This window comes from Streptomyces sp. NPDC002817 (genome assembly GCF_053592055.1).
This window is the reverse complement of record NZ_JBSFUY010000012.1, coordinates 1-113346: the sequence shown is the minus strand read 5'-3', so window position 1 is coordinate 113346 and position 113346 is coordinate 1. Positions and strand designations below refer to the sequence as shown.

Annotated in this window: 100 protein-coding genes and 3 pseudogenes (1 of these 103 only partly in view); 49 read left to right on the top strand and 54 right to left on the bottom strand. The window is 71.4% G+C overall.

Going from position 1 to position 113346, the window contains the following annotated elements:
* Both ACWD3I_RS23390 and ACWD3I_RS23385 read left to right on the top strand, forming a co-directional pair.
* Positions 1 to 632 carry the 3' portion of a GlxA family transcriptional regulator gene (locus tag ACWD3I_RS23390; RefSeq protein ID WP_365404680.1) on the top strand. Its footprint begins 319 nt before the window's first position, so 632 of the gene's 951 nt are visible here — the last part of the coding sequence; its start codon lies off the left edge, out of view; the stop codon is at positions 630 to 632.
* Positions 633 to 698: 66 nt separating this feature from the next.
* Complete coding sequence (locus tag ACWD3I_RS23385; RefSeq protein ID WP_365404610.1) at positions 699 to 1562, top strand: hypothetical protein; 864 nt, start codon at positions 699 to 701, stop codon at positions 1560 to 1562.
* A 4-nt stretch (positions 1563 to 1566) separates the two neighbouring features.
* On the opposite strand, the gene ACWD3I_RS23380 is transcribed toward ACWD3I_RS23385, so the two are convergent.
* Positions 1567 to 2130, bottom strand: a complete 564-nt coding sequence (locus tag ACWD3I_RS23380) for a TetR/AcrR family transcriptional regulator (protein ID WP_365404607.1) — start codon at positions 2128 to 2130, stop codon at positions 1567 to 1569.
* Positions 2127 to 2489: a DUF1304 domain-containing protein gene (locus tag ACWD3I_RS23375; protein ID WP_266884720.1), complete on the bottom strand. Its 363-nt coding sequence runs from the start codon at positions 2487 to 2489 to the stop codon at positions 2127 to 2129. The genes ACWD3I_RS23380 and ACWD3I_RS23375 overlap by 4 nt, the downstream gene beginning before the upstream one ends.
* An 83-nt stretch (positions 2490 to 2572) precedes the next feature.
* Between ACWD3I_RS23375 and ACWD3I_RS23370 the strand changes: the two genes are divergently transcribed.
* The 8 genes from ACWD3I_RS23370 to ACWD3I_RS23335 all read left to right on the top strand — a co-directional run bounded on the left by ACWD3I_RS23370 (position 2573) and on the right by ACWD3I_RS23335 (position 11285).
* A complete protein-coding gene (locus ACWD3I_RS23370; RefSeq protein WP_365404603.1) occupies positions 2573 to 3079 on the top strand; it encodes a GNAT family N-acetyltransferase in 507 nt (168 codons plus the stop codon).
* A 114-nt stretch (positions 3080 to 3193) separates the two neighbouring features.
* On the top strand, positions 3194 to 4435 hold the full coding sequence (locus tag ACWD3I_RS23365) for a glycosyltransferase (protein ID WP_365404600.1): 1242 nt from the start codon (positions 3194 to 3196) through the stop codon (positions 4433 to 4435).
* 108 nt (positions 4436 to 4543) lie between these two features.
* Positions 4544 to 6709, top strand: a complete 2166-nt coding sequence (gene helR / locus ACWD3I_RS23360) for an RNA polymerase recycling motor ATPase HelR (protein ID WP_365404596.1) — start codon at positions 4544 to 4546, stop codon at positions 6707 to 6709.
* 291 nt (positions 6710 to 7000) lie between these two features.
* Positions 7001 to 8659: an ATP-binding protein gene (locus tag ACWD3I_RS23355; RefSeq protein WP_365404593.1), complete on the top strand. Its 1659-nt coding sequence runs from the start codon at positions 7001 to 7003 to the stop codon at positions 8657 to 8659.
* A 5-nt stretch (positions 8660 to 8664) separates the two neighbouring features.
* Entirely contained in the window at positions 8665 to 9084 is a 420-nt protein-coding gene (locus tag ACWD3I_RS23350; RefSeq protein WP_046256912.1) for a roadblock/LC7 domain-containing protein, read from the top strand.
* Positions 9081 to 9452, top strand: coding sequence for a DUF742 domain-containing protein (locus tag ACWD3I_RS23345; RefSeq protein WP_365404589.1), 372 nt, complete (start codon positions 9081 to 9083; stop codon positions 9450 to 9452). Before ACWD3I_RS23350 ends, ACWD3I_RS23345 begins: the two co-directional genes overlap by 4 nt.
* A complete protein-coding gene (locus tag ACWD3I_RS23340; protein WP_266884706.1) occupies positions 9433 to 10038 on the top strand; it encodes a GTP-binding protein in 606 nt (201 codons plus the stop codon). The genes ACWD3I_RS23345 and ACWD3I_RS23340 overlap by 20 nt, the downstream gene beginning before the upstream one ends.
* Positions 10035 to 11285, top strand: coding sequence for a cytochrome P450 (locus ACWD3I_RS23335; protein WP_365404585.1), 1251 nt, complete (start codon positions 10035 to 10037; stop codon positions 11283 to 11285). Before ACWD3I_RS23340 ends, ACWD3I_RS23335 begins: the two co-directional genes overlap by 4 nt.
* Positions 11286 to 11357: 72 nt before the next feature.
* On the opposite strand, the gene ACWD3I_RS23330 is transcribed toward ACWD3I_RS23335, so the two are convergent.
* From ACWD3I_RS23330 to ACWD3I_RS23320, 3 genes are all read right to left on the bottom strand, one after another.
* Complete coding sequence (locus ACWD3I_RS23330) at positions 11358 to 13061, bottom strand: hypothetical protein (RefSeq protein ID WP_365404582.1); 1704 nt, start codon at positions 13059 to 13061, stop codon at positions 11358 to 11360.
* A 180-nt stretch (positions 13062 to 13241) separates the two neighbouring features.
* Complete coding sequence (locus ACWD3I_RS23325) at positions 13242 to 14882, bottom strand: amidohydrolase (protein WP_365404579.1); 1641 nt, start codon at positions 14880 to 14882, stop codon at positions 13242 to 13244.
* 148 nt (positions 14883 to 15030) lie between these two features.
* The gene (locus ACWD3I_RS23320) at positions 15031 to 16530 is read right to left on the bottom strand and encodes an APC family permease (RefSeq protein ID WP_365404576.1); all 1500 of its coding nucleotides are present in this window, start codon (positions 16528 to 16530) and stop codon (positions 15031 to 15033) included.
* Positions 16531 to 16667: 137 nt separating this feature from the next.
* Between ACWD3I_RS23320 and ACWD3I_RS23315 the strand changes: the two are divergent.
* The 3 genes and pseudogenes from ACWD3I_RS23315 to ACWD3I_RS23305 form a co-directional block, all read left to right on the top strand.
* Positions 16668 to 17366, top strand: a pseudogene (locus ACWD3I_RS23315) (TetR/AcrR family transcriptional regulator); the annotation flags it as partial.
* 75 nt (positions 17367 to 17441) lie between these two features.
* Positions 17442 to 17906: a pyridoxamine 5'-phosphate oxidase family protein gene (locus tag ACWD3I_RS23310; protein ID WP_365404677.1), complete on the top strand. Its 465-nt coding sequence runs from the start codon at positions 17442 to 17444 to the stop codon at positions 17904 to 17906.
* Positions 17907 to 17985: 79 nt separating this feature from the next.
* Entirely contained in the window at positions 17986 to 18378 is a 393-nt protein-coding gene (locus ACWD3I_RS23305; RefSeq protein WP_365404573.1) for a VOC family protein, read from the top strand.
* Positions 18379 to 18380: 2 nt separating this feature from the next.
* Here ACWD3I_RS23305 and ACWD3I_RS23300 read toward each other — a convergent pair whose 3' ends face one another.
* Both ACWD3I_RS23300 and ACWD3I_RS23295 read right to left on the bottom strand, forming a co-directional pair.
* Positions 18381 to 18683: a DUF4235 domain-containing protein gene (locus tag ACWD3I_RS23300; RefSeq protein WP_361549940.1), complete on the bottom strand. Its 303-nt coding sequence runs from the start codon at positions 18681 to 18683 to the stop codon at positions 18381 to 18383.
* Between the two features lie 24 nt (positions 18684 to 18707).
* Entirely contained in the window at positions 18708 to 19691 is a 984-nt protein-coding gene (locus ACWD3I_RS23295; RefSeq protein ID WP_365404570.1) for a glutathione S-transferase family protein, read from the bottom strand.
* An 85-nt stretch (positions 19692 to 19776) separates the two neighbouring features.
* On the opposite strand from ACWD3I_RS23295, the gene ACWD3I_RS23290 reads away from it, so the two are divergent.
* Positions 19777 to 20757 (top strand): cation diffusion facilitator family transporter, encoded by a 981-nt coding sequence (locus ACWD3I_RS23290; protein ID WP_365404567.1) that lies wholly within the window; start codon positions 19777 to 19779, stop codon positions 20755 to 20757.
* A gap of 78 nt (positions 20758 to 20835) precedes the next feature.
* Here ACWD3I_RS23290 and ACWD3I_RS23285 read toward each other — a convergent pair whose 3' ends face one another.
* Entirely contained in the window at positions 20836 to 21285 is a 450-nt protein-coding gene (locus tag ACWD3I_RS23285; RefSeq protein WP_365404564.1) for a nitroreductase family deazaflavin-dependent oxidoreductase, read from the bottom strand.
* A 184-nt stretch (positions 21286 to 21469) separates the two neighbouring features.
* Between ACWD3I_RS23285 and ACWD3I_RS23280 the strand changes: the two genes are divergently transcribed.
* Positions 21470 to 21904, top strand: a complete 435-nt coding sequence (locus ACWD3I_RS23280; protein ID WP_365404561.1) for a nuclear transport factor 2 family protein — start codon at positions 21470 to 21472, stop codon at positions 21902 to 21904.
* A 3-nt stretch (positions 21905 to 21907) separates the two neighbouring features.
* Here the strand turns inward: ACWD3I_RS23280 and ACWD3I_RS23275 are convergent, their stop codons facing one another.
* The gene (locus ACWD3I_RS23275; RefSeq protein WP_365404675.1) at positions 21908 to 22537 is read right to left on the bottom strand and encodes a LysE family transporter; all 630 of its coding nucleotides are present in this window, start codon (positions 22535 to 22537) and stop codon (positions 21908 to 21910) included.
* 270 nt (positions 22538 to 22807) lie between these two features.
* Between ACWD3I_RS23275 and ACWD3I_RS23270 the strand changes: the two genes are divergently transcribed.
* Both ACWD3I_RS23270 and ACWD3I_RS23265 read left to right on the top strand, forming a co-directional pair.
* Entirely contained in the window at positions 22808 to 23995 is a 1188-nt protein-coding gene (locus tag ACWD3I_RS23270; RefSeq protein WP_365404559.1) for a cytochrome P450, read from the top strand.
* Between the two features lie 12 nt (positions 23996 to 24007).
* Positions 24008 to 24199, top strand: coding sequence for a ferredoxin (locus ACWD3I_RS23265; protein ID WP_365404556.1), 192 nt, complete (start codon positions 24008 to 24010; stop codon positions 24197 to 24199).
* 32 nt (positions 24200 to 24231) lie between these two features.
* Here ACWD3I_RS23265 and ACWD3I_RS23260 read toward each other — a convergent pair whose 3' ends face one another.
* Positions 24232 to 24789 carry a TetR/AcrR family transcriptional regulator gene (locus ACWD3I_RS23260; protein ID WP_365404554.1) on the bottom strand — a complete coding sequence of 186 codons (558 nt, stop codon included), beginning with the start codon at positions 24787 to 24789 and terminating at the stop codon, positions 24232 to 24234.
* Between the two features lie 95 nt (positions 24790 to 24884).
* On the opposite strand from ACWD3I_RS23260, the gene ACWD3I_RS23255 reads away from it, so the two are divergent.
* Together ACWD3I_RS23255 and ACWD3I_RS23250 are read left to right on the top strand one after the other, a co-directional pair.
* Positions 24885 to 25343: a nuclear transport factor 2 family protein gene (locus ACWD3I_RS23255; RefSeq protein WP_365404551.1), complete on the top strand. Its 459-nt coding sequence runs from the start codon at positions 24885 to 24887 to the stop codon at positions 25341 to 25343.
* Positions 25344 to 25352: 9 nt separating this feature from the next.
* Positions 25353 to 25868: a flavoprotein gene (locus ACWD3I_RS23250; protein ID WP_365404548.1), complete on the top strand. Its 516-nt coding sequence runs from the start codon at positions 25353 to 25355 to the stop codon at positions 25866 to 25868.
* Here ACWD3I_RS23250 and ACWD3I_RS23245 read toward each other — a convergent pair.
* From ACWD3I_RS23245 to ACWD3I_RS23225, 5 genes are all read right to left on the bottom strand, one after another.
* Positions 25858 to 26634 (bottom strand): MBL fold metallo-hydrolase, encoded by a 777-nt coding sequence (locus tag ACWD3I_RS23245; RefSeq protein ID WP_365404545.1) that lies wholly within the window; start codon positions 26632 to 26634, stop codon positions 25858 to 25860. The genes ACWD3I_RS23250 and ACWD3I_RS23245 overlap by 11 nt on opposite strands.
* A 57-nt stretch (positions 26635 to 26691) precedes the next feature.
* The gene (locus ACWD3I_RS23240; protein ID WP_451084162.1) at positions 26692 to 27489 is read right to left on the bottom strand and encodes an alpha/beta hydrolase; all 798 of its coding nucleotides are present in this window, start codon (positions 27487 to 27489) and stop codon (positions 26692 to 26694) included.
* Between the two features lie 19 nt (positions 27490 to 27508).
* Entirely contained in the window at positions 27509 to 28333 is an 825-nt protein-coding gene (locus tag ACWD3I_RS23235; RefSeq protein WP_365404539.1) for an alpha/beta fold hydrolase, read from the bottom strand.
* Positions 28334 to 28355: 22 nt separating this feature from the next.
* A complete protein-coding gene (locus ACWD3I_RS23230; protein WP_365404536.1) occupies positions 28356 to 29180 on the bottom strand; it encodes an alpha/beta fold hydrolase in 825 nt (274 codons plus the stop codon).
* Positions 29181 to 29277: 97 nt separating this feature from the next.
* On the bottom strand, positions 29278 to 32025 hold the full coding sequence (locus ACWD3I_RS23225) for a helix-turn-helix transcriptional regulator (RefSeq protein WP_365404533.1): 2748 nt from the start codon (positions 32023 to 32025) through the stop codon (positions 29278 to 29280).
* A gap of 178 nt (positions 32026 to 32203) precedes the next feature.
* Here ACWD3I_RS23225 and ACWD3I_RS23220 point away from each other — a divergent pair, with 178 nt between their 5' ends.
* The gene (locus tag ACWD3I_RS23220) at positions 32204 to 33172 is read left to right on the top strand and encodes an aldo/keto reductase (RefSeq protein ID WP_365404672.1); all 969 of its coding nucleotides are present in this window, start codon (positions 32204 to 32206) and stop codon (positions 33170 to 33172) included.
* Between the two features lie 106 nt (positions 33173 to 33278).
* On the opposite strand, the gene ACWD3I_RS23215 is transcribed toward ACWD3I_RS23220, so the two are convergent.
* Positions 33279 to 34085, bottom strand: coding sequence for a phytanoyl-CoA dioxygenase family protein (locus ACWD3I_RS23215; RefSeq protein WP_365404530.1), 807 nt, complete (start codon positions 34083 to 34085; stop codon positions 33279 to 33281).
* Positions 34086 to 34148: 63 nt separating this feature from the next.
* Between ACWD3I_RS23215 and ACWD3I_RS23210 the strand changes: the two genes are divergently transcribed.
* On the top strand, positions 34149 to 35063 hold the full coding sequence (locus ACWD3I_RS23210) for a helix-turn-helix domain-containing protein (protein ID WP_365404527.1): 915 nt from the start codon (positions 34149 to 34151) through the stop codon (positions 35061 to 35063).
* Positions 35064 to 35374: 311 nt separating this feature from the next.
* The gene (locus ACWD3I_RS23205; RefSeq protein WP_451084161.1) at positions 35375 to 37237 is read left to right on the top strand and encodes a ricin-type beta-trefoil lectin domain protein; all 1863 of its coding nucleotides are present in this window, start codon (positions 35375 to 35377) and stop codon (positions 37235 to 37237) included.
* 9 nt (positions 37238 to 37246) lie between these two features.
* On the opposite strand, the gene ACWD3I_RS23200 is transcribed toward ACWD3I_RS23205, so the two are convergent.
* The 3 genes from ACWD3I_RS23200 to ACWD3I_RS23190 form a co-directional block, all read right to left on the bottom strand.
* Positions 37247 to 38503, bottom strand: a complete 1257-nt coding sequence (locus ACWD3I_RS23200; protein WP_365413644.1) for an arsenic transporter — start codon at positions 38501 to 38503, stop codon at positions 37247 to 37249.
* Between the two features lie 75 nt (positions 38504 to 38578).
* The gene (locus tag ACWD3I_RS23195) at positions 38579 to 39214 is read right to left on the bottom strand and encodes a DUF4232 domain-containing protein (protein ID WP_365413638.1); all 636 of its coding nucleotides are present in this window, start codon (positions 39212 to 39214) and stop codon (positions 38579 to 38581) included.
* An 80-nt stretch (positions 39215 to 39294) separates the two neighbouring features.
* A complete protein-coding gene (locus tag ACWD3I_RS23190; protein ID WP_365413640.1) occupies positions 39295 to 40635 on the bottom strand; it encodes a serine/threonine-protein kinase in 1341 nt (446 codons plus the stop codon).
* Between ACWD3I_RS23190 and ACWD3I_RS23185 the strand changes: the two are divergent.
* A pseudogene (locus tag ACWD3I_RS23185) lies at positions 40625 to 41230 on the top strand (RNA polymerase sigma factor). The gene ACWD3I_RS23190 and the pseudogene ACWD3I_RS23185 sit on opposite strands and share 11 nt — an antisense overlap.
* A gap of 18 nt (positions 41231 to 41248) precedes the next feature.
* Here ACWD3I_RS23185 and ACWD3I_RS23180 read toward each other — a convergent pair.
* Positions 41249 to 43627, bottom strand: coding sequence for a SpoIIE family protein phosphatase (locus tag ACWD3I_RS23180; RefSeq protein WP_365413642.1), 2379 nt, complete (start codon positions 43625 to 43627; stop codon positions 41249 to 41251).
* A gap of 258 nt (positions 43628 to 43885) precedes the next feature.
* Here ACWD3I_RS23180 and ACWD3I_RS23175 point away from each other — a divergent pair, with 258 nt between their 5' ends.
* Together ACWD3I_RS23175 and ACWD3I_RS23170 are read left to right on the top strand one after the other, a co-directional pair.
* Positions 43886 to 46984 carry a glycoside hydrolase family 2 TIM barrel-domain containing protein gene (locus ACWD3I_RS23175; protein WP_451084160.1) on the top strand — a complete coding sequence of 1033 codons (3099 nt, stop codon included), beginning with the start codon at positions 43886 to 43888 and terminating at the stop codon, positions 46982 to 46984.
* Between the two features lie 227 nt (positions 46985 to 47211).
* On the top strand, positions 47212 to 49455 hold the full coding sequence (locus tag ACWD3I_RS23170; protein WP_365408646.1) for a glycoside hydrolase family 9 protein: 2244 nt from the start codon (positions 47212 to 47214) through the stop codon (positions 49453 to 49455).
* Between the two features lie 61 nt (positions 49456 to 49516).
* On the opposite strand, the gene ACWD3I_RS23165 is transcribed toward ACWD3I_RS23170, so the two are convergent.
* Together ACWD3I_RS23165 and ACWD3I_RS23160 are read right to left on the bottom strand one after the other, a co-directional pair.
* Positions 49517 to 50239 (bottom strand): 2OG-Fe(II) oxygenase, encoded by a 723-nt coding sequence (locus tag ACWD3I_RS23165; protein ID WP_365408649.1) that lies wholly within the window; start codon positions 50237 to 50239, stop codon positions 49517 to 49519.
* A 14-nt stretch (positions 50240 to 50253) separates the two neighbouring features.
* Entirely contained in the window at positions 50254 to 50745 is a 492-nt protein-coding gene (locus ACWD3I_RS23160; protein ID WP_365408652.1) for a methylated-DNA--[protein]-cysteine S-methyltransferase, read from the bottom strand.
* Between the two features lie 157 nt (positions 50746 to 50902).
* Here ACWD3I_RS23160 and ACWD3I_RS23155 point away from each other — a divergent pair, with 157 nt between their 5' ends.
* The 3 genes from ACWD3I_RS23155 (at position 50903) to ACWD3I_RS23145 (ending at position 53655) form a co-directional block, all read left to right on the top strand.
* Positions 50903 to 51148 (top strand): hypothetical protein, encoded by a 246-nt coding sequence (locus ACWD3I_RS23155; protein WP_361490759.1) that lies wholly within the window; start codon positions 50903 to 50905, stop codon positions 51146 to 51148.
* 3 nt (positions 51149 to 51151) lie between these two features.
* A complete protein-coding gene (locus ACWD3I_RS23150; RefSeq protein ID WP_365408655.1) occupies positions 51152 to 51529 on the top strand; it encodes a toxin Doc in 378 nt (125 codons plus the stop codon).
* A gap of 524 nt (positions 51530 to 52053) precedes the next feature.
* Positions 52054 to 53655, top strand: coding sequence for an RICIN domain-containing protein (locus ACWD3I_RS23145; protein ID WP_365408658.1), 1602 nt, complete (start codon positions 52054 to 52056; stop codon positions 53653 to 53655).
* Here the strand turns inward: ACWD3I_RS23145 and ACWD3I_RS23140 are convergent.
* The 4 genes from ACWD3I_RS23140 to ACWD3I_RS23125 form a co-directional block, all read right to left on the bottom strand.
* Positions 53652 to 54629 (bottom strand): 2-hydroxyacid dehydrogenase, encoded by a 978-nt coding sequence (locus ACWD3I_RS23140; RefSeq protein ID WP_365408661.1) that lies wholly within the window; start codon positions 54627 to 54629, stop codon positions 53652 to 53654. The two genes, ACWD3I_RS23145 and ACWD3I_RS23140, sit on opposite strands and share 4 nt — an antisense overlap.
* The gene (locus ACWD3I_RS23135; RefSeq protein WP_365408664.1) at positions 54626 to 55795 is read right to left on the bottom strand and encodes a lactate 2-monooxygenase; all 1170 of its coding nucleotides are present in this window, start codon (positions 55793 to 55795) and stop codon (positions 54626 to 54628) included. The genes ACWD3I_RS23140 and ACWD3I_RS23135 overlap by 4 nt, the downstream gene beginning before the upstream one ends.
* A gap of 81 nt (positions 55796 to 55876) precedes the next feature.
* A complete protein-coding gene (locus tag ACWD3I_RS23130; protein ID WP_365408668.1) occupies positions 55877 to 57460 on the bottom strand; it encodes a purine-cytosine permease family protein in 1584 nt (527 codons plus the stop codon).
* Positions 57461 to 57664: 204 nt separating this feature from the next.
* Positions 57665 to 58216 carry a hypothetical protein gene (locus ACWD3I_RS23125; RefSeq protein ID WP_365408671.1) on the bottom strand — a complete coding sequence of 184 codons (552 nt, stop codon included), beginning with the start codon at positions 58214 to 58216 and terminating at the stop codon, positions 57665 to 57667.
* 324 nt (positions 58217 to 58540) lie between these two features.
* On the opposite strand from ACWD3I_RS23125, the gene ACWD3I_RS23120 reads away from it, so the two are divergent.
* Positions 58541 to 58963 carry a protease inhibitor gene (locus tag ACWD3I_RS23120; protein WP_365408674.1) on the top strand — a complete coding sequence of 141 codons (423 nt, stop codon included), beginning with the start codon at positions 58541 to 58543 and terminating at the stop codon, positions 58961 to 58963.
* 134 nt (positions 58964 to 59097) lie between these two features.
* On the opposite strand, the gene ACWD3I_RS23115 is transcribed toward ACWD3I_RS23120, so the two are convergent.
* Entirely contained in the window at positions 59098 to 59499 is a 402-nt protein-coding gene (locus ACWD3I_RS23115; protein WP_365408677.1) for an STAS domain-containing protein, read from the bottom strand.
* 245 nt (positions 59500 to 59744) lie between these two features.
* Between ACWD3I_RS23115 and ACWD3I_RS23110 the strand changes: the two genes are divergently transcribed.
* The gene (locus ACWD3I_RS23110; protein WP_365408679.1) at positions 59745 to 60209 is read left to right on the top strand and encodes a hypothetical protein; all 465 of its coding nucleotides are present in this window, start codon (positions 59745 to 59747) and stop codon (positions 60207 to 60209) included.
* Here ACWD3I_RS23110 and ACWD3I_RS23105 read toward each other — a convergent pair.
* The 4 genes from ACWD3I_RS23105 to ACWD3I_RS23090 all read right to left on the bottom strand — a co-directional run bounded on the left by ACWD3I_RS23105 (position 60206) and on the right by ACWD3I_RS23090 (position 63646).
* The gene (locus ACWD3I_RS23105) at positions 60206 to 60370 is read right to left on the bottom strand and encodes a CDGSH iron-sulfur domain-containing protein (protein ID WP_451084166.1); all 165 of its coding nucleotides are present in this window, start codon (positions 60368 to 60370) and stop codon (positions 60206 to 60208) included. The two genes, ACWD3I_RS23110 and ACWD3I_RS23105, sit on opposite strands and share 4 nt — an antisense overlap.
* A 169-nt stretch (positions 60371 to 60539) precedes the next feature.
* Positions 60540 to 61547, bottom strand: a complete 1008-nt coding sequence (locus tag ACWD3I_RS23100; protein ID WP_365408682.1) for a Ppx/GppA phosphatase family protein — start codon at positions 61545 to 61547, stop codon at positions 60540 to 60542.
* 28 nt (positions 61548 to 61575) lie between these two features.
* Entirely contained in the window at positions 61576 to 62070 is a 495-nt protein-coding gene (locus ACWD3I_RS23095) for a methyltransferase family protein (protein WP_365408685.1), read from the bottom strand.
* 70 nt (positions 62071 to 62140) lie between these two features.
* Complete coding sequence (locus ACWD3I_RS23090; RefSeq protein WP_365408688.1) at positions 62141 to 63646, bottom strand: MFS transporter; 1506 nt, start codon at positions 63644 to 63646, stop codon at positions 62141 to 62143.
* Positions 63647 to 63770: 124 nt separating this feature from the next.
* Between ACWD3I_RS23090 and ACWD3I_RS23085 the strand changes: the two genes are divergently transcribed.
* From ACWD3I_RS23085 to ACWD3I_RS23075, 3 genes are read left to right on the top strand one after another with little or no spacing between them, the layout of a single operon-like run.
* Entirely contained in the window at positions 63771 to 64601 is an 831-nt protein-coding gene (locus ACWD3I_RS23085; protein WP_365408691.1) for an alpha/beta fold hydrolase, read from the top strand.
* 32 nt (positions 64602 to 64633) lie between these two features.
* Entirely contained in the window at positions 64634 to 64978 is a 345-nt protein-coding gene (locus ACWD3I_RS23080; protein ID WP_365408693.1) for an ArsR/SmtB family transcription factor, read from the top strand.
* Positions 64979 to 64984: 6 nt separating this feature from the next.
* A complete protein-coding gene (locus ACWD3I_RS23075) occupies positions 64985 to 65497 on the top strand; it encodes an SRPBCC family protein (protein ID WP_365408696.1) in 513 nt (170 codons plus the stop codon).
* Positions 65498 to 65501: 4 nt separating this feature from the next.
* Here ACWD3I_RS23075 and ACWD3I_RS23070 read toward each other — a convergent pair whose 3' ends face one another.
* From ACWD3I_RS23070 to ACWD3I_RS23050, 5 genes are all read right to left on the bottom strand, one after another.
* Positions 65502 to 68318 (bottom strand): NHLP bacteriocin export ABC transporter permease/ATPase subunit, encoded by a 2817-nt coding sequence (locus tag ACWD3I_RS23070; RefSeq protein ID WP_365408699.1) that lies wholly within the window; start codon positions 68316 to 68318, stop codon positions 65502 to 65504.
* Between the two features lies 1 nt (position 68319).
* Positions 68320 to 70542, bottom strand: coding sequence for an NHLP family bacteriocin export ABC transporter peptidase/permease/ATPase subunit (locus tag ACWD3I_RS23065; protein WP_365408702.1), 2223 nt, complete (start codon positions 70540 to 70542; stop codon positions 68320 to 68322).
* A complete protein-coding gene (locus tag ACWD3I_RS23060; protein WP_365408705.1) occupies positions 70539 to 71345 on the bottom strand; it encodes an HlyD family efflux transporter periplasmic adaptor subunit in 807 nt (268 codons plus the stop codon). Before ACWD3I_RS23060 ends, ACWD3I_RS23065 begins: the two co-directional genes overlap by 4 nt.
* Positions 71346 to 71462: 117 nt before the next feature.
* Positions 71463 to 71678 carry a hypothetical protein gene (locus ACWD3I_RS23055; RefSeq protein ID WP_046256964.1) on the bottom strand — a complete coding sequence of 72 codons (216 nt, stop codon included), beginning with the start codon at positions 71676 to 71678 and terminating at the stop codon, positions 71463 to 71465.
* A 445-nt stretch (positions 71679 to 72123) separates the two neighbouring features.
* The gene (locus tag ACWD3I_RS23050) at positions 72124 to 72537 is read right to left on the bottom strand and encodes a PaaI family thioesterase (protein ID WP_365408709.1); all 414 of its coding nucleotides are present in this window, start codon (positions 72535 to 72537) and stop codon (positions 72124 to 72126) included.
* A gap of 189 nt (positions 72538 to 72726) precedes the next feature.
* On the opposite strand from ACWD3I_RS23050, the gene ACWD3I_RS23045 reads away from it, so the two are divergent.
* Together ACWD3I_RS23045 and ACWD3I_RS23040 are read left to right on the top strand one after the other, a co-directional pair.
* Positions 72727 to 74106: a S1 family peptidase gene (locus tag ACWD3I_RS23045; protein WP_365408712.1), complete on the top strand. Its 1380-nt coding sequence runs from the start codon at positions 72727 to 72729 to the stop codon at positions 74104 to 74106.
* 257 nt (positions 74107 to 74363) lie between these two features.
* Positions 74364 to 74924, top strand: a pseudogene (locus ACWD3I_RS23040) (response regulator transcription factor); the annotation flags it as partial.
* Here the strand turns inward: ACWD3I_RS23040 and ACWD3I_RS23035 are convergent.
* From ACWD3I_RS23035 to lanKC, 4 genes are all read right to left on the bottom strand, one after another.
* Entirely contained in the window at positions 74847 to 76700 is a 1854-nt protein-coding gene (locus ACWD3I_RS23035) for an ABC transporter ATP-binding protein (RefSeq protein ID WP_365408721.1), read from the bottom strand. The pseudogene ACWD3I_RS23040 and the gene ACWD3I_RS23035 sit on opposite strands and share 78 nt — an antisense overlap.
* Positions 76701 to 76780: 80 nt before the next feature.
* Entirely contained in the window at positions 76781 to 78469 is a 1689-nt protein-coding gene (locus ACWD3I_RS23030) for an ABC transporter ATP-binding protein (RefSeq protein ID WP_365408715.1), read from the bottom strand.
* A gap of 83 nt (positions 78470 to 78552) precedes the next feature.
* The gene (locus tag ACWD3I_RS23025; protein WP_030045333.1) at positions 78553 to 78666 is read right to left on the bottom strand and encodes a SapB/AmfS family lanthipeptide; all 114 of its coding nucleotides are present in this window, start codon (positions 78664 to 78666) and stop codon (positions 78553 to 78555) included.
* 58 nt (positions 78667 to 78724) lie between these two features.
* Positions 78725 to 81307 carry a class III lanthionine synthetase LanKC gene (gene lanKC / locus ACWD3I_RS23020; protein ID WP_365408718.1) on the bottom strand — a complete coding sequence of 861 codons (2583 nt, stop codon included), beginning with the start codon at positions 81305 to 81307 and terminating at the stop codon, positions 78725 to 78727.
* A 198-nt stretch (positions 81308 to 81505) separates the two neighbouring features.
* Here lanKC and ACWD3I_RS23015 point away from each other — a divergent pair, with 198 nt between their 5' ends.
* The 6 genes from ACWD3I_RS23015 (at position 81506) to ACWD3I_RS22990 (ending at position 88164) form a co-directional block, all read left to right on the top strand.
* The gene (locus ACWD3I_RS23015; RefSeq protein ID WP_451084159.1) at positions 81506 to 83962 is read left to right on the top strand and encodes a SpoIIE family protein phosphatase; all 2457 of its coding nucleotides are present in this window, start codon (positions 81506 to 81508) and stop codon (positions 83960 to 83962) included.
* A gap of 85 nt (positions 83963 to 84047) precedes the next feature.
* A complete protein-coding gene (locus tag ACWD3I_RS23010) occupies positions 84048 to 84227 on the top strand; it encodes a hypothetical protein (RefSeq protein ID WP_365412262.1) in 180 nt (59 codons plus the stop codon).
* A gap of 152 nt (positions 84228 to 84379) precedes the next feature.
* Positions 84380 to 85447: a glucose-1-phosphate thymidylyltransferase gene (locus ACWD3I_RS23005; protein ID WP_365412259.1), complete on the top strand. Its 1068-nt coding sequence runs from the start codon at positions 84380 to 84382 to the stop codon at positions 85445 to 85447.
* A complete protein-coding gene (gene rfbB / locus ACWD3I_RS23000) occupies positions 85444 to 86424 on the top strand; it encodes a dTDP-glucose 4,6-dehydratase (protein ID WP_266884577.1) in 981 nt (326 codons plus the stop codon). The genes ACWD3I_RS23005 and rfbB overlap by 4 nt, the downstream gene beginning before the upstream one ends.
* Complete coding sequence (gene rfbD / locus ACWD3I_RS22995) at positions 86421 to 87281, top strand: dTDP-4-dehydrorhamnose reductase (protein ID WP_365412257.1); 861 nt, start codon at positions 86421 to 86423, stop codon at positions 87279 to 87281. The genes rfbB and rfbD overlap by 4 nt, the downstream gene beginning before the upstream one ends.
* A 25-nt stretch (positions 87282 to 87306) precedes the next feature.
* Positions 87307 to 88164, top strand: coding sequence for a class I SAM-dependent methyltransferase (locus ACWD3I_RS22990; RefSeq protein ID WP_365412254.1), 858 nt, complete (start codon positions 87307 to 87309; stop codon positions 88162 to 88164).
* Between the two features lie 95 nt (positions 88165 to 88259).
* Here the strand turns inward: ACWD3I_RS22990 and rfbC are convergent, their stop codons facing one another.
* Together rfbC and ACWD3I_RS22980 are read right to left on the bottom strand one after the other, a co-directional pair.
* A complete protein-coding gene (gene rfbC / locus ACWD3I_RS22985; protein ID WP_365412252.1) occupies positions 88260 to 88868 on the bottom strand; it encodes a dTDP-4-dehydrorhamnose 3,5-epimerase in 609 nt (202 codons plus the stop codon).
* Between the two features lie 4 nt (positions 88869 to 88872).
* Entirely contained in the window at positions 88873 to 90825 is a 1953-nt protein-coding gene (locus ACWD3I_RS22980) for a glycosyltransferase family 2 protein (protein ID WP_365412249.1), read from the bottom strand.
* Between the two features lie 159 nt (positions 90826 to 90984).
* On the opposite strand from ACWD3I_RS22980, the gene ACWD3I_RS22975 reads away from it, so the two are divergent.
* Positions 90985 to 91491 carry a metallophosphoesterase family protein gene (locus ACWD3I_RS22975; RefSeq protein ID WP_365412246.1) on the top strand — a complete coding sequence of 169 codons (507 nt, stop codon included), beginning with the start codon at positions 90985 to 90987 and terminating at the stop codon, positions 91489 to 91491.
* A gap of 191 nt (positions 91492 to 91682) precedes the next feature.
* Positions 91683 to 92600 (top strand): aminoglycoside phosphotransferase family protein, encoded by a 918-nt coding sequence (locus ACWD3I_RS22970; RefSeq protein ID WP_451084158.1) that lies wholly within the window; start codon positions 91683 to 91685, stop codon positions 92598 to 92600.
* A 3-nt stretch (positions 92601 to 92603) separates the two neighbouring features.
* Here ACWD3I_RS22970 and ACWD3I_RS22965 read toward each other — a convergent pair whose 3' ends face one another.
* From ACWD3I_RS22965 to ACWD3I_RS22935, 7 genes are all read right to left on the bottom strand, one after another.
* Positions 92604 to 93191: an SRPBCC family protein gene (locus tag ACWD3I_RS22965; RefSeq protein WP_365412240.1), complete on the bottom strand. Its 588-nt coding sequence runs from the start codon at positions 93189 to 93191 to the stop codon at positions 92604 to 92606.
* 11 nt (positions 93192 to 93202) lie between these two features.
* Positions 93203 to 94300: an XdhC family protein gene (locus ACWD3I_RS22960; protein ID WP_365412237.1), complete on the bottom strand. Its 1098-nt coding sequence runs from the start codon at positions 94298 to 94300 to the stop codon at positions 93203 to 93205.
* Positions 94293 to 95384 carry a vWA domain-containing protein gene (locus ACWD3I_RS22955; RefSeq protein WP_451084157.1) on the bottom strand — a complete coding sequence of 364 codons (1092 nt, stop codon included), beginning with the start codon at positions 95382 to 95384 and terminating at the stop codon, positions 94293 to 94295. The genes ACWD3I_RS22960 and ACWD3I_RS22955 overlap by 8 nt, the downstream gene beginning before the upstream one ends.
* Before the next feature lie 71 nt (positions 95385 to 95455).
* A complete protein-coding gene (locus ACWD3I_RS22950) occupies positions 95456 to 96346 on the bottom strand; it encodes an AAA family ATPase (protein ID WP_365412268.1) in 891 nt (296 codons plus the stop codon).
* A gap of 6 nt (positions 96347 to 96352) precedes the next feature.
* A complete protein-coding gene (locus ACWD3I_RS22945) occupies positions 96353 to 97207 on the bottom strand; it encodes an FAD binding domain-containing protein (protein ID WP_365412231.1) in 855 nt (284 codons plus the stop codon).
* Complete coding sequence (locus ACWD3I_RS22940) at positions 97204 to 99564, bottom strand: xanthine dehydrogenase family protein molybdopterin-binding subunit (RefSeq protein ID WP_365412228.1); 2361 nt, start codon at positions 99562 to 99564, stop codon at positions 97204 to 97206. Before ACWD3I_RS22940 ends, ACWD3I_RS22945 begins: the two co-directional genes overlap by 4 nt.
* The gene (locus ACWD3I_RS22935) at positions 99561 to 100031 is read right to left on the bottom strand and encodes a (2Fe-2S)-binding protein (protein ID WP_365412225.1); all 471 of its coding nucleotides are present in this window, start codon (positions 100029 to 100031) and stop codon (positions 99561 to 99563) included. Before ACWD3I_RS22935 ends, ACWD3I_RS22940 begins: the two co-directional genes overlap by 4 nt.
* Positions 100032 to 100303: 272 nt before the next feature.
* Here ACWD3I_RS22935 and ACWD3I_RS22930 point away from each other — a divergent pair, with 272 nt between their 5' ends.
* The 4 genes from ACWD3I_RS22930 to ACWD3I_RS22915 all read left to right on the top strand — a co-directional run bounded on the left by ACWD3I_RS22930 (position 100304) and on the right by ACWD3I_RS22915 (position 106271).
* Positions 100304 to 102283, top strand: coding sequence for a GTP-binding protein (locus ACWD3I_RS22930; protein WP_451084156.1), 1980 nt, complete (start codon positions 100304 to 100306; stop codon positions 102281 to 102283).
* 92 nt (positions 102284 to 102375) lie between these two features.
* The gene (locus ACWD3I_RS22925) at positions 102376 to 104226 is read left to right on the top strand and encodes a glycoside hydrolase family 5 protein (RefSeq protein WP_365413203.1); all 1851 of its coding nucleotides are present in this window, start codon (positions 102376 to 102378) and stop codon (positions 104224 to 104226) included.
* A 51-nt stretch (positions 104227 to 104277) separates the two neighbouring features.
* Positions 104278 to 105066, top strand: a complete 789-nt coding sequence (locus ACWD3I_RS22920) for a MerR family transcriptional regulator (RefSeq protein WP_365413205.1) — start codon at positions 104278 to 104280, stop codon at positions 105064 to 105066.
* Positions 105063 to 106271 carry a glycosyltransferase gene (locus ACWD3I_RS22915; RefSeq protein ID WP_365413207.1) on the top strand — a complete coding sequence of 403 codons (1209 nt, stop codon included), beginning with the start codon at positions 105063 to 105065 and terminating at the stop codon, positions 106269 to 106271. The genes ACWD3I_RS22920 and ACWD3I_RS22915 overlap by 4 nt, the downstream gene beginning before the upstream one ends.
* A 3-nt stretch (positions 106272 to 106274) precedes the next feature.
* Here ACWD3I_RS22915 and ACWD3I_RS22910 read toward each other — a convergent pair whose 3' ends face one another.
* The gene (locus tag ACWD3I_RS22910; RefSeq protein WP_365413209.1) at positions 106275 to 107516 is read right to left on the bottom strand and encodes a YncE family protein; all 1242 of its coding nucleotides are present in this window, start codon (positions 107514 to 107516) and stop codon (positions 106275 to 106277) included.
* A 178-nt stretch (positions 107517 to 107694) separates the two neighbouring features.
* Here ACWD3I_RS22910 and ACWD3I_RS22905 point away from each other — a divergent pair, with 178 nt between their 5' ends.
* Entirely contained in the window at positions 107695 to 108342 is a 648-nt protein-coding gene (locus ACWD3I_RS22905) for a TetR/AcrR family transcriptional regulator (RefSeq protein ID WP_365413211.1), read from the top strand.
* An 83-nt stretch (positions 108343 to 108425) separates the two neighbouring features.
* Here ACWD3I_RS22905 and ACWD3I_RS22900 read toward each other — a convergent pair whose 3' ends face one another.
* The gene (locus ACWD3I_RS22900; RefSeq protein WP_365413213.1) at positions 108426 to 109655 is read right to left on the bottom strand and encodes a glycosyltransferase; all 1230 of its coding nucleotides are present in this window, start codon (positions 109653 to 109655) and stop codon (positions 108426 to 108428) included.
* A 203-nt stretch (positions 109656 to 109858) separates the two neighbouring features.
* On the opposite strand from ACWD3I_RS22900, the gene ACWD3I_RS22895 reads away from it, so the two are divergent.
* A complete protein-coding gene (locus tag ACWD3I_RS22895; RefSeq protein WP_365413215.1) occupies positions 109859 to 111811 on the top strand; it encodes a ricin-type beta-trefoil lectin domain protein in 1953 nt (650 codons plus the stop codon).
* Positions 111812 to 111883: 72 nt separating this feature from the next.
* Here ACWD3I_RS22895 and ACWD3I_RS22890 read toward each other — a convergent pair whose 3' ends face one another.
* From ACWD3I_RS22890 to ACWD3I_RS22880, 3 genes are all read right to left on the bottom strand, one after another.
* Positions 111884 to 112342, bottom strand: coding sequence for a MarR family transcriptional regulator (locus ACWD3I_RS22890; protein WP_451084155.1), 459 nt, complete (start codon positions 112340 to 112342; stop codon positions 111884 to 111886).
* 33 nt (positions 112343 to 112375) lie between these two features.
* On the bottom strand, positions 112376 to 112705 hold the full coding sequence (locus ACWD3I_RS22885) for a hypothetical protein (protein WP_451084154.1): 330 nt from the start codon (positions 112703 to 112705) through the stop codon (positions 112376 to 112378).
* Positions 112702 to 113346 (bottom strand): cytochrome c oxidase subunit I (locus tag ACWD3I_RS22880; RefSeq protein ID WP_451084153.1); only part of this gene is annotated, 645 nt, incomplete at its 5' end. The genes ACWD3I_RS22885 and ACWD3I_RS22880, both read right to left, overlap by 4 nt.

Here is a 113346-nt window from a genome sequence, read left to right as displayed (position 1 = left end):
CGTTCGTGCTGGCGGCGGCCGGACACCTCGACGGCCGCACGGCGACCACCCACTGGCGGCTGGCCGACCGGTTCCGCGCCATGTTCCCGCAGGTCGCCCTCGACCCGGGGGTGCTCTTCGTGGACGACGGCACGGTGCTCACCTCGTCCGGTGCGGCCTCGGGGGTGGATGTGTGTCTGCACATCGTGCGCCGGGACCATGGCAGCGAACTGGCCAATTTCGTCTCGCGGTGCTGCGTGGTGCCGCCGTTCCGGGACGGTGGCCAGGCGCAGTACATCGAGCAGCCCGTGCCGGAGCTCGGGGCGACGAGCACCGCCGCCACCCGGGAGTGGGCGCTGGGGCACCTCGACGCACCGCTGACCCTGAGCGACCTCGCCGTCCACGCCCGGATGAGCCTGCGCACCTTCGCCCGCCGCTTCCACGACGAGGTCGGTCTCAGCCCCGGCCGCTGGCTGATCCAGCAGCGGGTGGCCCGGGCCCGGCACCTGCTGGAATCCAGCGACCTGCCGGTGGACCAGATCGCCGGCCAGGTCGGCTTCGCCACCGGCGCCTCGCTGCGCCAGCATCTGCACGCGGCGATCGGGGTGTCGCCGCAGGCCTACCGGCGGACATTCCGGACGGCCACCCACTGAACCGAACGTTTCCCGCCCCCGCCACGTCTGAGGGTCACGACTGCGGCCGGTGAACAGGGGTGGGGGATGCGCAGAGGCTTGGTGGCACTGACGGCGCTGATGGCGGTGGCCGCGGTGGGGTGCGGGTCCGAGAGCGGGACCGAGGAGGACCTGGTCGTCGAGGGCGCGGCACCGCCCACGCCCTACAGCGGACCGTTGTACATCCACGGCAAGGCGTGGGACGAGGAGAAGGACGACCGCTCCGACCTCGTCGACACGGGCGCCGCGGCCCGGGCCCTGGAGTGCGACGGGGAGATCTACACGGCCGGCGGCAGCGAACCGTGGAGCAAGGGCGACGGAGGAGAGACGCCGGAGGAGGGGCTCGAGGCGTACTTCGAGATCGAGCAGCCCGACGGACCGCGCGAGGGCTATCGGGTGGAGCGCGAGGAGGGCGGCCGTGTCCTCTTCTCCTACGACGTCGACGGCCGGACCAAGGTGGCGGTGATCGTCGCCAAGGACCGGAAGAACCGGCCCGGTTGGGGCCCGGAGACCAGCGCCTCCTGCGACCCCGCCGAGTTCCCGGCGAGCTGGACCGACTCCAAGGACTACGAGGTCTGGACCGACCGGAACGGCAAGCGGGTGCCGATCACCGTCATCAGCAGCTCGGTCGGCGCCGCCCACTGCGACTGGCAGAAGGCGCACTTCCTGGGCACGGGGGAGGGCAAGGACAGTGTCCTGTACGCCCGTGATCCGGACGGCGTGCTCGGCGGCGAGATGCTGGAGGCCCCCTACCGGGGGGACGTCACCATGCCCGCGGACGCCAAGGACACCGGATACCGCCTGCGGGACTGGCAGTTGTGGCTGACGGACGACAAGGGGACGGCGTACGTCCGCACCCCCGACGGTGTGGAGGCCTGGCCGCGGGTCAAGAAGGGCATGGGCTGCGCGTGAGGCGTCACCGGCTGACGTGCAGGGCGACCAGCAACTGCCAGACCTGGTCGGCGATGTCCTGCGGGCCGCCCTCCAGCAGTCCGTGCAGCCAGTCGCCCAGCACGCCCGCGAACGTCGCGGCGACCGCCGAGGCCACCAGCGGGGCGTCGGCGGCACCCGCGAGTTCGCGCTCGCGGAGACTGTAGGCCCGCAGGTCGCGGTGGAGGACCCCGCCCAGCGGGCCGCCGCCGCCCGGGCCGAGCAGGGCCCGGTACAGCGCGGCATGGGGGGCGAGCGAGGCGAAGAACGCCGGCAGCGCGGGCGGCGCGTGCACCGGGTCGGGCCGTCCGCGCCAGGCGTGCAACGCCTCCACGGCCTCGCGTACGACGTCCGCGCAGGCGTCGACGGCCAGCGCCTCCAGGCCGTCGTAGTGGACGTAGAACGTGGCCCGTCCGACCCCCGCCCGGCGCACCAGCGCGGCCACGCCGACCTCCGCGAGCGGGTGCTCGGCGCACTCCGCGAGCAGCGCCTCGCGCAGCTTCGCCCGGGTGCGCGCCGCGCGGGGGTCCTCGGGTGCGGTGCGGGTCACTGTGCCAGCAGGACCGCGCCCAGGGCGAGCGCACCGGGCAGGGCTTGCGCGACGAGGATGCGGATGTTGGCGGTGACCGCGCCGTACACGCCCGCGACGATGACGCAGGACAGGAAGAACACCTGGGCGCGGAAGCCCGTCGGGTCGGCCGCGATCAGGCCCCACACCAGGCCCGCCGCGAGAAAGCCGTTGTAGAGGCCCTGGTTGGCGGCCATCGCCGCGGTGGCCTTGGCCATCTCCCGGTCGAAGCCGTGGAAGGACATCCCCGGCTTCTTCTGCCACAGGAACATCTCCATCACCAGGATGTACGCGTGCAGCACGGCCACCAGGGCCACCAGCACGTTCGCTACCGCTTCCATGATCTCCCTCAGTCTCTTGGACAGGCGTCCACTATAGCTGGACAGGTGTCCAGGATGTCAGTGGCTCCCGTTAGCCTTCGCGCATGACTGATCAGGACGTGACGGTGCGGCGCGCCCGCGCCGAGGACATACCGGGACTCGTCGCCTCCAGCGCGGGCCTCTTTGCGGAGGACGGCGGCACCCGGGACGCGGCCATCAACGTCGACTGGCCGCACGAGCACGCGGCGGTGTCGTTCGCGGCCGCGCTGGAGGACCCGGAGCGCCTCGTGCTCGTCGTGGACCACCAAGGACGGGTGGCGGGACACCTGATGGGTTCGGTCACCGAGGCCACGGCGATGCGCCTGGTCAAGTCCGCGACCCTGGTCAGCATGTACGTCCGCCCCGAGCACCGGCGGGCCCGGGCCGGGGCCGCTCTGGTGACGGAGTTCCTCGCCTGGGCGCGGGGACAGGGCGCCGAGCAGGCCGAGGTGACGGCGTACGCGGCCAATACCGACGCGATCCGCTTCTATGAACGGGGCGGTTTCGCCCCGCAGTTGGTCACCCTGCGGCAGGCGCTCGGAGGCGACAAAAAGAAAGGGCAAGGGGACTGAGCCCTCCTTGCCATGTTCAACATATAGCGCACCCGGGGGCTTGCGGCAAGGCCCTGGTGGTACCGCAGAATCTCCGCTCGAAGCCGGAAAACGCGCAGAACGGGGAGTCACGAAGTGCGAGTTTTGTTGTCGACGTACGGGTCGCGCGGGGACGTCCAGCCGATGGCGGCGCTCGCTGTGGAGCTGCGGGCGCTGGGCGCGGAGGTACGGGTGTGCGCGCCGGCGGACGAGGAGTTCGCGAAGCTGCTGGACCGTGTCGGCGTGCAGATGGTGCCGGTCGGCCCGTCGGCGCGTGCGCTGACCACCCAGGCGCCACCGCCGACGGCCGCGAACCTGCCCCGGCGCGCGGCCGCCGTGCTCGCCAGTCAGCTGGAGGGGATCACCGCGGCTGCCGAAGGGTGCGACCTGATGGTGGCGACCGGCATGATCTCGGCCGCGGCCGGCGCGCTGTCGGTGGCCGAGAAGTCCGGCATCCCTGCCGTGTCCGTCACCTTCCAGCAGATCACCCTGCCCTCCCCGCTGCGCCGCCCGCTGGCGTATCCGGGCAGGCCGCTGCCGACGGACGTGACCGACAACCGGGTGCTGTGGAAGCTGGACGCCGAGAACATCAACGCGCTGTTCGGCGAGGCGCTCAACTCCACCCGGGCGTCGATCGGCCTGCCCCCGGTGGACGACGTCCGCGACTACGTGATCGGCGACCGGCCGTGGCTGGCCACGGACCCCGTCCTGGACCCGTGGCAGGAGACGGCGGACTTCGACGTCGTACAGACCGGCGCGTGGGCCGTGCCCGACGGACGCCCGCTGCCGGACGACCTGGTGGCGTTCCTGGACGCCGGTGAACCACCGGTGTTCGTGGGCTTCGGCAGCATGCCCATGCGTGAGTCGACGGACGTCGTCGAGGTGGCGGTCCAGGCGGTCCGTGCGCAGGGGCGCCGCATACTCGTCGGGCGTGGCTGGGCCGACCTGAGTCTGATCGACGGCGAGGACGACTGCTTCGCCGTCGGCGACACCAACCACCAGGCGCTGTTCCCCCGGGTGGCGGCCGTCGTGCACCACGGCGGCGCGGGCACCACCACGACGGCTGCCCGGGCCGGCGTGCCCCAGGTGCTGGTGCCCCAGCTCGCGGACCAGCCGTACTGGGCCGGCCGGGTGGCCGAGCTGGGCATCGGCGCGGCACACGACGGTCCGACACCGACCTTCGCATCCCTGTCCGCCGCGCTCGGCACCGCCCTGGCCCCCGAGACCCGCGAGCGGGCGCGGGCCGTGGGGGACGCCGTCCGCACCGACGGGGCGGCGGTGGCCGCGAAGCTGATCCTCGACACCATCGGCCAGGGAAGGCCCACCGCGTCCGCCTGAACCCCACGCGACGGAGCGTCGCCCCGGGGCGACCACCAGGTCCGCCGAGCCGGTCCGTACCTTTTGCCGTGCACCATGGTCACACGACCTCATACCGGAGCTGATCATTTGAACACCCTGCCCACCAGCGCGTTCGACCTCCCCGACCGTCTCTCGTCCAAGGCCGACCCGGCGCTGATCGCCGGCGACGAGCAGCACTTCGCGGCCCTCGCCGAGTGCCTCGAGCAGTCCATCGCCGAGGTGTCCGGGCAGCTCGACGCCGCGCGCAGGGCACCCGGCGGCATGGGCCGGCACGCGATGGACCGGGACACGGAGATCCACCGGCTGAGCGCCCGCCTGCGCACCCTGCGCCGCTTCGGGCTCGACCTGTGCCTGGGACACATGGTCTCCGCCGACGACCCCGAGCCCCTCTACGTCGGACGGCTCGGCCTCACCGACAGCTCCGGCCGCCGACTCCTGGTGGACTGGCGCTCACCGGCTGCCGAGCCGTTCTTCGGCGCCACCCACGGCAACCCGATGGGGCTGACCAGCCGCCGCAGGTACCGCTGGACCGGCGGCCGGATCAGCGACTACTGGGACGAGGTGTTCACCGCCGACGGGCTGGAGCACCATGCCGCGCTCGACGACCAGTCCGCCTTCATCGCCAGCCTGGGCAGCAACCGCTCGCCCCGGATGCGGGACGTCCTCGGCACCATCCAGGCCGACCAGGACGCCATCATCCGCGCGGGATCGCGCGGCGCGCTCGTCGTCGACGGCGGTCCGGGCACCGGCAAGACCGTCGTCGCCCTGCACCGCTCCGCCTACCTCCTCCACTCCGACCCCCGCCTCGGTCACCGTCGCGGCGGCGTGCTCTTCGTCGGCCCGCACCGGCCGTATCTGTCGTACGTCTCGGACGTGCTGCCCAGTCTCGGCGAGGAGGGCGTGCAGACCTGCATCCTGCGGGACCTCGTCGCCGAAGGAGCCGCGGCGGGGATCGAGGCCGACCCGGAGGTGGCCCGGCTGAAGTCGTCCGCGGAGCTGGTGGGGGCGATCGAGAAGGCCGTCAGGTTCTACGAGGAGCCGCCCGCCAAGGGGATGACGGTCACCACCCACTGGTCCGACATCCCGCTGAGCGCCGACGAGTGGGCGGTGGCGTTCGACGCGGCGGAACCCGGCACCGCGCACAACGAGGCGCGCGACCAGGTGTGGGAGGAACTGCTCACCATCCTGATGGACAAGCACGAGGGCGACGTGTCGCCCGACCTGCTGCGCAAGTCGCTGCGGCAGAACAGGGAACTGCGCAGCGCCTTCGACCGCGCCTGGCCGCTGCTCGAAGCGGCCGACCTCGTCGGAGACCTGTGGACGGTACCCGCGTACCTGCGGATGTGCGCTCCCTGGCTCACCCCCGACGAGGTGCGCAGCCTCCAGCGCGCGGAGGCCCAGGCCTGGACGGTGTCCGACCTGCCGCTCCTGGACGCGGCCCGGCAGCGGCTCGGCGATCCGGAGACGGCCCGGCGCCAGGTCCGGCACAAGGCCGCCCTCGCCGTCCAGCGGGAGCAGATGACGCGGGTCGTCGACAGTCTGATCGAGGCCGTCTCCAACTCGGGCGCCGACGGGGACGACGGCGAAGGCCTGGTGAAGATGTTGCGCGGCGAGGACGCCAAGGTCAGCCTGGTCGACGAGTCCGAACTGGCCACCGCCGACCCGGACCTGCTCGCGGGCCCGTTCGCGCACATCGTCGTGGACGAGGCGCAGGAGCTGACCGACGCCGAGTGGCAGATGCTGCTGCTTCGGTGCCCGTCCCGGAGCTTCACCATCGTCGGGGACCGCGCGCAGGCCAGGCACGGGTTCACGGAGTCGTGGCAGGAACGGCTGGAGCGGGTCGGGCTCGACCGGATCGAGATGGCCTCCCTGAGCATCAACTACCGGACGCCGGAGGAGATCATGGCGGAGGCCGAGCCGGTCATCCGGGCCGCCCTCCCGGACGCCAACGTGCCGACCTCCATCCGCAGCAGCGGTGTTCCGGTCGTCCACGGAGCGGTCACGGAGCTGGAGTCGGTCCTGGACACCTGGCTCGCCGCGCATGCCGACGGGATCGCCTGTGTCATCGGGGACCCCGCGTTCCGGGCGACGTCGAGGGTGCGGTCGCTGACCCCGGAGCTGTCGAAGGGGCTCGAGTTCGACCTGGTCGTCCTCGTCGACCCGGAGAAGTTCGGCCAGGGCGTCGAGGGAGCGGTCGACCACTACGTTGCGATGACCCGGGCCACCCAGCAGCTCGTCGTCCTCACCGGCTGACCCCCTGCCGCGCCCTCCACCGGGGGGCGCGGCGCCGCCGTCCGCGCCCGTTTTCACAACCGTGCTGGTCAGTATGGACATTTGTCGATGTGTGGTTGCTGGCTGAGCGTGACGGAACCCTCACTTCCGCCGGGCGGTGAGGTTGATCTTTTCGGGTTCAAACCCGATAAGCTCCCCTCTGACGCCGCGAGTTGACCCGATCACCATCGGTCGTCCCGCGACGCGTCCCACTCAGTGCGATTCCCCTTGCACACCCCCCGTTGTTCGATTGTGTTGCTTCGAAGGATGCAGATGGAACTCGCCACTCCGCCACCGGCGGCGCGGGCCCCTGTCGCCTGGTACGGCTGGTGGCTGATGCCACTGGCCTTGGGAGGCGGGACGGTTGCCGCCACGTTCATGAGCTCGGAGGGCGTCACCGCGGCCGTCGCCGGGGCCGCCGCGACGGCGGCGAGCTCCGTGTGCGTCCGGCTCCTGGTCCGCACCCGCAAGGAGTTGCGGCGGGCCGAGGGATCCTTCCGCACCTCGCAGGCCGAGCACTCCCAGCAGTGGCAGCAGCATGTGGCCGTACTGGAGCGGAAGTTCGCCGCCGAGTACACCGCCCAGGACCACCGGCTGGCCGAACGGTCCGCCGCCTACGAGTCCCAGCTCGCCGAGCAGGCGCGCGCCTACGAGCAGCGGCTGACCGACCAGGCCGCCTCGTACGAGTCCCAGCTCGCCGAGCGGGCCGAGATCTGGGAGGAGCAGCTGGCGCACCAGCTGTCCGCGGTCGCCCGGCTCGCCGACGAGCAACTCCCCGAGGCGCTCGCGCAGTTGCGTGCTGGCGACGCCATCGACGACCTGCTGCCGGCCACCAACCAGTGCGCCAAGGTGAGCGCCGAGCTCCAGGCCGAGCTGCGCAAGGTCCTCAGGACCTCGTTGATCGGTGTCGAGCGGGAGTTCGACCGCTCGACCTCCGCCGAGCAGGCCGTGATCAGCATCGGCAACCGTATCCATGTGCTGACCAGCAAGCTCCGGGGCCGTCTGCACGAGATGCAGGGAGAGCACGGCCGACTTCCCTCCGTGGCACGCGGTCTGATGGAGCTCGACCAGGAGATCGGCCCCGCCGACTGTCTCGCGGCCAGCATCGGTGTGCTGGGCGGCTCGGACCGGCCCGGCCGGCAGTGGCAGGAGCCCCAGCGGCTGCTCAGCGTGGTCCGCGGCGGCATCGGCCGGATCAAGGAGTTCCAGCGGGTCGACGTACGCCATCTTCCTGAACTCGGCGTCGACGGCGGTCTGGTGGACCACCTCACGCTGATCTTCGCGCACCTCCTGGACAACGCGGCCCGTTACTCGCCGCCCACCGAGCCGGTGATCGTCTCCGGCAAGGAGGTGCCCAACGGCGTCGGCATCGAGATCCAGGACTCCGGCAAGGGCCTGAGCGAGCAGAAGAAGCTCGAGGCCGAGCGGGCGCTGACCGGCACCGAGGCCGGACCGGGTCTCGGCGGCATCACCGAGGACGCCACCATCGGCCTCAGGGTCGTCGGCATCCTGGCCCGCCGCTACGGCATCCGCGTCACCTTCGCGGACTCGCCCTGGCTCGGCACCTCGGTGGTCGTGGTGGTCCCGCACAAGTACTTCAGCCCGCTGCCCGCGGCAGCACCGGTGACGCCGCCCGCCGCCTCCGCCTCCGCCCCCGCCAGGGGGTCGGCCCCGGAGGCGCCGGCCGAGGAAGCGGCGGACACCACACCGGGCGGACTGCCCCGGCGCCGCAGCAGGCGCGGTGAGGAGCAGCGGCAGCAGACGGCCGAGCGCACCGAGGTGACGACGGGGACGAGCGTCTTCGCCGTCCCTCCGGACGCGTCGTTCGCCGGTCTTGCCGCGTTCGCCACCGCCGGACGCGAGTCCCAGGAGGCGGCCGGCCGGCCCGACGGCCGTGAGTCCACCGAGCACCGCACTGAAGAGAGCGACTAGTCCACATGACGCAACAGGGAACCGACGTGAGCTGGGCGCTCCGCGACCTCGTGGAGTCCATCCCGGAGATCCGCTTCGCCCTTGTGGCCTCCAGCGACGGCAAGGCCATCACCTCGTTCGGCGCCGAGGACCCGGACGACGTGGACCGCTTCGCGGCGGTGGTGGCCGGTCTGCAGGCGCTGGCCCAGCCGGTCGCCGAGCAGTTCGTCCGACCCGGCGGGCAGCGGGGGCAGTTGCGGCTGGCGATGATCGAGGTCGACGGCGGTCACCTCTTCGTCGTACGCGCGGGGGTGGAGACGTATCTCGGTGTGCTCGCCCGTGAAGGCCTCGACCAGGGCCTGCTCGGGCACCAGATGAGGGACCTGGCCCGCAGGATGGGCGAGCTCCTCGGCACCTCTCCGCGCCTGGAGGAGCACTCTGGATGAGTGCTCCTTCCGGGCCCACGGATCCGTCCGGTCTCGAGCGCTACTACGTCCTCACCGGAGGACGTAGCGGACCGGTCGGTTCGGCGTCGAGCCTCGATGTGGCGACCCTCATCGTCTCCCGCACCGCCCCTGTCCCGGGGATGCAGCACGAGCACGAGGAGATCCTCCGGCGCTGCCGCGAACCGCTGTCGGTGGCCGAGCTCGGCGCCCACCTGGGACTGCCCTTCAACATTCTCGCGGTGCTGCTGACGGATCTGCTCGAGGCGGACCGCGTGGAAGCCCGTGACCCCGTCCCGGCGCACGACGCCCGCCGCGGGCCCGACCTCGCGCTCCTTGAGGAGGTACTCAGTGGACTTGAACGGCTTTGACCGGCTCGGCCGGCCGGACGACGGGGAGACCCGCTCGGTCAAGGTGATGATCGCCGGTGGATTCGGCACCGGGAAGACCACGTTGGTCGGCTCGGTGAGCGACATCAGGCCGCTCACCACCGAGGAGACCCTCACCGAGGCGAGCGCCGACGACGACCGCCTCATCGGGGTCGCCGACAAGACGGAGACCACGGTCAGCCTGGACTTCGGCAAGATCCGCCTCAACGACAGCCTGATGCTGTACCTGTTCGGCACCCCGGGCCAGGAGCGGTTCTGGTTCCTGTGGAACGGCCTGTTCAAGGGAGCGCTCGGCGCCGTCGTCCTGGTCGACACCCGGCGCCTGGCCTCCAGCTTCCGGGCGATCGAGGAGATGGAGCGGCAGAACGTCCCCTTCGTCGTCGCCCTGAACATCTTCCCGGACTCCCGGCACTATCCGGTCGAGGAGATCCGGGACGCCCTGGACATTCCCCCGCACATCCCGGTCGTGGCCTGCGACGCCCGTGACCGGGCCTCCAGCCGTGACGTCCTGGTCGCCCTGATACGTCATGTGAAGGACCGCTTCGCCGTCGCTCTGGAGCCCCGATGAACGACCAGACCTCACCCGGTGCCGACGAGCCCCGCGGGTGCCCCGTCGCGCACGGCGGGGCGGAGCTCACGCGGCTGTACGGTCCGGACGCGGCGACCGACCCGCAGGCCGTCTACGAGCGGCTGCGCAAGGAGCACGGCTCCGTCGCACCGGTGCTGCTGGAGGGTGACGTTCCCGCCTGGCTGGTGCTCGGTTATCGCGACAACCGGCGGGTGCTGGACAACCCTCGTCAGTTCAGCCGGGACGCCCGCATCTGGCGGGACTGGCGGGAGGGCCGGGTAGCGGAGACCTCGCCGCTGGTGCCGATGCTGGGCTGGCGGCCCGACTGTGTCTCCCAGGACGGAGAGCCGCACCGCCGGCTGCGTGGCGCGGTCACCGACGGACTGCTGGCCGCCTCGAGCCGCGGCATCCGGCGGCACGCCACGTACTTCGCGAACCAGCAGATCGACGTGTTCGCCGACGCCGGGCGCGCCGACCTGGTGGCCGACTACGCCGAGCACCTGCCGATGCTCGTGCTCACCCGGATCCTGGGCCTCCCCAAGGCGGACGGACTACGCCTGATCGAGTCGTGCGCCCAGGTCTTCAAGGGCGGCGAGGGCGCCCTCGTGCACAACGAGCGCATCATGCAGATCCTGGGCGAACTCGCCCGGCGCAAGCGGTCCGAACCGGGCTCGGACTTCACCACCGCCCTGCTGGAGCACCCGGCGGCGCTGGACGAGGACGAGGTCGTCAGCCATCTGCGGCTGGTGCTGATCGCCGCCCACACCACGACCAGCAACCTGCTGGCCCGGGTGCTGCAGCTGGTCCTGACGGACACGGCGCGGCTGTCCGGGCTGATCAGCGGTCAGCTGAACGTGTCCGCGGTGGTGGAGGAGGTCATGTGGAACACCCCGCCGCTGGCCGTCCTGCCGGGGCGGTTCGCCACCAGTGAGCTGGAGCTCGGCGGGCACGGCATCCAGGAGGGCGACCTGCTCCTCCTCGGCCTTGCGCCGGGCAACGCCGACCCGGAGATCCGTCCCGACGAGGGCGTGGCTGTCCAGGGCAATCAGTCGCACCTGGCCTTCAGCGCCGGTCCGCACGAGTGCCCCGGGCAGAGCATCGGCCAGTCCATCATCGAGGTCGGCGTGAACGTCCTGCTGCACCGGCTGACGGGCCTGTGTCTGGCGGTACCGCCGGAGGAACTCAGCTCGACCGCCTCCACGTGGGAGTTCCGGCTGGACAGTCTGCCGGTCGAGTTCGCCGTCTAGGCCACGCCGCGGACCGCTGCGCCCGGCCGGCTTCCGGCCGGGCAGCGCCGCGTCTGGAAGAGGATCGAGGCGTCAGCCGTCGAGCCAGTCGCCCTCGACGGCCGTGGGGCGGTATCCCGTGGCGTTCCACAGGAAGTGCGGGTGGGCACCGGCGAACATGTAGGCGAGCAGTGCGGTGTCCTCCCGCCCGGTCCGAGGGTCGTGCAGGGTGTGGAACTTCTCCGATCCGACCACGCCGGAGTCCTGCTGGATGTCACGGGCGCGGGCCGGGGACGGTGCGGCTCCGGAGGCCTCCACGGCGGCGATGTAGGTGCGGCGCAAGATCTCCCAGGTGCTGTCGATGTCGCCGTACCAGGGGCCGTGCAGTGCTTCGAAGGCATGGAGCTCGGCGTCGAAGAGGGTCCACGTCTCGGGATACTGGGCTCGGCAGCGTGCGGACAGCTCGGCGGTCCGGGGGCTCAGCGCCGGTGCGGTGGGCCGCGGGGCGATGGTGAGGGTGGTGCCCTCGGTGAGGACTCCGCTGCATGAGTTGGGCTGCAGGTCGCACAGCGGGCACCCCTCGGTCGGGGGGAGGCCCTGGGTGATGCCGTCGAACCACAGGGCGTGGCGGCCGGTGAGCCCCATCCAGACGACGGTGGTGGTCATCAGCCAGGTGTTCCACATCGGGTCATGCGCCTCGGGCATGCAGCCGTACTTGACGATGGCTATGGCGCAGGCGGCGTAGAGGGCCTTGGTGTGGGTGGGCATGTCGGCGAGCCAGAAGTTGCTGATCTCGCCGGTGAGGGCGTCGGCTCGTACGTCGGTCATGTCGTCGATGACGCGGCACAGCAGCAGGGAGGCGAGGTTCTCCTCCTGCCAGAGTTCGGTATCGGGTGCGACGTGCCAGAACAGGCAGTCCAGCATCTGCAGGGCCGAGTAGGCGCTCTGGCTGAGCGGGTTGGTCTGGGGCAGCGTGACGCGGCCCGAGGCGTGCTGCTGGAGCCAGTACTCGTCGACGGATCGTTTGTGGGCCGCGAAGAGTCCGCTGACCAGGGCCCGTGCGCTGTTGGCGCTGAAGTTCTCGGCCAAGCGGCCTTCGACGTGCTGGGTGAGGCGCGTTGTGTCGATGGTGTCGATCACGCGCTTGTATTCGTGGAAGACGAGGATGTCGTCCTCGAAGCGGTGGCGGTGGCCGAGGTCTCGTTCGAGGTCGTTCAACTGCCGGGTCCAGGACCATCCACCGGTCAGGACGCTGTCGAGTTCCCGGCGGTGCGGCCAGGTCTTGACGGTGAGGGGACGACCGGCGCTCTGCCGCCAACGGTAGTCGTCCAGTGTGCGCGCGGGGGGCGTGGGTATCCGACGGCACAGCGGGCAGGTGCAGACGGTCGTCTGCTCCTCCTCGTGCCGCGGGCTGAGCGCCCGGCTCCGCCAAGCTCCTTCCAGCATCGTGCAGGTCAGTCGGCAGATCTCGATGTCGGTGCCGACCTGGGGGAAGGCCGCTTCGATCACGCGCAGGCCGGTGTCGAGGTGCCTCAGCCTGGCGTAGCCCTCCTCGTCGGGCGGGAGGAACGCGGGCTGCGCCAGTCGCAGGGCTCCCTCCACATGGAGCGTGGTGCCGGCGTGGCGGGATCCGAGTGCGTCCAGCCGCTGCCGAGCGGCGTTCTGGGACCTTCGGTACTGTTCCGTGCTCCCCTTGATCCGTTTCACCAGGAGGTCGGCCAGGGTGTTCCCCGCCTCCGTGGGCCGGACCTGGGCGGGGGTGTCGGAGGGGAGGCCGAAGGTGACGTCCTGAGCCATGTGGTTCCTTTCGGGAGACGGCGCGCAGAGCCCCCCGCCCCTGCGGACGTGGGCGGCAGGGGAACCGCCCACGTGCTCGAACTGGGCTTCCCGGTACGGAAGTTGAACCGAGAAGCGGAACGAGACTCCCCAGAGAGTAAATGATCTACGCCATGACCCGGCGGTGATCTCCGTTACTGCTCAGGCCTCTTGAGCTGCGTACACTCCCACCCCGCCCACATAGGTGAGCGCCACCCTCGTCCCCGCGACCTCCGCAAGCGGACGATCGAACGGGTCCCGGTCCAGGACCACCAGATCCGCCAGCGCCCCCGCGCGCACCCGGCCGGACTCGTCGAGGTGGTTCACATACGCCGAGCCCGCGGTGTAGGCGGTCAACGCCTCGGTCAGGCCGATGCGTTCGGCGGGCAGGAACACCTCGACGCCCTCGCCGTCCGGGGCCACGCGGTTGACGGCGACATGGATCCCCTCCAACGGATCGGGGCTGCTGACCGGCCAGTCGCTGCCCGCGGCGAGCCTGGCGCCGGAGCGGAGCAGCGCGCCGAACGGGTACTGCCAGGCGGCCCGTTCGGGACCCAGGAAGGGAATGGTGAGCTCGTCCATCTGGGGTTCGTGGGCCGCCCAGAGGGGCTGGATGTTGGCGGTGGCGCCGAGCCGGGTAAAACGCGGCACGTCGTCGGGGTGCACGACCTGAAGGTGCGCCAGATGGGGTCGGGTGTCGCTCGGTCCGTTGGCGGTGCGGGCGGCCTCGATGGCGTCCAGGGCGTCGCGTACCGCCCGGTCGCCCAGGGCGTGGAAGTGGCACTGGAAGCCGAGCGCGTCCAACTCGGTGACGTACTTCGGCAGTTGTCCGGGATCGATGAAGCTCGTGCCCCGGTTGGCGGTGGCGCAGCCGCACTTGTCCAGATACGGGTCGAGCAGCGCGGCCGTCCCGGTCTCGGCGACCCCGTCCAGCATCAGCTTGACCGTGCTCGCCCTAAACCGGCCGTGGCTCAACGCGGCCCGCCGCTCCACGAGTTCGGGGATCTGTTCGGCCCCGCGTTCGCGGTCCCACCACAGGGAGCCGACGACACGCGCGGTGAGCGAGCCGTCCCGGGCGGCCGTCAGATACGCGTCGGAGGGGTCGTCCATGCCGAGGAAGGTTCCGACAAGCGCGTCCTGCCAGGCGGTGATGCCAAGAGAGTGCAGATGGCGCTGGGCGTGCAGCAGGGCGGCGAGCCGGTCGGCCGGTGTGGCCTGCGGGGTGAGGCGCCCGACGAGCTGCATCGCGCCTTCCTGGAGCGTGCCGCTCGGCTCGCCCGAGCCCGAGGCGTCCCGCTCGATCCGTCCGTCGACGGGGTCGGGCGTGTCCCGCGTGATGCCGGCGAGTTCGAGGGCGCGGCTGTTGACCCAGGCGCCGTGATGGTCCCGGTTGGGCAGATAGACCGGCCGGTCGGGGACGACGGCGTCCAGCAGCTCCTTCGTCGGCGTACCGCCCTCGAAAGCCTCCATCGACCAGCCGCCGCCGGTGATCCACTCCCGCTCCGGATGCGCGGCGGCGTACGCGCGCACGGCGGCCACGGTCTCCTTGGCCGTCTTGGCCCGGGTCAGGTCGCACTGGGTGAGTTCGAGACCGGCCGGGACCGGGTGGATGTGCGCGTCCTGGAAGCCGGGCAGCAGCAACCGCCCCGCCAGGTCGACCACTTCGGTCCGGGACCCCTTGAGGTCCAGGACCTCGTCGTGTCCTACGGCGGTGATGCGGTCGCCGGTGACGGCCACGGCGGTCGCGGTGCGGCCCTCGGGGGTGAGGACGGGGCCGCCGGTGAAGATGAGGTCTGCGTGCATGTTCCGTTCCTGTGAGGTCAGTCGGCTGAGCGGACCGGGCGGAGCCCGATGCCGGGTACGGCAGCGCCCTTTCGGGGGCGCGGGGCTGTATCGGATATGCGGCTCCGCCGCGTGGGCGCGACAAGCCCCCACCGGCCCGCGGGACGAGTCACCGCGCCTCCAGCGAAGTGCTGAGCAGCTGCGGCGCATCCGCATCCGTCCCTGAGCCCGTACGGAAGTACGGCGAGCGCCGCACCCACCTGGCCCACGCGGCGGCCACGAAGCCCGACGCGATCATCACCAGGGGAGTGCTGAGCAGGAACCAGCCGTTGTCCGCGCTGAGTTCGAAGTGATCGGTGGAGGTGTAGAAGGACCAGCCGAGATAGCCGCCGAGACCGAGCAGGGCCAGCGCGCTCAGGGTGGGCAGCACGACGGCCCGGACGCCCTGCTTCCAGTCCTCGCGCAGCAGTGAGCGGAAACGCACCGCCGCCGCGAGGGCCGTCAGGGCGTACGACAGGGCGACCACGATGCCGACCGCGCTCACCGTCGCCATGATCATGTCCGCGAGTCGCGGGATGACCAGCGCGAGGGCCGCGACCCCTGCCGCCAGGGCGCCGATCAGCACGGTCCCGGTGGCCGGAGTCCCGTACCGGGAGCTGACCTTGGACCACACCGGGCCGAGCGTACGGTCCCGGCTCATCGCGAACATCCCCCGAGCCGTCGGGATCACACCGGCCTGGAGCGAGGCCACCGCCGAGAACATGAGCGCCACCAGGGGCAGTGCGGCCAGCGGCTGCGAGGCGAGCCGGTCGCCGAAGTACGCCAGCCCCTCGGCCCCGTGCCCCGCCAGCTCCTGCTCGGACAGCACACGTTGGAAGGCGACCGAACCGAGCAGGAACAAGAACAGCATGGTCACCAGGGTGGTGAGGCCGGCGCGGGAGGCGTCCCGTGGATCGCGCACCTCCTCCGACACACTGAACGCGCTCTCGAAGCCCCAGTAGCAGAAGACCGACAGCAGCATGCCCTGCGCCAGCGCCGTCGCCGACGGGATCGCGAACGGGTCGAACCAGCTCAGGCTGAAGGGGTGCGGGCCGGTGACGATGCCGTATCCGCAGAAGCCCAGCAGGACGACGTACTCGAAGACCAGCAGGCCGCCCTGCAGCCGGGCCGCGGTCCGCACCCCCGTGACTGCGGTCAGCGTGACGGCGACCAGGACGAACACGCCCAGCGCGGTCGTCTGTGCCGTCGACCCCGGGTCCAGGGCGAGGCCGCCCAGCCGGCGCAGTCCGGCGTCGCCCGCCAGCTGGATCAGCGCCGAGCCGGTGACGGCCGTGGTGTAGGCGAGGAAGGCCACCGTCGCCACGATGTTCACCCAGCCGACCATGAAACCGAGCCAGGGGCTGAGCGAACGGCCCACCCACACATAGCCGTTGCCCGCGTTGGGCTCGACGCGGTTGAGCCGGGAGTAGGCGCCGGCGATGCCGAGGACCGGCAGGAACGCCAGCAGCATGATCGCCGGCAGATGCAGTCCGACGACCCCGGCCGTGACGCCGAGCCCGATGCCGATGCTGGTGGTCGCGGCCGTGCTGGAGGCGGCGATGGCGACGCCGTCGAGGACGCCGAGGGACTTGCGCAGGGTGGGCCCTGTGGAGGGGGCGTGGTCGGGCATGGCCGGTTCTCCGCTCGCACCGGGGGGCCTGGTAGGCCCCGGTGAGCCGACATGAAACTGTCCCGGGGCTTAACAGGTCAACGGTGTTGTCATAAGGTGCGGCCACGAGCCGGCGACCACGGCCCACGGAGGCACCCATGAGCGACCGCGTCGTCCCGCCCGCCGCCCGGCGGCGCAGGCGCCCCACCAAGCAGGGCGTCGTGCTGTCCGAGGAACTGATCGTCGAGACGGCGCTCAGGCTGATCGAGGAGCACGGGGCCGACGCCCTCTCGGTGCGCCGCCTCGGCCACGCCCTCGGCGCCGACCCCAGCTCGCTGTACCGCTACTTCCGGCACACCGACGACCTGATGCTGGCCGTCGCCGACGAGCTCATCGGCCGGACGCTGCGCATCTGGCGCCCCACCGGCGACTGGCGCGCCGACCTGCGCGACCTCGGCCTGCGCATGCACGCGGGCGCCCTCGCCCACCCCCGTGCTGCGGTGCTCAGCTCGCACCGGGTCACCGGCCGCGGTCACGAGATCCACGCCGTCGAGACCATCCTCGGCGTGCTCCGTGAAGCGGGCTTCCCCGACCCCGACGCGGTGCGGATCTACCACGCCTTCGTCGACCAGGCCCTCGCCTTCGCCGCCCTCGACTCGGCGAGCACCGCGCTGCCGAAGCCGGCCCGGGAGGCGGAAACGACCGTGTGGCGCACGACGTACGCCAAGCTGCCCGCCGACACCCACCCGCACATCGCCGCGACCGCCCGCCACCTCGTGGCCGACATGCCGCGCAGCTCCTACCCGGCTGCTCTGGAGATGCTGCTGAGTGCGGCGGCGGCCCGACTTGCGGAGATCGGCGACTGGCCCGAGGCCTCTCGGGACACACTGGGTACGTCCGTCAACACCGCCCCGACAGGAGAGCGTTCACCGATGACCAACCCGCCCGCACGCCCCGCCAAGCAGCGCAAGCAGGACACCCTGAACCGCCTGGAGCACGACGAGGACGTGTGGGTCGCCACCGCGAACGCCGACGGGGGAGTGCCGTTCCTCGTGCCGCTGTCCTTCCGCTGGGACGGCTCGACACTGCTCCTGGCCACCCCGGCCACCAGTCCCACCGGCCGGAACCTGAAGGCGACCGGCAGGACCCGCCTCGGACTCGGGCCGACCCGGGACGTCGTGATGATCGAGGGCACGGTCGAGACGTTCACCCCCGCCGAGCTGGGCGCGGAGGAAGCCGACCGCTTCGCGGCCGCCACCGGCTTCGAGCCGCGTGAACTCGCCACGCCCTACCTGTACTTCCGGGTCCGGCCGACCAGGGTGCAGGCCTGGCGCGAGGTCAACGAGCTCGCCGGGCGCGAGCTGATGCGGGACGGGGAGTGGCTGGTCGCCGACTGAACCGGGCGGTTCGGGATATCCGAGAGGTGGAGGGCAGCGGGACAGGCACGTCCCGCGCCCCGAACCGTTCGGAGGAGACATGGCATTGGTCAAAGCAGGCCTCGTGGTGCTCGACTGCGCCGAGCCGGAGAAGCTCGCCGGGTTCTACAAGGAGCTGCTGGACGCCGAGGAGACCCACGAGAGCGCCAACCGCGTGGAGATCCTGGGCGCCGGGGGGACCCGGATGGCGTTCCGGCGGGACATGAACGCGACGCCGCCGAGCTGGCCGCGCCCCGAGAACTCCCTCCAGGCCCACCTCGACTTCGTCGTCGAGGACCTGGACGAGGCCGAGCGCAGGGTCGTCGGGCTCGGCGGGCGGCCCCTGGAGACGAAGGACGCCTCCGGCCCGTTCGAGGAGCGCGGGTATGCCGACCCGGCGGGACACTCCTTCACCCTGCGCTGTGTCCCGCCGACGGCACCCAAACAGAGCTGACGTCAGTCCCGGCCGCCCTTGTCGTCGGCCGGCCAGACCCCGGTGGACCGCTCGATGGCCTTCGCGCCTCCGCGGTCCACCGCGCTGCGCACCACCGCGAAGATGGCGCCCTGGACGGCCGCGGCCAGCAGGATCTCCCCCCAGCCGCGATCCCGGTCCAGCGCGTCGGGAGCGTCGTCCTCGTGCCGGATCGCCTTCCACGTCTTCTGGAAGGCGAGCCCCGCCAGCGCCCCGCTCGACCAGCCCAGCGCGAACCCGACGGGCTTGTAGAAGAGGGGGAGCTTCAACTTCTTCTTCTTGGCCATGTGCGTCTCCTGTGTCCGTGTCGGTCAGTGCTGGTCCGGCACCGGGTCCGGCGGGGTCCCGTCGCCGAACGGCCGTCCGCCCAGCTCCTCGCGGTGGTGCGCGGTCAGCCAGCCCTCCGGGTCCGGCCCGAGCGGCACGATGCCGGTCGGATTGATCCCGGAGTGCACCTGGTAGTAGTGCCGTTTGATGTGGTCGAAGTCGACCGTGTCACCGAAGCCCGGCGTCTGGTAGAGGTCGCGGGCGTAACCCCACAGCACCGGGTTCTCGGTCAGCTTCCAGCGGTTGCACTTGAAGTGACCGTGGTAGACGGCGTCGAAGCGGACCAGCGTGGTGAACAGCCGGATGTCCGCCTCGGTGATCGTGTCGCCGACCAGATAGCGCTGCCGGGCCAGCCGCGGCGTCAGCAGCTCCAGGCGCCTGAAGACGCCCGCGCAGGCTTCCTCGTACTCCTCCTGCTCGGTGGCGAAGCCCGCTCGGTACACACCGTTGTTGACGTCCTCGTAGACGTCCGCCATCACGGTGTCGATCTCGTCGCGCAGCGCCCTCGGGTACAGGTCCGGGGCGCCGTCCCGGTGCAGGGCCGTCCACTCGGTGGCGAGGTCCAGGGTGATCTGCTGGTAGTCGTTGGTCACCAACTTGCCGCTCGGCACGTCCACGATCGCGGGCACGCTCACCCCGCCCGGGTGGCCGGACTCGCGCCGGTCGTAGGCCTCGCTCAGAAAGCGGATGCCGAGGACCGGGTCGCGGTCGTCCGGATCGAGGGTGAAGCGCCAGCTGCGGTCGTCCTGGATCGGGTCCGCGACGGCCAGTGACAAGGCGTTCTCCAGGCCGAGCAGCCGCCGCGACACCAGGGACCGGCTCGCCCACGGACAGGCCCGGCTGACGACCAGCCGGTAGCGGCCCGCCTCCACGGGCCATCCGTCGCGGCCGTCCGCGGTGATGCGGTCGGTGAAATGGACCTTGGACCGCTTGAACGTCTTGTTGCCGTACGCGCGGTTGCCGCTCATGCTGCCTCCTGCCTTGCGGGCACTCTTCCCACCGCGTTCCCAGATTTCGGCGTGTGAGCCGCCCCGCCGGGGGCAGTCGGCGAAGGTGAGCGGGACATCCACCGAGAATTCCGAAACCAACGAGGACCGGCGGACACGGGTCACCGTCCTGGTCGCGCTCGTCGCCAACCTGGTGATCGCGGTCGCCAAGGCGGTCGGCGGCCTGATCGCGCATTCGCCGGCCCTGCTGTCGGAGGCGGCCCACTCCGTGGCCGACAGCCTCAACGAGGTCTTCCTCCTCGCCGCGCTGCGCCGCAGCCGCCGCCCCGCCGACCAGCGCCACCCCTTCGGCTACGGCAAGGAGCGCTACTTCTGGTCGCTGCTCGCCGCCGTCGGCATCTTCGTCATGGGCGGCTGCTTCTCCTTCTTCCAGGGCTTCGAGGCCCTGCGCGGCGGCGCCGAGGAGAAGCTCAGCGGATACGTCGCGGGCCTGATCGTGCTCGGCGTCGCCCTCCTCGCCGAGGGTGCCTCCCTGGTGCGGGCCCTGTACCAGATGCACCGGCAGGGCGGCACCGGGGACGGCCTGCGCGACCCGGCCCTGCGCACGGTGATCGCCGAGGACGGCACGGCGGTGCTCGGCGTCACTCTCGCCATGGCCGGCATGGCCCTGCACATGGTCACCGGGGAGGTCGTGTGGGAGGCGTCCGCGTCGCTGGCGATCGGGGCGCTGCTCGTCTTCGTCGCCTACCGGCTGGGCCGCGACGCGCGCGACCAGCTGATCGGCGCCGCCGCCGACCCGGAGACCAGCGACCGGATCCGGTCCCTGCTGGCCGCGCAGCCCGAGATCGACAGCGTGGAGGCGCTGTTCACGATGCAGACGGGGCTGGAGTCCTGCCTGGTGGCCGCGCGGGTCGACCTGGTGCCGGGCATGGACAGCGAACGGGTCGAGGAGGTCGCCGTCCGTATCAAGCGGTCGGTCGCCGCCACCTTCCCGGAGGCGGACCAGATCTTCCTGGACATCACCGACCGGCCCGCCCGGGAGGCACGAGAAAGCCCCGCCGCGACGGGGGAACGCGGCGGGGCCTGAGGCTCAGGTGCCCGTCGGGTGGAGCTTCATGCGTACCCGCCCAAGATTTTTGCCCGAGGGCGGGGACGCGCTTCCGGATCAGTCCGTGTCGGCCGGTTCGAGCACGAAGACCGGGATCTCCCGGTCCGTCTTCTTCTGGTAGTCGGCGTACGGCGGATAGGCCGCCACCGCGCGCTCCCACCACTCGGCCTTCTCGGCGCCGGTGACCTCACGGGCGGTCATGTCCCGCTTCTCCGGCCCGTCCTGGAGCTCCACCCGGGGGTCGGCCTGGACATTGTGGTACCAGACCGGGTGCTTGGGCGCCCCGCCCAGCGAGGCGACCGCGGCGTACCGCCCGTCGTGCTCGACCCGCATCAGCGGAGTCTTGCGGATCTTGCCGCTCCTGCCACCCACGGTGGTCAGAATGATGACGGGCATTCCCGTGTTCTGCAGGGTGGTGCCCTTGGTGCCGCCGGAGCCCTCGTACAGCTCCACCTGCTCGCGCACCCACCCGGTAGGACTGGGCTCGTACTCGCCCTCGAGAGGCATGTCATCCGTCCCATCGTCGTCGTGTACTACGGCTTGCTGGCTGACACCGTCATTCAACACCTGAGCCCCGAGGATTCATCCGTTCCGGAGGCTCGGGTTCGATCGGGCTCCATGACCTCGGAGGTAATCGCGCATGCCGGTCGCCGCGGGCACAGTGAGAGCCGGCCGAAGGAGAGGATCACCGATGACCACCACCACCGCGACGACGACCCGTGCCGTGATCGAGGAACTGCTGCGGCGCATCGGCGCGGGCGACCCGGAGCGGATCGCCGAGCTCTACGCCGACCAGGGCGACTGGAAGCTGAACTGGCCGCAGGACGAGCACGGCCGCCCCGCCACCCCGTGGATCCGGCCCCGCTCGAGCCGGGCGGACGCCGCCGCCCACTACCGCGAACTGGCCGCCCATCACCTCCCGGGTCGGGCGGCCACCGAGATCGAGCGCATTCTCGTCGACGGCGCCGACGCGGTGGTCCTCGGCGAGATCCGGCAGACCGCCCGGGCGACTGGGCGTCCCTATCGCGCCAGGTTCGCCCTGCATCTGACCGTCGAGGACGGACTGATCGTCCGCCACCACGTCTACGAGGACAGCCTCGCCGTCGCCCGCGCCTTCGCACCGTGACGGTCACGACGGCAGCATCATCCGCACGGCCAGCCCCATGATCACGCCGCTCGACACCACGGCCGTCACCAGCCGCCCCCGCCTGCCGGTCAGCACCCTGCCGAGCAGTGCGCCACCCCCGGCCAGCAGGAGCTGCCAGCTCGCGGACGCGAGGAAGGCCGCCACGACGAACACACCCTGTTCCAGGGGGCGGACCGCGTCGGTGGTGCGGGTGCCGAGGACCAGGGCCGCGAAGTAGATCACGGTGGTCGGGTTGAGCAGGGTGATCCCGAGCAGTGCCAGATAGGCCCGCGCGGGGCTCGGGGGAGGCGGGTCGTCGCGCGTGGTGAGCCGACGGCCGCGGTACTGGCGTACGGCGACGACCGCACCCCGCACCGCCAACGCGAGCAGCAGCAGGGCGGAGGCCCAGCGCAGCGGCCCGAGGGCCGGACGCAGGGTGGCGGCGAGGGCGGAGCCTCCGACCGCGGCCACCAGGGCGTACAGCCCGTCGGCGGTCGCGACGCCGAGTGCGGCACAGGCCCCGGTGCGCAGGGAGGTACGGGCGGTGAGGGAGACGAGATAGGTCGCGACCGCGCCGACGGGCACGGCGATGCCGTATCCCGCGAGCAGCCCCGCGACGAGCGCGGCGGTCACGACGTGGGAGGCGTCGGTCCCCACGGTCGGCCGGACTGCTGCTGGAACCGCACCGGACGAACGGCGGCGGTCAGCGGCAGAAGGACAGCGAAGGTCGACATGGCCGGATTCTGGGGGCCGCCGGGGGTCGGCGGCAACCGAATTACCGGGGGCGATCCCCGGCCAGATCGCGCATCCGGGGGATCTGGCCGAACTTGCCGTCCCGGAACTAGATGCCCGGGGCATCCAATGGGAACACGTACGAGGCGCCCTTCGTCTGCGAGGTCTTCCATGACGGAAACGGAACCCGTCGCCTTCCCCCAGGACCGGACCTGCCCCTACCACCCGCCCGCCGCCTACGCTCCTCTGCGCGCCTCCCGCCCACTGACCCGCATCCGGCTCTACGACGGCCGTCCTGCCTGGTTGGTGACCGGACACGCACTCGCCCGCGACCTGCTCGCCGACCGACGGCTGTCCACCGACCGAACCCACCCCGACTTCCCGGCCCCCACCGAACGCTTCGCGGCGGTCAAGGACCGGAAGGCCGCGCTGCTGGGTTACGACGATCCCGAGCATCACGCCCAGCGCCGCAGGATGATTCCCAGCTTCACGCTCAAACGCGCCGCGGGACTGCGTCCGCAGATCCAGCGGATCGTGGACGAGCGACTCGACGCGATGATCGAACAGGGGCCGCCGGCCGAGCTGGTGAGCGCCTTCGCGCTGCCCGTGCCCTCGACGGTGATCTGCGCACTCCTCGGTGTCCCGTACGCCGATCACGACTTCTTCGAAGGGCAGTCGCGCCGGCTGCTGCGCGGACCGACGGCCGCCGACACCCGCGACGCGCGCGACCGGCTGGACGCGTACTTCGAGGAGCTGATCGACCGCAAGCGGCGGGACCGCGAGCCCGGCGACGGCGTGCTGGACGAACTGGTCCACGAGGGCGCCGTGGACCGCGGGGAGCTGATCGCACTGGCGACCATCCTGCTGGTCGCCGGACACGAGACCACCGCGAACATGATCTCGCTCGGCACCTACACCCTTCTGCAACACCCTGACCGGCTGGCCGAGTTGCGGGCCGATCCGGCTCTCCTGCCCACCGCCGTGGAGGAGTTGATGCGACTGCTGTCCATCGCGGACGGACTGCTGCGGATGGCGGTCGAGGACATCGAGCTCGACGGGGCGACGATCCGGTCCGGCGACGGCGTGGTGTTCTCGACCTCGGTCATCAACCGCGACGAGAACGTCTACCCCGCCCCGGACAGCCTCGACTGGCACCGTTCCGCCCGCCAGCACGTCGGGTTCGGCTTCGGCATCCACCAGTGCCTGGGACAGAACCTGGCCCGCGCGGAGATGGAGATCGCCCTGCGCACCCTCCTGGAGCGGCTGCCCACGCTGCGCCTGGCCGCCCCGGCGGTCGAGATCCCCTTCAAGCCCGGCGACACCATCCAGGGGATGCTGGAACTCCCCGTGACCTGGTAAGAGGCTCCGTCCATGCACATCGACATCGACAAGGACGTCTGCATCGGGGCCGGCCAGTGCGCCCTGGCCGCCCCGGGCGTCTTCACCCAGGACGACGACGGATTCGGCGAACTGCTGCCCGGCCGGGAGGACGGCGCCGACGACCCGATGGTGCGCGAGGCGGCCAGGGCCTGCCCTGTCGGGGCCATCGCGACGTCCGACTGATCAGCCGGAACGGGAGGTCCCTGCGGAAACCGTCACGGCCGGACGAGGTCCATCAGTGACCGGGCCGCCTCCCGTGCCTCCTTGGCCGGCCCGGTGCTCCGGGTGATGCCGGCCGTGACCATCGCCCCCTCGGCCAGCAGGAACAGCTGGCCGGCCAGGGCGTCCGGGAGCCCGGCGTCCGCCACGAGAGCGGCGAGGTAGGCGCGGAACGCCCCTTTGTGCGCCCGCACCTGGGCCGTCACCCGGCTCGACGTCGCGCCCAGTTCGCCGTGGGAATTGATCCACGCGCACCCGCGGAACCCGTCCTCCCCGAACCACCGCTCCAGCCAGTCGAAGACGGCGAGGATCCGCTCCCGGGGGTCCTCGCCGCGCTCCACGTACTGCGCGAGCCGCCCCCGCCACCGCACGTCACGGCGCTCCAGGTATGCCTCCACCAACTGCTCCTTCGCGGGGAAGAGCTGGTACAGCCGCTTGAGCGAGACCCCCGACGCGCCGCGGATGTCGTCCATGCCGACGGACTGGATGCCCCGGCCGTAGAACAGCTCCTCGGCGGCGTCCAGTGCCTGCTCCCGGGCGGTCGCGCTGTCCATGCCGGGTCACTCCTTGACGTGAGAACGTGCGTTCTCCTACGGTAGCAGCCACGCCTGAGAACGCACGTTCTCCCTTTCCGGCCACGGAGGATGACATGACCGACCGCCCGCCCCTGCCGCCCTTCACCCGCGAGAGCGCGGCTCGGAAGGTGCAGGCCGCCGAGGACGCCTGGAACACCCGTGACCCGCACAAGGTGGCGCTCGCGTACTCCGAGGACTCGGTGTGGCGCAACCGCGACACCTTCGTCACCGGCCGCGCCGAGATCGTCGAGTTCCTCACCGCGAAGTGGGCGCGCGAGCAGGAGTACGCGCTGCGCAAGGACCTGTGGGCCTTCGACGGCAACCGCATCGCCGTCCGCTTCCAGTACGAGTGCCGGGACGCCGACGGCCAGTGGTGGCGCGCGTACGGCAACGAGCTCTGGGAGTTCGACGAGCACGGGCTGATGACCCGGCGCGAGGCCGGCATCAACGACGTACCGATCGAGGAGAAGGAGCGCCGGGTCCTCGGCCCGCGGCCCGAGACCGAGCGCGGGGCGACCTTCCCGCTTCAGTAGGGTCGGCGGGTGATCGAACAGGCCGGAAAACCCTTCCTCTACGTCGTCGTCTGCGCAGCCGGGATCGCCGCGGGCGTCGGCGAACTCATCACCGCTGCCCAGGAAGAGGGCTGGGAGGTCGGAGTCATCGCCACGCCCGTCGCGATGAACGGCTTCTTCGACACCGCCGCCGTCGAGGCCCGGACCGGCCGTCCGATCCGCTCCGCCTGGCGCAGCCCCGCCGACCCGCGCCCCTTCCCGCCGCCGGACGCCGTGGTGGTCGCGCCCGCCACCTTCAACACCGTCAACAAATGGGCGGCCGGCCTGGGCGACACCCTCGCCGTGGGCACCCTGTGCGAGGCGTCGGGCCTCGGTGTCCCCATCGCCGTACTGCCGTGTGTGGCCGACGCGTTGGCCGCCCATCCCGCCTACCAGGACAGCCTGATACGGCTGCGGGGGATGGGGGTGCGGTTCGGTCCGCCCTTCGCGGGGGAGCCGGGGGCCGAGTTCGCGTGGAAGCAGGCGCTGGAACTGCTCAGACGGTGAGCTGCCACGGGGTGCCGATGGGCAGCCACTGCACCTGCGGGCCCTCGGCGAGCAGCTTCTCGGCAGTCTGTCGGCCCTCCTGGAAGTGCGACCAGCCCTCGTAGTGGACGGGCAGCACGGTGTGCGGACGCAGCAGGCCGCACAGCTCCACCGCCCGGGCCGCGGTCATCGTGTAGCGGACCGGTCCGGTCACCGGGAAACGCACACCGCCCAGGTGCAGCAGCGCGGTCCCCACGTCCACCCGGCGGGCGACCTCGCGCACCCCGTCGTACAGGACCGTGTCGCCCGAGATCCACAGCGCGCCGTGCTCCTGCCCCTGCCAGCTCAGCGCGAAGCCGGTCACCTCGCCGACGACGGGGCGGGAGAAGCGGGGGCCGTGGCGGGCCGGGGTGGCCGTGACCCCGATGGTGGGGCGGCCCGGTGTCTGGAGCCGCCAGGTCGTCCACGGGTCGAGTCCGCGGGCGTTGCCGCCCAGCCGACGGGCCCCGGACGGTGTCGTCAGTACGACGTCCGCCCTCGGCAGCAGGGCGCGTCCGGCCGTGTCCAGGTTGTCGGCGTGATGGTCATGGGTGAGCAACACCGCGTCCAGCGGCGGGAGTTCGGCGGCCGGCACGGCCGGTCCCGCGGTCTTGCGGGAGGAGGTGCCCCAGCCGAAGGAGTAGCGGCGACCGGGTGGGTCGAACGTCGGATCCGTCAGCAGTCGCCGGCCGGCGACCTCGATCAACGTGGTCGGACCGCCGATGTGCGTGACACGGATCTCCGTCATACGACGGTCCCTTCCGGAGGTCCGGGGCGGCATACGGCAACCGCCCCGGACGGTGGGCTACTCGGCGTGCGACACGGCCCAGTCGAGGGCGTGGTCGGCGACCTCCTCCCAGCCGGGCGCGGCGGGCAGCAGATGGGGGCGGCCCGCGAACTCCCTGACCTCGGTGACCGTGTTCGACTTGTAGTGCCTGGCGTTGGACTGCTGCACCTTGGGCGGCATCAGATGGTCCAGCTCGCCCGAGACGAACAACAGGGGCGCGCGGTCGTCGTTGTGGTAGTTCACGTACGTGCTCTGGTGGCCGGGCCGCAGCGTCGCCAGGGCGCTGTCCCAGAAGATGCTGCCGGACGCGGGGACCGCGTAGCGCCGGTACAGCGCGCGGGACTCCTCCTCCGGGAACGTGTTGGTGAAGGCGTAGTGCCACTGCTCGAAGGTGAGAGCGACCGCACGGTGCCGGTTGGCGGGGTTCTTCAGCACGGGGAACGCCGCCTTGATCTGGGTCAGCGGCACCACCGCGACGCCCTCCGTGGGCGCCGAGTTGAGGGCGACGCCCGCCGCCCCGAGCCCCCGGTCGAGCAGCAGCTGGACGAAGACACCCCCGGCGGAGTGGCCGATCAGAACGGGAGGTCGGTCCAGCCCGCGGACCAAGGTCTCCAGACTGTCGAGGATCTGTTGGACCGTCACTTTCTCGATCGGTGCCGGATCGGCGTTGAGCGACTCGACCTCCACCTCGAAGCCGGGGTAGGCGGGGGTGAGAACGCGGTAGCCGCGTTTCTCGTAGTGGGCGGTCCACTGCTCCCAGCTCCGTGGGGTGACCCAGAAGCCGTGGATGAGGACGATGGTGTCCGGAGCGCTCATGGCGCCTCCTTCGCGGGTGTCAGCGGGTGGCGCGGTACGCGGCCTCGATGTGCCGGACGACGGTGTCCGGGCGGGACATCATCACGACGTGCGAAGCCCCCTTGGCCTCGACGACCCTGCTGCCGGCGCGCTCGGCCATGAACCGCTGCGCGGCGGGCGGGATGACGCGGTCGGCGCCGGCGACGACGTACCACGACGGCAGGGACTTCCACGCCGGCACGCCGCTGTGGGAGCCCAACCCGCCTGTGCTGCCCGGGCGTTGGGACACCGCCATCACGCGCGTCAGCGAGCGCGGCAGGTCCTGGGCGAAGACGTCGTGGAACTTCGCCGGGTCGATGTAGCCGTCGGTGCCGGGATCGGTGCTGCCGGGGATCGGGTACGGCCGGGTGACCAGCGCTCCAGGCAACTGGCTGCCGGGGAACCGGCCCGCCAGGTCCAGCGCGGTCTCGCCCTTGTCGGGCGCGAACGCGGCCACGTACACGAGCGCCTTGACGTTCGGGTTGGCGAGCGCGGCATTGGTGATGACTTCGCCGCCGTAGGAGTGGCCGACCAGGATGACCGGGCCGGGGAACGTGGCGACGACGCTGGAGACGTAGGCCGCGTCACCGGCGAGGTCACGCAGCGGATTGGCCGGGGCGATGACGTCGTAACCCGCCTTGAGCAGACGGGAACCGACCTCGTTCCAGCCGGACGCGTCGGCGAAGACGCCGTGCACGAGGACGACGGTCGGTCTGGTGCCGGAGGCGGCCGAGGCGGGCGTCGCCGCGGTGCCGACGGTGAGCGCACCGCCCGCCGCGACGAGACCGCCGAGGACGCGACGGCGGGACTGGCTTTCGGAGACCATGCCTTGGGGGTTCCTTCCGGGGTCAGGAGTTGAGGAAGTCCAGCAGGTCGGCGTTGAGCTGGTCCTTGTGCGTGTCGGTGATGCCGTGCGGGGCGCCCGCGTAGACCTTCAGCGTCGCGTTCTTGATCCGCGCCGCCGACGCCCTGCCGCCCACCTCGAAGGGCACGACCTGGTCGTCGTCGCCGTGGACCACCAGCGTCGGCACGTCGAACGCGTCCAGGTCGGGGCGGAAGTCGGTCGCGGAGAAGGCCGCGACAGACTCGAAGGCGTTGCGATGCCCGGCCTGGAGCCCCTGCCGCCAGAAGGCGTCCCGAGCGCCCTGGGAGACATCGGCGCCGGGCCGGTTGTTGCCGAAGAACGGTCCGTCGGCCAGATCCCGGTACAGCTGCGAACGGTCGGCGAGCGAACCGGCGCGGATCCCGTCGAACACCTCGACCCGCACACCGCCGGGGTTGTCGTCGGTCCTGAGCATGAACGGCGGTACGGCGGAGACGAGCACCAGCTGGGCGATACGGCTGGTGCCGTGCCGGCCCACGTAGCGGGCGACCTCGCCGCCGCCCGTGGAGAAGCCGACCAGGGTCACGTCCCGCAGATCGAGCGTGTCGATCAGGGTGGCGAGGTCGTCGGCGTAGGTGTTCATCTCGTTGCCGGTCCACGTCTGCGTGGACCGGCCGTGTCCGCGCCGGTCGTGGGCGACGACACGGAACCCGTGGGAAGCCAGGAAGAGTTGTTGGGCCTCCCAGCTGTCGGAGTTCAGCGGCCAGCCGTGGCTGAGCACCACGGGCCGGCCCAGGCCCCAGTCCTTGTAGAAGATCTCGGCTCCGTCGGCTGCGGTGACGTACGGCATGGGAGCGCTCCCGTCTGCGAGACGTTGTCCGGCGCCCTGATCCTCGTTCGGCCGGCGGTGTCCCCGGACCCCGTGGAACGCGTAGTCGTGACCGGCCTCAGAGTCCGGGCGTCTCCCTCAACTGCCGCCGGGACCGTACGTCGAGCTTCCGGAAGATCTTCCGCAGGTGGTAGTCGACGGTGCTCGCGCTGATGAACAGCTGCGCGGCTATCTCGGCGTTGGTCGCGCCGCCGCGGGCGAGCCGGGCGATGGCGAGCTCCTGCGGGGTGAGCGCACCCGTCTTTCCGGCCGTCGCCCGGCCCGGGCTCTCACCGGTCGCGGCCAGCTCCTGGGCCGCCCGGCCCGCGTACGCCGTGGCACGCATCCCGTCGAACAACTCCCAGGCGGTACGCAGCTGTTCACGGGCGTCCTTGCGGCGCTTGCGGCGGCGCAGCCACTCTCCGTAATGGAGGTGGGTGACGGCGAGGTCGGCCCGGGCCCGGGTGCCGGACAGCAGGGCGATCGACCTGCGGTACAGGGCTTCGGCGTCGTCCGCGGTGGCGAGCAGGGCCTGGCAGCGCGCCAGCAGACCGCGGCTCCAGGGGGTGTCGGTGGCCGCGACCCGGGCGGCGAGCACACCCAGGGTCGAGGTGGCCAGGACACGGTCGCCGCAGCGGACGGCCGCCTCGATCAGCGGGGGGAGCAGCCGGGAGTGGAAGCCGATCAGGTCGTGCCCGGTCAGTTCGTGGGTGATGGTGCGGGCCCGGGCGTAGTCGCCCTGTCCCAGGGCCAGGATCACCATGCCGATCCGGGCGATGGACTCGACCGCGCCGTTGCCCAGCCAGGTGCCGGCTTCCATCGACCCGTGCAGGACCGCTTCCAGATCGGTCGTCTCGGCGCGCCAGGCCAGCAGTTCCGGATGACGGTACAGCTCCCACAGGTCCTCGGTGGCGCCCATCGCCGTGCGGATCTGGTGGCCCTGGGTGAACGCGTCGTCGGCCGTGGCGAGTTGGCCCAGGATCGTCTCGTGCATGACGGTGCAGTACAGGGCGCTGTCCAGCTGGAACAGGGCGCCGGTACGCCGGGCGACGTCCGCGGCTCGCTCCATCACAGCGCTCTGCGCCTGCTCGTCCCACAGCATCATCGACAGCGTGACGGTGGGCAGATAGGTGCGCAGCACCTCCTCGTCCGGGGTGCCGGAGTTCAGCACGTACGCGTGGGCGCGCCGCATGTGCGGCACCGCCTCCTCGTAGCCGTCGATGACGAGGACGGCGAACGCCCGTAGCACCAGGTCGGATCCGGTGGCGTCGGCGGTGCGCGGCAGCAGGTCGTCGATGGTGCGGGCGATCTCGGTCACCGTGGTGTCGCGGATGAGGTGTTCCGCGGTGACGGCCCGGTCCACCGCCCGCAGCAGGGCCTCGCGGGCGAGGTCAGGGTCCCGGTCGGCGAGGGCCCGCGCGGCACGCAGGCACAGCGCCGGGGCCAGGGCGAAGGATCCGGCGTCGCCGAGGGCGAACACCGCATGGGCGCGGACCAGCAGCGCCCGTCCCCGTTCGGTGTCGTCGAGGAACCCGATGTCGATCGCGTCGAGAAGCGCCTCCGCCTGCAGCGCCGCCCCGGCGGCCAGCGCGGCCTCCGCCGCGGCTAACAGTCGTCCGGCGCGCAGCCCGCCCTCCGGTGTCAGTTCGGCCGCCCGGGTCAGAAAGGTGGCACGGGCCGTGAAACCGCCCCGGGCGCCCGCCCGGTCGGCCGCGCGGGCCACCTCCGCGGCCACGGCGGTGGCCGGACCGATCGCCGCCGCGGCGAGATGCCAGGCCCGCCGGTCGGTGTCCGCCGGGCGGTCGGTGACCTCGGCCAGCGCCCGGTGGGCCCGCCCCCGCTCGACGCTGGTGGCTCCGCTGTACACCGCCGAGCGCACCAGGGGATGCCGGAACTCCACCGTGGAACGCACCACCACGAGCCGTGCCGCCTCCGCCGGACCGGAGGCCTCGGGGCCGATCCCGAGCCGTCGTGCGGCGCCCGAGACATAGCCGAGATCGCCGCCCGCCTCGGCGGCAGCGAGCAGCAGCCACATCTGCGAGGGCGCCGGCAACGCACGCACCTGCCGCAGATAGTGCGCCTCCGAACGGCCGCCCACCGGCAGTGGTTCGGGCAGCGCGAGCGAGCCGGAGAGCTGGTCGGCGGTCAGCTCCTGACCGAGGTCGGCCAGCGCGAGCGGGTTGCCCGCGGTCGCCGCCACGATGCGTGCCGCGACGCGTGCGTCGAGCGGTCCGGCGACCGTTTCCCGCAGCAGCTCCAGGGCGAAGGGCTCCTCCAGGCCGGCGACTTCGGTGACGGGCAGCCCCGCGGGTGCCTCGAACCCCGTCCGTGCCGCGAACAGCAGCCCGACACCCTCCGCGTGCACCCGCCGCCCCACGAACGCGAGCACCGCCAGGGACTCGTCGTCCAGCCACTGCGCGTCGTCCACGCAGGCCAGCACCGGTCGTCGCTTCGCCGCCTCCGCGAGGAGGGTGAGGGTGGCGAGCCCCACCAGGAACCGGTCGGGGGCCGGTCCGTCGGCCAGCCCGCACGCCACCCGCAGCGCCTCGTGCTGGGTGACGGGCAGCGCACCCGGTTCCTTGAGCCCCTCCATCACCGGCACCAGCAGCCGGTGCAGTGCGGCGAACGGGAACCCGGACTCCGACTCCACCCCGGCCACCCGCAGCACCCGCAGATCGGCGCCCTCCGCGGCCGCGTGGTCGAGCAGCGCGGACTTCCCGACGCCCGCGTCACCACGCAGCAGCACCACCCGGCTCAGCCCCTCCCGCAGGGCCGACACCAGGCCTTCGAGCTCTTTCCGTTCCCCGAGCCGTCCCTTGAGGATCACGCGAACGCCCTTCAGGGAGGCCTCAGTTGTGAGGGAGCCTTGGAGTTCTGGTGAAGTCCCGTCATTCAACCAATTACGGACGAGCCGTGTCCCGGGAACGGTTGACACCTCGGGCCCCGCGCGCACCTCACGCCGTACGCTCCCCTTCATGACCATCCGGAAGGCGGGAGCAGCAACGATGCAGTACGTGAAGCTCGGTTCGACCGGCCTGGACGTGTCGCGGATCTGTCTGGGGTGCATGACCTACGGCCTGCCCGACCGCGGCGTCCACGAGTGGACCCTCGACGAGGACGCGTCGAGGCCGCTGATCCGCCAGGCGCTGGACGCCGGCATCAACTTCTTCGACACGGCCAACGTGTACTCCGACGGCACCAGCGAGGAGATCGTCGGCAAGGCGCTGCGGGACTTCGCGAACCGTGACGAGATCGTCCTGGCGACCAAGGTGAACGGCCGGATGCGGACGGGGGTGAACGCCGCCGGACTGTCCCGGAAGGCGATCATGGCGGAGATCGACCACAGTCTGAGCCGCCTCGGCACCGACTACGTCGACCTCTACCAGATCCACCGCTACGACCCCCACACCCCCGTCGAGGAGACGATGGAGGCCCTGCACGACCTGGTCAAGGCGGGCAAGGTGCGCTACATCGGGGCGAGTTCGATGTACGCCTGGCAGTTCTCCAAGATGCAGTACACGGCCGAGCGGCACGGCTGGACCAAGTTCGTGTCCATGCAGAACCACTACAACCTCCTCTACCGCGAGGAGGAGCGCGAGATGCTGCCCCTGTGCGCGGACCAGGGCGTGAGCGCACTGCCTTGGAGCCCCCTCGCCCGCGGCCGGCTGACCCGCGACTGGGGCACCGTCACCGAACGCAGCGCGGGCGACAACTTCGGCGGCCGTCTCTACCTGGAGAGCGACCGCACCATCGTCGAGGCGGTCACCCGCATCGCGACCGACCGAGGCGTCCCCCGCGCCCAGGTGGCCCTGTGCTGGCTCCTGCACCAGAGCACGGTGGCGGCACCGATCGTGGGCGCCGCCAGACCGCACCACATCGAGGACGCGACGGCAGCGGTGGAACTGGAACTGAGCGAGAAGGAGATGGAGGAGCTGGAGAGCCCCTACACGCCCCGTCCGATCTCCGGCCACTGAGGCGCCCTTCAGGGGCGCGGGGCTGTATCGATGTGCGGCTACCGCCGCGTGGGCGCGACCAGCCACAACGGACCCGCAGTCGCCATACGGCTCTGCCGGCGCGGCGCTAGTGCGGCCCCTGCGGTGCGAACTCCGTACCGCACGGGCCCGCCCCCTCACTCTCGGCCAGAGCGACGCGGTCACCCCGCATCGACACCGTCCGGTAGTACTCCCCGATCCGCTCGGCCGACCGCCCCACGTAGTGACCGATGAAGGACCGCCGAAAACGACCGTCACTGCGATTCGGCTGCGACCCGTGCACCAGGCTCCCGTTGAAGAACAGGACATCCCCCGGCGCCATGTCGACCGGCACCGCCGCCAGCCCCGCCGGCGGCGGCACGTACTCCCGCGCGAACGACACCCCCTCGTCCGCCTCCTCCGGGCAGAACAGATCCATCCGGTGCGTCCCGGGAACGACTTCGAGCCCTCCGTTCTCCCGGTCGATCACATCGCATGCCACCCACGCCGCGACACACGTACCCGGCTCGACCCGCAGATAGAAGTTGTCCTGGTGCAGCGCCTGCCCCCGTGCCCCCGGCGGCTTGAAGTAGAACATGCTCTGTGCGGCCAGCACCTCCTCGTCGAACAGCGTCTCCAGCACCTCCCGCAACCGCGCGTCGAGCAGCACGTGCCGGGCACGCGCGTTGATCTCGTGCGGCTGCATCACCCGCGGGTACACACCCAACGGGTCCGCGCCGCCCCGCGGCTCGAAGTGCCCCGGCACCGCCCCGGCCGCGTGCAGCGCCGCGAACTCGCCGCACAGCCGGTCGATCTCGTCGTATCCGAACAATCCCCGTACGACGGTGAACCCGTCCTCCTGGAACTGCCGCAGCCCGGCCTCGGTCAGGACGGGGGTGCTGCCTGTGACTGTCATGCGTCCACTCCTCGCTCGGGTGTCCTTCGCATGTCACGCTAGGTCGGCCCACATCCCGGAAGGATGCCCGTGACCGCCGACGGACTGCCTGAGACTGCTGCGACGGACGTCCCCGCGCCGCCGCCGGGCCTCGTGATGCTCGGCCGTTTCGACGAGGCGCCGGGATACGACATCAACCGGCCGCAGGGATCGGCCAGTTGGCTGTTCACCTGGACCACGGGAGGCCAGGGGAGGCTGCGGCAGGGTGCGACCACCGCCCGGGCCGCCGCCGGGGACCTGGTCGTGCTCGCGCCGGGTGTCCCGCACGGCTACCGCGTCGGACCGGGCGCGCGACACTGGCGGTTCTGGTGGGTGCACTGCCAGGCCCGGCCGTCGTGGCTGCCCTGGCTGAGCCCGTACGGCACCGGCGACGGGGTGTACGTCGTCACCTCGACGCCGGCCACGCCGCAGGGCCGGATCGAGGCGGCGTTCCGCCGGATGCTCGTCGACGCGCGCCCGCCGGGCGTCGACGAGCCGGCGGCCGTCCCGGACGACCGGATCGCCGTGGCGCACGACACCGCCGCCCGTGAGCTCGCGCTGTGCGCTCTGGAGGAGGTCGTCCTGCTCATGGCCGCCGGTGCGTGCGAGCCGACGCCCCGACCCGGCCTCGACCCCCGTGTCCGCCGGGTCCAGGAGCTCCTCGCAGCCGACCCGGGCGCCGCGCACACCGTGGACTCGCTCGCCGCGCACGTCTCGCTGTCGCCCTCCAGGCTGGCCCACCTGTTCACCCGACAGGTCGGTGAGTCCCCGATGCGAGCGCTGCGCGAGGCACGGCTGCGGCACGCCGCGCGGCTCCTCGAAGGCACCGGCCTGCCCGTCGAACGGGTCGCGGCGGCATCGGGCTTCGTGAGCCCCTTCCATTTCCACCGGGTCTTCCGGGAGCGATTCGGTATGACGCCCGGCGCCTACCGGGCGGGCGGCCCAATGGTTGGAGCGTGACGTGCGTAGACCGGCCGTACGCGGGGTGGAGTGGCCGTTCAATGGTTTGGGCCGACGCCTGGTGAAAATCGTTCTCTATAACGGCGTCGATAAGGCGTCATGGATCGGTTCTAAGTATTGACGAGCCGTCAATAGGGCTGGCTACGCACGCAATGCACAAAACTGAATGATCTCTTGTTACATCTCGCTGACCTGTGCAAAGGTTATGCCTTGTCGGCGTGCAGACATTAGAATCCGCGCGCCTTGACCGCTCCCGTACGTCCCCCACGCTTCACAAGAGCTGTCTTCGTCGGGACCGCATACCCCTTGGTATGGACTTTGCTTCGTATGCCCCCGAGAGGAATGCAGCCGTGAATGCCGACGCCACGGACGAACAACTCAGCGCTGAGCTGAAGAAGTGGACCGGGGCCGCGCCCGCGCTCCATCCCGTCGGTGAACTCCTCGACCGCCACTGGGAAGCGGCCTTCGCCTATGCCCGGCTGTGCACCGACAACGCGCGCTCCGCCGGAATGCTCACGACCGCGGCTTTCACCCGACTCTTCGGTGAAACCCTGCGGCAGAACGGGCCGACGGCCGCCTGGCGTCCCCAACTGCTCGTCACCGTGCGCCGGATCGCCGCGGAATGGGACGGCGACCACAGACGGGAACAGCTCCACCCCGAGCTGCGCTCCGGGGACGGGGAGCGCGCCGCCGCCCGTCTGCTGCCGTCCGCGGAGCGCCGACTGCTCTCCGGCGCGTTCCAGCGGCTGCCCCAGTCGGCCCGCTGCCTGCTGTGGCACAGCGAGGTCGAGGCCGAGCCGCTGTCCGTTCCGGCCTCCCTGCTGGGACTGGACGAGGAGGACGCCGGCGTCGAACTGCGACGGGCCCAGGAGCGGTTGCGCGAGGAGTGCCTCCATGTGCACCGCGAACTCGCCCCGGAACAGGAGTGCCGCAGCTACGTCAGGATGCTGGACGTCACCTACCGGCGCGGTGGCGTCGACGTCGACCCCGATCTGCGCGCACACCTGGACCGCTGCAAGCACTGCCGCGACACCGCCGACCAGCTCCAGCAGTTCAACGACGGCCTCGGCGTCGCCCTGGCGGAAGCGGTGCTCGGGTGGGGTGGCCGTGCCTACGCGGAATCCCGCAGCGCCGTGCAGGAGGAGCCGGCTCAGGCGCCTGAGCAGCCGCAGGCCTCGCCTGCGGCCGTCCCGGGCGAGCCCTTCTTCGACGTGACCCCCGCCGCACCCCGCCCGGCCCGCGCGGCCCGCGGAGCCTGCCCCTCGCGCACGGCACGCAAGGAAGCCCGCCGCGCCGCCGCCCGGCGCCGCAACATCGCCGCAGCGGTCCTCACCGTCAGCGGGCTGGTCGTCCTGCCGCTGGTCCTGTGGTCGGCCCTCAGCGGCGGGGACGACACCACCTCGGCCGGCGGCACCCAGGCCTCCGAGACGCCGGGCACCGGAGCGGGCAAGTCCTCCTCCGACTCCTCGTGGGTCGGCTCCGGCAAGGACGTGGAGGGCACGCTGCGCGGCCGTCTGCACAACGTCGACTCCGGACTCTGCATCGGCGTCGTCGGCAAGAAGGCCGTCGAGGGCGCGGAGACCGAGGTCACCAAGTGCTCCTCGAAGACCGACCAGCAGTGGACGTACGAGACGGACGGAACGCTGAGCAGCGTCGCGGACCCGGACCTGTGCCTGGACTCCCACCTCGGCTACTCGGTGCGGCTGGCCCCGTGCACCGGCGCCGGCAAGGCGGAGTCCAAGAACATCCGCTACGACTTCACCCTCCAGGGCAACCTGGTGCCGCGCTGGGACCAGGACCTGGCCCTGACACCCGCCGCCACCGACGGCACGGGCGCTGTGGTCCTGAAGTCCCGTGCCGACATCGCCGTGCAGCGCTGGGTGTTCGACACCTCCAAGACCGACCCCCAGATGGAGGTGGTCAACTGGGACGCGCAGAGCGACACCAAATGGAAGACACCCGTCGCGACCCCCACCCCCACGCCCACACCGACGAAGAAGAAGGCCTCACCGACGCCGTCCCCGAGCCCGTCGACCGCTGAGCCGACCCCGACGAGCTCGTACCCCAGCGGCATGCCCTGCTACGGGTACTACTGCTCGTGGGACGGCCAGTACGGCGGCGGATACGGCGGCGGCTACGGCTACGGCTACGGGGGATACGGCGGCCGGCGCTGACCGCCCGGCTCACACCCCGACGACCTGGAGCGAAGCCCACAGTGCCAGCGTGGCCGGCACCAGTGCGGCCGGGACGGCGAGCAGGCCGAGCCGGGTGAACTCCCCGAGCCCGATCTCGTGCCCGTGCCGCTGCACGATCCGCCGCCACAGCAGGGTGGCGAGCGATCCGGCGTACGTCAGGTTCGGGCCGATGTTCACCCCGATCAGCACCGCGAGCACCGCCCCGGGACCGGCCGTGGCGGTCAGCGGCAGCAGGACCAGCACCGCGGGCAGGTTGTTGATCAGGTTCGCCAGGACGGCGGCCAGCGCGGCGATCCCGAGCAGCGCCACCAGCCCCGAGCCCTCGGGCAGGACGTGCCGCAGCGCGTCGGCGAGCCCGTTGTCGACGACCGCGCGCACGACGACGCCGAGCGCCAGCACGAACGCCAGGAACCCCGGAGCGGCGGACCGCACCACCGTGAGCGGGGTGGCCTGCCGGCGTACGAGGGCACGCCCCGCCAGCACCAGCGCGCCCACGAGGGCCACCCACGCCGGCTCGACGCCGACCGCGGACGCCACGACGAACCCCGCCAGCGTGCAACCCACGGTGACGAGCGCGAACACCGGCAGCTCGGGCGTCTCAGCGGTGTCGGAGCGGGCCACGGAGGTTTTGAGGTCGTCCTCGAAGAAGCGCCGGAACAGCAGATACTCGGCGCCGATCGCGACCAGCCAGGGCAGCGCCATCAGCGCCGCGAACCGGGTGAAACTCAGCCCGCTCGCCGCGAACGCCAGCAGGTTGGTCAGGTTGGACACCGGCAGCAGCAGCGACGCCGTGTTCGACAGGTGTGCGCAGGCATAGAGGTGCGGCTTGGCCCGGACGCCGCTGCGGGCCGCGGTGGCCAGCACGACCGGCGTCAGCAGCACCACCGTGGCGTCCAGGCTGAGCACGGCCGTGATCGCCGACGCCAGCGCGAACACCGCGGTCAGCAGCCGGCCGGGGCGGCCCGCCGAACGGCGGGCCATCCACGCCCCGCAGGCCCGGAAGAGTCCCTCGACATCGCAGAAGTGGGCGAGGACCAGCACCGCGGCCAGGAAGCCGACCACCGGTCCGAGCCGCTCGACCTCCGCCCACGCATGGTCCGGGGAGATCGCCCCGGACGCGATCACCAGCCCCGCCGCGGGGACCGCGAGCACCGCCTCCGGCAGGCCCTTGGGGCGGACGACGGCCCAGGCGAGTACGGCGACGAGCAGGGCTATGGACAGGGTTTCGGCGAGCGGGGTGTTCAGGAGTGTTCCTTCGGGACGTGGTCGTGCCGTACCCGTCCATGAAAACAGGCCCAGGTAAGAGACCCGTCCACCGGGTCAGGCGCCGGGCCCCTCGTCGAAGACCGTGATGAACACCGTGGACTCGTTGCCGGCCACCGGCACCTCACCGGCCGACCAGGCCACCTTCAGCGGTTCCCGCTCGTCCGGCGGTGTGACCAACAACGCGTCCGGGTTGGCGGTACGGGCCCCGCTGACCTCCGGGTTGGAGAACGTGATCCCCGACCACGCGTTCTGCCCCGGCGCCAGCCTCACGGTGGCCGGCGTGCCGGGGGTGCGCTTCGGGTCCGGCCCCAGCTGTTCGCCCGAGGCGTCGACGAACGCGGCGCCCGGATAGCCGTGGAGAGTGCAGGTACGGGACGACGTGTTCGTCAGGATCACGGGGAAGTTCTCCTGCCCGGCCCCGGGATCGTTGCGGCCGAGCGTGGCCTCCAGATCGGAGGTGTGGCAGCGGGTACGCGTGCCGGGCGTGCTGGTGGCGGGGGAGGGCGTCGAGGCCGTGGCGTTCGGCTCCACCGAGGACACGCCCGTCGTCCCGTCGCCGGTGGCCGGGGCGGCCGTGCCGGGCAGCGTCCGCGGCGCGGACACGGAGTCGCCGCCGTCGCCGCAGGCGGTCAGCAGGCCCAGCAGTGCGGCCGCACCCACGAACAGAGCCGACCGGTACGTGTTCACCATGACTCTTCACACTCCTCGTACGGCGCGGTGTGCCCCGTCAGGAAGGTCCGATGCGGCCGCGGCCCGAAAAGTTCGCGCGTTCAGCCCCCGACCCGGACCGAGCCGAGGACCCGCCGGATGCCCGACGGCTCGCCCTGCTGCCGGATCTGCACGTACACCTGCGGCTGCCCGCTGCCGTCCGGGGGAGTGAGCCCGGCCTCGACGACGGAACCGCCGCCCGGGCAGTCGCTCCACGTGCGGACCCTGCCGTGCCACACGGGCAGCGTGTGGTCGCGGGCCCCGTCGTAGTGACAGCCGGGATGGGCGAGGGCGTTCACCAGGGCCGTGACCTCGCCCCGCCCGACCATGCCGACGAACATTCCGTCGACGTCCGCGCCGAGGTCCTGCCACCGCGCCAGGTCGTCCGCGACGGCGAACCCCGGCTGATGACCGGCGGGCAGACCCAGCACGCGCGGATCCCACCCCGAGCCACGCACCTGCCCGGCCCAGATGGCGGGCACCACGGCCGCGACCCGGCCGGTGGCGTCCTCGATCCGCAGCTCGGTCGGCGCCGCCCCGTGGTCCGGCAGCGCGAAGGCCACGCCGGCCACGGCCACCCCGGCCGCCAGACCGAGCAACCGGTGGCGCCGCCGCCGGGGCCTCGGGCCCGTCGCCAGCCGCTCCAGCTCCTCGGCGAAGGCGCGCGCATCGGGCCAGCGGCGCTCCCGGTTCGGCCGCAGCGCCCGCATCAGGGCCCGCCGTACGCCGGGATCCAGGCCCGGACGCAGCCGGTCCGGCCGTACGACCTTCCCCGGCGCGCCCGGCACGCTGCCGGTGACCAGGTGATAGCCGACCGCGCCCAGGCCGTACACATCGGCCCGCACGTCGATGCCCGCACTCGGCTCGGCCTGCTCGGGCGGCCGGTATCCCGCCGAACCCGCGGCCGGCGTGAGCCCGGACGCCTCGGCCGGCCCGAGGTCGGCGAGCAGGACCTCCCGGGCGCCGTCCGGGCCGGCGCGCAGCAACAGATTGGACGGCTTGACGTCCCGGTGCACGATCCCCGCCTCGTGCAGCGCGGCCGCGGCACGGGCCGCCAGCGCGGTGAGCCGCAGCGCCTCGGGGACGGGGAGCGGACCGTCGTCGAGCAGGTCGGCGAGGGTGCCGCCGTCTGCGTACTCCATCACGAAGTAGGGCCTGCCGTCGGGCAGTTCGCCGATGTCGTAGACCTGCGCCACCCGCCGCGAACCCGCCCGGCGCAGCAACCGGGCCTCGGACAGGAAGCGTTCGCGGATGTCCAGTCGGTGCGACCAGTTGTCGGCGAGGACCTTCACGGCGACCGGCGCGTCGAGTGTGTCGTCGTATGCGAGCCACACGGTCCCGAACGCGCCCGTGCCCAGGAGGCGTTCGATCCGGTAGCGGCCGATGCGCTCGATGGAGTGCATACGACTATCATGCCCGCCCTGCGATCCACAGCGAGGGGAGCGCCGCGTGCCGTCCTCGGCCGAGGGATTCGCCCTGCGCGCGGCGGCGGGTGAGAGGGCCGCGCTGGACGAGCAGCTCGCGGCGATCCGGCCCGAAGTGGTCCGGCGCTGCGGCCGGTTCCTGCCCTGCCGTGAGGACGCCGAGGGCGCGGCGCAGGACGTGCTGCTCCAAGTCGCCCGGAGGATCGGCACGTTCGAGGGCCGCCGCAGCCGCTTCAGTACCTGGCTCCGCACGGTCGTCGCCAACTGCGCGCGGCAGAAGTACCGTGAACCGAAACGCCGTTCGGCCGAGCAGCCCGCCCCGATCGATGCCGCGCGGTAGGCCGATCCACGCACCACCAGGGGCATCGCCGACTCCCGCGTCGACCTGCTGGAGGCGTTGGAGCGACTGGAACGCGAACACCCGCACCTGATCGCCCCGTTGGTCCACCGGGACAGCTGCCGGCTGGAGTACGCGGAGGCCGCCGAGCGGGCCGGTGTCCCGCGCGGCCCCTTCAAGTCACGGCTGCACGAGGCGCGCAGACAGGTCGGACCGTGGCCGGCGGACCGGGCCTGAGCGCCGCGCGAGCGCGCGTCAGTCGTCCTCCTCGAGCAGACCGATCTCGGCCCAGATCGTCTTGCCCTCGGTGGTGTGCCGGCTGCCCCAGCGCTGGGTGAGCTGGGCGACCAGCAGCAGTCCGCGGCCGCCCTCGTCCCAGGTCTTGGCGCGCCGCAGATGCGGGGCCGTGTGATTGGTGTCCGAGACCTCGCAGATCAGCGTGGTCTCGTCGTGGATGAGCCGCAGCCGGATGGGGTGCGCGCCGTAGCGGATGGCGTTGGTGACGAGCTCGCTCACCACCAGCTCCGCGGTGAACGACGCCTCCAGGAGGTCCCAGGTGCCCAGCTGGTCGACGACCTGCTTGCGGATCGGGCCGACGAGCGCCGGGTCGGCGGGGATGTGCCAGGTCGCGACCTGGGCGGCGGGCAGCCCTCGGGTGCGGGCCAGCAGCAGCGCCACGTCGTCGGTGGAGCCGCCCGCCGGGAGCAGGGTGTGCAGGACCCGGTCGCAGGTCTCCTCCAGCGACTCCGAGTGCGCCGACAGGGACTCGCGCAGCAGTGCGTGACCGGCGTCGGTGTCCCGCTCACGGGACTCGATCAGACCGTCGGTGAAGAACGACAGCACCGTGCCCTCGCGCAGCTCCAGCTCGGCGGACTCGAAGGGCAGCCCGCCCACGCCCAGCGGCGGGCCGGAGGGCAGGTCGACCAGTTGCGGCGCGGCGCCCGGCGTGATCATCACCGGCGCGGGATGGCCGGCGCGGGCCAGTGTGCAACGCCGCGACACCGGGTCGTAGACCGCGTACAGACAGGTGGCGCCGACCTCGCCGGGGCTGCCCTCGCCGCCGGCCTCCGCGGACAGCCGGACGACCAGGTCGTCGAGGTGGGTGAGCAGTTCGTCGGGGGCGAGGTCGATGTCGGCCAGCGTGCGGACGGCGGTGCGCAGCCGGCCCATCGTGGCGGAGGCCTGGATGCCGTGGCCGACCACGTCCCCGACGACCATCGCGACCCGCATCCCGGACAGCGGGATCACATCGAACCAGTCGCCGCCGACTCCGGCCCGTGCTGCCGGGAGATAGCGCGAGGCCGCGTCCACGGCGGCGGTGCGCGGCAGCTTGCGGGGCAGCAGACTGCGCTGAAGGGCGAGGGCGGTCTCCCGCTCGCGGGAGAAGCGGCGGGCGTTGTCGATGCAGACGGCCGCGCGGGCCGTCACCTCCTCGGCCAGCAGTACGTCGTCGGGCGTGAACGGGTCCGGCCGCCGGAACCGCGTCAGCACCGCGACTCCGAGGGTCAGACCGCGGGCCTGGATCGGTACGGACATCGTCGAGTGGATGCCGTACTCCCGGACCCGCTCGCTGCGCGCCGGGTCCCAGGTCAGCCACTGGTCGAGCTCCCCGGAGGCGACGGTGGCGACGATGGTGCCGCCCGCCACCAGCGAGTCGGCCTGCGGTGAGGTGGCCGGGTACGGCTCCAGCTGTCCGGGCTTGACGACGGCCTCGGGGGTGCCGGGATTGACCGACTGGTGTGCGGCGCGGCGCAGCCCGACCGGTGCGGTGAGCACCGGCGGCGGATCGCCGTTCTCCTGGGGGTCCAGCAGGTCGATGCTGACGAAGTCGGCGAGCGCCGGCACACAGACGTCCGCGAGCTCCTGCGCCGTCCGGGTGACGTCGAGGGTGGAGCCGATCCGCACGCTCGCCTCGTTGACCAGCTGGAGCCGCTCCCGGGCGAGGTAGTTCTCGGTGAAGTCGTGCGCCGCCAGGCACACCCCCCGCACCCGTCCTTCGGCATCGGTGACCGGGGCCATCCGGGCCAGCCAGGCGTGCGCGGCAAGCTCCCCGCCGGTCCGCATGTACGTCTGGACGTCCTCGGCGCGGCCCGAGGCGAGCACCCGCAGCAGGTGCCGCTCCAGCTCCGCGCTCTCCGGCTTGCCGCCGATCTCCGACAGCCTGAGGCCCCGGATGCGGTCCTCGGGCAGTCCGATCACCTCGGCCATGGCGTCGTTGACCCGGCTCAGCCGCAGCCGCTCGTCGTAGACCGCGACGGCGCAGGGCGACTGGACGAGCGCCGCGGTGGCGAGGGGGCCGTCCGGGGAGCCGGTGACCTCCAGCGGGGTGACCACGAGCCACTGACCCGGGCTGCCGTCCCGCGAGCGTCTGTGGTGGGCGAGCAGCCACACGGACACGGTGCGGCCGTCGCGGTGGCGGAGTGTGACGGTGCCGTCCCAGCGGGGGCCCTCGGGGGCGAAGGCCGCGTCCGGACCATCGCTGACCAGCAGATTCGCGGCGGGGTGACCTACGACGTCAGGAGCGGGGTGGCCCAGCAGGCGCTCGGCGCCGCGGTTCCACTCCCGGACCGTACCGAGGTCGTCGATGACAGCCCGTGCCGTCGCGGCATCGTCGAACGGGTAGTCCGGGCTCATCTCGCCACTCCATCGCGGACACTCACAGTGAACAGGCACGTCACTTGAGTTCCAGCCTAGTCCGTCACGCTCGTGCGCGGACGGGAACCCCCTGCGCACCCGGGGGCACGGGCAAGGGGGACATCCGGCCGTTGTGACGCGGGGGGCGGCCGGGTGTGATCGCACCCTTGACGGTCCGGTGTGGCGCGGCGTCAGAATCTGTGTGTTCACGATCAGTTGTGAGCACTTCTGGGCCTTGATGAGGGAGAGCCGCACGCCATGACGGTCACTCGCAGATCTGTCCTGATCGCCTCCGCCGCCGCGCCCGCGGCCGGAGCGTTCCTGAGCCCCTCGGCGGCACTGGCCGCCGAGGCCGCCGACGGGGGCGCCTCGGGCCGCAGCACGGTCGCCCTGCGCGACGGCTGGCGCTTCGCGCTGGTCGACCCGGGCGGGATCACCGACCCGACCGGCGCCTACGACGGCGCCGCCGACCCCGCCTACGACGACTCGGCCTGGCGCCAGGTCGCCGTGCCCCACGACTGGAGCATCGAGCTCGCCCCGACCACACAGAACGGCACCACCAGCGGCACCGGCTTCTTCCCGGGCGGCCTCGGCTGGTACCGCCTCGCCTTCACCCTGCCGCCCGCGTACGCCGGCAAGCGGATCTCGGTGGAGTTCGACGGCGTCTACATGGACGCGTACGTCTACTGCAACGGCACCGAGGCCGGCCACCACCCCTACGGCTACACCGGCTTCGCCTTCGACGTCACCGATCTGCTGCACACCGACGGCACCACCGAGAACGTGATCGCGGTCAAGGTGCAGAACCGGCTCCCCAGCAGCCGCTGGTACTCGGGCAGCGGCATCTACCGCGAGGCCCGTCTCGTCGTCACCGAGCCGGTGCGCGTGAAACGCTGGGGCACCTGCGTCACGACACCGGAGGTCACCGGCGAACGGGCACTGGTCCGGGTGGAGACCTCCGTGGTGAACGGGTCCGGCACCGCGAGCCGGGTCGAGATCCGCTCGACGGTCAAGGACGCGCGCGGCCGGACGGTGACCCGCGCGGCGACCACGGTCGACCTCACCGACGAGGCCACGGAGACCCATGAACTCACCGTCCCCGAGCCCCGGTTGTGGGACTTCGACGACCCGCACCGCTACACCCTGCTGACCGAACTCCGCGTGGCCGGCAAGACCGTCGACACCCACCGCACCCCCTTCGGCATCCGCACCTTCGGCATCGACCCCGACGAGGGCTTCCACCTCAACGGCACCCACGCCAAGTTCAAGGGCGTCGACCTCCACCACGACCTCGGCGCGCTCGGCGCCGCCGTCAGCATCGACGCGATCCGCCGCCAGATGACCATCATGAAGTCGATGGGCGTCAACGCCTTCCGCACCTCCCACAACCCGCCCTCGCCGGAGATGATCCGGGTCTGCGAGGAGCTCGGGATCGTGATGACGGTGGAGGCGTTCGACTGCTGGCGCAGCTCCAAGACCCGCTACGACTACGGCCGGTTCTTCGACGAGTGGTCCGACCGGGACATCGCGGAGATGGTGCTCGCCGCCCGCAACTCGCCCGCCGTGATCATGTGGTCGATCGGCAACGAGATCTCCGAGTTCACCTCCACCGCCGGGCTCACCATCGCCGACCGGCTCATCGCGGACATCAAGGCGCTCGACGCCACGCGCCCGATCGTCATCGGCTCCCACCGGCACCGCAGCGTCCCCACCCCCGGCACCCCGGCCGACCTGATCCTCGCCAAGCTCGACGGTCTCGGCCTCAACTACAACACCGCCAAGTCGGTGGACGCCCTGCACGCCCGCTACCCGCACCTGTTCCTCTTCGAGTCCGAGTCCTCCTCGGAGACCTCGACCCGCGGCGCCTACCAGGAACCCGAACACCTCAACACCGGCGAGAACCACACGCCGGGCAGACGCGCGGTGTCCTCCTACGACAACAACCTCGCCTCCTGGACCATGAGCGGCGAGTACGGGCACAAGAAGGACCGGGACCGTAAGTGGTTCACGGGCCAGTTCCTGTGGTCGGGCATCGACTACATCGGCGAGCCGACGCCGTACGACGTCTTCCCGGTCAAGGCCTCCTTCTTCGGGGCGGTCGACACGGCCGGCTTCCCGAAGGACATGTACTACCTCTTCCAGAGCCAGTGGATCAGTGAGCCGATGGTCCATCTGCTGCCGGTGACCTGGAACCACGCGGAGGGCGACACGGTCGAGGTGTGGGCGTACTCCAACGTCGCCACCGTCGAGCTGTTCCTCAACGGGAAGTCCCTCGGCACCCGGAGGTTCGACACCAAGAAGACCGTCGACGGCCGGGAGTACCTGGAGACCACCGAGGCCACCGGCGACGACAAGACCTTCACCGACGGTCCCTACCCCGGCAGTTACACGAGCCCCAACGGCAGCGCGGGGAAGCTTCATCTGACGTGGGAAGTGCCGTACCGGCCGGGGGAGTTGAAGGCGGTGGCCCGCCGCGGCGGCAAGGTCGTGGCCACCGACGTGCTGCGCACGGCAGGCCCGGCGCGTGCCGTACGGCTGATCGCGGACCGCAAGTCGCTTTCGGCGGACGGACGTTCGCTGGTCTTCGTCACCGCGGAGATCGTCGACGCCCGCGGAGTGGTCGTGCCCGACGCGGAGAACCTGATCACCTTCGAGGTGAAGGGCGGCTCCCTCGCCGGACTCGACAACGGGCGTGAGGAGAGCGCCGAGCGCTACCAGGCCAGCACCCGGACCGCCTTCTGCGGCAAGGCGCTCGCCATCGTGCGGTCGGGCACGGAGCCGGGCGCGCTGAAGGTGATCGCCCGCGCGGAGGGCCTCAGGGCGGGCACCGCGAGCCTGCACACCAAGCCGGTCCGGTCGGTCGCGGCCACCCCGGCGGCCGAGTTCGCCCCCGACCACCCGGCACCGCCGAACTACCCTTACGCGGACGCCAGTTACTCCGGCCGCCCCGACACCCTCCCGGCCGCCATGCTCGACGGCGACGCGGCCACCGGCTGGTCCAACGCCTTCAGCAAGGCGGCCACGGCCCTTCTGCCGCTCTTCAACGGGGCCAGGGCCGAGGACTGGGTCTCCGTGGACTTCGGACGCACCCGGACCTTCGACCGCGTGGAGGCATCCTTCACCTTGAGCTCCACCCACACCCTGCCCGCGGCCGTCGAGGTCGAGGTGTGGGACGGCAAGCGGTACGTGAAGGTACAGGGCGCGGCGGTCGAGTGGGCCACAGCCTCGGACGCGCCGACGGTGATCACCTTCGATGCGGTCCGAGGCTCCCGACTGCGGCTGAACCTGACCGGCAGCCGCCCGGGAGAGGCGCAGGGGGCGATCCGCGTCAGCAGGCTGGAGATACCCGCGACCTGAGCGATGTCACGGTCCGGACAGCCGGTTCCGGAAACACTCCAGGGGCGCGGGGAACCGCGCGACCAGCCACGATGGCGCCGCAGCCGAAATCCGCGCCACCCAGCGGAGTGTTTCGTCTCGTCCGGACCGTTGACGTGGTGTCATGCCTGCAACAAGCATGACCGTCGACCGTCTATTGGGAGCGCTCCCATATCGAGCGCACCCGCAGCTCACCGAGGAGCCCGGACGTGAAAAGACGCAGAACCGCCCTGTTGTCCCTGACGGCCCTGCTGGGAGCGGCACTTGTCGCCTCCCCGGTGTCCACGGCCGCCGCCGAGGAGGTCGAGCAGCTCAAGAACGGCACCTTCGACACCACCACCGAGCCCTGGTGGGCATCCAGCAACGTCACCGCGGGCCTGTCCGACGGACAGCTGTGCGCGGAGGTGCCGGGGGGCACCACCAACCGCTGGGACGCCGCAGTCGGCCAGAACGACGTCACCCTGGTGAAGGGGGAGTCGTACAAGTTCAGTTTCACCGCGAACGGTTCGCCCGCGGACCACGTCGTCCGCGCGATCGTGGGCCTCCAGGTCGCGCCGTACGACACCTACTTCGAGGTCAGCCCACAGCTCAGCGTGTCCGGCGACTCCTACGCGTACACCTTCACCTCACCCGTCGACGCCACCCAGGCCCAGGTCGGCTTCCAGCTCGGCGGCAGCGCGGACCCCTGGCGGTTCTGCGTGGACGACGCCTCACTGCTGGGCGGAGTGCCGCCCGAGGTGTACGAGCCGGACACCGGGCCCAGGGTGCGTGTCAACCAGGTCGCCTATCTGCCCTCCGGTCCGAAGAACGCCACGCTGGTCACCGACGCCACCGCGAAGCTGCCCTGGCAGCTGAAGAACGCCGCGGGCCGTGTGGTCGCCCAGGGTTCGACCACGCCTCGCGGTACGGACGCCTCGTCGGCGCAGAACGTCCACTCCATCGACTTCGGTTCCTACAAGAAGCAGGGCAAGGACTTCACCCTCGTCGCGGACGGCGAGACCAGCCGGCCCTTCGACATCGGCACGAGCGCCTACGAGCAGCTCCGCACGGACGCCGCGAAGTACTACTACACCCAGCGCAGCGGCATCGCGATCCGTGACGACCTGCGCCCGGGCTACGGCCGCGCGGCCGGCCACGTCGACGTCGCGCCCAACCGGGGCGACGGCGACGTGCCCTGCCAGCCGGGCGTCTGCGACTACACCCTCGATGTCACCGGCGGCTGGTACGACGCCGGCGACCACGGCAAGTACGTCGTCAACGGCGGCATCTCCACCTGGGAGCTGCTGAGCACCTACGAACGCTCCCTGCACGCCCGCACCGGGCAGCCCGCGAAGCTCGGCGACGGCACGCTCGCCATCCCGGAGAGCGGCAACAAGGTGCCGGACATCCTCGACGAGAGCCGCTGGGAGCTGGAGTTCCTGCTGAAGATGCAGGTGCCCGCCGGTCAGCCGCTGGCCGGGATGGCGCATCACAAGGTCCACGACGAGGCGTGGACGGGCCTGCCGCTGATGCCGAGCGAGGACCCGCAGAAGCGCGAACTGCACCCGGCGAACACCGCGGCGACCCTGAACCTGGCAGCGACGGCCGCACAGGCGGCCCGCCTCTACCGGCCCTACGACAAGGCGTTCGCGTCCAAGGCCCTCACCGCCGCCCGCAAGGCCTGGACCGCGGCCCTCGCGCACCCGGACATCTTCGCCGACCCCAACGACGGCACCGGCGGCGGCGCCTACCCCGACAGCGACGTGACCGACGAGTTCTACTGGGCGGCGGCCGAGCTGTATCTCACCACGGGGGAGAAGACCTTCGCGGACCACGTGCTGGCCTCGCCCGTCCACACCGCCGACATCTTCGGTCCCCTCGGCTACGACTGGGCCCGCACCGCCGCGGCGGCCCGCCTGGACCTGGCCACCGTGCCGAACAAGCTGCCCGGCCGGGACAAGGTGCGCCAGTCGGTGGTCAAGGGTGCGGACGGCTATCTCGCGACGCTCAAGTCACAGCCGTACGGCATGCCGTACGCCCCCGCGGACAACCTCTACGACTGGGGCTCCAACCACCAGATCCTGCACAACGGCATCGTCATCGCCACCGCGTACGACATCACCGGCGGTTCCAAGTACCGTGACGGCGCCGTGCAGTCCATGGACTACATCTTCGGCCGCAACGCGCTGAACATGTCGTACGTGACGGGCTACGGAGAGGTGAACTCGCACAATCAGCACGCCCGTTGGTACGCCCACCAGCTCGACCCGAGCCAGCCGAACCCGCCGAAGGGAACCCTGGCCGGCGGACCGAACTCGAGCATCCAGGACCCCTACGCACAGAGCAAACTCCAGGGCTGCGTCGGTCAGTTCTGCTACATCGACGACATCCAGTCCTGGTCGACCAACGAGCACACCATCAACTGGAACTCCGCCCTGACCCGCATGGCGTCCTTCGTGGCCGACCAGACGTAGCGCGGAAACAGCTCGACGGGGGCTCCATGACACGCTCACGAGGTCATGGAGCCCCTCGTCGTCAGGACGCGTCGTGGAAGACCAGCCCCAGTGCGTGCCGCCGGCCCGAGCGCACCGTGCTCACGCCGTGCCGCATCGCACCGGCCGACCAGCCGCGCCGGGTGCGCACCGGCCGGTCCCGGGTGGTGAACACCAGACCGTGGCCCTGCCGCAGCACGGTGGCCGTGCCCCGTGACTGGGCCCTGGGCCGCTGCTCGACCATCAGGAACTCACCGCCCGTGTAGTCCGTGCCGTACTCGTCGAGCCCGACCACCACCTGGAGCGGGAAGACCAGCTCGCCGAACACGTCACGGTGCAGGGCGTTCCAGTCGCCCTCCCCGTAGCGCAGCAGGATCTGCGCCGCCCGGTCCTGCCCGGCCGCGTGACACCGCTCCAGCCACTCCTCCAAGGAGTCCGGCCACGGTGCCGGGCGCCCGAGCCGGGCCGCCCAGTCGCGGGCGACGGTCAGCAGGCGTGGATAGAGCGCGGCCCGCAGGGCGGCCACCGGGGCGGGCAGGCCGTGGGTGAAGTACCGGTACTCGCCCGAACCGAAGCGATGCCGGGCCAGGTCGACGGTGGTGCGGAACAGCTCCGGCTTCTCGTACAGCGCGGCCAGGTCGGAGCACTCGGCGGGCGTCAGCAGCTGCTGGGTGGGTGCGCTGCCGTGCTCGTCCAGTACGGCGGCCAGCGCGTCCCAGTCGGTGCGGGCGACGCGCCCGCGGGCCTGGGTGAGGGTGGGGGTCATCGTGGTTCCTCCCGTCATCCGAGCATCGGCTGCAGCGCACCCTCGAGCGTGAGCAGCCGCACCTTGTGTTCCACACCGCCCGCGTACCCGCGCATCGAGCCGTCGGCACCGATCACCCGGTGGCAGGGCCGCACGATCAGCAGTGGGTTGGCACCGAGCGCGGCGCCCACCGCCGGGGTGTCGGCCCGCGCCACACCGAGGAGCCGGGCGAGCGCGCCGTACGTGGTCGTGGTGCCGTACGGGACGTCGTCGAGCGCCTGCCACACCCGGTGCCGAAAGTCCGTGCCGACGGCGGCGAGCCGCAGCTCGAAACGGGTGAGCCGGCCCGCGAAGTAGGCCGTCAGCTGTTCCGCGGCCTCGGCGAAGGCCGGATCGTCGCGCCGCCACTCCGGGCGGACGGCCGGCGCACCCCGCTGCCCCGGCATCGACAGCGAGGCGAGTCCCGACTCCCCGCCGACCAGGAGCAGTTCACCGAGCGGGCTCTGCATCGTCGTGTACGTCGTCATGGGTCCGTTCCCTTCCCTTGCGTGATGAGTCTGCTGCGCGGCCAGGGAGGGTGCTGGCGGAAATCGGACAGGGCGCTCGATCCTCGCGGTACCCCGGTGTACTTGCTCTGAGCAGGGAGTATTTACGAGTAAGTACCGCAGCGGTACCGTGAAGGGCATGCCAGCTCTCAACGTGGAGTTCAGTGACCGCGAGCTAGAGGACCTGCGGCAGATCGCCAAGGAGCGCGGTACGTCGATGAAGGCCCTCGTACGGGAGGCGGCCGCGGCCGACATCGCGCGGCATCGCGCGCTCCAGGAGGGCGCGGAGGCCTTCCGGCGGTTCTTCGCGTCCCACGCCGACGAGTTCGCCGCCGCGTTCCCCGACGACGAACCGGCGGTCAAGGGCGGGGGACGGGTCGTCTGACCGATGGCTCCCGTGGTCCACATCGACGTGCCCTGGCTGCTCCAGCGTCACGAAGAGGTCCTGCCCGACCAGCCCACGATCAACGACTTCTCCGCCTTGGTGGCAGCCGTCGCCCGCCACCGTGTCGATCCGCCCCGCCTCGGCGTGGACTCCGACCCGGCCTGGCGGGCCGCCGCTCTGCTGCACACCCTCGCGCTGCTCAAGCCCCTGCCGTCGGCCAACGCCCGTTTCGCCTGCGCGACGGCGGTGGCCTACATGTTCGTCAGCGGCGTCGGCATCGACCCGCCCTACGGCGCCCTCGTCGACCTCGCCCGCGATCTGATCTCCGGCAAGGTCGACGTCTACGGCGCGGCCGACCGGCTGCGCTCCTGGCAGATATAGGGCCCCGACCGCCGTCCAGGCACCTGCGCCCCCGGCCGGGGGCCGACCCCGTCCCGCCCTCGGGGCCGCCGACCGAGGGCGGGAGGATCGGGGTCGGCGGCCGTTTCGCGCAGGAGAGCCGCCGTCCCGCGCGTGGCCTCCGAGGGGCCGGTACCAGTGCACTACGGGGTGGTGCGCGCCGGGAGCGTGCGCGTCGCTCCGGCGCGTGCGCGTGTTTCACACGGGGCGCCTGAAATGCCGTGCACCACCGAGGACGACCTGCGTGGCGACCGTTTCTGACTTTCCTTCAACGGTACGTATGTTGCCCAAGTGCCTTGTTGGTCATGACAGTGTTGTGCAAGGGTGAACTACCCGTGCGGGGGGTAATGGCCGGGTCTTCTTTCGTCCGGTGGGGAACCCGGGCGGACGGGTCGTTGGTGAATTCGTACTCCTCGCGCCTCGCCAAAAAGGTATACACCAATCCCCGACTTTTTCGGCGAGCAGAACTTCTCAGAGTCACCTGCGCGTGGGAAGGAATCCGCTCAGTGCCAACCCCCCACCCCCCTCGCCCTCCTTACCCGCCGCCAGGCGGAGTTACGGGGGAATCCGACGACGACCTCGCCTCCCTGCTCAGAGGTCGTCCGGACGGCGAGGCGGCCCAGTCCGCCGCGCTGTTGATGGCGCGGCACTGGCCGCCCGTCCACGAATACGCCGTCATCTGTCTCGCCTCCCGGTCGGACGTCGCCTCCATGGTGACCGCGGCCTCCTTCCACCAGGTCCTGGACCGGCTGGCACTCGGTGAGCAGGCCACCGCACTGCGCCCGAGGCTTCTGGTACGCGTCCGCGACACCGTTCGTGAGTGGTCGGCCGAGGAGCGAATAGCCGATGTTCTGCCGGACCTAGGGAAACCGGCCGGCGGCCGCGGTATGCGGGCGGCGAAGTCCATGACGCCGGAAAACCGGAAACTCGCCGAGCGTTCTTTCGAGGTTCTGCCCGGACTTGCCCGGTGTCTGCTCTGGCACACCGAGGTCGAGGCCGAGCCGATTGCCGTCCCCGCCGGTCTGCTCGGCATGGATACCGACACCGCGTCGGCCGCTCTCGAACAGGCGCGGGAAAAATTCCGCGAGGGTTGTGTACTTGCCCATCGGGAACTCGCGCCGACCAAGGATTGCCGGTTCTACAACCGTCTCCTCGACGTCCCGATACGCCGGGGCGGAGCCCTGCTGCCGGATGTCCAGCAGCATCTGACCGAGTGCCGCTACTGCCGTTTCGCCGCCGAGCAACTGAGTCATTTCGAGGGCGGCCTGGGTGTGCTGCTCGCCGAGGCGGTGCTCGGCTGGGGCGCCCGCCGCTACCTCGAGTCCCGTCCGGGACGTACCGACTCCGGCCCGCGCAGTCGTGGCGGCGCCCGGCACGGTGGTGGACGCCGTGGCCTCCTGTCCCGTATCCCGTCCCCCGGCCGCCGCCCCCCGGAGGGGCCGCGGCCCTCACGGGTGCTGCTCACCGGGGTGGGCCTGGCCTCCGCCGGACTGCTCGCCAGCGTGCTGGCCGCGAACCTGTGGTCGGACGACGGCGGCGCCGAGCCGGCCGCTTCCACCAGCGCCTCCGGGGGCCGCGCGTCGGCCTCCGACGGCGTGTCCTCCTCCCCGCCGGGCACGGCCCAACTCCCCCTGATTCCCCAGCAGTCCAGGCTGCGGAACGTCGCCGCCGACCTCTGCCTCGACATCCGGGGCGAGGTGAGGAAGGGGGCCGGCACCGAGCTGGAGACCTGTTCGGACGCGGAGAGCCAGAAGTGGACGTACGACGACGACGGACTGCTGCACAGCGCCGCGAACCCCGACCTCTGCCTCGACTCGCATGTGGACGCCGGTGTGGTGATCCTCGGGACCTGCGTGGACGAGAAGAACAAGCGCGCGGACGACGTGCGCTACGACATCACCGTGCAGGGCGAGCTGCTCACCCGCTGGGACGAGCAGCTCGCCCTGACCTCCACCACCGGGGCGGCGGACGCCGACATCGTCGTCAAGGTGCGTGACGGTTCCGACGGGCAGCGCTGGGTGACCGACCCGGTGTCGCCGACCGCCGGGGCGCTCTCGGTTCCGGGCACCGGCACTCCGTCCGCCCGGGCGGTCGGGGGACCCGTCTAGTTCACGACGTCGCGGGGCGGGTCGCCCGCCAGACGGCCGGCCACGTTCTGGACGGCTGCCAGGGCGATCCGCACCAGCGTCTCCCGGGTGACACCCCCGACGTGCGGCGACAGCACCACGTTGGGGGCCCGCAGCAACCGCAGGGCCGGCGTGGGCGGTTCGGGGTCGAAGACGTCGATGCCCGCCCCGGCCAGGGCGCCCTTCTCCAGGGCGTCGGCGAGGGCGTCCTGGTCGATCAGGGCGCCTCGCGCCGTGTTGATGACGAACGCGCTGGGCTTCAGGAGCGCGAGCCGGCCCGCGTCGAGGAGCTGCCGGGTCTCCTCGGTCAGGGGCGCGTGCAGGGAGACGTAGTCCGACGTGCGCAGCAGTTCGTCGAGGGGGACATGACGGGCGCCGCCCAGCTGTGCCTCGGTCTCCTCCGGCAGCCGGCGCCGTCCGGCGTAGACGACGCTCATGTCGAACGCGACCGCGCGCCGCGCGACTTCCCGCCCGATCTGTCCCAGCCCCACGATGCCGAGCGTCTTCCCGGACAGTTCGGTCAGGGAGCGCTGCAGCCGGGGCAGCGCCCAGTCGGCCTCGACGAGCGCGGTGTGCGCCGGGACGAGCTGCTTGGCGAGCGCGAGCATGAGGGCGAAGGTCTGCTCGGCCACGTTCTGCGCCTCGGCGCCGCTGGAGCCGATGGTGCAGACGTCCACCGCGCGGGCCCGCGCCGCCTCCACGTCGACATAGTCGAAGCCGTGGCTGGCGCACTGCACCAGCTCCAGCTCGGGCGCGGCGGCGAGGTGTTCGGCCGTCACGGGGGAGAGCGCCGTGATGATCACATGCGCCGCGCGCAGCGCCTGCGGGTTCTCGTCGGCCTTCTCCACGACGGTCACGTTCGCCTCGCCCGGGAAGAGCGTGGCGAGCCCGGCCCCTGAGGTGCGGCCGCCCACATGGGGCGCGACGACGGCGAGCACGTTCTTCGGGGTCGTCATACGGGGTCCTCGATCAGGTCGGCCGGTCCCACGGTGGTGGGGGAGGCGTGCCCGGACAGGGCGAGCGTGAGGTCCAGCTCGGCGAGCAGACAGCGGATCACGTGCTCCACGCCGGGCTGTCCGTCCAGACCCAGGCCGTACACGTACGGCCGCCCGACGAGCACCGCCTCCGCGCCCAGCGCGAGCGCCTTGAAGATGTCGTCGCCGGTGCGGATCCCGCTGTCGAACAGGACCGTCAGCCGGTCGCCGACCGCCTCAGCGACCCGCGGCAGCGCATCGGCCGCCGCCACGGAACCGGCCACCTGCCGGCCGCCGTGGTTGGACACCACCACCCCGTCCATCCCGGCGTCCGCGGCGGCCCGTGCGTCGTCCGGGTGCAGGATGCCCTTGAGGACGATCGGCCCGTCCCAGTTCTCCCGCAGGAAGGCCAGGTCAGGCCAGGTCTTGCCGGGGTCCGCGAACATCCCCACGAAGTGCATCACCGCCGCGTTCGGATCCTCCGCCACCGGCTTGGCCAGACCCGCCTGGAACGCCGGGTCGGAGAAGTAGTTGGCGGTGCCCACCCCGTGCAGGAACGGCAGATAGGCCTGGTCGAGGTCGCGTGGCCGCCAGGCCAGCAGCGGGGTGTCCAGCGTGACGACGAGCGCGGTGAACCCGGCTGCCTTGGCCCGGCCGAGGAAGCTGAGCGCCACCTGGGGGTCCTTCGGCCAGTACAGCTGGAACCAGCGTTCGGCGTCCCCCATCGCCTCCGCGACCTGCTCCATCGGGGTGCTGGACGCCGAGGACAGGACGTACGGGACGCCCTGCGCCGCGGCGGCCCGGGCGGCGGCGGACTCGGCGCCCGGGTGCATGATCGACAGCACGCCGACCGGTGCCAGGGCCAGCGGGGCGGGCAGGGCGCGGCCCAGTACCTCGACCGACAGATCCCGTTCGTGCACGTCCCGCAGCATCCGCGGCACGATCCGGCGCCGTTCGAGCGCGGCCCGGTTGGCCCGGGCGGTGCTCCCGTCACCGGCGCTGCCCGCCACGTATCCGACCGGGCCGGGGCCGAGGCGCTGCTCGGTGAGCTCCTCCAGCCGGGTCAGATCGGTGGGCAGCCGCGGTACGGCGCCCGACATGCCGTTCAGATAGATCTCGTACTGGAAGTCCGCCCAGTGCTTCGCCATCCGTACGTCCCGCCTCTCGTCGCTGAGAACGCGTTGCGCTCCGACGATACTGGCGAGTAAACGCCGGTCAGCACACCGGGGTCAGCCGCCGTTGGGCACCGCGACGGGCTCCGGCTCGCCGGACTCCGCGCCCGGTCCCGTGATCGGCGGCACCGGCACGTCGACGGTGCGGGCGAGCCGCGCGCCCTCGGGCCCGTACACCGCGCGGGGCTCGGGGAAGAGCCGCAGCAGCGACAGGAACAGGACGGCAGCCACGACCAGGGAGAGCGGCAGGCCGATGTCGACGCCGTCGGCGAGGTCGCCCAGCGGACCGACGAACTGGCCCGGGATGTTGGTGAACAGCACGCCGATCACCGCCGACACCCACCAGGCGGTCATGCCCCGCCAGTTCCAGCCGTGTGCGAACCAGTAGCGGCCGCCGCGCTGACGGCGGTTGAAGACCTGGAGGGCGTCGGGGTCGTACCAGCCACGGCGGGTCCAGAAGCCCAGCATCATCACGACCATCCACGGTGTGGTGCAGGTGATGATCATCGTGGCGAAGGTCGAGATCGACTGCACGAGGTTCAGGCCGAACCGGCCGATGAAGATGAACGCGATCGACAGCACGCCGACGAAGAGCGTCGCCTGCACGCGGCTCAGCCGGGGAAAGACGGACGAGAAGTCCAGGCCGGTCCCGTACAGCGCGGTCGTGCCCGTCGACATGCCGCCGATCAGCGCGATCAGACACACCGGCAGGAAGAACCAGCCCGGCGAGATCGCCAGCAGGCCGCCCACGAAGTCGGGGGCCGCGGGGTCGACGTAGTCCGGTGCCTCGGCCGCGATGATGCTGGCGGTCGTCAGGCCGAAGAGGAACGGCAGCAGTGTGGCGATCTGCGACAGGAAGGCGGCGCCGATCACCTTGCGGCGCGGGGTGCTCGCCGGGATGTAGCGCGACCAGTCGCCGAGGAACGCGCCGAACGACACGGGGTTCGACAGCACGATCAGCGCCGCGCCGATGAAGGACGGCCAGAACAGGGACTGCGTGGCCGCGTCCGCCGAGTCCGTGAAGACGCCCGCGTACGACGGGTCGAAGTCGCCGGCGAACGCGATCGCGCCGAGCAGGAACAGCAGGCTCGCCGCGGCCACCGCGACCTTGTTGACGAACAGCATGAACCGGAAGCCGTACACGCACACCGCGAGGACCAGACAGGCGAACAGCGCGTACGCCACGACGTACGACAGATCGCCGCGCGGCAGGCCGAAGAGCCGGTGGGCGCCGCCGACCAGGGCGTCCCCTGAGCTCCACACCGAGATGGAGAAGAACGCGATCGCGGTGAGCAGCGACAGGAACGAGCCGATCACCCGGCCGTGCACACCGAGGTGCGCGGACGAGGACACGGCGTTGTTGGTGCCGTTGACCGGACCGAACACCGCCATCGGGCACAGGATCAGCGCACCCGCCACGACTCCGAGCAGCGTGGCAGCCAGACCCTGCCAGAAGGAGAGGCCGAACAGGATCGGGAAGGCGCCCAGCACACAGGTGGAGAACGTGTTGGCGCCGCCGAAGGCGAGCCGGAACAGGTCCAGCGGGGTCGCGGTGCGCTCGGCGTCGGGAATGCGGTCGACGCCGTGGGTCTCGACCTCGGTCAGGGACGGCGCGGGGGAGGTGTCGGGCTGCGGGGACAAGGGGGCTCCAACGAGGGGACCGGCGGTGGAGCGCGTCGTGACGCGGGCGGGTCGGGGTGAGGGACGGGCGCTCGCCTTGGCGGGGGTGTGCGGTGCGAGGGGATGCCGTCCTCTCGGGGGTCTGCCGACGGTAAGGCCGGGCTCAGGAGCCACACCAGAGGACGGTTCATCCATCTTTTGTGTCGCGGCTGTACGAATCCTCCATCACTCGGTGTCCGAGGGCGTGTCCTCCGGTTCGGCGTCGGGGCCCTGGGCCCTTACCCGCTGGACGTGTTCGAGGGAGTCCCGCAGTTCGGCGAGCCAGTCGTCGGTGTGCTTCTGGACCAGGCGCACGCACCAGGCGAGCGCGTCGCTGCGGCTGCGGGCCACGCCGCCCGCGATGAGGGTGTCGAGGACCTGGCGCTCGGGCTGGCGCAGCCGGGTCATGACGGGTGCGGACACGTGGGTGAACAGGGCGCGCTCCCCGTCGCACTCCACACCCCAGGAGACCTTCCTGCGGAACCGGTGCTCGGCCTCGACGGCGACCTCGATCCGGGCCTGCCGGGTGCGCTCCCGGAACTCCTGTACGCGGCTCTGTACGGCGGCCTCCCGTTCGGTGGCCGAGGCACCTTCGGCGAGCCGGGGCGCGGGGATGCGGCCGATCACGGTGATCTCCTCGCGGTCGACCGTCAGCTCGGCCAGTCCCTCGAAGAGGTCGTCGGGCAGGCGGCCGGCGAACCAGCCGCGCAGCTTCTCCTGCTGCTCTGTCGTAATCATGTAATGACGATTACTCGACCGGAGGGTGAACGCAAGGGGCGTGCGGTGGGTCCGCCGAGAGCTCAACCGGAATGTTTCAGGCCTATTGCGGAGGCGGGGTGAACCGGCCATTCGGTCGGTAGAGACGATCAAGAACCCCGTGGTTCCGGCGCTGACACGTTCGATTTACGTGACTTCACGCCACTGATTCAACACACAAGGTTACTGAAACCCATGGGGTCGATGTGAGATTCGGCCGCGGACTCGGCAGACTCCCGCTCGCCGGTCCGGCACCGATCGCGCCGGGCCCGGTACCACCCCCGTATCAGCGGAAGGATGCACACAATGCGGAACACCGCGCGCTGGGCAGCGACCCTCGCCCTGACGGCCACCGCCGTCTGCGGCCCCCTCACCGGGACCGCGCTCGCCGCCCCCGCCTCGCTCTACGCCCCCTCGGCCCTGGTCCTCACCGTCGGCCACGGTGAGGACGCCGCCCTCGCCACCCCGGCCCGCGCGGTCACCCTGACCTGCGCCCCGACGTCCTCCGGAAGCCACCCCGCGGCGGCCCTCGCCTGTGCCGAACTGCGCGGCGTCGGCGGCGACTTCGACGCGCTGACCGGCCGGGACGACGTGATGTGCACCAAGGAGTACGACCCGGTGGTCGTCACCGTCGACGGTGTCTGGCAGGGCAGACGCGTCTCCTACGAGCGCACCTTCGCCAACGAGTGCGTGAAGAGCACCCACGGGACCAGCCTCTTCGCGTTCTGAGGACCGGGGTCGCGGGGTCCCCGTGCATCGACAGCGGTTCGTGGCTGGGGAGCGCGAGCCCTGACGCGGGGATCCCTCGCGATCTCGTACGGGGGCCGGCTGGGCGGAGTGGGGCCGCCCGGCCGGCCTTCGGATCAGCCCCGCCGCTCCGGCAGTTCCGGCAGCGGCGGAAAGCGGCCCAGTAACCCCGAGGCGCGCAGCAGCCGCCGTATGCGCGCGCTCCGCGAGACGATCCGCAGCCGCCCGCCGTGCTCCCGCGCCCGGGAGTCCGCCCGGCACAGGACCCGCAGGCCGGAACAGTCGAAGAAGTCGACCGTACGAAGGTCGACCAGAACGTCCGGCCGCTCGCCCTCGGTCGCGGCGTGCAGATGCTCGGCCAGGGAACCCGCGGTCGCCATGTCGATCTCGCCCGCGGCCTCGACCACCGTGAAGGCGTCGTGCCGGTAGGTACGGGCGTACGGGTTCGCCGCCGGGGGTCCGGATCCGCCGGTGCCCTCGGAAGGTCCGGGGGCGCGATCGCCGGACTCCGGTGTCATGTCGGCTCCACCTCGGCAGGGGCGCGTATTCGATCTCGGTAACTACCCCGGTGGGTGCGGGGCATCCCTGAGAAGCCCGGCGCAAGATCTGGTTCACTCGACATGGTGAATTCCGCGAATAGTTATTGACTTTTAGTCGGCTTTTCTGCAAGTCGGTGCCCTGTTCAAGCGGTTGTCGGCGCCGTAGAGTCACCGTGCCGCCCCGGCCCCCGGCTGCACCGCTGTCGCGCAACAGGGGGTGGGACGTGGGTACGCCGGTACACGCTCCCTCCGACGAGCCTCCGCTGCTCACCCAGTTCGGACTGCTGGAACCCGCGCTGGAGATGGAGTTCACGGCACACTTCCCCCGTCGCGGCGGCGAAGTGGCGGCAGACGCGGCGACGGCCGCGGTCACCGGGGTCGTCGAGGCACCGGCATGGTTCCTGGCCTCCCTGCTCGACGCCGGCCGGCGGGTGAGCAGCTGTCTGCTGGCCCGGACGACGGCGGACGTCTGCCGGATCGTCCTGACTGCGGACAGCGGGGGCATCACGATGGCGGGCACGGACGACGTGCTGATCGCCCTGGACCGGGACCACCACGACGCGGCAACGGGACTGCCCCTGCTGGGCGTTGTCGACGGACTGCATGTCCATCGTGGTTCCGAGGGGCAGGTGTGGGTGGTGTGGGAAAGGCACTGGTGCCCGGCCGGTGACGCGCGGGGCGGGGCCTAGGACCGCTCGCGGTGGCTGGTGTCGCACCACGGACAGCGGCGGCTGCGGCGGCAGGTGCACCGGGCGACGCGGAAACGGTCGGAGGAGACCGTGGTCCCGTCCTCCGGTTCGGCCGTCAGGAAACGGTGCTCCAGCGCGGCCCGGGTGCGCGGCGGGGCCAGGTCGTCGGCATCGCCCGCCTCACCCCGGCGCCGTCGCCGCTCCTCGGAGTCCGAGGCGCGCGGCTCCGCCTCCTCGGTCTCCTGGAGGACTTCCTGCCGGGCGGTCCGGGGACGGTTCCTGTCGTCGGACTCGGACCAGGTGTCTCCTTTCCCGGGACCTTCGCCTTTGTCAGCTCCGCGCGGCCGCGATCCGCAGGGGCATCGGATCCTGGGGGGCGGTCTCCTCTTCGAGGCGGCCGGCCTCTGTCCACCAGGACGGGCCGTCCTCGATGCGGCGCAGCAGGACGCCCTCACGGATCGCCCAGGGACAGAGGGTGACCGTCTTGATGCCGGTCAGCTTCAGCGCCGTGTGCCCGACCACCGCACCGGCGAGGCTCTGGGCGGCGCGCGGCGCGGAGATGCCGGGCAACCGGGAGCGTTCGACGGCGGGGAGTGCGGCGAGGCGGACGATCGCCTCCCGCAGGTCCGAGCGGTGCAACCGGCGTTCCGTGAAGGGCCCGTGTCGTCCGGGCGGGGCCCCGCACAGCCGTCCCAGCTGCTGGAAGGTGCGGGAGGTGGCCACCGCGGTGTGCGGCCCCTCCCAGCGGATCCGGGCCGCGACATCCCGCAGTTGGTGGCGGACCCGGCGGCGCAGTGCCCGCACCAGGTCCGGCGTCGGTTGGTCCTCGCCCTCGAAGAACTCATGGGTCAGCCGTCCCGCGCCCAGCGGCAGCGAGGCCACGAAGTCCGGCAACCGGCCCCGCCCGAAGGCCACTTCGAGCGAGCCGCCGCCTATGTCGAGCAGTGTCAGCGGACCCGACCGCCAGCCCATCCAGCGCCGCGCCCCGAGGAAGGTGAGCTCGGCCTCCAGTTCGCCCGGCAGCGTGTACAGCCCGACCCCGGTGCGCGAGCGCACCTCGCGCAGGACCTCGCTGCGGTTGGAGGCGTTGCGTACCACGGCGGTCGCGAAGGCCTGCGGCGGCGCCGCACCCCACTTCGCCGCGGCCCGGCTCGCCTCGGCCACCGCTCCTACGAGCCGTTCGACGGCCTCCTCGGGCAACGGGCCGCCGGGATCGACCTGTTCGGAGAGTCTCAGGCGCCACTTCGCGGTGTGCACCGGCAGTGGCACCCCGCCCTCCGCATCTGCCACCACCAGCCGGACCGTGTTCGAGCCCACATCCATCACGCAGAGTCGCATGGATGCGTGAGTACCCGTCTGCGGGCCGTCACGCACCGTGCCAGGGCGTGAGCCGAGGGAACCAGCCAGGCACGGCACCGCGGTAGCGCGCGTACTCCGCGCCGAACCGGTCGGCGAGCGCGGGCTCCTCGTACCACCGCGCGAACGCCCACATCAGCGCCCAGGCGCCGGCGCCGTAGCCGAACAGCACCGGCCGGGCGAGCAGCAGTCCCTGGCCGCCGATCGTCGCGACCACGGCGACGTACATCGGATTGCGCACATGCCGGTACAGCCCGCCCACCACCAGGTGCTCGGTCGGAGCGACCGGCGCCGGAGTGCCCAGGCCCTCGCGCACGAACCGCACGAAGGCGGCCAGCAGAACGGCCGCGCCCGCGAGGAGCGGGAGCAGACCGAGCAGACGGACGGACAGCCACCAGTCGCCGGACCGCCACTCGGTCAGCCACCACGGCAGCAGCCCGGCCACCGTGCCGGGCGCGAGCGCGAAGAAGACCGTGCTGCCGAGGGCTGCCGCCGGTGTGCGCATACCGCCACCATGACAGCGAGGAGGGGCCGCCGTCTCCCTGCGGACGGCGGCCCCTCGGTTCAAGTGGCGGTCACATGTGGACGACGGGTGCGGCGTCCGCGTCCTGCTCCGGAACCCCGCGCCGGTAGAGCAGGAAGGCGATCAGCGCACCGGCGGCGAAGAAGCCCGCCGACCACCAGAAGGCGGTGGTGTAGCTCTCGATCGTCGCCCGCGCCTGGACCAGCTTGCTGGTCGCGTCCTTCCCGGCCAGGTAGTCGGTCGCGGCGCTCGCGGCCAGCGTGTTCAGCAGCGCCGTACCGATCGAACCGCCCACCTGCTGCATGGCGTTGACCGTGGCGGAGGCGACGCCCGCGTCCTCGGCCGCCACCCCGCCGGTGGCCAGCTGCATCGCAGCCGGCATGACCAGGCCGAGACCGGCGCCGATGATGATCAGTTGGGGCAGAACGGCGGTGAGGTAGTCGGAGTCGGTGCCGATCCCGGTCAGCCAGGCCATGCCGACCACGGAGATCGCGAAGCCCAGCGGGACGACGGTCTTCGGGCCGATCCGGGGCACCAGCACGGTCGTGCCGAGCTGGGCCATCACCATCAGCGCGGCGACCATGGGCAGGAACGCCACACCGGTCTTGGTCGGGCTGAACCCCAGGTTGAGCTGGAGGTAGTAGGTGAGGAAGAGGAAGACGCCGAACATGCCCGCGCCGGAGATCAGTACCGCGAAGAAGGAGGCCGCGCGGTTGCGGTCGAGCAGGATGCGCAGCGGCAGCAGCGGGTGCGCGGCCTTGGTCTGCCACCAGGTGAAGGCGGCCAGCAGCACACCGCCGGCGATCAGGAAGCCCCAGGTCTCGGGCGAGCTCCAGTCGTGCGTCTCGGCGTTGGAGAAGCCGTAGACCACGGAGAACAGACCGGCGGCGACGAGGATCGTGCCGGGCACGTCCAGCTTGGAGTTGGCGGCGTCGCGGTGGTTGTTGAGCAGGAACCAGCCGCCGACGAAGGCGACCACGGCGATGACGACGTTGACGTAGAGGGTCCAGCGCCAGTCGAGGGCGTCGGTGAGGATGCCGCCGAGCAGCAGACCCACCGCGCCACCCGCGCCGGCGATGGCGCCGTAGACGCTGAACGCCTTGGCGCGCTCCTTGGCGTCGGTGAACGTCGTGTTCAGGAGGGAGAGCGCGGCGGGCGCGAGCAGTGCGCCGAAGGCACCCTGGAGGGCACGGGCGGTGACCAGCATCTCGAAGTTGGTGGCGGCACCGCCGAGCGCGGAGACCGCGGCGAAACCGACGACACCGATCAGGAAGGCGGGCTTGCGGCCGAAGAGGTCGGCGATCCGGCCGCCGAGCAGCAGGAGGGAGGCGAAGGCCAGCGCGTACGCGGTGACGATCCACTGCCGGTTGCCGTCGGAGAACCCGAGGTCGGCCTGGGCCGAGGGAAGGGCGATGTTCACGATGGTCGCGTCGAGGACCACCATCAGCTGGGCGAGGGCGACGACCGCGAGGATCCACCACCGCTTGGAGGTGGAGGCCTCGGGCGACGCCTCGCCCGCGCCCGTCGGGGCGTTCTCGGTCAGGGTCTTCTGGGACATGGCGGAACCACTCCAGGGAAGGCGTTCGGATTTTACGAAGTCGTAAACGAAACTGTTTCGTACACCTTGAGGCTAGAGCACTTTTAGCGAAACGGCAAAGTTTCGATGAGGGGCGAGGTTGATTGTGACCAGCGGCACATTCGAGGTCGACGGCGCGGGCCTGTACTACGAGCGGCGGGGGAGCGGTCCGGCGCTGCTGATGATCAGCGGCGCGGGCGGGGACGCGGGCTACTACACAAGGGTCGCGGCGGACCTTGCCGACGCCTTCACCGTGATCACCTACGACCGGCGCGGCAATTCGCGCAGCACCGGCCGCTCCGGCGTGCCGATGGATCTCGCGCAGCAGGCGTCCGACGCCCGCGCCCTGATCGACGGCCCGGCGGGCGGCCGGGCGCTGGTGTTCGGCAACAGCGGGGGCGCGATCATCGGGCTGACTCTCGCCGCACTGCACCCCGACTCCCTGGTGGGTCTGATCGCTCACGAACCGCCCGCGGTGAACGTCCTGCCCGACGGCGACCCCGCCCGCGGTTTCTTCGCCGACCTGGCAGACCGCTACGCGCGGGGCGGAGCGCCGGCCGCGGGTCGCCGGTTCGCGCAGACGGTGCGCGGCGAGGGGGCATATCGCTGGCCGGTCGATCTGTGGCAGCGCTTCCTCGGCAACCAGGACCACCTCTTCGGTGCCGAATGGCAGGGCTTCGCCGGCTTCCGTCCCGACGAGGCCGCCCTGAAGGCGGCGCCGTTCCCGATCGTCCTGGGCGCCGGCGCGGAGGATCGCGGTACGTACTACGCCCGGCCGTCGGTCGAGATCGCCCGCCGGATCGGTGCGCCCTGGGTGGAGTTCCCCGGCATTCACATGGAGTTCCTGCGTCACCCGGACCGGTTCGCCACGGCGCTGCGGGCACTGGCGACCTGGGTGCACACGGACGACCGGTCTGCCGAGCCCGATATGCCTTGACTGGCATATAACTGCGGTGGCATATTGAGCTCATGTCCGACGCCGCGCCCTGGACCGCCCTCGCCGACCCCCACCGGCGGACCATCGTCGCGCTGCTCCTGGAGCGGCCGCGGCCCGTCGGGGAGATCGTGGAGGAATGCGGTCTGAGCCAGCCGAGCACCTCGAAGCATCTGAAGGTGCTCAGGGAAGCGGGGCTGGTCCGGGTCCGGCAGGACGCGCAGCGCCGTGTCTACGCCCTCGAACCGGCCCCGATCGCCGCACTCGACGCCTGGCTGGCCCCCTACCGCAGGCTGTGGAACAACAGCCTGGACGCGCTGGGCCGCCGCCTCGACGAGACCGCGCCGGACGACCCCGAGGAACCCTCTCCGAAGGACTGATCCACCATGTCCGCAGACCTCACCGGCACCTGTCTGACCCTGGACGACGGCCGCCCGGCCGTCCGCTTCAGCCGTACCTACGACCATCCCGTCGAGCGCGTCTGGCAGTTCGTGACCGACGCCGACGAACTCGCCCACTGGTTCCCGTCCCGCGCCGAGATCGACCCGCGGCCCGGCGGGGAGATCAGGTTCAGCGGCGATCCGAACATGGCGGACTCCAAGGGCCGGGTCCTGTCCGTCGACGCGCCCCGGCACCTGTCCTTCGAGTGGGGCGGCGACGAACTGCACTTCGACCTGGAGGCGTTGGACGAGAAGCGCACCCGCTTCACGCTCACCAACGTACTGAGCGAGGCCGACACCGCGGCCCGCAACGGCGCCGGCTGGGAGGTCTGCCTGGCCGCCCTGGAGACGTACGCCAACGGATCGCCCACCGGGAGTCAGGCCTCCTGGAAGGAGTTCTACGACGGCTACGTGGCCGCCGGTGTCCCCTCCGGCGCCCCCGTCCCGGGCCTCGACTGACCCCTCACGCCAGCTGCCGGCGCACCAGCTCGTGCAGTCGCCCGCCCGTGTCCGCGAGCAACTGCGCGGGCGGGCCCTGCTGGGCGACCTTGCCGTCCTCCATCACGATCACACGGTCGGCGTCCAGCACCGTCGAGAGACGGTGCGCGATCACGATCCGGGTGGCGTTGAGGGCCTTGGTGGACTCGATCACCCTGCGCTGTGTCTCGTTGTCGAGGGCGCTGGTCGCCTCGTCGAAGAACAGGATGCGCGGCCGGCGGATCAACGCCTGCGCGATCATGAGCCGTTGGCGCTGTCCGCCGGAGACCGCACCGCTGCCGGACACGATCGTGTGGAGCCCCATCGGCATCCGCTTGATGTCCTCCGCGAGCCCCGCCATCTCGGCCGCCACCATGACCTCCTCCGGCGTGAACGGCTCGGTCCCGCAGATGACGTCCATGATCGAGCCGTTGAACGGCTGGGCGTGCTGAAGCACCACCCCGCACTGCCGGCGCACCGCCGACTGGTCGAGCGCCGCCAGGTCCTGACCGTCGTACAGCACACTCCCCGAGACCGGCGGATCGAAGCCGATCAGCAGCCTGAGCAGCGTCGACTTGCCGCAGCCGCTGGGGCCGACGACCGCCACGAACTCGCCGGGGCGCACCTCGAACGACACGTCGTCCAGCACGAGCGGGCCGTCGTCGGAGTAGCGGAAGGACAGCCTGCGCGCCTCGATCCCGCCGGACAGCGGACCCGGCCGGGTGGTGGCCGTGCGCACCTCGGGGGCGGCGTCGAGGACCGGCTTGATCTCCTCGAACAGCGGCAGCGCGCCCACCGCCGAGACGAAGGAGCCGGTCAGCTGGGTGACGGAGGTCAGCACCATCGTCACCGAGGTGTTGAAGGAGAGGAACGCCGCCGCCGACATCGAGCCGCGCGCCGGGCCGGCGAGCAGCATGAACATCAGCAGGGTGCAGATGGGCAGATAGACGGCGCCCATCACCGTGGTGAGGTTCTTGATCCGCCCCACCTTCTGCTGGAGCTCCCGGCTGCGCGCGAACTGCGAGGCCCAGGCCGCGTACGCGTAGTTCTCGGCGGCCGCGACCCGCAGCTTGGGCAGCCCGCGCAGGGTCTGGAAGGCCTGGTTGTTCAGCTTGTTGCCGAGCACCACCAGGCGCCGCTGCCAGCGCACCTGCCACAGCCCGAGCCCCAGGAACACCGCGGCGATCACCACGAGCATGCCGATCGCCGCCATCGCCATCGAGGCGCTGTACCAGAACAGCAGCCCCAGGTTCATCGCGCCGACGGTCACCGACTGGGCGACGACCGGCCCCACTCCCGCCAGCAGCCGGCGGATCGAGCTGATCCCCATCGCCGCGCTCGCCAGCTCACCGGTGGACCGCTCGGTGAAGAACTTCGTCGGCAGCCGCAGCAGCCGGTCCCAGACAGCCGGTTGGAGGGTCGCCTCGATACGGCCCTCCAGACGCAGGATGGTCAGGTTCTGCAGCAGCATGAACGCCGCCGCCACGAAACTGCTGATCATCACCGCGAGACAGACCTGCACGATCAGGTTCGTCTGCGCCTTCGGTACGAACTCACCGAGGATCTGGCCGGTGGCGATCGGCACGATCGCCCCGATCGCCACGGTGACGAGCCCGCTGAGCAGGAGGTTCGTCAGGTCCCCGCCCATACCCTGCATGCTGAACCGCAGCAGTCTGAGCGGACTGAGCCGCCGCTCGGGCAGCGGCCGGTAGAACATGACGGCACGCGGCTCGAACTCCTCCGCGTTGGCCTTCTCGATCGGCGTCTCGCGGCCCGTCGCCGGATGCACCGCCACATAGCCGCCGCGCCGCCACAACAGCGCGACCGGCGCACCGGACAGCGCGCGATGGCCCACCAGCGGGCCGACGTTGTCCCGCCACCAGCTGCCGTCCAGACGCACGGCCCGGGCCCGTACGCGCGAGGCGAGCGCGATCTGCTCGACCGGGTCGAGACGATCGCTGCCCGTACCGCTCTGCGCCGGGTCGGCGAGCGTGATCCCGGCGGCGTGGGCGACCAGCCTGCACGCCGCGTAGGAGGCGTCCGCGTCCGCGGGCGTCGTGCGCTTGCCCGAGGACTTGCCGATCGACGCGAGCAGGGTCCGGTCGGCCTGGGCGCGGACCGCCTCACCGGCCTTGATGCCCTCGGCCGTCCGGTTCTCATGGGTGCGTTCCAGCTGCTCGATCCAGCGGTCCAGCGTGGTCAGCAGCCGGTACTGCTGGTCGACCATGCTCTGCCAGATGGCGGGGTCCATCAGGAGATCGGCGGCCGCATCGGCCCCGTACAGCGATCCGTACTGCACACTGCCCGGCGGCACCTGCATCCAGAACACGTCGTCGTCGGTGACCTCGGCGGCGCGTTCGTTCGCCATCGGCGCCTGGAAGAGGATCGAGAGGCTGCGGCCGACGCCGAGGGCGAGCGCGTACTCCAGCGGGCTCGTCGTCGGCGGTACGTACTGCGGGTTGCCGTACTCGTCGTAGGACCAGGTCTGGGTGTTCGCGGGCTGGTACAGCTCCCGCAGTCCGATGCGGTGGACCACGCAGTCCCTGAGCGGGCGGGCGACCAAGGTGTGCTGGGGACCGGGGCCGGGACCGAGGATCAGGGAGCCCGCCTCCAGGCGGCCCAGGTGGTGCCAGTGGCCCTGCTGTTCGACGTCCACCGCGAACAGGTCCACGGCTCCGGACGCGACCAGCCACAGGACCTGCGGGCCTTCGAGGTCGAGGCGGTTGAACCCCGAGCAGTCGATGGGGGTGCCCATGGCGCCGAGCGCGGTGAGGACGACGTCCCCTTCGTGTGCGGTCGTCATCTCATCGCTCCCTGACCAGCGCCGCGTACGCACCGCCGTGCGCCACCAGCTCCTCGTGCCGCCCGCGTTCCACGATGGTGCCGTGCTGGAGTACGACGATCTCGTCGCTGTCGCGCACGGTGCTGAGCCGGTGTGCGATCACCACACACGCACAGCCGCGCCTGCGGAGGTTGTCCATCACGATCTGCTCGGTCTCCGCGTCCAGAGCGCTCGTCACCTCGTCCAGCACCAGGATGCTGGGGCGGCGGACCAACGCCCTGGCGATCTCCAGGCGTTGGCGCTGGCCGCCGGAGAAGTTGCGGCCGTCCTGCTCGACCCGGCTCTGGATGCCGCCGGGGCGGCGCATCACCACGTCGTACAGCGCCGCGTCCCGCAGCGCGTCCACCACCGCCTCGTCCGGGATCGACGGGTCCCACAGCGCCACGTTGTCGCGGATCGAGCCCTCGAAGAGGAAGACGTCCTGGTCGACGAAGGAGACGGAGGAGGCGAGCGCCCCGCGCGGGATGTCCTCCAGGCGCTGTCCGTCGATGCGGATGACACCCTCCCAGGCCGTGTACAGGCCCGAGATCAGCCGGGAGACCGTGGACTTGCCGCTGCCCGAACCGCCGACGAGGGCCACCTGCTGGCCCGGGCCGACGGTGAGGTCGAAGCCGGTCAGCAGGGGCTTGTCGAGCGGGTTGTAGCCGAAGGTGATGTTCTGCAGTTCGACATGGCCGTGCAGCCGGCGCGTGGAGTCGCCGGCGCCGGGACGGCCGTAGAGCGGGTCCGCCTGGAAGTTCTCCACGTCCTTGAGGCGGGCCACGTCCGCCGCGAAGTCCTGGATGCGCCCGGCGACTCCGTTGAGCCGGGTGATCGGGGCGGTGAAGCGGGTGACCAGGGACTGGAACGCCACCAGCAGACCGACCGAGATACCGCCCTCCACCGCGCGCATGCCGCCGATCCACAGGATCAGCGCGCTGTTGAGCGAGGCCAGCGTCGGGGCGACCACGCCCAGCCAGGCGCTCGGCACGCCGAGCCGCTGCTGCTCCTCCAGCGTGGTGGCGTGCTGTCCCGCCCACTTGCGGAAGTAGCCGTCCTCGCCGCCGGTCGCCTTCATCGTCTCGATCAACTGGAGGCCGGTGTAGGCGGTGTTGGTGAGCCGGGCGCTGTCCGCGCGGAGTTTCGCCGTACGGGTGGCCCGCAGCCGGATGACGACTCGCATGGCGACGATGTTCAGCAGGGCGACGGCGATGCCGACGAACGTGAGCTGCGGATCGTAGGTGTAGAGCAGCAAGGCGTAGAGCACGACCACCACCGCGTCCACGCCCGCCGCCGCGAGGTCGCGGGCCAGCGTCTCGGCCACGGCGTCGTTGGACTGGAGGCGCTGCACCAGGTCGGCCGGGCTGCGCTGGGAGAAGAACGTCACCGGCAGCCGCAGCAGATGGCGCAGGAAGCGGGCGCTGGAGAGCGTGGAGGAGATGATGCGGCCGCGCAGCAGGTTCGCCTGTTGCAGCCAGGTGAGGACCAGGGTGAGCAGGACACACGTCCCCATCGACGCGAACAGCACGCCGAGCAGGGAGGTCTGCCCCCCGATCAGGAACATGTCGATATAGGTACGGCTCAGCGCGGGCACCGCCGCGCCGACCAGCACCAGGAGCAGGCTCGCCAGCACCGCGGCGGGCATCGTGCCCGCGGTGCCGCGCAGCCGGGCCGGCATCGCGCCGAGTACCCCCGGTTTGCGCCCGCCCTTGGTGAAGCCGTCGCCCGGCTCCATCACCAGGACGACACCGGTGAAGCTGGAGTCGAAGTCCTCCATGGGCACGAACCGGCGGCCCTTGCCGGGGTCGTTGATGTACACCCCGCGACGGCCGAAGCGGCGGCCCATGCCGTCGTAGACGACGTAGTGGTTGAACTCCCAGAACAGCACGGCCGGCGTCCTCACCTCCGCGAGGGCGGCCGTGTCCATCTGCATGCCCTTGGCGGTGAGACCGTAACTACGGGCCGCCTTGAGGAGGTTGCTCGCGCGGGAGCCGTCGCGCGAGACACCGCACGCGATGCGCAGCTCCTCCAGCGGGACGTGCTTGCCGAAGTGGCCCAGCACCATCGCCAGCGAGGCGGCACCGCACTCCACGGCCTCCATCTGGAGGACGGTGGGTGTGCGGACGGTCTTCGCCTTCCCCTTGGGGACGGGGCGCTTGGGCGGGGTGGCCCGGCGTCTGCTGCGGGTGTCCTGTGCGGTGCTCACGGCAGCAGCCAATCGACGGGGTGCTGGTCGGCCAGCCGGATCGAACCCGTGGCCACGGTCATGGAGGTCAGGGTGAAGGGCGGCCCGTCCTCGGAGGACCACTTGTAGCCGCTCTTCGTGCCGGACGCCTTGTCCAGCTTCACCAGTACGGCCACCGGCCTGCCGTCCTTGGTGAACTGCTCGCCGAGCTGGCTGTCCCCGAGGAACGCGGAGATCTGCTGCGCCGACTGTGCCGAGCGGTCCACCGACTTCACATGGCCGCGCAGCACGCCGTACTCCTGGGTGGGCACCGAGGAGACGGTGAGGTCCACGGCGGCGTGCGCGGGGATGGAGGCCGCGTTCTCGGCGGGCACGTACACGGTGGCGTACAGGGGGTCCTTGGTGTGCGCGACCTTCTCCACGGCGGCGACGTTCGCCCCGGTCTGGATGATCTGCCCGATGGTCGCGGCCAGTGCGGTGACCCGCCCCGCGGCGACCGAGCGGACGACGGAGTCGCCCTGGGACGTACGGACCTTCAGTACGGGGGAGTTGGCCGGCAGTTGCTCGCCCTCCTCGGCGAGGACCGCGGTGACCTGGCCCGCGACGGGGCTCTGCAGGATGTAGCTGCCCTGCCCGTGGGTGAGGATCGCGGACGCGCTCACGGTGGAGGCGACCGAGCCGGTCACTGCCCACACGGACGCGGCGGCCATGACGACCACGGTCACGGAGAGCGCGAGCCAGCCCTGGGGGCGGGCGAAACGCACCGGAAGGTCGAGCTCCTCCGGTGACTGGAGCTTGGCGAGGGCCTGTTGGCGGAACTGCACGGGACTTTCCCCCACCTGAAAATGACAGTGGACCGGCCCTTGGGAGCCGGTTGCTTCAGGGCATCCGTGAGTCCCGGAGCCGGGAAACGGCTCCGGGACTCAGGACACAAGGTGCGATCAGAGACCGGCGACCAGGTTCGTGACCGGGGCCACGGAGAGGCCGGTGACACCCTCGACGGTGCCGACGGCCGTGTCGACCAGGCCGGAAACCGGGGCGATGCCGTCCACCAGGCCGGTGACGGTGCCCAGGGCGTTCAGCTGCAGGCCGCCGGAGACGTTGTCGAGCTCGGCGTCGGAGATCTCGACGGTCTCAACCTGGGGGGTGGAGTTCATGATGGAACTTCCCTTCATATGGATATTCACAAGGGGGAGCGGTGACCCCTCTGGGGACGGCCGCGACCGCAGGCGCCAAGCGCCCGTTTCCGAAGCCCTGTGCGGCTCCTGCGGTGCGATGGATCAAAGCACGCGGCGGCCGTGCCCTTCCAATCAACCAATGGCCTCACCAGGCAACTTGAGCCCCACAAGCACCGAACCGTGCAGGAGTGCGCACGGCTCGGTGGCGACTTCTTCACACCGGGCGCGTGTTCCGTTCATACGCGCCCTTGCGGCCCGGGAAGCGAATCAGACACTCCCGCCCCAATGACGTACGAGGCCGCACGCGCTTGTGCAGAACCACCACGCCCGGTGACTTCGTTGAGTATTGGATGTGCAGATTCCCTGAAGCCAGGATTCGGCACGGAGTTCGGAACGGACCGTTGTCGTCCGGTTGCGGACCGTGTCAGCCCAGTAGTGCGTACACGGTGCTCGCGCGGGCCGCGAGTTCGCCCGACCCCGCGTCGGTCATCGTGATGTCGGCGAACGCCATACGCCGGCCCAGCTTGGTGACGACCGCTTCGATCAGGACATCCGAACCGGCCACCGCACGCTGGAACGACGTCGACTGCTGCACCGTCGTCATCGGTCCGTAGGTGCCGCGCGCCCCCGAGACCGCGATCACCGTGGCCGTGTCGGCGGCGGCCATCAATGCCTGTCCCGACAGTGCTCCGCCCTCCCGCGACAGGCGGTCCGACCAGGGCAGACGCAGGGTGGCGCGATGGTCGTCCAGGGCCTCGACCGACAGGCCCAGCTCAAGGACCCAGGGGGCGAAGTTGTCGGCGAGGATCTTGTCGGCTTCGGCGGTGGTCATCGTCATATGGGGGATTGTTCCCGCTCCCGGCCCGCCGGACGCGGACCCTGGCCGATTCGCGATTGCGTAAAGAGATTGCCTGCAAACGGAATTGAACGCCCCACGTGGCTCCTGCGTACCCACTGCCATCCAGGCGCCCCGACAAGCCGCCGACGACCGGCGGCACTGACCCCGTCCTTCAGGAGGTCGAGTAGTTTGAGTCACAAGCGAATTCCGAAGCGCAAGGCCGCGATCGCAGCGGGCGGCGTGGTGGCGCTCGGAGCAGCCGCAATTCTCCTGCCGCAGGCGAACGCCAACCAGGACGGCTCCTCGGGCCAGGCCGCAGCGCCCAAGACCCTCAAGGCATCGGACGCCTCGGATCTCGCCTCGCAGCTCGCCGACCTGCTCGGCGAGTCGTTCGCCGGTTCGTACTACGACGCGGACCAGCAGCAGCTCGTCGTCAACGTCATCTCGGGCGACAACAACAATGTGATCGTCCAGGCGAAGAAGGCCGGCGCGGAGATACGCGAGGTCGACAACAGCCTCGCCGAACTGGCCGCCGGCGCGCAGACGCTGAAGTCCGACGCGACCATCCCGGGCACGGCCTGGGCCGTGGACCCCCGGACGAACAAGATCCTCGTCACCGCCGATAAGACGGTCACCGGCGACAACTGGGACCAGCTGGAGTCGACCGTCCAGACCCTCGGCTCCGGCATGGCGACCATCAAGAAGTCGGCCGGCACCTTCAAGACGTTCCTCTCCGGCGGCGACGCCATCTTCGCCGGCGGCGCCCGCTGCTCGGCTGGGTTCAACGTCACCGCGGGCGACGGCACCCCGGCCTTCCTGACCGCCGGTCACTGCGGGGTCGCCGCGGCGGAGTGGTCCGATGCGGACGGCGGCGCTCCGATCGCCACCGTCGACCAGGCCACGTTCCCCGGGGACGGCGACTTCGCCCTGGTCAAGTACGACGACCCGGCGACCGTCGCGCCGAGCGAGGTCAACGTCGGTGACCAGACCGTCGCGATCTCCCAGGCCGCGGACGCCGAGGTCGGCCTCCAGGTGTTCCGGATGGGCAGCACCACCGGGCTCAACGACGGCCAGGTCCTCGGACTCGACGCCACCGTGAACTACCCGGAGGGCACCGTCACCGGGCTCATCCAGACCAACGTCTGCGCCGAACCCGGCGACAGCGGCGGCTCGCTGTTCACCCAGGACGGCCTGGCCATCGGCCTGACCTCCGGCGGCAGCGGCGACTGCACGGTGGGCGGCGAGACCTTCTTCCAGCCGGTCACCACCGCCCTGGAGGCGGTCGGTGCGACCCTCGGCGCGGGCGACGCGGCGGGCGGCGGCGAAGAGGCCGGCGCCGGCGAGGAAGCGGGTGCGGGCGAGGAAGCCGGTGCCGGTGAAGAGGTCGGTGGCGAAGAAGTCGGCGGCCAGGAAGTCGGTGGCGAAGAGGTCGGCGGCCAGGAGGTCGGTGGCGAAGAGGTCGGCGGCCAGGAGGTCGGCGGTGAAGAGGTCGGCGGCCAGGAGGTCGGCGGCGAGGAAGCCGGCGCGGGAGCGGAGGACGGCTCCTCCGGTCTGACCGAGACCCACTGACCCACAGACCCGCAGCGCTCCACCAGCAGTCCACGGACACGGTCCGGCCCTCCGGCGGGAGGGTCGGACCGTTCGTGCGTCCCGGCACGACGACGAACGCCGACATCTACCCCCTCGGCCCCCTCCCATGCCCCCACAGTCGAAGCGCGCGGCGGCGTACGGGCTCCGGGTGTGCGCCCCCACGCACCCTGTTGGCCGGTTCTTCGCGCCCGGGAAAGGTGCGGGGCGCGAACAATGGGGCACGTGCTCCTCACCCCATGGAACCGGCGAACGTGAGTCGAAGGGACGGGCAGTTGATCCGGGTTCTTCTGGTGCACGACGAGTGTCTGGTCAGATCGGTTCTGGCGGAGTGGCTGCGCCGGGAGCCGGACCTCGGGGTGTTCGACGCCCCGTGGCGCAGCGCACCGAGCCGGCTGCGAACCGTCGAGCCGGACGTCTGCGCGGCCGACCTGGAGTGCTCGGACACCTACGGCATACCCCCACTGAGAGACCTGGGCGCGCGCCACCCCGACGCGCCGCCGCCCCGCCTCCTGGTCCTGGCCAGCGCCAACCGGCCGGGGCTCCTGAAACGCGCGGCCGAGGCGGGAGCGCTCGGCTATGTCGACAAGGAAGGCTCACCGGAACACCTGGTGCGCGGCATCCGGCGCGTTGCCGAAGGGAAACGTTTCATCGACGACTCGCTCGGCTTCGGCTTCCTGAGGGCCGCCGAAATGCCGCTGACCAGACGGGAGTTGAGCGTCTTAGTCCTGGCCGCCGAGGGTGCCTCCGTCGCGGAGATCGCGGGGAGCCTGCACCTGTCCCACGGGACGGTGCGCAACTACATGGCGGCCATCACCCGCAAGACCGGGGCCCGCAACCGCGTCGACGCGATCCGGATCTCGCAGGGCGAGGGCTGGCTCTGACGGCACGGGCGTCCAACTGCCGACGAGATCCCGGTAGAGCGCCGAGCACCGCATGAGTTCGTGATGCGTCCCGCACGCCGTCTCCCGGCCGTCCATGACCAGGACCCGGTGGGCACGACGGGCCGAGCTCATGCGGTGCGCCACGACCACCAGAGTGCCGCCGGGCCGCTCGGCGAAGGCCCGCTCCGCCCGCTCCTCGGCCTCCGGGTCCAGATGGCACGTCGCCTCGTCGAGCAGGACGAGCGGGGCGTGCGACAGATAGGCGCGGGTCAGCGCCACGAGTTGCCGCTCGCCCGTGGAGAGCGCGGCCGGATCGACCGTCGCCCGCGGTCCGCCGAGCGTTTCGAGCAACGGCAGGAGTCCCACCGCCCCGGCCGCGGCGAGCAGTTCCGCCTCGGGCACGGGGTCCGGCCGCAGGTGCCCGAGATTCTCGGCGAGGGTGCCGGTGTGGACGTACGCCTGCTGCGGGATGAGCACCCGGCACGCGGCGGCCGCCACCCCGGGCACGGGGTGCCCGCACACCCGGACCGAGCCTGCCCCGGGCTCCAGCAGCCCGGCGATCAGTGCGGTGAGCGTGGACTTCCCTGTGCCGCTCGGGCCTACGACGGCGAGGTGGGCGCCGGGTGCGAGGGTGAGGTGGAGGTCCTGGACGACGGGGGCGGCGGCGGGGCCGTAGGCGAAGGTGAGCGAGGTGAGGGAGAGGGCGGGGGCGTCGGGTGGGCTGTCGGAGGGGTGGGGGAGTCGGGCGGGCAGCGCGCCGTCGGACCGCGGTGGCCCCTCGGACGGCTCGCGCGCACTCCCCGCCGTCGCACCGGTCTCCCGCGTGCTGTTCCGGACCAGCCGCCGCACCACGACCACCAGCCGCGATCCGCTCGTGCCCAGCCCGTGCACCAGGTTGCTCAGGGCGGGCAGCAGGGACTGGGTGACATAGGCGAGGGCGCCGACCAGGGCGCCCGCGGTGACGCCGTTGCGGAGCAGCCAGGGCGCGGTGGCGAGCAGCAGCACGATCGGCAACTGGCCGCCGATCGCGAGGGACGCCACACGCAGCACGCTCCAGCGGGCCAGGGAACTCGCGGCCCGCAGTTCGGCGTCGACCCGGTCCCCGGTGCCGTCGGCGACCTGTTCCTCCGCACCGGCCGCCGTGATGTCCCGCAGCCCCGGGCAGACGGCACCGAGCCGCTCGGCCAACGCCTCGTCGGCGACGAGGAACGCCTCCTGACGGCGGGCCAGCGGCCGCAGCGTCGCCGCGAAGAGCGCCACCCCGGCGAGGAGCGGGATCCCGACCACCACAAGGAGCAACGGGGCGAGCGAGAACAGGCCGACGAGGGCGCCGGCCGCGGTGAACACGAACGAACGCGACACCATCACCAGGCCGGCGAACGTGTCCCGCGCGATCTCGGCCTGCTGGGTGAGCCCGGACAGCGCCCCGGCATCCCCCTCCCGGACCCCGCGCGCGACGACCCGCGCCACGAGCCGGTCCCTGAGCGGTTCGACGAGCGCGGCGACCGCGGCGTACACCCGTACCGTGCCGTACGCCCCGACGAGGACACCGAGCCCGGCCACCCCCAGCCACATGAGTCCCTTGTCCACCCGGCCCGCCAGGAACCCCTCGTCCAGGGCGCGGGCGGGCGCGTACCCGGTGAGGAAGGTCTGCCCGGTCTCCAGCACGGACCAGGCCCCGAGCCGCAGCATGACCCGCCACCGCGCCCACAGGAAACGCAGACCGGGACGCAGCACCCGCTCCGCCGGCGCCGCTCCGGTGCCCCCGCCCGTCACGTCCCCTCCCCGCCCGCGAACACCGCCCGGTACCCCGGCATCGTCCACAACTCCTCATGCGGTCCGACCGCCCGGATCCGCCCCTCGTCCAGCCAGGCCACCGCGTCCGCACGGGCCGCCGTCGACGCTCGGTGGGCGATCAGCAGCCGGGTGCCGTCCGTGCCGGCGCCCACCAGGGACTCGGTGATCCGGGCCTCCGTCACCGTGTCGAGGCTGGACAGGGCGTCGTCGAGGACGAGGAGGCGGCCGCCGTGGGCGAACGCGCGGGCGAGGCCCAGGCGTTGGGACTCGCCGCCGGAGCGCGGCGCGTCGGCGCAGCGGGTGGCGTACCCGGCGGGGAGCCGGCTCACGAAGTCGTCCGCGTGGGCCGCGCGGGCCGCTTCCCGGATCCGGGCGGGGGAGGGGGAGGTGAGGCCGAGACCGATCTCCTGCGCCAGCGTGCCGCCCAATAGGGCGGGTCGTTCGAAGGCGTGACCGATCGCCCGGCGCAGTTCGTCACGGGTGAGCTCCCGCAGCGGCACCCCGTCGAGCAGGACCTCCCCGGCGTCCGGGTCGGCGAGGCGTCCGGCGAGCGCCGCCAGCAGCGACTTGCCCGCGCCGGACCGGCCGACCACGGCGAGGGTCGTCCCACCGGGCACGACGAGGTCCACTCCGTCGAGCACGGCCCGTCCGCCGCGCCGGGCCGTGACACCGCGCAACTCCAACCGGCCGGGACCGGCGGGCAGTCGGCGCTCGCCGTGCACGGCGGCGGGCTCCGAGAGCACCTCGGTGAGCCGTCCGGCGGCGGCCCGGGCGCGGGCCAGGCCCGCGAGCTGTCCCACCAGGACGCCGACGCCGGTCGCGAGCACCGCGTAGCGCGAGGCCGCGAGCACCTCGCCCACGGTCAGCCGGTGCCGGGCGAGCAGGACGCCGGCCACCGCGAGGACGCCGAGCTGGAGCAGCGGTGCCACGGCGGCGGACTGGCCGGCCGCCCGGCCCTGTACCCGCCACATGCGATGCCCGGCCGAGGAGAGTTCGGGCAGCGGGCGCAGGATCCGCGCTGTCTCGCGGTCCGCCGTCCCGGCCGCCGCGATCGTGCGGTGCCCGCCGACGGCCTCGGAGAGCGCCGCCGCGATGCGGCCCTGCGCCTCCTGGTAGCGCGTCACGCATTCCCGGGTGTCGCGGGCGAAGGCGCGCAGCAGCAGCGCCAGGACCGGTGCTCCGGCCAGCCACACGGCCGCGAGCCACGGATCGATCAGAGCGAGGGCCACCAGGCCGCCGACCGGTCCGGCCGGCGCGGAGAGCAGGGCGGCGCGGGAGGTCGGCGCGGTGCCGGCCTGCGCGGCGTTGCCGACGAGCCGGGCGACGAGATCGCCGGGCCCGAAGCGGGCGGTGGCGCGCGGGCCGACGGCCAGGACATGACCGGTGAGGCGTCGCCGCAGCCAGGCGGTGGTGCGGGCGTCGACCGTGCCGCCGAGCACGGTCTCGCAGGCGTCGAGGAGAGCGATCAGCAGGACGAGTGCGGCGCAGTACAGCACCCAGCGGGTCGCCGGGTCGTGGGCGAGGAGCAGGTCCAGGGTGCGGCCCAGCGCGGCGGGCAGCAGCAGAGCGGCGCCGGTCGCCGCCGTGCTCGCCAGGCACAGGGCCAGCCAGCGGGCGGGCGCCGGACCGAGCGGCCCGTGCGGCGTGCCGACGTTCTCAGCCATGTCACCCCTCGATGTGCGGGACTCCGGGCGGCCTCTCCCTCGCGGGAGCGGACCGCCCGGAGCCTAGGTACGCAGGGTGCCCGTCAGAGACAGAGCGTGATGCTCGCGGCGCTGACGCAGGACAGCAGGCTGAGGGTGCTGTTGCCGCCGCCGGTGTGCTCGTCGGACTCCATCGTCTGCAGGTCGAGAAGTGCCATGTCGCTTCCTTCCATCGGTGTCGTCCACCCGTGGGGACGGGGTTGGGTCACGGCTCCGTCAGTTCGCGGGACCGTGCTGTGGGGGCCGCCCGAGCGGCGGCAGGAACGGCAGGTGGGTATGCGTACCGCTGTCGAGGGCCGCGCCGAGCGCGAGCAGGCACCCTGCCGTTCCGGTGCCCAGGTCCATCGACAGGCGCATCATCTGGTGTCCGGGGAAGGCCAGTTGGCCCTGGTAGTCCATCGCGAACCAGCCGAGCCCGGCGATCTGCTCGGCGAGCCGTGCGTCACCGGTGCGCGCGAGGTGCAGGATCAGTCCGGCACGGCCCTGGAAGAGGCCTGGCTGCACATAGAAGCGGCAGGTGGCGGCCGTCAGGATGCCGTCCCGGGCGTGTACGAACTCCTCGCCGGGGTCGTCGACCTGGGCGAGGTAGTCGTCCAGGACCATCCCGATGCCCGCACTGCCGTCGCCGAGATACGGCAGCGTGCGCCAGCCCTCGTCGACCTCCATCGCACCGCCCTCGCGGGTCGCGCAGCACTCCAGATCACGCCGCAGCGCCACCTCGGCCGCCGCCGACAACCGCGGTTCACCGGTGAGTTCGTACTGCCGCAGCAGGAACAGCGCGGCCCCGCTCGCACCCCGCAGCAGCCCGGCCCGTCGCCGCCGCGGCGTGTCCGGGGCCGGCTCCGCGAGACGTCGTACGAGGATGTCGGCGGCCTCCGCGGCCCGGTCCCGCAGCTCCGGCTCGCCGGTCGTGCGGGCCAACTCGCCGAGCACCAGGCCGAGTCCGGCCAGCCCGCCGTGCAGGTCGGAGGAGAGGTTCTGCCAGCGCTCGGCGAGGATCGACGCGACCAGGTCGAGGGCACGCCCGCGGTGACCGAGCCGCTCCAGGACGTGGGCGACGCCCGCGAGACCGTCGTACAGCCCCAGCGGGGTGCCCCTCGGCGGTGGCGCGGTGCGCGCCAGGAGCCAGCGTTCGCCCTCCTCGTACCGGTCGGCGCCGATCGCGTCCAGCGCGTACAGCACCCCGGCCGCACCGTGTGCGAGGCCCAGGCCGCCGCCGTCGGAGAACTGCGCGATGTCGCCGGGGAAGAGCCGGTCCTCGCGCTCCGGGGTGGCCGAGGCGAGGATCGCCTTGACCATCGAGTCGCGGCTGAACGGCCAGTCGCCGGGCTCCACGTAGGACGGTGCCCGCACCGGCGTCTCCCGGGTGATCTCCGCGACCGCCTCGTCGAGGAACTCGCGTGGCACGTCCGGGAACTGACGGGAGATCACCTGCGCCAGATGGGCCGCCTTGCCCCGGTCGACCACGAACAGCGTGGTGACCGGCAGGAACAGGGCGAGCCGGAGACAGGCCAGCGCGTACCGGTCGACGTCGATGCCGGTACGGTCCGGCGGAGCGAAGAACCCGGGGTGGGCGACCACCTGGCGGCCGTTCTCGCTGACGGGCGCGGCCGCCTCGAAGTCGAGCAGGGACACCGACTCCTCGTCCGGGCCGACCATGATGTTGAAGACGTGCAGGTCGTTGAAGACGATCCCGCGCGCGTGCACCGCCGCCACCGCCCGCTCCACGGCCCCGTGGATGCGCACCGCCCACGCCGTGTAGTCCGCCACGGCCTTCGGATCCGGATCCGGGGTGAGCAGCGGGTGCCGCTCCGCGAAGAACGAGTTGAGCGGGCGTCCTTCCAGGAAGTCCATGACGAGGAACCGATGGTCGCCGAGCGTGAACCAGTCACGCACCTCCGGCACCACACCCGTCCCCGCCACCTGTTCCAGGGCGTACTTCTCCCGCTCCAGCCGAGAGATCGCGTCCGCCCCGTCCGCCGCCAGCCCCGCGTGCGGCCGCCCCTCCTTGAGGACGACCTTGCTGCCGTCCCGGGTGTCGGTGCCCGAGTACACCCCGCCGCCGTTGGAGAAGTGCAGCGCCTTCTCGATCCGGTACGGCAGATCGCCCACCGTCGTCGTGTTCCGCGCCGCCAGATGCGGCTCGAGGAACGCCGGCAGCGTCACCCACTCGGGCACCTGGAAGGACGGCGCCCGCCGGTCGGGGATCAGCTTTCCCGCGCCGTCCCGCACCGCCGGCACCAGAGAGCCCCGCTCATCGACGACGAAGGTGCGGGCGAACGCGCCGTAGCGGACATAGAGCGGACCGTCGTACCAGCGCAGATCGGTGAGGATGTAGGGCCCCTCGAAGCCTTCGAGGAGCTTGCCCAGCTCACGCAGGACGACGTGCAGCTGTTCCTCGTCGGCCGGGTAGATCGTGACGAACTTGCCGCTGGTGTCGCGGCCGGCGTACTTGGTGTTGCGCAGGTGCAGCAGATGCGGTCCCGGCACGAACTTGAACGCGATGCGCCGCGGCACGCAGTAGTCCCACACGACCGCCGCGATCCGTTCGGCGTTCGCCCGGGTGGCCGAGGCGTGGATCTTCCAGCCCTGGGCCGGACCCGGCGCGGGGGCGCCGTCCCGGCCGAGCGGTGTCAGCGCCAGCCAGTCGCCGATCCGCGACGCGTCCCAGCCGCCGGGCACCTCGCGGCGCGCCGGCCCGTACTGGGGCGCCGCCTCGGTCACCCCCGCGGACAGCCGGTCCGGCGTCTCGTAGAAGTGCCGGTCGGCGAGCGCGTACACCTCGTACCGCTTGTCCATACGACCCCCTCCGTGGCCCGGCATCGAGCTTCCTGCGGGGACGGCGGGCACGGACAGTCATGCCTGTCACGAGATCACCGTGCGGAACGCATGCGTCAAGACTTGTTCGGTGAGTTTCGAGCGTGACCACCGCGGAGCCACCGCAGACACTCCACGGAACGGTCACAGGGGCTGCGCAGGTGTCTCATAAGCGCTGTAATGGCGGACGTGGTCAGTGAGGGCGCTGCGGGACGCAGAACGGGAACGCCCCGTGCCGAAATCGCCCTCAGAGCGGTCACGGCCGATCCGGGCTCGCCCGAGCGGCTGCGGCGCGTCCTGGAGCAGGTGCTCGTCTTCGCCAGGGCCTCCTTCGCCGCCGTGTACACGCCGAGCCAGGACGGCGAGCTGCTGTGCCTGGCGGAGTCGGTCGGAGTGCCGCGGACCCTGTACGGCGTGCGCGACGGCTATCCCGCCTCCGGGCGGTCCCCGGTGGCCGACGTCCACCGCACCGGAAAGGCCGCCTGGCTCGGCCCCGAGGAGCTCGCCGAGGCCGCCGAGGCGCGGCGCACGCCGGCGGGGGACTTCTGCCTCGCGGCCCTGCCCGCCCGCGGGGACGGCGGCGGAGGCTGTCTGGTCGCGGTGAGCGAGCGCCCCGACGGCTTCGACGCCGACGACCGCGCCTGCCTGGAGCTCATCGCCGACGCCGTGGCCTACTCCGCTCCGGCCCGGCCCGCCGAGGGCGAGGAACTGCCCGCCAACGCGTTCACCCTCGCCATGGACACCGGGCGTGTCGAGGTCGGCGTCGACATCCTGGAACTGTTCCGCATGGGCCGCGAGGACTTCGACGGCCGTGTCGAGACCCTGCTGGCGCTGACCGTGCCCGAGGACCTGCCGTCCCTGATGTCGGTCGTCGAGGCCGACCACATGTCCATCGGCGACCGTGAGCTGGAGTTCCGGGTCCTTCAGCCCACCGGCCCACCCAAGTGGCTCAGACTGCGCGGCCGCCTCGTGCCGGGCGGCGAGGGCCGGCCCGCCCGGCTGGTGGGCACCGTCGCCGACGCCTCCACGCTGCGTTCCGACGTCACCGACGTGGCCCGCGTCCAGCGCCTGGCCGCCGCCCTGGCCGCCGCCGGCACCGTCCGTGACGTCAGCCAGGCCGTGGTCGCCGCCCTGCGCAAGCCGCTCCAGGCCGACCGCATCGCGCTCGCCGAGCTGGAGGGCGACCGGCTCATCGTCACCGTCCTCGACCCGCCCGAGGCGGAGTCCTGGCCCGAGCTGTGGCGCCTGGAGTGGCGCACCGAGTGGCCCGACGCGCCCGTACGCGCCATGCCCACCCTCGCCGCCGCCCTGAGCGAGGGCCGCGCGCACATCTGGCCCGCCGGCACCGCCCTGGAACCCGCCCTCGCCGAGGTCGGTCCCGGCGGCCTCGCCGTGCTGCCGCTGCCCGGCGGGGGCCGCATGGTCGGGGCCTGTCTGATCGGCTGGGACACCCCGCACGACTTCGGCCCCGACGAACGCGCCCTGCTCACCGCCTCCGCCGGCCTCGCGGGTCAGGCACTGATGCGCGCCCACGCCTTCGACGCCGAACACGAACTCGTCGGCATGCTCCAACGCCAGCTGCTGCCGCGCCGGCTGCCCAAGCTGCCCGGTGCGGTCGCCGTGGCCCGCTATCTGCCCAGTACCGCGGGGCTGGAGCTGGGCGGCGACTGGTACGACGTGATCCCGCTGCCCGACAACCACGTCGCCCTCGTCATCGGCGACGTCCAGGGCCACAGCGCGGCCGCCGCCACCCTGATGGGCCAGATGCGCACCGCCCTGCGCGCCTACGCCGTCGAGGGACACCCCCCGGACGTCGTCGTCTCCCACGCCAACCGACTCCTCATGGACATGGAGACCGACCTCTTCGCCACCTGCTGCTATGTCGACGTCGACATGGAGGAGGGCTCCGCCTGGTGCGTGCGCGCCGGACACCTGCCGCCGGTGCTGCGTCACCCGGACGGCGGCACCGAGATCGCCGAGGACGAGGGCGGCCCGCCCCTCGGAGTGGTGATGCAGGCGGATTTCCCGATGACCCCGCTCAGACTCCAGCCCGGCACCTTGATCGCCCTGACCACCGACGGTCTCGTGGAGTCCGTCGACTCCGACATCGACGAGGGCATGGACCGCTTCGCCCAGGGGCTGTCCGTCTCCGACCCCGCCCACCTGGGCCTCGTCGCCGACGCCCTGCTCGGCAACGCCCGCCGCAGCGACGACGTCGCCCTGCTCCTCATGCGCTACGACGGCATGGCCACCCGTCCGCAGCGCGAGAGCTGGACGGTGTGGCGCGTCCCCCAGGCCGTCGGACACGCCCGCCGCTTCACCCGGCGCACCATGCGCACCTGGGGCGTGTCCGGCGACGCCCTGGACACCGTGCTGCTCGTCGTGTCCGAACTCGTCACCAACGCCCTCGTGCACACCGACGGCCGGGTCCGGCTCGAGCTCATCCTCGTCAACCACCGGCTGCGCGTCGCCGTCGCCGACTCCTCGCCGCGCACCCCCGCGAGGGCGACGCGCATCGGCTGGGAGGCCACCGGCGGGCGCGGCATCCTCCTCGTCGAGGCCGTGTCGGACGCCTGGGGGACGCTGCCGGTCAGTGGGGGCAAGCAGGTGTGGAGTGAGATCTCACTGGAGCGGTGAGTGCCGAGCAGCGCGGGCGGGGTACCCGGTGTCCGAGAACCTCGTGCATCCGTGCATCCGTGCAGCAGAAGGAAGATGAACCGTCGTGACAGCGCACATTCTTGAGAAACCCGTCGCCCGCCGTCCCGAGACGGGCTGGGCCAGGGCCCGCAGGCTGCGAGGCCGGGCCGCCGTGCGCACCTGCGTGCCGGCTGTCGTGGACTCCGAGGGCACGTGCGGCGTGTGCCCGGCCGGGGAGGGCAACATCGTCAGGGGTGAGGACTGACCCTTCGGCGGGGCCACTCGTACGAGTGCACCGGGAACTGATCGAATACATGGTGAGTTGATCGAATACGCCCGTGTCACCACGGGCTTTCGTAACATGCAAGCCATATCGCGAACGGTCCGTTACCTGCGAACCAGACTAAGGTGAACCAAATGAAGGCTCTTGTCCTGTCTGGTGGCGCCGGTACGCGATTGCGACCGATCACCCACACATCGGCCAAGCAACTCGTTCCCGTGGCCAACAAACCCGTCCTCTTCTACGGCCTGGAGTCCATCGCGGCCGCCGGGATCACCGAAGTCGGGGTGATCGTCGGTGACACCGCCGCCGAGATCGAGGAAGCCGTCGGAGACGGCTCGAAGTTCGGCCTGGAGATCACCTACATCCCCCAGGACCGCCCGCTCGGACTGGCCCACGCGGTGCTGATCGCACGGGACTTCCTCGGTGACGACGACTTCGTGATGTACCTCGGCGACAACTTCATCGTCGGCGGCATCTCCGAGCTGGTGGACGAGTTCCGCGGCAACCGGCCCGCCGCCCAGATCCTCCTCACCCATGTGCCCGACCCGCGTTCCTTCGGCGTCGCCGAACTCGACTCCGCGGGCCAGGTGATCGGCCTGGAGGAGAAACCCGAATCCCCCAAGAGCGACCTCGCCCTGGTCGGCGTCTACCTCTTCACGCCCGTGATCCACGAGGCGGTCCGCGCCATCGAACCCTCCTGGCGCGGCGAGTTGGAGATCACTCACGCCATCCAGCACCTCATCGACCTCCACGCCGACGTCCGCTCCACGGTCATCAAGGGCTACTGGAAGGACACCGGCAACGTCGTCGACATGCTGGAGGTGAACCGGACGGTCCTGGAGACCATCGAGCACCGCATCGACGGCGAGGTCGACGAACGGTCCGAGCTCGTCGGCCGGGTGGTCGTCGAGGAGGGGGCGCGGGTCGCCGGCTCCCGCATCGTCGGACCCGTGATCATCGGCGCCGGGACCGTCGTGAGCGACTCCTACGTGGGCCCCTTCACCTCCGTCGCGGAGAACTGCCGGATCGAGGACAGTGAGTTGGAGTTCTCGATCGTGTTGCGGGACTCCTCGATCCAGGGCGTCGGGCGTATAGAGTCCTCCCTCATCGGCCGTCATGTCGAGGTGACCCCGACGGCCGGTATGCCCAGTGCCCACCGCCTCGTGCTCGGAGACCACAGCAAGGTGCAGATCCATTCATGAATCTCCTCGTCACCGGCGCCGCCGGCTTCATCGGCTCCCAGTACGTGCGCAGACTCCTCGCCTCGGAGACCCCCGACGCGCCTCGGATCACCGTGCTGGACAAGCTGACCTACGCGGGCACCCTGGACAACCTCGAACTCGACCACCCCCGGCTGGAGTTCGTCCAGGGAGACATCCGCGACGCCGAGCTGGTCGACAAGCTCATGGCCGACGCGGATCAGGTCGTGCACTTCGCGGCGGAGTCCCATGTGGACCGCTCGATCGCCGGGGCGACCGACTTCGTGATGACCAACGTGGTCGGCACCCAGACCCTGCTGGACGCGGCCCTGCGGCACGGCACCGGCCCGTTCGTGCACGTCTCCACCGACGAGGTCTACGGCTCCATCGAGCACGGCTCCTGGCCCGAGAGCCACCCGCTGCAGCCCAACTCGCCGTACTCGGCGTCCAAGGCCTCCTCCGACCTGCTGGCCCTGGCCTACCACCGCACCCACGGCATGGACGTCCGCGTCACCCGCTGCTCCAACAACTACGGGCACCACCAGTTCCCCGAGAAGGTCATCCCGCTCTTCATCACCAACCTCCTCGACGGCCTGAAGGTCCCCCTCTACGGCGACGGCCGCAACGTCCGTGACTGGCTGCACGTCGACGACCACTGCCAGGGCGTCGACCTGGTGCGCACCAAGGGCCGGGCCGGCGAGGTCTACAACATCGGCGGCGGCACCGAACTCAGCAACAAGGAACTGACCGGACTGCTCCTCGAAGCGAGCGGCGCCGACTGGGACATGGTCGAGTACGTCGAGGACCGCAAGGGCCACGACCTGCGCTACTCCGTCGACTGGACCAAGATCCACACCGAGCTCGGCTACCAGCCGCGCCACGACTTCGCCACCGGCCTCGCCGAGACCGTCGCCTGGTACCGGGAGAACCGTTCCTGGTGGGAGCCGCTGAAGCGGCGCGTCGCCCAGGAGCACGCATGAGGTGGCTGGTCACCGGGGCCGGCGGGATGCTCGGCCGGGACACGGTCGACGAACTGACGCGCCGCGGTGAGCGGGTGACGGCCCTGGACCACGCGGGGCTCGACATCACCGACCCCGACGCCGTCGACGCCGTCCTCTCCGGGCAGCGCCCCGACCTCGTGGTCAACTGCGCCGCGTACACCGCCGTGGACGACGCCGAGACCGACGAGAAGCAGGCGCTGCTGATCAACGGCGACGGGCCGCGGAACCTCGCCCGCGCCTGCGCGGCCCAGGGAGCACGCCTGGTCCACGTCTCCACCGACTACGTCTTCGCCGGCGACGCCCGCAGCGCCCCGTACCCCGAGGACCACCCGACCGAGCCGCGCACCGCCTACGGCCGCACCAAACTGGCCGGGGAACAGGCCGTGCTGGAGGAGCTCCCCGAGTCCGGCGCCGTGCTGCGCACCGCCTGGCTCTACGGCGCCCACGGCCGCAACTTCGTCAGCACCATGATCGCACTGGAGGCATCCCGCGACACCGTCGACGTCGTCGACGACCAGCGCGGGCAGCCCACGTGGAGCGCGGACGTGGCGACCCGCATCGCCGACCTCGGCCCTCGTATCGGCCAGGGCGCGAGCGGTGTCTTCCACGCCACCAGCTCCGGCGAGACCACCTGGTACGGACTGGCCCGTGAGGTGTTCCGGCACCTCGGTGCCGACCCCGACCGGGTGCGGCCGGTGGGCAGTGCGGCCTACCCGAGGCCCGCGCCCCGCCCCGCGTACAGCGCGTTGGGTCATGCGCGCTGGGAGCAGGCCGGCCTCACCCCCATCCGAGACTGGCGGGAGGCGCTGGCAGCGGCCTTTCCGTCCCTGGCGTGACCATCACAGAGGGAGATTCCGGAGCATGTCGATCAAGTCGGCCGTGAAGAAGGCCGTCAAACCCGTCGTCGGTGAGCGTGGCTGGGAGACGCTGCGCAAGGTCAAGCAGCGGACGGTCGGCCCTCAGCCGAAGCCCAAGCCGAAGGCCCTCACGGGTGTCGCCGCGATCTCCGACGACCTGTGCAAGCTGGCCGCGCACTTCAAGACCGACAAGTGGGGCGCCCACAAGTACGCGCAGCACTACCAGCGCTACCTCCAGCACCTGAAGAACAAGGAGTTCAACCTCCTGGAGATCGGCATCGGCGGCTACGCCCGGGCCGGTCAGGGCGGTGCGTCGCTGCGGATGTGGAAGGCCTTCTTCCCCAACGCGCAGATCCACGGCGTCGACATCCAGGACAAGTCGTTCGTCGACGAGGACCGGATCACGACGTACATCGGAGACCAGTCCGACCCCGACTCGCTGCTGTCCATCGCCGGGAAGATCGGCAAGCTCGACGTCATCATCGACGACGGCAGCCACCGCAGCCCGCATGTCATCACCACGTTCAAGACCCTGTTCCCGCTGCTCGCCGACGGTGGCATCTACGTGGTCGAGGACACCCAGAGTTCCTACTGGCCCGAGTGGATGGGCAGCGAGGACCTCGACTCCCCGGACACCAGCATGGGCCTGCTCAAGCGGCTGACGGACGGGCTGAACTTCGAGGAGTTCGTGGACGAGGACTACAAGCCCACGTACACCGACCGCAACATCGTGGGCGTGCACTTCTTCCACAACCTCGTGATCATCGAGAAGGGCGTGAACGCGGAGGGCAGCAACAAGCGCCAGGCCCTCAAGGCCCGCTACGGCACCCCCGCCACCCCCAAGACGACGAAGACCCCGTAGGACGCAGGGCCGTGCCCCCGGCACGGCAGCAGTGGACCCCGCCCCTCGACTGTGAGGGACGGGGTCCACTGCTTTCACGCTTGGGTGAAGCGCCGTCAGTCGCCGGACCGCCCGGCGCGCAGCCGCTCGTAGTAGGCGGAGCACTCCTCGTACGACGGAAGCAGTCCGGACCGCTCCGCCTCGGCCAGCGACGGCGCCTGTCCGTCCTTGTCCGACAGGACCGGTGCGATCCCCTCGGGCCAGGCGATGGCCAACTGCGGGTCGAGCGGGTGCACCCCGTGCTCACGCCCCGGCGCATATCCCGTCGAGCACAGATACACGACGGTGGCGTCGTCGGTCAGCGCCATGAACGCGTGCCCGAGCCCCTCCGCGAGGAACACGGCGTGCCGCGTGTCGTCGTCGAGCCGCACCGCCTCCCAGCTGCCGAAGGTGGGCGAGCCGACGCGGACGTCCACCACCACGTCCAGGACGGCTCCGCGCACGCAGGTGACGTACTTGGCCTGACCGGGCGGCACGTCCGCGAAGTGCACTCCGCGCAGCACACCCCGCTTGGAGACCGAGCAGTTCGCCTGCGCCAGCGACAGGTCGTACCCGGTGGCCTCGCGGAACTCCTCGCCGCGGTACCACTCGTGGAAACTGCCCCGCTCGTCCGGGAACACCTTGGGCTCCAGTACCCAGGCGCCCTCTATGCCCAGCGGTCGCACGCCGCTACCTCCTGCCGTTCTTGATCCGGGATGTGGCACCGCGCAGCACCCTGCCGAGCTTGCGGCGGACCCGGCGGGCCAGCCGCTCCATGCCACCGGGATTGGGCGCGCGCACCGCGCGGACCGTCTCACCGGCGACGCGCAGAGCGAACGGCAGGACGAGGAAACGCGGTTCGGCCGCCTCCGGGACGGGACTCAGCGCGACCCGCCAGGTGAAGGCCCTGAGTTCGGCGAGGGGCAGCTCGGCCTCCAGCACCGAGCCCGAGCCGTCCGCGGCGGGGGACAGGGTGCCGGGCACGTCCACGATGCTCGCGGAGCCGAGCCGCAGCACGACCTTGCGCTCACCGGACACATGCAGCGGCAGAGGCACCTGGATGTGGTCGTCGGAGACGGTGACGCTCCCGGGCGTGGCACGGTCCAGGCCGAGCCGTTCGGGCGCGCGGTCCACGGCCAGGGCGAGGTTGCCGTGGGGGTGGGTCCAGTACGGCAGGACCGTACGGCCGCCCGCGACGGCGGCCTGCGGTGCGGGCCGGTCGTGTGCCGGGGCCGGGCCCAGCCTGCATTCCTTGGTCCAGCCACCGAGGCGGACGCGGACGAAGGCGTCCCACAGTCCGCCGGCCGGGGGTACACCGCCCGCTGCGACGGCCGGGTCGACCGTGGCCGTCACCCGCAGCACCAGCCGCACCCGCTCGCCGTCGCCTTCCGGCACCGTCTCCCCGGTGACCTGCACCGACTGGAAGTGCTGGGCGGCGCTGGCGCGCTCGCGCAGCAGCAGGTCGCCGGTCGCCGTGTCGAAACGCGCGACGGAGTCGGCGGACACCCATGCGATGGCCTCCGCGGCGTCCAGCGGTGGACCGCCCGTCGCCGGAACGCCATGGGCGGGGAACACCATCGGCTCGCCGCCCGACGTGAACTCGGTGCGCAGAGCGACCCGCAGCGTGCCGTCCTGCCACTCGACGCCCTCCGGGACCGCTCTGAGGGCGATGCCGGCCTCCCACTCGGCGAAGGCGACGACATCGGCGTAGCGGTCCGCGGCGATCAGCTCGGCCACGACGCGTTGTGTCGGCGGCAGCCCGGCCGCCACGCCCGGACCGAAGCGCTCGACGACGGTGGCGTGGATCTCCGTGAACAGACTGCGGCGGTAGTCCTCGGGCATCGCCAGCAGGCGCTTGCCGCGCATCCGCTCGACCATCTCGTTGCGCAGCCAGCGGCGGAAGAGACGATCCCGCAGGTCCCCCGGCTTGGTGTACGTCTCGACGACGTCGAGGGCCTCGCGCAGGTTCTTGAAGTACCCCGCCGGTTCGAACTGCTGGAAACCGGCGTTGGAGGCGTCGTCGCGGCGCACGTGGTAGTAGCACACGTAGTCGCTGAGCACGGAGACGTTGTCCGCGCGCAGATACGCCTCGGCGATGAAGACGTGGTCCTCGAGGCGCCGGCGGCCCTCGGGGAAGCGCAGTCCGATGTCGTCGAGGAAGGCCCGGCGGAACATCTTGTGCGGGGTGAGGCTGTCGATGAGCGGAGCGTTCTCGACCGACGCGCGCGGGTGGTTGCGACGGAACAGCTCGACGGGGACGGGACGTCCCTTGCCGGCCATCTTCCCCACGATCACATCGGCGCCGTTGGCCACGCCGTAGTCGTACATCCGCTCGAGGGCCTCGTCGCCGAGGTAGTCGTCGTTGTCGACGAACATGACGTACTCGCCCTGGGACGCCGCGATCCCCACGTTGCGGGGCTTGCCCGACCACCCGGAGTTCTCCTGGTGGATGACGTGTACGCGGGAATCCTCGGCAGCGAGCTCATCGAGCCGGGCTGGTGTTCCGTCGGTGGAACCGTCGTCGACGAAGACCACTTCGAACTCGTCGGGAGGCAGCGACTGCCTCTTGAGAGATGCGATGCAGTCCTCGATGTAAACCCCGGGGTTGTACACGGGGACGACGACGCTGACCTTGACCGGCATGAGGCTCGGTCCCCCTTGGGTCGCTTGTCGTTTCTGTCATGGTGCGGTGCTTGTGGCCAGATGCTAACCCGACGACACCACGGTTCTCGCTTCGGCCACCGCCTAGATCGCATACCGATCAGGTGAACGTTGACGATCTCCCGCCGATAGTCTGACCGCGTGCGTCTGCTCCTCATGTCCGACACGCATCTGCCGAAGCGGGCGAAGGTGCTGCCGGCCCCGCTGCTGGCCGAACTCCCGCGCGCCGACGTCGTGTTGCACGCCGGGGACTGGGTCGACACCGCGACCCTCGACCTGCTGGAGCGCCTCAGCGGGCGTCTGGTCGGTGTGTACGGCAACAACGACGGACCGCAGCTGCGCGCCCGGCTGCCGGAGGTCGCGTACGCCGAACTCGGCGGGCTGCGCTGGGGTGTGGTCCACGAGACCGGTCCCGCCCAGGGCCGCGAGGCACGCTGTGCCGCGCGGTACCCCGACCTCGACGTGCTCGTCTTCGGTCACAGTCACATCCCCTGGGACACCACCGCCCCCACCGGCCTGCGCCTGCTCAACCCGGGCTCCCCGACGGACCGCCGCCGTCAGCCGCACTGCACGTACATGACGGCGACCGTCGACGACGGCCGGCTCACGGATGTACGACTGCACGAGCTGCCGCCGCGGGCGGCCTGAGGAGACAAGATCCGGGCCGCTCCGTGTTCGCGGAAGCGGCCCGGGCGCTGCGAGTGTGCGCTGTCACGGACCTCCTTCCGGCAGAGGTGCCCAAGAGGGAGTGCGCCCCTCTTCCTCGGTGCGGCGCCTACCCGTCGGCTCCGGCCCCAACCCCCTAATTCGTTGGACGTCGGTGGCGTCGCCCCGCTGAGATGGACGGCGTGCTGATCGACACCACGCTCGTACGCCGTCTGCTCACCACTCAGTTCCCGCAATGGGCGGACCTCCCCCTCGCCCCGGTTCAGCAGTCCGGCATGGACAACGCGACCTTCCGACTCGGCGACGACCTGTCGGTAAGACTGCCCCGTTACGCCCACTGGGCGGGCCAGGTGGACCGCGAACACCGCTGGCTGCCGCGGCTGGCCCCGCGGCTGCCGCTCGCCGTGTCCGAGCCGCTCGCGATGGGGGCGCCCGGCGAGGGCTACCCGTACCCGTGGTCGGTGTACCGCTGGCTGGACGGCGAGACGGCGACCACCGAGGGGCTGACCGACCCGGTCCGGGCCGCCCTCGACCTCGCCGGGTTCGTCAACGCTCTTCAGGACATCGACCCGACGGGCGGACCCGGCCCCGAGCGGAGCAACGCCTTCCGCGGTGTGCCCCTGGGTGACCGGCGTGACTCGCTCGCCGCCGAGGCGCGGGTGCGGCCCAAGCTCGAGGCCCTGCGCGGCACGGGGCTCGTCGACGTGGACGCGGTGACGCAGGTGTGGGAGGCGGCCCTCGCGGCGCCCGCCTGGGAGAAGCAGCCGGTGTGGATCCACGGCGACCTCGCGACCGGCAACCTGCTGAGCCGGGACGGCAGGCTGAGTGCGGTGATCGACTTCGGGACACTGGCCGTCGCCGACCCGGCGGTCGACCTGCTGCCCGCCTACAACTTCCTGCCGCCGCGGGCCCGGGACGCCTTCCGCGAGGCGGTCGGCGCCGATGACGCCACGTGGGCCCGCGCGCGTGGCTGGGCCGTCGCGGGGTCGCTCCCGGTGCCCGACGACCCCTACTTCCAGCAGGACCCGGCCCGCGTCACCAGGGCCCTCGGCCATCTGGAGCAGGTGATCGCGGACCACCGCCGGGGCTAGGCCCTAGCGGCGCCGCCACTGCCGCAGCACCACCACCAGCGCGACGACCACGGCGGCGGCGACCGCCGCGCGCTTGGCGACCGGCACCCCGGCCGTACGGAACAGGTCCAGCGGTTCGTCCACCGGCGGCGGTGGTGTCTCCTGCGGCCTGTCGCCCAGTTGCTCGGCGAGGTTCTGAGCGAACCGGCCGATGATGCGGTCGCCCACCTCCGCCATCACCCCGCGTCCGAACTGCGCCGGACGCCCGGTGACGGTCAGATCGGTGCGCACCGACACGGCCGTACCGCCGTCCTGTTCCGTGAGCGTGCCGGTGACGGTGGCGCGGGCGGTGCCCTGGCCGCGGGTCTCGCGGCCGCTCGCGATGAGGACGATGCGGTGGGCGTCCTCGTCCTGTTCCTCGAAGACGGCGGTGCCCTTGTACGTCACCGTGATCGGGCCGACCTTGACCTTCACCGAGCCGTTCACCGTCTTGCCGTCGTAGTCCTCCACGGTCGCCCCCGGCATGCACGGCGCGACGCGCTCGATGTCCAGGAGCGCCCGCCAGGCGTCGTCGACCGGGACGGGCACGGTGAATTCGTGGTGCAGTTCCATGACTTCCTCCGTCAATGGGGATGGATGGCACCTGCGGTGGCGGTCAGAGGGGTTCCCGTGCCGCCCCACCTCAGTGCGACGATCTCGGCGGCGACGGACACGGCGACCTCCTCCGGTGTGCGGGCGCCGAGGTCGAGCCCGACCGGGGAGCGAAGGCGGGCCAGTTCACGGTCCGTGAGCCCGGCATCGACCAGCCGCTTCATCCGGTCGTCGTGCGTACGGCGGCTGCCCATCGCCCCGATGTAGGCGGCGGGCCGGCGCAGCGCCTCCTCCAGGAGCGGGACGTCGAACTTGGGGTCGTGGGTGAGGACGCAGATCACCGTGCGCCCGTCGGTGTCCGTGCCCCGGAGGTAGCGGTGCGGCCAGTCCACGACCACTTCCACGCCCTGCGGGAAGCGTTTGGGAGTGGCGAAGACCGGGCGGGCGTCGCACACGGTGACCCGGTAGCCGAGGAAGTCACCGATACGGGCGACCGCGGCGGCGTAGTCGATCGCGCCGAAGACCAGCATGCGCGGGGGAGGCGCGAAGGAGTGCAGGAAGACGGTGACCGCGTCCTCGCGGCGTTCGCCGCGCGGGCCGTAGTGGCGCAACCCTGTTGCGCCGAGGGCGAGTTCACCGCGTGCGTCGGCGGTGACCGCCACGTCCAGACCGTCGGTGCCGAGGCTCCCCGCGACCTGGTCCGGCCACACCGCAAGGGTCGCCCCGCGCGGCGCGGGTCCGTCGGTCACCGTCGCCACGGTCACCGGTCGCCCCGCCGCCACCGCCCCGGCGACCTCACCGAAGACCGGGTCGGTGGCCGCGGAGACGGGCCGCACCAGCAGGGTGATCTCGCCGCCGCAGGTCAGCCCCACCGCGAACGCGTCCTCGTCGCTGTACCCGAAGGTCTGCAACCGTGCCTCGCCGCTCGTCACCACCTCCTGCGCGAGCTCGAACACGGCCCCCTCCACACAGCCGCCGGACACACTGCCGACGACCTCGTCCTCGGGCCCCACGGCCATCGCCGCACCGGGGTCGCGCGGCGCGCTGCGGCTCACGGCGACGACGGTCGCCAGACCGAACGGCACTCCCGCCGCGTACCAGGCGCTCAGCGCCGGGAGAATCTCACGCACGATCCGCTCCTCTCACGACCGCCGCCAGGCTCTCCAGCGCGGCCAGGCTGTGCCCGTCGACGAACGCGTCCACGCTCGGCAGTGCCGCCGCCATACCGGCCGCCAGGGGTGCGTACCCGGGGCGTGCCCTGCGCGGATTGGCCCAGATCACCCGGTGGGCCAGCCGCCGCAAGCGTCGCATCTGTGCCGCCAGCACCTCCGGATCGCCACGCTCCCAGCCGTCCGACAGCACCACCACGACCGCGCCCCGCGCCATCCCGCGCTGCCCCCAGCGGTTCAGGAACTCGCGCAGCAGCACGCCCAGCCGGGTACCCCCGCGCCAGTCGGGCACGGCCGCCGCGACCGCCGTCATCGCCGGGTCGGGGTCGCGGTGGGAGAGCTCGCGGGTCACCCGGGTCAGCCGGGTGCCGATCGTGAACACCTCGGTGCGCGGACCTCGGGCGGCCGCGTGCGCGAACCGCAGCAGCGCGTCGGCGTACGGCGCCATGGAGCCGCTGACGTCCACCAGCAGCACGACCCGCCGAGGCCGCTCGGTCCGCGCGTGCCGGCGCAGCCGCGAGGGCTCCCCGCCCCGCCGCAGCACCTCCCGCACCGTCCGCCGCGGATCGACCTCCCCACGCCGAGCCGGCCGCCGCCGCGCACTGCGCCGGGACTCCCCGCGCAACGCGAACACGGCCAACAGACGCCGCAGTTGCTCCCGATCGGCGCCGACCAGCTCGCCGATGTCACGGCGGCGCAGGACCTCGGCGGAACTGGCGAGAGATGCGGTGGGCGGTCCCTCGCCGTCGCCCGCAGATGTCGTACGAGGCTCAGCGGCATCCCGTACGACGAGCCGCAGCCGGGACGGAGGAGGCACGGACACCGTGTTTCGGTCTGGGTCACCAGTGCCGAAGTAAGCGGCGAACACCCGCTCATAGCGCTCAAGGTCGTCCCGGTCCCCGCAAAGCGTCAGCCGCCCCGCCCAGTACACGTCCGCTCGCAGCGCGGGACCCAACTCGTCAACGGCCCGCAGAAAGGCATGCAGCCGCTCGGCGCTGGCGTCGACGCCCGCCGCGCGCAGGGCACGTCCAAATCCGAGGAGCACGGCGTCACCCTCAAGGGGCGCGGGGAACTGCGCGACCAGCCACGATGGCGCCGCAGACGACTGACGACCCATCACTGCACGTCCACCGAAGCGCCCAGTACCGCCGAGAAATCCAGCCCTCGCACCCGCTCCGCATCCTCCCGATACTTCAGCACCGCCCCCAGCGTCGTCACCGCCAACTCCGCGTCCACCTCACTCGCACCCAACGCATCCAGCGCCTCGGCCCAATCGATGGTCTCGGCCACCCCAGGCGGTTTCACCAGATCCTCCGAGCGCAACGCCTGCACCAGCGCGGTCACCTGCTCCGCCAGCCGCGCCGACACCCCGGGCAACCGCCGCCGCACAATGGCGAGTTCGCGGGCGAAGCCGGGGTGGTCGAACCAGTGGTACAGACACCGCCGCTTCAGCGCATCGTGCACCTCGCGGGTGCGGTTGGACGTCAGCACGACCACCGGCGGCGACGAGGCCCGCAGCGTGCCCAGCTCCGGAATCGTCACCGAGTACTCCGAGAGCAGCTCCAGCAGGAACGCCTCGAACTCGTCGTCGGCACGGTCGATCTCGTCGACCAGCAGGACCGACGGCTGTGTCTCCAGCGCGCGCAGCAGTGGCCGGGCGATCAGGAAGCGCCGGTCGTACAGTTCGCTCTCCAGCCGGTCGGCGTCGGTGACACCGGCCGCCTCGGCGGCGCGCAGATGCAGCAGCTGGCGTGGGAAGTCCCAGTCGTACAGGGCCTGCGAGGCCTCGATGCCCTCGTGGCACTGGAGCCGGATCAGCGGGGCGTCGAGCGCGTCGGCGAGGGCGGAGGCGAGCGCGGTCTTGCCGACGCCCGCGTCGCCCTCGCAGAAGATCGGCCGGGCCAGCCGGAGGGCCAGGAAGCAGGCGACGGCCAGCCCGTGGTCGACGAGGTACCCCGTCTCCTCCAGGCGGGCCCGCACCTGTTCCGGGCCGTCGAACTCGGTGATCGTCCCTCACCCCATTCCGGCGGCGGTGAGCACCGCCCGCTTGGTGAGCACCCGGGCCAGATGCGCCCGGTACTCGGGCGAGGCCGAGGTGTCCTGCGACGGCTGGGTCCCGACCGCCGCCGACTCCGCGGCCCGCGCCACCGCTTCGGGGTCCCCGGCGCCGGTCAGGGCCTCCTCGGTCGCCGTGGCGCGCAGCGGGGTCGTGCCCATGTTGGTCAGCCCGATCCGGGCCTCGGCGATGTGCCCGTCGTCGCGCCGTACCAGAGCGGCCACGCCGACCATCGCCCAGGACTGGGCGACCCGATGGAACTTCTCGTAGTGGAAGCCCCAGCCGTCGGCCTTCGGCACCCGCACCTCCACGAGCAACTCATCGGGATCCAGGGCAGATTGGAGGTAGTCGACGAAGAACTGCCGTGCGGGGACGGTCCGTCGTCCGCGCGGGCCCTGCGCCACCAGTTCGGCGTCGAGCGCCAGTACCACCGCGGGCAGGTCACCGGCCGGATCGGCGTGCGCCAGGGAGCCGCCGAGGGTGCCTCGATGGCGTACGGCGGGATCCGCGACGGTCGCCGTGGCGGCGGCGAGCAGGCCCGCGTGGCGGCGTACCAGCGGGTCGCGGATCACGTCGTGGTGGGTGGTCATCGCGCCGATGACGAGGGTGTCGCCGTCTTCGCGGACCCCGCGCAGTTCGGGGATGCGGCCGACGTCCACGACCAGTTCGGGGAAGGCGAGGCGGAGCCTGAGCAGCGGCAGCAGGCTCTGCCCGCCGGCCAGTACCTTGGCGTCCTCGCCGGCCCCGGCGAGCGTGCGTACCGCTTCGTCGACGTCGGCCGGACGGGCGTATTCGAATGCCGGGGGAATCATGCCGAGGCCTCCTCGATGGCTCGCCACACCCGCTCGGGGGTGCAGGGCATCCGTACCTCCGTGACGCCCAGCGGGCGCAGCGCGTCCACGATGGCGTTGACGACGGCGGGCGTGGACGCGATCGTCCCTGCCTCGCCGACTCCCTTGACACCCAGGGGGTTGGTGGTCGACGGCGTCTCGGTGCGGTCCGTCACGAAGTCGGGCAGGTCCGGCGCGGACGGGACGAGGTAGTCGGCCATCGTGCCGGAGACGAGGTTGCCCTGGTCGTCGTAGACCGCCTCCTCGTACAGCGCCTGCGCGATGCCCTGCGCGAGGCCGCCGTGCACCTGACCCTCGACGATCATCGGGTTGATGACCTTGCCGACGTCGTCGACGCAGACGTACGACCGGATGTGGCTGCGTCCCGTCTCGGTGTCGACCTCGATTGCGCACAGGTGGGTGCCGTGCGGGTAGGAGAAGTTGTCCGGGTCGGTGACGTGCCCGGCGTTGATGGTGGGTTCCATGCCGTCGGGCAGGTCGTGCGAGGAGAACGTCTCGAAGGCGAGCTCCTGGAGGGTCTTGCGGGCGTCGGGGGAACCCTTGACCGAGAAGACGCCGCCCGTGAACTCCAGGTCCTGCTCGCTCGCTTCGAGCAGATGGGCGGCCACCTTGCGGGCCTTGTCCACCACCTTGCGCGCCGCGTGGTGAATGGCGGTGCCGCCCACCACGAGGGAGCGTGAGCCGTAGGTGTCCATGCCCTGCGGGGCGGCCCTGGTGTCGCCGTGCACGACCTGGACGTCCTCGAACGGCACACCGAGGACGTCGGCGGCGATCTGGCTCCAGCAGGTCACATGGCCCTGCCCGTGCGGACTGGTCCCGGTGACCACCTCGACCTTGCCGGTGGGCAGCACCCGGATGCTCGCGGCCTCCCAGCCGCCGGCCGCGTACCGCAGGTCCCGCAGCACCCGGCTGGGCGCGAGCCCGCACATCTCGGTGTAGGTCGACACCCCGATGCCGAGGCGTACGGAGTCTCCCCGGCGATTGCGGTCCGCCTGTTCGGCGCGGAGCTTGTCGTAGTCGAACAGCGCGAGCGCCCTCTCGGTCGCGGCCTCGTAGTTGCCGCTGTCGTAGGTCAGACCCGCGATCGTCGTGTACGGGAACTCCTCGTGACCGATCCAGTTCCGGCGCCGCAGCTCCACCGGATCCAGGCCGAGTTCGACCGCCAGCTCGTCCATGATCCGTTCGATGGCGTACGTCGCCTCCGGGCGCCCCGCGCCACGGTAGGCGTCGGTCGGAGTCCTGGTGGTGAAGACGCCGGTGACGTTGAGTTCGTAGGAACCCATCTTGTAGATCCCCGGGTACATGAACGCGCCCAGGATCGGGATGCCCGGCGTGACCAGCATCAGATAGGCGCCCATGTCGACCAGGAGGTCGGCCTTGAGGCCCAGCAGTTCGCCGTCGCGGTTCGCGGCGATCTCGACGTCCTGGATCATGCCGCGGCCGTGGTGGGTCGCCAGATAGCCCTCGGAGCGGGACTCGGTCCACTTGACCGGGCGTCCGAGGCGGCGGGCGACCGTGAGGGCGATGGCCTCCTCGCCGTACACCTGGAGCTTGGAGCCGAAGCCGCCGCCCACGTCGGGGGCGATCACCCGCAGCTTGTGCTCGGGGACCCCGGTGACCACGGCGAGCATGATCCGCAGGATGTGCGGGATCTGGGTGGAGGAGTAGAGGGTGTACTCGCCGGAGGCGGCGAGCGGGGTGACGACGACTCCGCGCGGTTCCATGGCGTTGGCGATGAGCCGCTGGTGGACGTAGCGGCGCTTGAGGGTGACCTCGGCGCGCCGGCGTACGGCGTCGAAGTCCTCGCCGGTCTTCAGCGGCCAGAGGTAGCTGCGGTTGGTGCCCTTGTCGGAGTGGACCAGGGGGGAGTTCTCGGTGAGCGCGGCCTCCAGGTCCAGTACCGGCGGCAGGGGCGTGTAGTCGACCTCGATCGCTTCGAGGGCGTCGGCGGCCGTGTACCGGTCACGGGCCACGACGACCGCCACCGGGTCTCCGGCGTACCGCACCTCGTCGACGGCGATGGGCGGGTGGTCGGGCAGCACGATGTCCTCGGTCACCGGCCATGCGCAGGGCAGCGATCCCATCCCCTCCGCGAGGTCGCTTCCGCTGAACGCCGCGACGACACCCGGGCGTTCGAGAGCGGGCGTCACATCGACACGGTCGATGTGGGCATGGGCCATGGGGCTGCGCAGGATCGCCAGATGGAGGAGACCGCCCACGCTGATGTTGTCGGTCCAGTTGGTCTGCCCGGTGAGCAGGCGAGCGTCCTCCTTGCGGGGGCGCGAGCGGCCGACCTCGCGTTCGACGGTCTCACTCATGTCCGTACCTCCTGTTCGGAGGCGTCGAGCACCGCGCGCACGATGTTCTGGTAGCCGGTGCAGCGACAGAGATTGCCCTCCAGGGCGTGGCGTACCTCGTCGGAGGTGGGGTGGGGGTTGTCCCGCAGCAGATCCCGCGCCGCCATGAGCATGCCCGGAGTGCAGTAGCCGCACTGGAGTGCGTGCCGCTCGTGGAAGGCCTGCTGGAGTCCCGTCCACTCCCCGTTCGACGTCAGCCCCTGGACGGTGGTCACCTCGCTCCCGTCCGCCTGGACGGCCAGGACCGAGCAGCTCTTGACGCTCGCACCGTCCAGGTCGACCGTGCAGGCCCCGCAGTTGGAGGTGTCGCAGCCCACGGGGGTGCCGGTCAGGCCCAGTCGGTCACGCAGGTAGTGGATCAGCAGAAGACGGGGTTCGACCTCGTCCTGGTAGTTCGTGCCGTCCACCTTCACCGAGATACGGGTCATGTGCCCTCCCAGGGAACCGTGCGAGGGGATAGCAGGGGGCTGGTGGGGGAAATCGGCCACCTGACGTGATGGGCGTCACTCTAGGACCGGCCAGGGGAGGGGGCGAGGGCTGGGACGTGGGTTTGTTGACCGTTAATTCGTTGGCGCCCGGTGCGCGGATCTGCTGCACTGCGAGGGACCGGTAGGCGATCAACGGAGGAGCGCAGTAATGCGAGGAGCACGCATGTCCACCCAAGAAGGAATGACCCCCTCTTCGAAGGACATGACGCTTCGTGCACTTGCTCAACCTCGGGATCCTCGCCCATGTCGACGCCGGTAAGACCAGCCTCACCGAGCGGCTGCTGCACTCCGTCGGAGTGATCGACGAGATCGGCAGCGTCGACGCCGGCAGCACCCGGACCGACTCCCTCGCGCTGGAGCGGCAGCGCGGCATCACCATCAAGTCCGCCGTCGTCTCGTTCGCGGTCGACGACGTCACCGTCAACCTCATCGACACCCCCGGCCACCCGGACTTCATCGCCGAGGTGGAGCGGGTGCTCGGCGTCCTCGACGGCGCCGTGCTGGTCGTCTCGGCCGTCGAGGGCGTCCAGGCGCAGACCCGCGTCCTGATGCGCACCCTCCAGCGGCTGAAGATCCCCACGCTGATCTTCGTCAACAAGATCGACCGTCGTGGTGCGCGGTACGACGGTGTCCTGAGCGCGCTCTCCGAGCGGCTCACGCCCGCGGTCGTACCGATGGGGCGGGCCGTCGGGCTCGGCACCCGTAAGGCCGTGTTCGCGCCGGACCGTGTTCCCGTCGACGTCCTCGCGGACCATGACGACGAGCTGCTCGCGGCCTATGTCGAGGGGACGCTCTCTCGGGACCGGGTGCGCACGGCCCTGGTCGCACAGACCCGCGAGGCCCTCGTCCATCCGGTGTTCTTCGGCTCCGCGGTCACCGGTGCGGGCGTCCCCGAACTCATCTCAGGGATCAAGGAGTTGCTGCCCCGCGCCGACGGTGACCCCGAGGGCCCGGTCTCCGGCACCGTCTTCAAGGTCGAGCGGGGCCCGGCGGGGGAGAAGGTCGCCTACGCGCGGATGTTCTCCGGAACGCTGCGCACCCGCGACCGGGTCCTCTTCGGCGACGCCCGGACCGGCGACGCCCGTGACGAGGGCCGGGTCACCGCGGTGAGCGTCTTCGACCACGGCACGGACCTCCGTGAGGACGCGGTCCCCGCGGGGCGGATCGCGAGGCTCTGGGGTCTGGCCGACGTGCGGATCGGCGACGCGATCGGCGAACCCCGCAAGGCGCACGGGCACTTCTTCGCCCCGCCGACCCTGGAGACCGTGGTCGTGCCGGGCCCGGACACGGACCGCAGGGCGCTGCACCTCGCGCTCGGCCAACTCGCCGAACAGGACCCGTTGATCGGGCTGCGCCACGACGAGGTACGCCAGGAGACCTCCGTCTCCTTGTACGGGGAGGTCCAGAAGGAGGTCATTCAAGCCACTCTGGCGGAGGAGTTCGGGCTCGCCGTCGGCTTCCGGGAGACCACGCCGCTCTGCGTCGAGAGGCCGGCGGGGACGGGTGCCGCCGCCGAGTTCATCAAGAAGGACGCCAACCCGTTCCTCGCGACCGTCGGCCTGCGCGTCGACCCCGCCCCGCCCGGAACCGGCGTCGCCTTCCGGCTGGAGGTGGAGCTGGGCGCCATGCCGTACGCCTTCTTCAAGGCGGTCGAGGACACCGTCCGCGAGACCCTCGGTCAGGGCCTCGACGGCTGGCAGGTCACCGACTGCACGGTCACGATGACCCACTCCGGCTACTGGCCCCGCCAGAGCCACGCCCACCAGGGCTTCGACAAGAGCATGTCCACCACCGGAGCCGACTTCCGGGGCCTGACACCGCTGGTTCTGATGGAGGCGCTGCGCAAGGCCGGGAGCCAGGTGTACGAGCCGATGCACCGCTTCCGGATCGAGGCCCCGGCCGACACCCTGGGCGCCCTGCTGCCGGTGCTGGCCGCGCTCCGGGCCGTGCCGCAGACCACCGAGACGCGCGGGGAGAGCTGCGTCCTGGAGGGTGCGGTGCCGGCGGCCCGCGTGCACGCGCTGGAGCAGCGGCTGCCCGGACTCACGCGGGGTGAGGGCGAGTTGGAGAGCGGGTTCGACCACTATGCGGCCGTGGTGCGCGGTGACGTGCCGCGTCGTCCGCGCACCGATCACAACCCGCTGAACCGCAAGGAGTACCTGTTGAACGTGACGCGCAGAGTGGGGAACTGAGGTGGCTGAGAAAGAACGTGTAAAAAAACCTGAGACTTACTCATGAGTCAGAAGTGTTGACGGTGTCCGGAAATCGCCCGACTGTAGTGAACATGCCGAATATCCGGTTGCGTTTGCTGGCGGTTCTGGTTGTCCTCTTCGGATCCCTGACGGTGGCGGGCGCCGGGCCCGCCACCGCCGCCGTCCCCAATTCCCTCTGGTTCGACGGCACGGCGCTCACCGTGTCGAACGGCCGCTTCGTCGACGGCCAAGGCCGCGAGGTGGTTCTCCGTGGTTACAACGTCTCCGGCGAGACCAAGCTCGACGAGAACCACGGCCTGCCCTTCGCCTCCGTGGCCGACGCCAAGAAGTCGGCGACCGCGCTGAGAGCCCTCGGCGGCGGCAACTCGGTCCGCTTCCTGCTCTCCTGGGCCTACGCGGAGCCGGTGCGCGGCCAGGTGGACACGGCCTACCTGGCCGCCGCCACCGCACAGATGGGCGCCTTCCTGGACGCGGGTATCCGCGTCTACCCCGACTTCCACCAGGACCTCTACTCCCGCCACCTCTTCGACTCGGACAGCTGGTACACGGGCGACGGGGCCCCGCAATGGGCGGTGGACCTCGGCAACTATCCGGACGAGTCCTGCGGGATCTGCTTCCTCTGGGGTCAGAACATCACCCAGAACGGCGCGGTGAAGGCAGCCCAGTACGACTTCTGGCACAACGCCTACGGCCTTCAGGACTCCTTCCTCACCACGGCCCAGAAGACCATGGGGTACATCAAGCAGAACCTGTCCGCCGAGCAGTTCACGGGCGTCCTCGGCTTCGACCCCTACAACGAGCCCTACGCCGGCACCTACGAGTCCGGCCAGGCCAGCCGCACCTGGGAACGCGACCTGCTGTGGCCCTTCTACGTGAAGTTCCGTGCCCGGATGGACGCGGCCGGCTGGACGGACAAGCCCGCCTTCGTCGAGCCGAACCTGTTCTGGAACGGCAACGTCAGCAAGGAGGAGGGCGGCCTGCTCGACGCGGGCTCCATCGGCTCCCGGTACGTCTTCAACACCCACTTCTACGACCAGAAGGCCATCTCCGGCGTCCTCATGTGGGGCAACGCCTCGGACGGCCAGTACGTGACCGACTTCGCCACGGTCCGCGACCGGGCCTCGGCGCTCGGCACCACGGCCATCGTCAGCGAGTTCGGCCACCCCCTGAACGGCTCCACCGCCGGCAAGGCGCCGACGGTCCTCAAGGCGATGTACCAGGCCCTGGACTCCCGGGTGAAGGGCGCCAACTGGTGGACCACGCCCGCCACTTCCGGCCCGGTGCTGTCCGGCTCGCAGTGGCAGTGGGACATCTACAACGGCCGCCACAGCGAGCTCATGAACGGCAACCCCGACAAGGAGCTCACCACCGGGGACGCCTGGAACGACGAGGACCTGTCCGCCGTCCGCCTCGACGACTCCGGCACGGCCGTGCTGCGTCAGGACGCCCGGCTCCTCGACCGCATCTACCCCAGCGCCACCTCGGGCAGCACCCTCGCCTTCACCTACGAGGACCGCTCCCGCGACGGCTCCACGACCCTGACCTGGAACCCGGTCCCGAGCAGCCTGCCGAACGTATCCTCGTTGGTCGGCTCCGGCCAGTACTCCCTGCAGGTGTGGCGCTCGGGCAGTGGCTCGGCACCGACCGACCTGCACCTCCCGGCGTCCTTCCCGAACGCCTCCACCACCGTGGTCTCCGACCTCGGCACGGCGTACGCCCCGCCGGCGTACACCTCGACCACCCCGATCGGCACGACCGCCGAACCGGGCGGCACCGGTAGCCGCCGCCTCCTGCTCACCGACACCGACAGCGGCACCCTGCACTACGCGCTCGTCACCAACGGGGCCACCTCGCCCTCCGCATCCCTGCTCAGCGCGGCCAAGTCGGAACTGGCCGCGTGGATGGCGTCGAAGTTCGCTTGACCCTCTCCTTACGTCAGGGTTGAGGCTGGACCCCGACGAAAGGGCAGGTGAATGAGCTACTCCGTGCGGCAGGTCGCGTCCTGGGCCGCGGTGACGGTGCGCACGCTCCATCACTACGACCGGACCGGCCTGCTCACGCCCGGCACCCGCAGCCGGGCCGGGTACCGCCTCTACGACGAGACGGACCTGGCCCGGCTCCAGCAGATCCTCTTCTACCGCGAACTCGGCTTCTCCCTCGACGAGATCGCCGCCATCCTCAAGGACCCGCAGGCCAACGCCCTGGACCATCTTCGGTCCCGGCAACGGCAGTTGAGCGAGGAGATCGCCCGGCTCCAGCGGCTCTCCGAGGTCGCCGAGCGGGCCATCGAGGTCCAGCGGACCGGCGTGACCCTCACCCCGCAGGAACGCTTCGAGGTCTTCGGCGAGATCGGCTTCGACCTCAGCTACGCCACCGAACGGCAGCTGAAGTGGGCCGGCTCGCAGGGGCAGCGCGAGTCGATGGCACGGGCGGCCGCCCACACCAAGGAGGACTGGCGGCAGCTCATGGGGGAGGCCGGCGAGTGGCGCGCACGGCTGCTCGCGGCCTTCGACGCGGGGGAGCCGAGCGACGGTGAGGCGGCCATGGACCTCGCCGAGGAGCACCGCCGGCACATCACCCGCTGGTTCACCACCTGTCCGCCCGCCATGCACCGGCGGATCGCGGACGACTTCGTGGCCGACCCGCGCGCCTTCGCCCTCGTCGTACCCCCGTCGCAGCAACGGCCCGGTCTCGCCGCCTACCTGGGCAAGGCCGTGCACGCCAACGCGGCCCGCAACGACTCCCCGGAGGAGGAGAGATGAGGATCCTGATCGCCGCGGCCGGTTCGCGAGGCGACGTGGCGCCCTACACGGGACTCGGCAGTGCGCTCCTGAGGGCCGGGCACGAGGTCACCCTCGCCGCACCGGACGCCTTCGCGCCTCTGGCGCGGGAGGCGGGGCTGGAGTTCCGTGCCCTTCCGGCCCGCGCGGAGGGCGGTGGGGCGGCGAACAGGCGTGAACTGATGCGCACCGCGGCCGAGTTCGTCACCGAGCTCGGTCAGGGATTCGCCGCCGCGATGGACCGGGGGACGGATCTGCTCCTGCTGTCGACGACCACGGCTCCCCTCGGCTGGCACCTGACCGAGGCCACCGGCACCCCGGCGATCGGCGCGTACCTCGTGCCCACCGCCCCGACCGGGGACTTCCCGCCCGTGGTCACCGCGGCCCGCTCACTGGGCCGCCTCGGCAACCGTACGGCCGGACGCTTCGCGCTGCGCATGGCCGACCGTCTCTACACGGGGGCGGTCGCCGACCTCCGCCGGAGCCTCGATCTGCCCCCGCTCACGCCGCGTGCGATGCGCCGCCGACAGGAGCAGGCGAACCGGCCCGTCCTGCACGGCTTCAGCACGGCACTCGTGCCGCGCCCCGGCGACTGGCGGCCGGGGCTGGAGGTCGTGGGCACCTGGTGGCCGTACGTCGACGAGTCCCGGCGGCTGACCGCGGAACTGGAGGACTTCCTCGCGGCCGGAGCGCGGCCGGTGTTCATCGGGTTCGGCAGCATGGCGGCCGGGCAGGGGGAGCGGCTCGGCGACGTCGCCGTACGGGCCCTGCGACGGGCCGGGCTGCGCGGGATCCTGCAGACCGGCAGTGCCGGACTCGCGGCCGACGGCGACGACGTCCTGACCGTCGGGGACGTACCGCACGCGCTGCTGTTCCCGCGGGTCGCCGCCGTGGTCCACCACGCCGGAGCGGGCACCTCGGCGGCCGGACTGCGCGCCGGGGTACCCGCGGTGCCCGTGCCGGTGACGGCGGACCAGCCGTTCTGGGCGGGGCGGCTGGCCGCGCTCGGGGCCGCCACCGACCCGGTCCCGTTCAGGTCGCTCACGGCCGAGGCGCTCGCCGACGCGCTCGGCCGTGTAGCACGGCAGCAGTCCTACAGCTGTGCGGCCGTGACCGCCGCGCAGCTCATGGCCGCCGAGGACGGGGCGGGCGCGGCGGTCAAGGCCGTGGAACGGTCGGCGGGCTGAGCCTCAGGACGCCGGGCTCGTCCAGTTCGCCGCGACATGGCCCAGGCGGACGCGCTGGGGGTGGTCGCCGACCGGGACGGACACCGTCTTCTGGCCGGTGGCGAAGTCGATGGCCGTGACCTGGTCGGTGCCGCTCTCGGAGACCACACAGAGCTTGCCGTCGCCGCTGACCGTGGCCCAGTAGGGCTTGGAGGCGGTGACGAGCGGGCCCTCCTGGAGCGTCGTGCGGTTGACGACGGTCGCGTAGTCGTCCATGGTCCCGGCGACGCACAGCTTGGTGCCGTCGGGGCTCATCGAGATGCCGTGGTGGCGGGAGTCGTTGACGAACGTGGTGCGGTCGTCGCTGGTCGCCGGGTTCTTCGGAAGGGTCTTGGTCCGGGTGATCCTGTCGGTGGCGAGGTCGTACTCGAAGAAGCCGTTGAAGAACGACACCTGGAAGTACAGCTTGGACTCGTCCGGGGAGAACACGGCCGGGCGGACCGCGTCGGAGTAGTCGGTGAGACCGATCGCGTCCAGTTTCGGCCGCATGTCGATGACCTTGACCTGCTGGTACGTCGTGGCGTCGACGACCGTGATGCGCCGGTCGCCCTTCGTCCAGTCCAGCCACGGGGCGTCGGTGTCGGTGTTCACGTCGCCGATCGCCATGTTGTAGATGTACTTGCCGTCCTTGGTGAAGATGTTCTCGTGCGGCTTGTCGCCGGTGGTGAACTTGCCGAGCTGCTTTCCGGAGTTGATGTCGAGCACGTGCACGGTGTTCGAGGTCGAGGCGGACACCGCCACCCGGGTGCCGTCGGGGGAGACGGCCATGTGGTCCGAGCGGTAACCCGACACGGGGAAGCGCCAGTTGATGGCTCCGGTGGTCAGGTTGATCGACACGACGTCGGCGAAGCTCGGCCGGGAGACGACGACCGACGCGCCGTCCGGTGTGGTGTACATGTCGTCGACGAACTGGTCGTGGCCCTCGCCGACACCGTTGCGGATCGCCATGAAGTAGATCCATTTGATCGGATCGGCGTTGATCTCGGCCATCCGCGCGTCCTTGTCGGGGATGACGTTGATCCGGCCGACCTTCGCGAGATCGCCCGTGGACTTGAGGACGTCGGCGGTGCCGTCCCAGTTGTTGCCGACGAACAGCACCTCGCGCAGGGCGGCGGCGTCCGCTGCGGTGGCGGTCGCCGGCGCGGTGACGGTCAGGGCGACGGCGGCGGCCAGCGCGCCAAGGTGCCTGGGTCTGAAAGCGGGCATGACGGCTCTCTTCTCTGAGTGCGGTTCATGAGTAGGACATGCCAAGGCAGAGCTCGTGAATCTGAACACGAACGCTTTCAGAATCAACTTACTGAAAAGTAAGGAAGGGGCGCCCTGTCCACAAGACCGCGTACACGATAAAAATTGGCGCGTCGGAGGACGATCAACGGAGGTGACCGTGGCGGGCAGGCTCAAGGCGCCGACCGGCCGCTACGGCGGCAAGACCGCCGAAGAACGACAGGCGCTGCGGCGCGGGCGTTTCCTGGACGCGGCTCTGCAGCTGTTCGGCGACACCCCCGGCTACCGCAACACCACGGTCGCCGCGCTCAGCGAGGCCGCAGGCCTGTCGACCCGGCAGTTCTACGAGGAGTTCCGCACCCTCGAGGATGTCCTCGCCGCCCTTCATCTCCAGGTCAACGGCTGGGCCGAGGAGGCGGTCCTGACGGCGGTGGCCGACGCGGAGTCGCTGCCGCTCGCCGAACGAGTGGCGGCGATCTTCCGTGCGTACGCCGCGAATGTCACCGGCGACCCCCGCCGTATCCGCATCACCTTCGTCGAGATCATCGGCGTCAGTCCACGTCTGGAGGAACAGCGCCTTGCCCGCCGCGCCGGGTGGATCGACCTGCTGTGCGCCGAGGCGAACGCGGCCGTCGCGCGGGGTGAGGCGGCGCCGCGGGACTATCGGATTCCGGCCGCGGCGTTCATCGGCGCGGTCAACGGGCTGCTGCACGACTGGAGCGCTGGATGGGTGGACGCGACGTTGGACGAGGTGGTGGAGGAGTTGGTGCGGCAGTTGTTGGCGATCTTGCGGCCGGTCGGGTGGTGAATCCGCGGGCCGGTGGGAGCTGATCGCGCCCGCGCGGCGGAGCCGCACATGGATGCACTCCCGCGCCCCTTCGGGGGCGCTGTTCAGCGCGTCAGTCTGTTCACCGCCGCCACCACCGGCCCGACCCCGTCCTCTTCGCGAATCCGCGCCCCCAGCGCCCGCGCCCGCTCCCGGTACCCCGGATCGCGGGTGACCCGCGTCAGCGCCGAGGCCAGCGTGTCCGTGTTCAGTCCCCGCAGCGGTACCGCACGCGGTGCCACGCCCAGCGCGACCAACCGCGCGGACCAGAAGCCCGCGTCGAACTGGACCGGCACCGGTACGGCGGGCACCCCGGCCCGCAGCCCCGCCGCGGTCGTGCCCGCGCCCGCGTGGTGGACGAGCGCCGCCATGTGCGGGAAGAGGGCCGCGTGGGCGACCTCGCCGACGGTCAGCATGTCGTCGCCGTCGGCCGCGAGCCCGCCCCAACCCTGCTGGATCACCCCGCGCAGCCCGGCCCGGCGCAGCGCGCGCACGATGTCTTCGCTGAGTCGCCGCGGGTCCGGGACCGTCGCACTGCCCAGACCGACGAACACCGGAGGTTCGCCCGCGTCGAGGAAGTCCCGCACCTCGGGCGGAAGTCCGCTCTTCACGTCGTACGGCCACCAGTAGCCGGTCACGTCCAGCCCCGTCCGCCAGTCGCGTGGCCTGGCCACCACGAGCGGGCTGAAGCCGTGGTGCACCGGCCACGCCTGGCGCTCCCGGGCCCGCAGTGCCGCCGCGGAGCGGACGCGGGGCATCCCCAGCCGTTCGCGCACCGCGGGGACCGTCGCGGCGAAGACCTGCTCCACGGCCAGGCCCACACCGTGCCCGGCGAGCCGGTTGCCGGCCGTTCCCCAGGAGCGGCCGCCGAGCATGGGAGGGCCGAACTCACGTGTGGGGGCGAGGGGTTGGAGATAGACGCCCATGCTGGGCAGCGACAGGCCCTCGGCGACGGTGTGTCCCAGCGGTGCGAGCGAGCCGGACAGCAGCAGCACGTCGCTCCCTCGCGCGGCCGCCAGCACGTCGTCGGCCATCTCCTGGGCCAGGGTCCGCGCCATGCTCACCACCCGCAGCAGCTTTCCGGCGCCCGTCGCACTGTCGTGCAGCGCCCGCCCGCGCGAGGACTCCAGCTCCGCCCGCGGATCGAGCGGCAGGGCGTGGAATCCGAGCCCCGACCCCGCCACCAACGGCTCGAAGGAGCCGTGTGTGACCAGGGTGACCTCGTGCCCGGCCCGCACCAGGCCGTGGCCCAGTCCGGTGAACGGGGCGACGTCGCCCCGGGACCCCGCTGTCATGATCGCTACGCGCACAACGGTCAGTATGGCGCGGAGGCGTGCTCCGCGGGCGAACGCCCCAAGGGGACCGGCTACTTCACGCCTGTCACAGCCGTTGACTTCACCCTGCCGTGGCTCTACTTTCGGCGCGCGACACGTTCGAACTGTCGATCCTTGTTCGAAATATCGTCACCCTTGAGTGTTTCCCCGCACGAAGGAGCCGCATGTACCCCCCACCGCGTTGTGTCCGCCGGGTCAGAGCCGCCGCCGTACGCGCCCTCGTCCTCGCCCTGGCCGCCACCGCCGCCCTGCTGTTCGCGCAGCCGGACCAGGCGCAGGCGGCGACCAGCCGTCAGATCTCCGTGCCCACCGCCCCGATGGGCTGGGCCTCCTGGAACAGCTTCGCCGCGAAGATCGACTACAGCGTGATCAAGCAGCAGGTCGACGCCTTCGTCGCCTCGGGCCTGCCGGCGGCGGGCTACCAGTACATCAACATCGACGAGGGGTGGTGGCAGGGCACCCGTGACAGTGCCGGCAACATCACCATCGACGAGGCGGAGTGGCCCGGTGGCATGAAGGCCATCGCCGACTACATCCACAGCAAGGGCCTCAAGGCCGGTATCTACACCGACGCCGGCAAGGACGGCTGCGGCTACTACTACCCGACCGGCCGCCCCGCCGCGCCCGGCTCCGGCAGCGAGGGCCACTACGCGCAGGACATGCTCCAGTTCTCGCAGTGGGGCTTCGACTTCGTGAAGGTCGACTGGTGCGGCGGTGACGCGGAGGGGCTCGACGCGAAGACGACGTACCAGGCCATCAGTGACGCGATCGCGCAGGCCACGGCCAGCACCGGCCGCCCGATGACCCTGTCGTTGTGCAACTGGGGCCGGCAGAACCCGTGGAACTGGGCTCCGGGCCAGGGCGCGATGTGGCGGACCAACGACGACATCATCCTGTACGGCAACAAGCCGTCCATGACGAACCTGCTGACCAACTACGACCGGAACCTGCACCCCACGGCCCAGCACACCGGCTACTACAACGACCCCGACATGCTGATGGTCGGCATGGACGGCTTCACCGCCGCCCAGAACCGCACCCACATGAACCTGTGGGCGATCTCCGGCGCACCGCTCCTCGCCGGCAACAACCTCGCCACGATGACCACCGAGACCGCGAACATCCTCAAGAACCCCGAGGTCATCGCCGTCGACCAGGACACGCGCGGCCTCCAGGGCGTCAAGGTTGCCGAGGACACCAGCGGACTGCAGGTGTACGGCAAGGTCCTGTCCGGCGCGGGCAACCGCGCGGTCGTTCTGCTCAACCGCACCTCCTCCGCCCAGAACATCACCGTCCGCTGGTCCGACCTCGGTCTGACCAACGCCAACGCGACCGTCCGTGACCTGTGGACGCAGCAGAACATCGGCTCGTACGGCACCAGTCACACCACGAGCGTCCCGGCGGGCGGCTCCGTGATGCTCACGGTCAAGGGCGGCACCGAGGCCGCGAGCAGCACCTACACCGGCACGTCGAGCTTCTCCGGCGTGGTCGCCGGGAGCACCGGCCTGAAGACCGTCGACGTCGCCTACACCAACAACACCTCGACCGCCCGCAAGGCCACCCTCAAGGCCAACGGCCAGGGCTCGACGGCGGTCTCCTTCCCGCCCACCGGCTCCAGCCAGGGCACGATCAGCGTCCAGGTCGCCCTCTCCAAGGGCTCCTCGAACACGCTGACCTTCACCGGCGCCCCGACCCTTGCCGACATCACGGTCAGGCCGCTGCCCGGCGCCAACGGCAACCTGGTCGTCGGCACACAGTCGGGCCGCTGCCTCGACATCAACGACAACACCATCACCAACGGCACCCAGGGCCAGCTCTGGGACTGCAACGGCGGTCAGAACCAGGCCTGGACGTACACCTCCCGCAAGGAACTCGTGGTGTACGGCAACAAGTGCCTGGACGCCTACAACCTCGGCACGACCAACGGCACCAAGGTCGTGATCTGGGACTGCAACGGTCAGAACAACCAGAAGTGGAACGTCAACACCGACGGCACCCTGACCAATGTCCACTCCGGACTCTGCCTGGACGCCTACAACAACCAGACGGCCAACGGCAGCCAGCTGGTGCTGTGGTCCTGCGGCACCGGTGACAACCAGAAGTGGACGCTGAACTAGCGGCGGCGAACCCCCGGACGGGCGAGGCTGTGTCCGGCACAGCCTCGCCCGCCACCCGGAGGCGCGAGACGGTCAGTCGGGGAGGTTCCCCTCGCCGCCGAGGTTCGCGACCATCCGGCGCAGGACATCGACCGTCACCGCGTAGTCGGCCGGTTCGATCCCGTCATGCGTCCGCTCGTGGATCCGCAGGTTGCGCTCCCGGGCACGGACGCGCCCGGCTTCACCCGCCTCGGTCAGCCGCATGCCGTCCGGCTCCTCCGTGAGCCAGCCGCGGGCGACCAGATCGTCGAAGACGCCGTCGAAGTCGATGCCCTGGTCGTCATACCGAGTCAGCCGCTCGACGAGCGCCGCACGGGTCCACCGTCCGGGATCCCCGGCGGCGTGGTTGAGCGTCCACCAGTGGGGCTGCGTCAGGTTCTCCACAGCCAACTGTGCGCGGATTCCTCCCACCACCCGGCGGTACACCTCACCACTCCACGCCCCGATCGGCTGAGCGGCCAGTTCCTCCTGCGAGTACTCCTTGATCGCCATGTGACGACCGTAGAACCTCAACTTTGCTCGAGGTCAAGGCCGGAGCTGCGGGACGACACACACCACGACGACACCGACGAGCCCGGCACAGCCCAGCAGCAGACCCGCCAGCAGTCCGCGCCGCAGCTCGCGGTACTTCGCCTCGTACTCCTCCCGCAGTCGCCCGGCGCGCGTCGAGGTGTGCTGCCAGGAGTCGCGGGCGAGTGCGAGGTACTCCGCCTCGAACCGCCGCTCCACCTCGGCCCGTTGGGTGTCCGTGAGCCAGTGCAGTGGTGCGGTGAAGCGCTCGGCGGCCGTGCGGCCCTCCTCGCGGGTGGCGGCGAGCAGCAGATGGCCCTCGACGTCGGCCAGGAACCTGCTCACTTGGCGGTCAACTCCCTCTGCGGCTCGGTGGTGTGGTGCACGTCGAACGCCGGGGATTCGCTGCGGATCCGCGGCAGGGTGAGGAAGTTGTGCCGCGGGGGCGGGCAGGACGTCGCCCACTCGAGCGAGCGGCCGTAGCCCCACGGGTCGTCGGTCTCGACCTTCCTGCCGTACTTGGCCGTCTTCCACACGTTGTAGAAGAAGGGGAGCAGTGACGCGCCGAGGACGAACGAGAAGATGCTCGACAGTGTGTTGAGGGGGGTGAGGCCCTCCACCGCGAGATAGTCCGGGATGCGGCGCTGCATACCGTTCACGCCCAGCCAGTGCTGGACGAGGAAGGTGCCGTGGAAGCCGATGAACAGCGTCCAGAAGGTGATCTTGCCGAGGCGCTCGTCGAGCATCTTGCCGGTGAACTTGGGCCACCAGAAGTGGAAGCCGGAGAACATCGCGAAGACGACGGTGCCGAACACCACGTAGTGGAAGTGCGCCACCACGAAATAGGAGTCGGAGACCGCGAAGTCGATCGGTGGCGAGGCGAGCATCACGCCGGTCAGACCACCGAAGGTGAAGGTGATCAGGAAGCCGGTGGCCCAGAGCATCGGTGTCTCGAAGGACAACGAGCCCTTCCACATCGTTCCGAT

Coding starts and splice junctions, on each gene's coding strand:
- ACWD3I_RS23375 (WP_266884720.1), bottom strand. CDS start 2,489: ATGGAAGCGGTAGCGAACGTGCTGGTGGCCCTGGTGGCCGTGCTGCAC.
- ACWD3I_RS23055 (WP_046256964.1), bottom strand. CDS start 71,678: ATGAACTCCACCCCCCAGGTTGAGACCGTCGAGATCTCCGACGCCGAG.
- ACWD3I_RS23280 (WP_365404561.1), top strand. CDS start 21,470: ATGACCACCACCACCGCGACGACGACCCGTGCCGTGATCGAGGAACTG.
- ACWD3I_RS23335 (WP_365404585.1), top strand. CDS start 10,035: ATGAACGACCAGACCTCACCCGGTGCCGACGAGCCCCGCGGGTGCCCC.
- ACWD3I_RS23370 (WP_365404603.1), top strand. CDS start 2,573: ATGACTGATCAGGACGTGACGGTGCGGCGCGCCCGCGCCGAGGACATA.
- ACWD3I_RS23025 (WP_030045333.1), bottom strand. CDS start 78,666: ATGGCACTTCTCGACCTGCAGACGATGGAGTCCGACGAGCACACCGGC.
- ACWD3I_RS23005 (WP_365412259.1), top strand. CDS start 84,380: ATGAAGGCTCTTGTCCTGTCTGGTGGCGCCGGTACGCGATTGCGACCG.
- ACWD3I_RS22990 (WP_365412254.1), top strand. CDS start 87,307: ATGTCGATCAAGTCGGCCGTGAAGAAGGCCGTCAAACCCGTCGTCGGT.
- ACWD3I_RS23140 (WP_365408661.1), bottom strand. CDS start 54,629: ATGACGACCCCGAAGAACGTGCTCGCCGTCGTCGCGCCCCATGTGGGC.
- ACWD3I_RS23305 (WP_365404573.1), top strand. CDS start 17,986: ATGGCATTGGTCAAAGCAGGCCTCGTGGTGCTCGACTGCGCCGAGCCG.
- ACWD3I_RS23295 (WP_365404570.1), bottom strand. CDS start 19,691: ATGAGCGGCAACCGCGCGTACGGCAACAAGACGTTCAAGCGGTCCAAG.
- ACWD3I_RS23160 (WP_365408652.1), bottom strand. CDS start 50,745: ATGACGACGTACACGACGATGCAGAGCCCGCTCGGTGAACTGCTCCTG.
- ACWD3I_RS23210 (WP_365404527.1), top strand. CDS start 34,149: ATGCCCGTGACCGCCGACGGACTGCCTGAGACTGCTGCGACGGACGTC.
- ACWD3I_RS23235 (WP_365404539.1), bottom strand. CDS start 28,333: ATGGTCTCCGAAAGCCAGTCCCGCCGTCGCGTCCTCGGCGGTCTCGTC.
- ACWD3I_RS23150 (WP_365408655.1), top strand. CDS start 51,152: ATGGCTCCCGTGGTCCACATCGACGTGCCCTGGCTGCTCCAGCGTCAC.
- ACWD3I_RS22945 (WP_365412231.1), bottom strand. CDS start 97,207: ATGATTCCCCCGGCATTCGAATACGCCCGTCCGGCCGACGTCGACGAA.
- ACWD3I_RS23080 (WP_365408693.1), top strand. CDS start 64,634: ATGTCCGACGCCGCGCCCTGGACCGCCCTCGCCGACCCCCACCGGCGG.
- ACWD3I_RS23190 (WP_365413640.1), bottom strand. CDS start 40,635: ATGCACTCCATCGAGCGCATCGGCCGCTACCGGATCGAACGCCTCCTG.
- ACWD3I_RS23015 (WP_451084159.1), top strand. CDS start 81,506: ATGGCGGACGTGGTCAGTGAGGGCGCTGCGGGACGCAGAACGGGAACG.
- ACWD3I_RS23300 (WP_361549940.1), bottom strand. CDS start 18,683: ATGGCCAAGAAGAAGAAGTTGAAGCTCCCCCTCTTCTACAAGCCCGTC.
- ACWD3I_RS23075 (WP_365408696.1), top strand. CDS start 64,985: ATGTCCGCAGACCTCACCGGCACCTGTCTGACCCTGGACGACGGCCGC.
- ACWD3I_RS22935 (WP_365412225.1), bottom strand. CDS start 100,031: ATGACCCGTATCTCGGTGAAGGTGGACGGCACGAACTACCAGGACGAG.
- ACWD3I_RS23035 (WP_365408721.1), bottom strand. CDS start 76,700: ATGCTGCGGCTCGGGGCCTGGTCCGTGCTGGAGACCGGGCAGACCTTC.
- ACWD3I_RS23195 (WP_365413638.1), bottom strand. CDS start 39,214: ATGGTGAACACGTACCGGTCGGCTCTGTTCGTGGGTGCGGCCGCACTG.
- ACWD3I_RS23265 (WP_365404556.1), top strand. CDS start 24,008: ATGCACATCGACATCGACAAGGACGTCTGCATCGGGGCCGGCCAGTGC.
- ACWD3I_RS22925 (WP_365413203.1), top strand. CDS start 102,376: ATGCCGAATATCCGGTTGCGTTTGCTGGCGGTTCTGGTTGTCCTCTTC.
- ACWD3I_RS23385 (WP_365404610.1), top strand. CDS start 699: ATGCGCAGAGGCTTGGTGGCACTGACGGCGCTGATGGCGGTGGCCGCG.
- ACWD3I_RS23205 (WP_451084161.1), top strand. CDS start 35,375: ATGGACTTTGCTTCGTATGCCCCCGAGAGGAATGCAGCCGTGAATGCC.
- ACWD3I_RS23155 (WP_361490759.1), top strand. CDS start 50,903: ATGCCAGCTCTCAACGTGGAGTTCAGTGACCGCGAGCTAGAGGACCTG.
- ACWD3I_RS23345 (WP_365404589.1), top strand. CDS start 9,081: ATGAGTGCTCCTTCCGGGCCCACGGATCCGTCCGGTCTCGAGCGCTAC.
- rfbD (WP_365412257.1), top strand. CDS start 86,421: ATGAGGTGGCTGGTCACCGGGGCCGGCGGGATGCTCGGCCGGGACACG.
- ACWD3I_RS23245 (WP_365404545.1), bottom strand. CDS start 26,634: ATGACGGAGATCCGTGTCACGCACATCGGCGGTCCGACCACGTTGATC.
- ACWD3I_RS23070 (WP_365408699.1), bottom strand. CDS start 68,318: ATGACGACCGCACACGAAGGGGACGTCGTCCTCACCGCGCTCGGCGCC.
- ACWD3I_RS22900 (WP_365413213.1), bottom strand. CDS start 109,655: ATGACAGCGGGGTCCCGGGGCGACGTCGCCCCGTTCACCGGACTGGGC.
- ACWD3I_RS23325 (WP_365404579.1), bottom strand. CDS start 14,882: ATGCACGCAGACCTCATCTTCACCGGCGGCCCCGTCCTCACCCCCGAG.
- ACWD3I_RS22910 (WP_365413209.1), bottom strand. CDS start 107,516: ATGCCCGCTTTCAGACCCAGGCACCTTGGCGCGCTGGCCGCCGCCGTC.
- ACWD3I_RS23260 (WP_365404554.1), bottom strand. CDS start 24,789: ATGGACAGCGCGACCGCCCGGGAGCAGGCACTGGACGCCGCCGAGGAG.
- ACWD3I_RS23125 (WP_365408671.1), bottom strand. CDS start 58,216: ATGATTACGACAGAGCAGCAGGAGAAGCTGCGCGGCTGGTTCGCCGGC.
- ACWD3I_RS23030 (WP_365408715.1), bottom strand. CDS start 78,469: ATGGCTGAGAACGTCGGCACGCCGCACGGGCCGCTCGGTCCGGCGCCC.
- ACWD3I_RS23355 (WP_365404593.1), top strand. CDS start 7,001: ATGGAACTCGCCACTCCGCCACCGGCGGCGCGGGCCCCTGTCGCCTGG.
- rfbB (WP_266884577.1), top strand. CDS start 85,444: ATGAATCTCCTCGTCACCGGCGCCGCCGGCTTCATCGGCTCCCAGTAC.
- ACWD3I_RS23180 (WP_365413642.1), bottom strand. CDS start 43,627: ATGAGCCCGGACTACCCGTTCGACGATGCCGCGACGGCACGGGCTGTC.
- ACWD3I_RS23270 (WP_365404559.1), top strand. CDS start 22,808: ATGACGGAAACGGAACCCGTCGCCTTCCCCCAGGACCGGACCTGCCCC.
- ACWD3I_RS23215 (WP_365404530.1), bottom strand. CDS start 34,085: ATGACAGTCACAGGCAGCACCCCCGTCCTGACCGAGGCCGGGCTGCGG.
- lanKC (WP_365408718.1), bottom strand. CDS start 81,307: ATGGACAAGCGGTACGAGGTGTACGCGCTCGCCGACCGGCACTTCTAC.
- ACWD3I_RS23090 (WP_365408688.1), bottom strand. CDS start 63,646: ATGTCCCAGAAGACCCTGACCGAGAACGCCCCGACGGGCGCGGGCGAG.
- ACWD3I_RS22920 (WP_365413205.1), top strand. CDS start 104,278: ATGAGCTACTCCGTGCGGCAGGTCGCGTCCTGGGCCGCGGTGACGGTG.
- ACWD3I_RS22895 (WP_365413215.1), top strand. CDS start 109,859: ATGTACCCCCCACCGCGTTGTGTCCGCCGGGTCAGAGCCGCCGCCGTA.
- ACWD3I_RS23240 (WP_451084162.1), bottom strand. CDS start 27,489: ATGAGCGCTCCGGACACCATCGTCCTCATCCACGGCTTCTGGGTCACC.
- ACWD3I_RS22915 (WP_365413207.1), top strand. CDS start 105,063: ATGAGGATCCTGATCGCCGCGGCCGGTTCGCGAGGCGACGTGGCGCCC.
- ACWD3I_RS22965 (WP_365412240.1), bottom strand. CDS start 93,191: ATGGAACTGCACCACGAATTCACCGTGCCCGTCCCGGTCGACGACGCC.
- ACWD3I_RS23350 (WP_046256912.1), top strand. CDS start 8,665: ATGACGCAACAGGGAACCGACGTGAGCTGGGCGCTCCGCGACCTCGTG.
- ACWD3I_RS22980 (WP_365412249.1), bottom strand. CDS start 90,825: ATGCCGGTCAAGGTCAGCGTCGTCGTCCCCGTGTACAACCCCGGGGTT.
- ACWD3I_RS23135 (WP_365408664.1), bottom strand. CDS start 55,795: ATGGCGAAGCACTGGGCGGACTTCCAGTACGAGATCTATCTGAACGGC.
- ACWD3I_RS23175 (WP_451084160.1), top strand. CDS start 43,886: ATGACGGTCACTCGCAGATCTGTCCTGATCGCCTCCGCCGCCGCGCCC.
- ACWD3I_RS23330 (WP_365404582.1), bottom strand. CDS start 13,061: ATGGCTCAGGACGTCACCTTCGGCCTCCCCTCCGACACCCCCGCCCAG.
- ACWD3I_RS22970 (WP_451084158.1), top strand. CDS start 91,683: ATGGACGGCGTGCTGATCGACACCACGCTCGTACGCCGTCTGCTCACC.
- ACWD3I_RS22940 (WP_365412228.1), bottom strand. CDS start 99,564: ATGAGTGAGACCGTCGAACGCGAGGTCGGCCGCTCGCGCCCCCGCAAG.
- ACWD3I_RS23285 (WP_365404564.1), bottom strand. CDS start 21,285: ATGCCTCTCGAGGGCGAGTACGAGCCCAGTCCTACCGGGTGGGTGCGC.
- ACWD3I_RS22890 (WP_451084155.1), bottom strand. CDS start 112,342: ATGGCGATCAAGGAGTACTCGCAGGAGGAACTGGCCGCTCAGCCGATC.
- ACWD3I_RS23220 (WP_365404672.1), top strand. CDS start 32,204: ATGCAGTACGTGAAGCTCGGTTCGACCGGCCTGGACGTGTCGCGGATC.
- ACWD3I_RS23120 (WP_365408674.1), top strand. CDS start 58,541: ATGCGGAACACCGCGCGCTGGGCAGCGACCCTCGCCCTGACGGCCACC.
- ACWD3I_RS23310 (WP_365404677.1), top strand. CDS start 17,442: ATGACCAACCCGCCCGCACGCCCCGCCAAGCAGCGCAAGCAGGACACC.
- ACWD3I_RS23100 (WP_365408682.1), bottom strand. CDS start 61,547: ATGCGACTCTGCGTGATGGATGTGGGCTCGAACACGGTCCGGCTGGTG.
- ACWD3I_RS23050 (WP_365408709.1), bottom strand. CDS start 72,537: ATGACGATGACCACCGCCGAAGCCGACAAGATCCTCGCCGACAACTTC.
- ACWD3I_RS23095 (WP_365408685.1), bottom strand. CDS start 62,070: ATGCGCACACCGGCGGCAGCCCTCGGCAGCACGGTCTTCTTCGCGCTC.
- ACWD3I_RS23230 (WP_365404536.1), bottom strand. CDS start 29,180: ATGCCGTACGTCACCGCAGCCGACGGAGCCGAGATCTTCTACAAGGAC.
- ACWD3I_RS23165 (WP_365408649.1), bottom strand. CDS start 50,239: ATGACCCCCACCCTCACCCAGGCCCGCGGGCGCGTCGCCCGCACCGAC.
- ACWD3I_RS23115 (WP_365408677.1), bottom strand. CDS start 59,499: ATGACACCGGAGTCCGGCGATCGCGCCCCCGGACCTTCCGAGGGCACC.
- ACWD3I_RS23320 (WP_365404576.1), bottom strand. CDS start 16,530: ATGCCCGACCACGCCCCCTCCACAGGGCCCACCCTGCGCAAGTCCCTC.
- ACWD3I_RS23255 (WP_365404551.1), top strand. CDS start 24,885: ATGACCGACCGCCCGCCCCTGCCGCCCTTCACCCGCGAGAGCGCGGCT.